We start from the raw sequence: 91,668 nt of genomic DNA, 5'->3' as shown, positions 1-91,668 counted from the left end.
GGTGACCGAGTAAGGCAGGTTGGCCTGGAAGACGTTGGAGTCGTAACCGGCGCCCGAGTTGTTCACCAGGCCGCGGATGTCGTTCTTGGACACGGTGACGGTGTTCGAGGTGTTGCAGCCGGCCAGGTTGGTGTCGATGGTGACGTTGGCCGGAGCGGTCATGTCAAAGGCATTGGCCGGGCCGGTGTCGTCCGAGGCGTAGATGCCGATGGTGCCGAAGTCGATCGTGGTCGAGGCGTTGCCGGTATAGTAGGCGCAGTCCGTCGACACAGCGCCCTTCAGGGTGAAGGTCGCGCCGTCGTTGTTCGACGCCGTGCCGTTGTTGGCAGCCGAGCTGCCGGTCGCGGTGAAGACCGAGATGCCGCTGTCTTGGCCGCCAAGACCATTGGTCTTCACGAAGCCGATGAAGTTCATGTCGGTCGTGCCGTTCGCCGACGTGTAGGCGCCGTAGTTGCCTTTCGAGAAACCGCCAACGGCGGAGCCTTGATTAATCGTGTCGGCCATGGCCGGAGCGGCAACGAGAGCCAGCGCAGCGGCGCCAGCCATCAGGGAAGCGAGTTTCATAGTGGTCTCTCCAAGCGAATAGATCGCCGTTGTTGATTAAGCGGTCGCTTGGTTTCCCAGCTCCCCCCAGCATTCCACGGGAAAGGTTGACCCTGTCCCGACACCCGGGCTCTCCAAGAGCCGTGCCGTCCCAAAAGGGCACGAATCAACGACTTGGCTAACGCGGGTTAACCATTCGGCTCTATGAGGCGCACGGCGTTCGCGCAACAGGGGTTTCGATGATTGAAGCTTTGCGAGTGCCGAATTGGCACAGCGATCTACCCGGGCTTACGACGGACCGATTTGCGCAATTCTCGGCGCGAGAAAGCCACAAAAGAAGAGAGCCGCCCCGGTCCCCCGGAGCGGCCTCGATAGCGGAGCCGAGGCTCGACGCTGAACATGGCGGAACGGTGGGTCAGACCCCACGTTGGTCTGTCATGACTATTCTGGCCAACATCCTTATCGGCGCTGACAGCCTTCTGAAAATCCTGACCCATCGCGAGCGTTTTCTCTAACCAGGTCGCGGCGGCGGCGGACAATCCAGCCCCCGCATTCCCATGGTGTCGAAGAACCGGCACAACCGCCCGACTTGAGCCGCTAGCCGATCGCCCCGGGCCTCGATGGCAATGTCGTAGGCGTCGAGCGCGGCCTCTGAATAGATCGCCCCAGGCGCGAGGACCGGCTTCGGCTCAACCGCCAGATCGGCAGGGCTCGGGTAGAAGGCGCTCTGCGGAGCCTTGGTGGCGCAACCGCTCGCAAGCGAGACGGACGCGGCGAGCGCTAGGGACAGCATCAGGGAGCGAGTTGACCGCATCGGAGAGATCCTTCTGGCGGGCGTTGATGATGGGAGTTTCGACTGATGCCTCGACAGCTGCGGTTTCCCGCGCGCCTGACGCCTTCGCATTGGTCTTCTGTGTCGCGACTGCCTGCCGGCCTCGCTCGCCCTGTGCGCCCCTGTAAGAGCAGTAGGCGCCGGTCAGGACGAAGGCGGCGATGATGGCGACGATCAGCCAGCCGGTCGGGCTGAGCAGGCGCGGAATGGAGCGGAGGACGGCGAGGGCGGCGATCATAGGATCAGGCCCTTGGCCTTCGCCGTCTGGGCCCGCCGATCAGCGAGACCGTTCGTGCCGCCGTTGATGGCGCGGGTCAGGCCTTCCAAGTCGTCGGCGTCGGCTTTGGCGTTCAGCTTGCGGCCGTCCCAATAGACGCAGCCGACCAGCAGGCCGATCGACGGATAGGCGACCATCTCGGGCCGGCTTTCCAGGTCGATGCCGATCTGGCGCCCGACGCGGCGATAGTTGGCTCTTCCGGTGAGCTGGATCGGGCCGCGACCCTTGTATCGCTTGCCGTCGCCGGGTTGGGTGTTTCCCAGGTCTGCCCGGCCCTCATAGCCGGCGCCGCTGGCGATCTCTTCCATGTACCGGAAGCCGCCGCTCTCATGCGAGCATTGACCCATGAAGTGAGCCAAGCGGAGGCCGGTGTCGAGAATGCCGTAGGTGCTGAAGTGGACGTTCGCGGCGAGGCCGAGTTCGGCGGCGATTGCCGGGGCGGCGCCCATCCGTGCGAAAAAAGCGGTCAGGGTGCCGGCGCCGATGATCCCGTCGACCGGCACGCGAAGGTTCGTCTGCAATCGACGGGCGTCGAGCATGGTAAGTCTCCAGATTGTGGGGGTTGCGCGCTTTAGGTGTGCGCGATAGCGTCACTGTTGAGCCAAGCGCTCGCTCTAGCGGGGAGCTATGGGCCGGAGGTTCCGCAGATGCCCCGGCCTATCTGCTCAATCATGCCCTACAGACGATGATCGGTCGCCCGAGTTAGAATGCCAGGATGCTGTTCACTGCACTCATACTTGCTGCGCAACTAAGCGGAGGGTCCGACACCTCCATGTTGCATTACGTTCCAGCGGAGGAAATTGGGCAGGTGCCGTGTCCGGTGGCAGCGACACCACCTGAACATCCTGAGCGGCTACCCAATAGCTGGCTGTTCGGCGATCTTCGGATTCAAACGGAGAAGGGTTTGACCAACTGCTGGTTCCAGCAGCTGGAAGCTGGGCGATGTGGTTTCGGCAGCCCAGGCCTACTGGTCGTCGCCTTCCATGGGGAGACGGTAATCTACGACATCCCGGATGGCTCCAGCGTTGATTTCGAGTATCGCGACAAGCGATTTGCGTGCCGCATAGGGCGGCGCCTCAGGACGCACGGCGACACCATCGTGCCGATCTTGCCAACCTCCCGCTAAAGACTTGGTTTGGTCGCTTCAAACGCTGAGCTAAGCCATAAGCGTCGCAGCTCGTGCCCGAACTGCGTCAGGCGGCCCGGCTGGGCGAGGACATCAACGGCCGGGCCGCAAAACCGCTTGGGAGATGTGAATGGATGACGGGACGCTGGAGCGGCGCGCCATGGGCGCGGAACAGCTGATGACGGCGAAGATCACCGAGTTCGCAGCCCATCTGACGGCGGGTGATCGATCTGCCGCAGAGCGTGCCAGAACCGAGGCCATTGCCGCGCTGGAAATCCACTTGGACCTGACCGATCAGCTGATCACACAGACAGCCGCGCCAGCCCGCCGTTGTCGTCGCGCCGGAACTCGCCGACCGCCACCGTCTCGACCTCGAACGCCTCGCCGCGCGCCTCGGCCCGCAGCAACGTGTCCTCGATCGCCGCCTCGACGGCCGCCCCATCGCGCGCCGCCTTCAACTGCCCCTCGACCAGACGGACCAGCATGGCCGCCTTGCGTCGCTCAGCCAGGCCGCCGCCGGCCAGACGCTCGGCTTCCATCAGCGCATCCCGCTGCGAAGGGCGCAGGGTCACGCCCGACACCACCACCTCGACGGGACCGGCCACGCGCCGCGCCCGGCTGGCCTCCATGCGCGCCAGCTGCTCTGCGCTCAGCCGCATCGACATCGCCGCCTTAGCCGAACTGTTTTTTGGCCTGGATGACCTCGATGTCTCCCAGCTTGACAACGCCCGCGTCCGGCTCCGCGAGCGCAAGGGCGACGACGATCACATCATCCCCTTGCTTCCTGAAGACGCTGCGCAGATGGCCGCCCGTCTCGGCAGAGCGAGAGCCGCCAAACTCACCACGGTGTGGTTCCGAGAGAAGCGGATCAAGGGGCCGGGCGCCAAGATAAAGCTGATTCCGCTCACCTACGGCGGCCTAGAAATAGCCGTCCGGCGCGCTATGGTTCGGTCAGGGTTGAAGGAGGCCAAAGGCATGCGCGGCATTCATGCTGCCCGGCACCACGCCGCCATGCAGACCCTCCGGAAGACGAAGAACCTGCGTGTGGCTCAACGTCTCCTCGGGCACGCCGACATCAAGTCCACTATGGTCTATGCACACGCGATCGAGGATGACGTTCGTCAAGCTCTAGCGGAAATCCACACCGAGGCAGATGCCGCGCTACCGAAATCCGAGGTCAAGGCAGGATGAAGCCGGGCGAAGCTCTACAGATCCTTGTGGCCGCGCTTGAACGAACGTCAGAGCAAGATTCACGCTTCACCGTCGAATCTCCGAAACGTCTCAAAGACGTCGTGACCGGCCAACTGCGTGAGCACGACGTAGTCCTGACGTTTCGGCACCTTCATCATGAGACGGTGACCGCTCTAGAATGTCGGGATCGGTCAAGGCCGATAGGAGTGCCCGATGTCGAGCAGTTCGCCGCGAAATGCCAAAGAACCGGAGTTCATCGGGCCTGCATGGTCAGCACGAAAGGCTTCGCGAAAACGGCCTTGAAGACCGCCGCAACGCTCAATGTCCTCTGCCTCAGTCTTCATGAGGCGAAAGCCTTCAGTTGGCTTACGGCTCCCGGGTTAGTGGTCGAAACAATGAGCTTCGTCAGCCTCGCCATCAATTTTGTATCGTCCGACACCTCGCGCCAAGGCGATTTCGCGCAGCTAATCGACATCAGTGGAGAGCCGATTCCGACCGAGGTGCTGGCGAATGTCGTGCTTCAAGGAGCTCAACAGAACGGCCATCATTTCGTGCCAGGGCGGAACGTCATCAGTGGTTCCTTCAATGGCATCCAAGCGAATGTTCGTTTTGCCGATGGTGAAATCCGCGCCATCCAGGGCGGTTCAATGACATTGACGCTGGACGTACTTCAGGATTTGGCACCCTGGAAACTTCACACCTATGGCCCAGCCGAAAGCGATGGCCGGTCCTTCGCAACAGCTGAGGTTCCCGGGGGGCGGATTGTGTTTGCGCGGCAGGACGACGGATCGACAACCGTGAACATGGTTGTTGATCCGCAGCCCCGGAATAGTCCCGAACCTCACACGATGAGCCTCGGGAAATCCCATAAAGGTTAACTACTTAGACGTCGGAGATCGGGCCGTTCATAACCCACAGGTCGGCGGTTCGATTCCGCCTCCAGTCACCATTTCCACGATGCTGAGCAAAGTCGCCAGTTCAAAGCGGTCCAGGCGGAATGCCGACGATCGAGCGGTCGTATTGCACGGCGTCTCGGCTCTGAATTTCGCGAAGTTCCTTGCGCTTGGCCTCGACCAGAGCAGCATATTGCTCAGGCGTATAGCAGATGGTCTGCTCAAGCCTGCGACCTGTCAGGGCTCGCCGCTCGCAGACGCGGCGCGCCCGGGGAGGGGGCGCTGCTTGGTCCTCAGCGGCAACCTGAGGTGACGGCGCTGTCGTCGCTGGAGGGGTTTGAGCTAATGCTTGCAATGCTAGCGTGGATGCAAAGGCCAATGATGTTGCGAACATGCGTGTCTCCTTGATGATCTACGGTCTCATGTCTCGTCCCAACTAGCAAATACAACGCGCGCAGCGATCGATCTTGAGTTGCGCGTAACGACTGCCGTTGCTTTGGCTGGCTGCAACCTGCGCCGTTGTGCTGCGTTTTTCGGTCGAGCTTTCAACGTTGACCGGAGTTTCGTCGTGACGATCCGAACCAAAGCCCTGATGGCGGCCGTCGCCGCAATGACGCTGGGCGCGGCCGCCTGCACCCAGGCCGAGCAGGAAAAGACCGAGGCGCATGCCGAGGCTGCCGCCGACAAGACGGCCGATGTGGCGTCTCAGGCCGGCGAAGTGATCGAGGGCGGCGCGATGAAGGCGGCGCAGGCGGTCGAGAGCGGCGCCGGCAAGGTCGCCGACAAGCTGGAAAACGAACAGGCGGAAGCGGCGGCCGAGGGCAAGCCCGGCGCGATCAATCCCGCGACCGATCAGCGCGTGCCGGCCAATAACAACTAAGGTCAATCAGGCGGGAGGCGGCGCGCCGCCTTCCGCCAGGATCGCATCGATCAGGGCGCGGGCCTCCGGGCTGGACCAGTCCGCCTCGCCTTTCATCACGGCGCGAATGCGGCCCTGGCGATCCAGGACGATGGTCTGCGGCATGGCGCCCTTGCCGGGAAACTCGAACGGCAGCTGGAATTTGGCGTCGCTGTAGAAGGGCAGGGGGGCGTGGTCGGCCAGGAAACGTTTAGCCTCGGCTGCGGCTTCGGGCGTGGCGTCCACGTTGATCGGCAAGACGACCAGATCCTCGTTCGTTTCATAGGCCTTCGCTAACGCCTGAAGCGTGGGCATCTCCGCCTTGCAGGGCGCGCACCACATCGCCCAAAGATTTACGACCACGACCTTGCCCTGGAAGGCCGAAAAGCGGACGGCCGTGCCGGTGCGGTCGCGGAAGGCGTATTCGGGCGCCGGTTCCGCCTCGGCCGGGGTCGACAGCGCGGCCAGGGATCCGACCGCGAAGCGCGCCAGGTCGCTTTTTGGCGCCGCAGCGGCGGTTGTCGTCTGTTCGACTTGCGCCTTCTGGCGATGATTGGCGTATAGCGACATCGCCATGCCGCCGGCGCCGGCGATGGTGCTGACGACGACGACCGCGCCGACGACCGCCCAGATCGCCTTTCTTGAGCCGCTCATGACCGAAACACCTTCTTCCGACGCCAATCCATCCGGCAGTTCGACTGCGCCGGTGAAGCCCGCGGGTCAAGACATGTGGGGCGGACGCTTTTCGTCGCGCCCCGCCGAGATCATGCAGGCGATCAATGTCTCCATCGGCGTGGACCAGCGCCTGTGGCGTCAGGATCTGGCCGGATCGCGGGCCCACTGCCGCATGCTGGCCAAGCAGGGCATCATCGCGCAGGCCGATGCGGACGCGATCCTGGGCGGGCTGGACGTCATCCAATCCGAGATCGAGGCCGGCACCTTCCCCTTCCGCGATCAGTTCGAGGACATCCACATGAATGTGGAGGCGCGCCTCAATGAACTGATCGGCGAGCCGTCCGGCCGGTTGCACACGGCGCGCAGCCGCAACGATCAGGTCGCGGTCGATTTCCGCCTGTGGGTCCGCGACGCCTGCGATCGCTCGGTCGCGCAGTTGAAGGCGCTGCAGGCCGCTCTGCTGACACGCGCTGAACAGCATGCCGGCGACCTGATGCCCGGCTTCACCCATTTGCAGACCGCCCAGCCCGTGACCCTGGGCCACCATCTAATGGCCTATGTCGAGATGTTTGGCCGCGATGCCGGGCGTTTCGCCGACGCCCGCGCCCGGATGAATGAAAGCCCGTTGGGGGCCGCAGCCCTGGCCGGTTCGCCATTCCCCATCGATCGCCAGGCGACGGCGGCGGAACTGGGCTTCAACCGGCCGATGGCTAATAGCCTGGACGCCGTGTCGGACCGCGACTTCGCGCTGGAAAGCTTGGCCGCCGCCTCAATCACGGCCGGGCATCTGTCGCGCTTGGCTGAGGAGATCGTGGTCTGGATGACGCCGATGTTCGGTTTCGCCAGCCTGCCCGACGACCTGACCACCGGCTCGTCGATCATGCCGCAGAAGCGCAATCCGGATGCCGCCGAACTGGTGCGGGCCAAGACCGGGCGGATCATGGGTTCGCTGGTCGCTCTGTCCACGGTGATGAAGGGCCTGCCGCTGGCCTATTCCAAGGATATGCAGGAAGACAAGCCGCCGGTGTTTGAGGCCTTCGACGCCCTGGATCTGGCCTTGGTCGCGATGACGGCGATGGTTTCGGCCCTGCAACCCAACACCCAACGGATGGCCCAGGCGGCGGGCGCGGGCTTTTCGACCGCGACGGACCTGGCCGACTGGCTGGTGCGCGAACTGAATCTGCCGTTCAGGAAGGCGCACCATGTGACGGGGGCGGCGGTCAAACAGGCAGAGACGCTGGGCGTGGATCTGTCGCAACTGCCGCTGGAAGAAATGCAGAAACTGGAGCCGGGGATCACCGAAGCGGTTTACAAGGTGCTGACCGCCGAGGCTTCGTGCCAAAGCCGCCAAAGCTATGGGGGAACCGCGCCGGAACAGGTCCGTGCGCGCATCGCCGACTGGAGAGCCCGCCTGTGAAAAAATCTCTGATCCTCGCGGGCGCGCTCGCCCTCCTGACCTCCGCCTGCGGCCGGATGGCCGATCTGGAATCGCCGGTGCGCGAGACCGAACGTGCGCCGCGCAGCAGCCGAGCGCCGGGGCTACCCGAGCCGGCGACCATGAACCGTCCGTCCAGCAGCGTGCCGATCGACGGCGGCCCATCCAACCCGATCGGCGCCGGCGCCGCCCAGAACGACCCGCGGTAAGTTGCACCATTTCGACCTGAAGGACGGCGCCCTCCATGCCGAGGGCGTGCCGCTGGAGCTGATCGCGGACGAGGTCGGCACACCGGCCTATGTCTATTCGACCGCGACCCTGAAGCGGCATTACGGCCTGCTGCGCGCCGCGGCAGACGCGCATCGGGACGCTCTGGGCGAGGCCCTGATCGCCTTTGCGGTCAAGGCCAACTCCAACCTGTCGGTGCTGGCGACCCTGGCGAAACTGGGGTCCGGCGCGGACACGGTGTCGGAGGGCGAAATCCGCCGGGCGCTTGCCGCCGGCGTGCCGTCCGACCGGATCATCTTCTCCGGCGTCGGCAAGACCGATGTGGAAATGGCCTTCGCCATCAGCGTTGGCGTGCGTCAGATCAACGTTGAATCCGGCGCAGAGCTGGATCGGCTGATCGCCGTCGCGGCCATGATGGACGCCTCGCCGGCCATCGCCGTTCGGGTCAATCCGAACGTGGGCGCGGGCGGCCACGCCAAGATCACCACGGGCGGCAAGGGCGACAAGTTCGGCGTGCCGGTCGAGGAGGCGATGGATCTCTATGCCCGCGCCTCGGCCTCGCCCCATGTCACGCCGGTGGGGCTGGCCTGTCATATCGGCAGCCAGATCACCGATCTTAATCCGCTGAAGGCCGCGTTCGAGGTCTTGGCGGACATGACGCGCAAACTGCGGGCGCAGGGTCATGCCGTGACCCGGCTGGATCTGGGCGGCGGGCTGGGCGTGCCCTATTCCGGCGGGACCGAGCCGCCGTCGCCGGCCGAGTATGTCGCCATGGCCGCACGGGTTCTGAACGGACTGGAGGTCGAGGCGGCGTTCGAGCCGGGCCGGCTGCTGGCCGCCAACGCCGGCGTGCTGCTCAGCCAGGTGATCCAGGTCAACGAACGCTCGGACGGACGGCGCTTTCTGGTGCTGGACGCGGCGATGAACGACCTGATGCGGCCGGCGCTGTACGACGCCTTTCACGACATCCAGCCGGTCAATCCGCGCGGGGGTGCGGCGACGTCCTATGACGTGGTCGGGCCGGTGTGCGAGACGGGCGACACCTTCGCGCGGGACCGCGCGCTGCCGCCGCTGGAGGCCGAGGACCTGATCGTCTTCACCGGCGCAGGGGCTTACGGCGCGGTGATGTCCAGCGAATACAACAGCCGGCCCCTGATCCCCGAGGTGCTGGTGGATGGCGATCAGTGGGCGGTGATCCGGCCACGTCCGACCTATGAAGAGATGCTGGACCGCGAGCCGTTCGCCGATTGGCTTTGATCGCCGATTCTTCTCGACCGTTATAAAGTAACACGCTATAGGGCCGGTCATGTCCCCCGGCCCCGAACAGTCTGTCATGCTTTCCCTGCTGGGCGGCGGCTTCGTTGCGGCCTTTCTGCATGCGGCCCTGCCGACCCACTGGCTGCCCTTCACCCTGGTGGGGCGGGCGCAAGGCTGGCGACCGTCGCGGATTCTGATGGCGGTGACGACGGCGGGCCTGGCCCATATCGCCACGACGGCGGTGGTCGGTGGTCTGATCGTGGCGGCGGGTCTGGCGCTGGATCAGTGGATCGAGGGCGTGCTGCCTCACCTGGCGGCGGTGCTGCTGTTCCTGTTCGGCGCCTTTTATCTGGCCCGCGCGACCCTCAAGCGTCCGGCCATGGCCGGCGGGCCTGCGGTCGAGACGCCCGAGCCCGCCGTGTCCGACAAGGCCGCCTTCCTGGGTCTGGTCGCCATGATGGCGGTCTCGCCGGGCGAAGTGCTGCTGCCCATCTATCTGTCTTCGGCCTCCGCGGGGCTTGGCGCGCTGGCGCTGCTGACGGTGGTGTTCGCGGCGGGGACCATCGCCGGCATGGCGGTCTTCACGGCCCTGGCCAGCGCCGGCGCCTCGATCCTGCGGCTGGAGCGATGGGCGCGATATGAGGGGGCGGTGCTGGGCGTGGCCCTGATCGCCTTGGGCCTCATGGTCGCCATGCATCAACACTGACGCGATATTACATGATAACATTCAATGCGTTATCATGTATCGGCTTGGCTGTTTCGCCAGAGGGCGTATAGGCGAGCCATGAACGCCGCGCACGACCACAGCCCCAGCCACCGGCATGACCACGATCATGCGGATTATGGCCATGGGCATTCTCACAGTCACCACGGACACAGCCACGGCCACGGCGGCCATAGCCACGGTCCGGTGGACACCGGCGACTGGCGCTATGCCGTCGGCCTGGTGGTCAATCTGCTGTTCGTGGCGTGCGAGTTCGGCGCGGGCCTGATCGCGGACTCGACCGCCCTGCTGGCCGACGCCGGGCATAATCTGTCGGACGTGCTGGGTCTGGCCATGGCGGGCGGCGCGGCTTGGCTGGCGCGACGCGGCGCACATGGGGCGGCGGGCGGTCGGCGGACCTATGGCTTCGGCAAGGCGACGGTGCTGGCGGCGCTGGGCAATGCGTTGCTGCTGATCTTCGCCTGCGGGGCCATCGCGTTCGAGGCCGTGCGGCGGTTCAACGAGCCCGCCCCGGTCGGATCGGCCGTCATCATGGCGGTCGCCGGCATCGGCTTCGTCATCAACCTGGGCACCGCGCTGCTGTTCATGAAGTCCCAGCACGATCTGAATGCGCGCGGCGCCTATCTGCACATGATGGCCGACGCAGGCGTGTCGCTGGGCGTGGTCCTGGCCGGTGGGCTGATCATGATGACCGGCTGGTCGGTGGTCGATCCGCTGGTCAGCCTCGTGATCGTCGTCGTGATCCTGTGGTCGACCTGGGGCCTGCTGAAGGACTCGGTCAATCTGGCCATGGACGGCGCCCCGACGGGCGTGGACGTGCCGGCTCTGGAACAGGCGCTGGTCGGCCTGCCGGGCGTGCGAGCCGTGCATGATCTGCACGTCTGGGGACTGTCGACGACCGAGACGGCCCTGACCGCCCACCTGGTCCACGACCGCGCCGACACGGCGGCCCTGATCTGCGAGGCCCAGGCCGTGGCGAAGCGCTACGCCATTGGCCATACGACATTGCAGTTGGAGACCGAGCCGCTGCCCGATTGTCCGGGCTGCTGAGCCCTTAGGCCTGTTCGAACGTCACCGGCGCGCCCCAGAACTGGGACACCAGTTCCGACTGCGGCCCGGCCTGGCCGGTGGTCAGGAAGTCGCGACGCCCGCTGTCGCCCAGATCGTATTCGGGGTGCGCCTTGAAATAGCGCTCCAGCGCATCCGCCACCGCCGTCGGCTGTTCGATCAGAACGGTCCCGGCCGGCAGGGCCTGGGCGAACAGTTCGGCGACGATCTCATAGTGGGTGCAGCCCAGGATGGCCTTGTCCGGGTGGCGGCCGATGCGGCGACGCAGCGCATCGACGTGGTCGTCGATCACCACCTTCAGCTCCTCCGGCGGCGCGCCCAGTTCGATCAGGCCCGCCAGGCCGGGGCAGGGTTCAGAGAAGACGGCAATGTCCTCGCGCCGCTTGTCGATCTCGATCTCATAGACGCGGCTGATGGCGGTGGCGGCGGTGCAGAAGACGCCGGTGATGTCGATGGAGGCGACCTTTTCGCCTTCCTGCGGGCGCTCGGCCTCGAAGCTCCAGGGCTTGCCGGTCGCCGCCTCGATGGTCGGGACGATGATGCCCAGGATGTTGACCGGACGGCCCAGACGCTCGCGCAGACCCGGCAGCCAGGTCTGTTGCAGGCGGCGAAGCGCAATGGCGCTGGCGGTGTTGCAGGCCAGGACGACGACGGAGGCGCCGGCGTCGAACAGCCTTTCGCAGCCGATTTTCGTCAGTTCGACGATGTCTTCGCCGCCTCGCCCGCCGTAGGGGGCGTGGGCCTGGTCGGCCAGATAGACGAAGTCCCGCTGGGGGAAGCGTCGGGTCAGTTCGCGGTGGACGGTCAGGCCGCCCACGCCGGAGTCGAAAACGCCAATAGCCATGGCCCGGCTTTAGAACAGTGCGACGACGTATCCAACCGGATTGGCGACAAGTTTATCCCCGCGTCAGGTGACGGGGCCGATCCGTGCGCCTAAGTGTATCGCAACCATGATCTTGTTTCGGAGCATTCCATGCATAGACGCCAGCTTCTCATCGCGGGCGGCAGCCTGATGGCCCTGTCGGCCTGCGCTTCCACAGGCGCGACCTCGGGCAGGTCCGCTGCGGCGCCGTCCGCCGCCAGCGTCGCCGAGGAAGCGCGCATCGCCCGCGCCGTCCTGCCCCGCCAGACGCCGCGCGCCGAGCTGCTGCAGGCCTGGACCGGAAAGTATGATGGCGTTCCGCCCTTCGACAAGGTGACGCCGGCCAAGCTGCGCGAAGCCATGCTGGAAGGCATCGAACTGCAGCGCGCCGACATCGCCGCCATCGCCAACAACCCCGAGGCCCCGACGTTCGCCAACACCATGGCGGCGCTGGAGCTGGCCGGCGAGCCGCTGGACCGGGCGTCCAACGTCTATGGCGTGATGACCTCCAACATCGGCGGCGAAGCCTATGACGCGGTCGACACCGAGCTGTCGCCGCTGCTGTCCGCTGCTTCTGACGAGATCACCTTCAACGAGAAGCTGTTCCAGCGGGTCAAGACCGTCGCCGACACCGCGGACGCGGCGGGCCTCAGCGCCCAGCAGAAGCGTCTGGCCGAGCGTCGCCGCGACGCCTTCATCCGTTCGGGCGCCAATCTGGACGCGGCCGGCAAGGCCGAACTGGGCCGGATCAACACCGCCCTGTCCAACGCTTTCACCCGCTTCGGCCAGAAGGTCGTCGCTGATGAGAATTCCTGGACGCTGATCCCCAACGAGGCCGGCGTGCGGGGCCTGCCAGATTCCAACAAGGCCGCCGCCGCCAGCGCGGCGCGCAGCCGCAATCTGCAAGGCTGGGCGATCCTGAACACGCGTTCGGCGGTCGATCCCTTCCTGACCTTCGCCGACGACCGGGCCTTGCGCGAGCAGGTCTGGAAGAAGTTCGTCAATCGCGGCGACAACGGCGACGCCAACGACACCAACGCCACCATCGCCGAGATCGTGAAACTGCGCGACCAACGCGCCAAGCTGCTGGGTTATCGCAACCACGCCGAACTGCGCATGCAGGACACGATGGCCAAGACCCCGGCCAATGCTCAGGCCCTGATGGATCGCGTCTGGGCGCCGGCCAAGGCCCGCGTCGCCGAGGAAGTCGCCGACATGAAGGCGATCGCCGGCTTCGACATCGAGCCATGGGACTACCTCTACTTCGCCGAGAAGGTGCGTAAGGCCAAATACGACCTGGATCAGAACCAGCTAAAGCCCTACTTCGAGCTGAACGCGGTCCGCGCCGGCTCCTTCGCCATGGCCGAACGCCTGTACGGCTTCCAGTTCAAGAAGCTGCCCAAGGGATCGGTCCCGACGTTCGAGCCCGACGTCGAGGCCTACGAGGTCTATGACAAGAGCCGCGATGGCCGCCTGATCGGTCTGTATTACACCGACGACTACGCCCGCCCAGGCAAGCGTTCGGGCGCCTGGATGACCACCTATCGGTCGTTCTCGCAGCTGGACGGCGCCAAGGTCATTCTGGCGTCGAACAACAACAACTTCACCAAGCCGGAGCCGGGCGAGCCCGTGCTGATCTCGCTGGACGACGCCGAGACCCTGTTCCACGAGTTCGGCCACGCCCTGCATTATCTGTCGTCGGTGGTGACCTATCCGTCGTACGGCAATACGCCGCGCGACTTCGTCGAATATCCGTCGCAGGTGCACGAGCACTGGGTGCTGAGCCGCCCGATCCTGGACGGCTATCTGAAGCACTATCAAACAGGCGCGGCCATGCCGGCCGAATTGGTCAGCAAGATCGAGGCCGCCGCCACCTTCAACCAGGGCTATGCGACCGTCAGCTATCTGTCCTCGGCCATCGTGGACATGGACCTGCACACCCAGGCCGTACCGCCGACCGATATCGACGCGTTCGAAAAGGCCAGCCTGGCGCGGATCGGCATGCCCAAGGAGATCGTGATGCGGCACCGCCTGCCGCAGTTCAATCACCTGTTCACGTCGGACGCCTATTCGGCGGGCTACTACAGCTATCTGTGGTCCGAGACGATGGACGCCGACACCTGGGCCTATTTCGAAGAGTCGGGCGACGTGTTCAATCCGGACATCGCCGGCCGCTTCAAGTCGATCATGCTGGCCCCCGGCAACACCACCGATCGCGCCGAAGCCTATCGCGCCTTCCGCGGTCGCGACCCGGACGTGGCGGCCCTGCTGAAGGTCCGAGGCTTCCCGGTTTCCTGATCAAGGGCATTCCGTTCTTTGGGACGGATGAGGCCTTGGTGAAAGCCGCCTATCTATAAGTCGGATGCCGCCGGACGATCTGTCCGGCGGCGTCTTGCGTTTCAAGCGTCGAAGGCGAAGCGCCCGCGCGCATATTCGGCTCGGCGATGGTCGGGCAACAGAGACAACGCTTCCTGCCGGAAACTATTGCGACAGACCGGGCGCTCAATCGATCGGACACTACGGCAAAAGCGATCTGCGGCGCCGTTGACGCGTGCGTCGAATGCAGCCGCTCCATGTCGGGTCGACAGATCGAGATCGCCATAGGGGATGTGGGCTTCGAACTGCGCGGCGTTTGCTGAACCGGCCGAGAGGACCGCGGCGGCCGTGATAGAGACGATTTTGAGCATGATCCTGAGTTCCGTTTTCCAACCCCTTGTTGTCCGGGGTGGCTAACGGTGAAGCTGGATTCGATCGAAGCGGCGAAGCTTCTGCGGCCGAATGGCGCCGCTTCAATAATTCGACGTCATGACATTTCGGTCAGGATCGACCCGTCTGCGCATCCGATGCTTCTACTGAGGCTCCTCAGCCTCTAAGTCAGGGCAGGCATCTGCTGGAGATTTCATGACCGTCGTCGCCTCCTACGTCTATCGTGACGGCCAGCGCGTGCGAGAGGCACCGCTGACGCCCGAGGGGTTGGCGCTGGAGCCGGGCGAGTTCGTCTGGGTGGGGCTGTACGATCCGACGGACGCCGAGATCGACGTCCTGGTGGAACGGTTCAAGCTGCATCCGCTGGCGGTCGAGGACGCCCTGGCGGCGCACCAGATGCCCAAGGTCGAAGTCTATGGCCGCGAACTGTTCGTAGTGGCGCGCACGGCCATGAAGATCGATGACCGGCTGGCCTATGGCGAAACGCACGTCTTCGTCGGCGACGACCATGTGGTCAGCATCCGGCACGGCTCGGCTCGCGCCCACAACCATTTGCGCACACAGCTGGAAGCCTCGCCCTTGCAGCTCAAGAAGGGTCCCGACTTCGTCCTGCACGGCATTCTGGATTTCATCGTCGACGCTTATGCCCCCATCGTCGACGATGTCGAGGACAGCGTTCTGGAGATGGAGCAGCGGACGCTGGACGCTTTTCTGTCACGCCTGGAAATCCGCCGGCTCTTCACCCTTCGCCGCGAGCTGCTGAAGTTTCGGCGCATCCTGGGGCCGATGGAAGAGGTGCTGGGACGGCTCCAGTCGCTGGACCTGCCCTGTATCGATCCGGACGTTCGGCCCTATTTCCGCGACGTCGGCGACCACGTGCGGCGGGTGAACAGCCGGCTGGGGGGATTGAACGACATCCTGTCGTCGGTGTTCGAAGTGGCCAATCTGCTGGAGCAGCAGCGTCAGGGCCTGATCACGCGCAAGCTGGCCGCCTGGGCCGCCATTCTGGCCGTGCCGACCGCCATCGCCGGCATCTACGGCATGAACTTCGAGCACATGCCCGAGCTGCGCTGGGAGTACGGATATTATGCGGTCCTGGGCGTGATCGCGGCCATCTGTGCGGCGCTGTATGTGACGTTCAAACGGACGAAGTGGCTGTAGTCAGCCGCTGTTTCGCAAGCCCGCCGCTACGCCGTTGATGGCCAGAAGGATGCCCTCGCGGACGCGGGGGTCGTCGTCGCCTGCGCGGCGGCGGCGGATCAGTTCGATCTGGACGTGGTTCAGCGGCTCGACATAGGGCATGCGCAGCCGGATCAGCCGGTCCAACTCGGGCTGGCCGCCCAGCAGGGCGTCATGGCCGGTGATGGCCAGAATGGCGTCGTGGGTGCGCTGCCACTCCTCGCGGATTTCGCCATAGATGCGCGACGCCAGCGACGCATCGGGGACCAGGGTGGCGTACCGGCGGGCGATGGTCATGTCGGACTTGGCCATGACCATCTCCATGTTCTGGACCAGCGTCTTGAAGAAGGGCCAGGCCTCGGCCATCGCCTTCAGCTCGCCCATGTCCTTGCCCTGCACCGCCGAACCGAAGCCGAACCAGCCGGGCAGCATGACCCGGCTTTGCGACCAGCTGAACACCCAGGGAATGGCCCGCAGATCCTCGATCCGCGTCGAGGCGGTGCGCGACGACGGGCGCGAGCCGATCTTCAGATCGGCGATCTCGGCGATGGGGGTGGCGGCGCGGTAGTAGTCCACGAAACCATCGGTCTCATAGACCAGCTTGCGATAGGCGCCCATCGAACGCGCCGACAGGTCCGACAGGGTCGCGCCGTGTTCGGCGGTGAAGGCGTGATCCGTCCCCTTGCCCAGCGAGGCCAGCATGGCGCCGCAGGTCAGGGCGTCCAGATTGCGAAGCGCGATTTCCGGCTCGCCGTATTTGTTGGCGATCACCTCGCCCTGTTCGGTGGTGCGGATGCGGCCCTGGACCGTGCCTTCAGGCTGGGCCAGGACGCCGGCGAAGGACGAACCGCCGCCACGCCCGACCGTGCCGCCACGCCCGTGGAACAGTTGCAGCTTCAGCCCGTGCTTCTGCGTGACCTCGACCAGGGCGCGCGAAGCCTCGTGCAGCTCCCAGCCCGAGGTCAGGTAGGAGCCGTCCTTGTTCGAATCCGAATAGCCGATCATTACCTCCTGCACGCCTCGCGCCTTGGCGATGGCGAGGGCCGACGGCTCCTGCAACAGCCGCTCCAAGGTAGGGCGCGCGGCGCGAAGGTCTTCGATGGTCTCGAACAGAGGCGCGGCCTGGATCGGGCAGGCGGCGGGGTCTTCGGGTCGGTAGAGACCGACCTCCTTGAGCAGCAGATAGACTTCCAGCAGGTCGGAAGCCGCGTCGGTCTTGGACACGATATGAGTGCGGATGGCCTGCGGGCCGAAGGCGGCGAGCGCTGTCGCGGCGGCCTGAAGGATGGCGCGTTCCTTCAGCGTTTCCGGCTCATAGTCGGCATAGGGGCTGAACAGCAGGCGCGACGAGGCCAGTTCGGCGGCCAGCACCTTCAGGCGGCCTTCTTCGTCCAGCGCCAGATAGTTGAGTTCGACGCCCGCGACCTTCAGCAGGTCGGCGACAACACGTTCATGGACGTCGGCGTTCTGGCGCATGTCCAGGGTCGCCATATGGAAGCCGAACACCTCGACCGCCGTGATCAGATCGCTGAGCCGGTCGTCGGCGAAGACGCCGCCGTGGTGCGACACCAGGCTGTCGTGAAGCGTCTTCAGATCGGCTTCGAAGGCGTCGGGGCCGGGATAAGCTTCAGCCTGGACCGCGGGGCGACGGGGCGGTGGAGCGTCGCCCAGCTTCTCGTGCGTGGCGGCGAGGCGGGCATAGACGCCGGTCAGGGCGCGGCGATAGGGCTCGTCCGCGCGGTGGGGCGACGGATCATGGGCGGCGTCGGCCAGAGCCTGAAGCTCGGGCGAAACCTGGGCCAGTTCGGCCGCGAGGCTGAGTTCGGCGCCCAGGGCGTGCACCTCGTCCAGATAGAAGGTCAGCACGGCCCGCGCCTGGGTGCGGAAGGCGGCGGCCATCACCGTGGCGTCCACGTTCGGATTGCCGTCGCGGTCGCCGCCAACCCAGGTGCCGACACGCATGAAGGGCTTCAGCTCGGGCGCCTCCAGCAACCGCCGCCAGGCCGACAACTGCTTGGGCGCGACGTGCAGGAAGATGCGGTCCAGGAAGGAGACCACGGTGTCAATCTCGTCCTGCACAACAAGGCCCTGGGTGCGGACCAGGCGCGTGGCCCACAGGATGACGATCTGGCGGCGCAGCGGTTCGGCGATGGCCTCCAGGGTGCAGGCGTCGCCGGCCTTGTCACAGGCGTCCAGCAGGTCGGTGATGGCGGCGATGCGGTCGATGACGCTCTTGCGCCGGACCTCGGACGGGTGGGCGGTCAGGACGGGCGAAATCAGCGACTGATCCAGCAGGGCGCGCACGGCCTCGCGGTCCACGCCTTGATCGGCCAGACACTTCAGCGCGCCTTCCGGAGTGTCGGGCCGGGCGCCGGCCTCGGCCTGGCTCTGGGCGCGGCGGCGGGTCGAGCGGTCTTCGGCGATATTGGCCAGCAGAGAGAATAGGGCAAAGCCGTGCGCCAAGCCGGCCGCCTGATCCACCGACATGGCGGTCAGCAACTTCTCCAGCCGCTTGGCGGGGTGCGAGGCCGGGTCGCGGTGATAGGCGATCGAAGCCTGTCGCACCGCCTCGACATGGTCGAACAGGGCTTGACCGCCCTCGTCGCGGATGATTTCGCCCAGAATGCCGCCGAGCAGTCGGACCTCGTCACGCAGGGCGTCGTCGGCGGCGGGACTCATCATCTCAAATATCCTGGGACGGCTTGGGGTCGGCGCGGGGAGATGGGCATCTGGAAGGGCGAAGTCGCCCGCGTCAACGCACGATCCGTGACAGCCGCCACCAGAAATCACCGCGTCGATCATGGTGAACCGCCCGTTAGGGTTTCTTAACCGACAGCGCGCGATGATGCGGACGTAGGATTCCAGATCGGTTCCACTCTTGCCCATGTTCGCCAAACGCCAATCCGCACTCGCCGCCACCGCCGGGACCGCCCCGCGCGCCAAGGATGGCCCGAGCCTGAAACCTGTCGTCGACGCCCTGAAGAAGCCGCCGGTCGCCGCGGGTCTGGCAGGCTTGCTGCTGCTCAGCACCAGCGCCCTGTTCCTGACGGTTCTTGGCGATCCAAAGGCGGGGACGCCCTCGGCCCATGTCGCGCTGGAACGTGACGCGCCCGCAGCGCAAGCGCCGGCCCCGACGGGCTTCGAAGCCTTCTCCATGGGCGCGATGGGGCTGTATCAGAATCTCGCGGGCGGCGCCGATCCGACCGCGGGCGGCGAAGCCGTCATCACCCTGCCGGACGGCGGCAGCGTCTCGGGTCAGGGCGCGCCCATCACGGCGCCGGTCCACGCCGCCTCTCCGTTGGCCAAGGCCCCCATCGCCGGCCTGTCGCAACCCGGATCCAACGGTCCCCTGCCGATGATCGCGCCCGACGGCCGCGTTCCGGCCCAGGCCTATGCTCGCCCGTTCCGACCGAACGGCAAGCCGCGCGTGTCGCTGATCGTCGGCGGACTGGGCCTGAACGCCGTCACGACCCGCGCGGCCATCGAACGCCTGCCGCCGGAGGTCACGCTCAGCTTCGTGCCCTATGCCGACAATCTGCAGGGCTGGATCGACCAAGCGCGCGCGCAGGGCCATGAGGTCATGCTGGAAATGCCGATGGAGCCGACCGGCTATCCCGACAACGACCCCGGCCCGTATACGCTGCTGGCCGACGGCGGCGCCGACGACGTGACCGCCAAGATGGACTGGCTGCTGAGCCGCGCCACCGGCTATTTCGGCGTGACCAACTATCTGGGCGACCGGTTCGCCGGGTCGGACACGGGCATGAACGCCTTCCTGAGCGTCCTGCGCCAGCGCGGCGTCGCCTTCCTGGACGACGGCTCGTTCCAACGTCGGCCGGGCGCTTGGGCGCGGGCCAGCGCGGACCGCGTCATCGACCGGACGCAGTCGCCCGCCGCCATCGTCGCCGCCCTGAACGGCCTCGAAGCCCAGGCCAAGCTGCGCGGTTCGGCCCTGGGGGCCGGCTTCAGCTATCCGGTGACGGTCGAGGCCGCCGCCCGCTGGACCGCCGGTCTGGAACAGCGCGGCCTGCAACTGGCGCCGGCCTCGTCCATGTCGATGCGGCCGGGGCGCTAGTGTCCGATCTCGACGCCTATCGGCCCAATGTCGGGGTCGTGCTGTTCAACCGCGACGGCCTGGTCTGGTACGGCCAGCGCCACGCCACGCCCGGTCCGCATAACTGGCAGTTCCCGCAGGGCGGCGTCGATGCGGGCGAGGATCTGGAAGCCGCCGCCCGCCGCGAACTGCATGAGGAGACCGGCGTCACCTCGATCGAACTGCTGGCGCGGACGGACGACTGGATCCTGTACGACTTCCCGCCCGAAGCCATGAACAACGCCAAGGCCTGGCGCGGTTTCAAGGGTCAGAAGCAGCAGTGGTTCGCCTTCCGCTTCACCGGCGACGAGGCCGAGATCGATCTGGCGGCCGACGATGAAGTCGAGTTCGACGCCTGGCGTTGGGGGCCGCTGTCGGACGCCTGCGACCTGATCGTGCCGTTCAAACGGCCGGCCTATGAACAGGTCGTCGCCGCCTTCTCGCACCTGGCGGCATAGAAAAAGGGCGGCGCGAACGCCGCCCTTTCATAGTTCGCCTTGAAACGGTTTAGGCTGCTTCAGCCTTCTGCTCGGCCTGGCCTTCGATCAGCGGCTGGCCGGCGCCGATCTCGATACGGCGGGGCTTCAGCGCCTCGGGCAGTTCGCGCTTCAGCGAGATCGAAAGCAGACCGTTGACCAGATTGGCGTCGTTGACGACGACATAGTCGGCCAGCTGGAACCGGCGCTCGAAATCGCGCTCGGCCAGGCCGCGATGCAGGTAGGTCTTCTGCGTCGCCGTATCGTCGTTGGCCGTCTTGCGGCCGGTCACGGTGAGCAGGTTTTCCTTCACCTCGATATTCAGCTCGTCGGGGCTGAAGCCGGCGACGGCGATCTCGATGCGATAGGCGTTCTCGCCCGTGGTTTCGATGTTGTAGGGGGGATAACCCGTGTCCTGGCTGGTCGCGCGCGAGGCGTTTTCCAGCAGATTGGCCAGACGGTCGAAGCCGACGGCCGAACGGTATAGCGGGGTGAAATCATAGGTACGCATCAGCATCCTCCTGAGGATCAGCAAGGTTGAGCCGCCCGGCGTTTTGGCCCGGACGGTGGGAGATCAGATCGACGACCCGAAATCGGCGCCGTCAGTCTGGAGAACCCGAAATCGGCGTCCTCGAGAGCAAAGATGGGAGCCGGCGAAACGGCGTCAAGGGCGCCGCCTGCACGATTTTGCTTGCGTCAAATCCGCCTGTGTCTCGTGAAGTTCATTTGCGCGGGCGGCCCGCCTGCCTATGGAGAACGACCTGAACCTGGAGCCCTCGATCATGCGCCTCGCCGTCTACGGCCTCGCCGCCGTCCTGCTGTCCGCCGCCCCCGCCCTGGCCCAACAGTCGCCCCAGACCCAGGGCGCGTGGACGCCGCCGCGTTCGGCCCTGTCCAGCGCCATGCCGACCTTCTCCGACGACACGGCCTTGCAGACCGCCATCGCCGCCGAGACCCGCCCCGCCGCCGACCGGGCGCGCGACGTCTATCGTCATCCGTATGAATCCCTGACCTTCTGGGGTCTGACGCCGGGCATGACGGTGGTGGAGATCGAGCCGGGCGGCGCCAGCTGGTGGCGGCACATCCTTGAACCCTATGCGGCGGCGACCGGCGGGCGTTATGTGCCGGTCAATCGCCCGCTGGAAAGCATGGGCGTGGCGGACGGAACCGCCGACTTCATTCTGGTGGCTCGCGCCTTCCACAACTGGTCGCGTAACGACCGGACCCAGCCGTATCTGCAGGCCTTCTTCAAGGCCTTGAAGCCCGGCGGCGTGCTGGCTGTCGAACAGCACCGCAGCGCGGAAGGGCTGAACGTGGCCGATGTCGCCTCCACCGGCTATGTGCCCGAAAGCTATGTGATCCATGAGGCGCGAAACGCTGGCTTCGTGCTGGAGGCGCGCAGCGAGCTCAACGCCAATCCCAAGGACGACCACGATCACCCGTTCGGCGTCTGGACCCTGCCGCCCATCCGCCAGTCGGCCGCGCGCAACGATCCGTCGGGCCGCACCCTGACGCCCGACGAACGCGCCGCCTTCGACGCCATCGGCGAGAGCGATCGGATGACCCTGCGTTTCCGCAAGCCCGAATAGGCCGTCTTGCGTTTTGACCGGACCTGCGAACCCGATTAAGCCCAAGGCGTCAGGGTGCGTCGGACGCGGGTCCCGGCGTCCTGCGGAGGTTTTGAATGGCTGATCGTCTGGCGAGCGCGAGCGGATTGTCGCGTCGGTTTCTGCTGAGCGGCGCTGCGGCGCTGGGGCTGACCGGCGTGGCGGCTTGCGGGCGCAAGGACGAGGCCGCAAAGGCGCCCGCCGCGCCGCCTACGCCGGCCGGGCCGCCGGAGGGCTCGCTGGAATGGGCGGTCGAGGGATCGTGGCGTTCGGCCCAGGACAAGGCGCGCGACGCCTTCCGCCATCCGATGGAGACGCTGCGGTTCTTCGGTCTTCAACCCAAGATGACGGTGGTGGAATTCTGGCCCGGCAGCGGCTGGTACACCGAAATCCTCGCGCCCTATCTGGCCAAGGGGGCGGGCACCTATGTCGCCGCCCTGTTCCCCGAAGGACCGACCGCCGATCCGGCGCAGGCCGTGCTGAACACCGCCTTTCGCACGCGGTTCTCCAGCGACAAGAAGCTTTATGGCGAGCCGCAGTTTTCGGTCTTCGGCGCGGGGTCCGGCCCGGTGACCGCAGCGGGTACGGCCGAGATGTGCCTGTTCATGCGAACCCTGCATGGCTGGATGGCGGCGGGCATTGCGGAAAAGGCCTTCGCCGACGCCTTCGCCGCTCTTCGCCCGGGCGGCATCCTGGGCATCGAACAGCACCGGCTGGCGCCTGCGCAGGATCAGGATCCGGTCGCGGCCAATGGCTATGTCCAGGAAGCTTTCGTGCGACAGTTGGCGGCTGAGGCGGGCTTCGTCTTCGTCGAGGCGTCCGAGATCAACGCCAATCCGGAAGACACCAAGGATCACCCGTTCGGCGTCGACACCCTGGCGCCTACGCGCCTGACGGCGCCGCGCGGCGAACCGGCGGACCCCGCCTTCGACCGATCCAAATATGACGCGATCGGCGAGAGCGATCGCATGACCTTGAAGTTCAGGAAGCCCGAGTGAACCGCGCCCAAGCCTTCGCCGCCAACGCCCCGTTGATGGGGGTTCCCGGCGCCGCCTCGCCGCCCGGCGGAAAGGGCGACTGGTTTCGCGGCGCGGGCGGAATGCGCCTGCGCGCCGGGCTGTGGAAGCCGTCTCATCTCGCAGCGGACAAGGTGCGCGGCACGGTGGTGCTTAGCCCCGGCCGCACCGAGCCGATCGAGAAATACTATGAGGTGATCGGCAACTTCCTGGCGCGCGGCTGGTGCGTGCTGACCCACGACTGGCGCGGCCAGGGGCTGTCGGCGCGGTTGTTGCCGGATCGGCTGAAGGGGCACGCCCGTGCGGTTGAGGAGTTTCTGGACGACTACAACCGCCTGCTGAACGCCTATGAGGACCAGTGCCCCAAGCCCTGGATCATGGTGGGCCATTCGATGGGCGCGTGCCTGAACCTGCTGTCGCTGGAAAGCGGCGAGGACCGGTTCGCCGGCGCGGTCCTGTCCAGCCCCATGCTGCGCATCAAGACCGGCAAACGGTCGATGTGGTCGGTCAAGCTGGTGGTGCGCTGGAACATCCGCCACGGCCAGGCCGGCGACTATATCCTAGGCGACCCCGACGATCCGTTCGACCACAACTTCGCCGAGGACGCCCTGACCTCGGACGAGACCCGCTATGAGATGTGGCGTCAGCAGCTGTACGCCTGTCCGCACCTTGCCATCGGCGGTCCCACCTATGGCTGGCTGGCCTTTGCGCTGGACGCCGGCGAGCGCGCGCTGAAGCCCAAGGCCCTGAAGGCGGTCAAGGCGCCGGTCGTGATCGTCCAGGCCAGCGCCGACGACGTGGTGTGGAAACAGACCAACCAATGGGCCGCCAAACGCATCCCGCGCGGCCGCTACGTCGAGGTCGCCGGCGCCAAGCACGAGGTCATCATGGAGGCCGACGACCTGCGCGCCGTCTTCCTGAACGAATTCGACGCCATGGCCGATCTGGTCGCGCCTGCGGCGGACGCGCTCACCGATCCGTCGGCGATGACGGCGGACGTGACGGCGGGCTGATCGTTCAGGCGGCGGTTTCGGCGCGCCAGCGTCGGTCGATCGTCTGGGTGACGCCGCATAGCTGCAGGAAGGCGACGGCGACGCCGGGGCCGGTCTCGGCCTTGACCAGCAGGGGCAGAACGATCCACTCGCGCGGGAAGCGCATGACCATTACATCGTCGCTGGCGCGCAGATGCGGGCAGTATTTCATCGAGCGGTCGACGCAGCGGCGGTGCAGGGGTGCGATCGAGCCGGCGTCGATCATCACCCGGTCGTCGGCGATGTCGGCGCGAACCTGACCGCCGCGCGCCCTGAGCTGACCGGCGCAACGTCGCGCGGCGATCTGGGTCCAGCGATCGCTATCCTCAGTCGGCTCGCCGCACATCGGGCACAGCATGCGCGCGACGGTGAGGCGCTGTCGGACCAGATGGTTCTTCGAATATTGCGGCTTGCCCGCGCCGGGCGCACTGGCCTGCATCAGGGCGAGACGGCCGCCGACGGTTCGGCATGGCGTGGCGCCCGTAATCTCTTCGCCGCTCCAACTCGTGACCCAGGGCACATCGACGCCGACAACCAGTTTGGACTGCCCAGTCATCGAAATCCGTCCCCTCAACCGTCCGCACCCTGACGCCGTCTCTCGACCTGCGTCAATATGCGCCAGGTGCGAGGTTCAGGCGGCCGCGCGTTTCAGCGTCACCAGCGCCTGATCGATCAGGCGCGCGTCACCGACGGCCAGGACTTGGCCCCTGTCGTCCGGCGCTGCGCCGCGCCAGTTGACGACCTTGCCGCCCGCCGCCTCGATGACGGGCACCAGGGCGGACCAGTCCCAGGGCTTCAGGCTGGTCTCGGCGACCAGATCCATCTTGCCCGCCGCCACCATGGCGTAGGCGTAGGCGTCGCAACCGAGGCGCGCCAGGCGAGCGGTCGCGCGCACCTGGGTCCAGGCGCCCAGTTCGGCGCCGTTGAAGATGTCGGGGTCCGTGGTCGAGATGACGGCGTCGGTAAGCGTCTCGCAGGACCGCACGGCCAGCGGCGTCTCGATATCGCCGCGCAACAGGCGCGCACCGGACGGGCCGCCGATGAAGATTTCGTCCAGATAGGGCTGGGCGATGACGCCGACGGTCGGCTTGCCGGCCGTGCGAAGGGCGATCAGCGTGGTCCACAGCGGCAGGCCCGAGATGAAGGCGCGGGTGCCGTCGATGGGATCCAGCACCCAGACGTGCTCGGCGTCCGGTCGATCCTCGCCATACTCCTCACCGATGACGCCGTGGTCGGGATAGCGGGCGGCGATCAGGCGGCGGATGGCGGCCTCGGCCTGTTTGTCGGCCTCTGTGACGGGATCGAAGCCGGCCGCCCCGCCCTTGTCTTCATGCCCGATGTCCGAGCGGAAGAAGGGCAGGGTCACGCGCGCGGCTTCGCGCGCCAGTTCGATGGCGAAAGCTTCATATTCGGTCATGAGCGTTCCCTTACCGCGCTTTCGCCGGCATGGGCGCCCCTTGAGACGTACAGATCGGGGAGACGCGCAGATCAGGCGGCGGCCGCGTCGCCCGCATGCAGGGACTTGGCCAGATCCAGCAAACGCCGGCGGGGCCGTTCGTCCAGCTGATAGTAAGCCTGGATCAGATCCAGCGTTTCCTTGCGCGAAAAGACTTCGCCGCCCTTGGGAGTCGGTGCGTCGGCCTCCATCGCTTCGGCCAGGCCATCGTAGAAATAGGCGACGGGCGTTTCCAGCGCCTCGGCCAACTGCCACAGGCGCGCGGCGGAGATGCGGTTGGCGCCGCATTCGTACTTCTGGATCTGCTGAAAGCGGATGCCGACCTGGACGGCCAGCTGCTGCTGCGTCAGGCCCAGCAGGCGGCGACGGCGGCGCAGGCGGCGGCCCAGATGAAGGTCGATGTCGTCGGCCATCACGGTGATCCTCGTCTCAACGTCTGTCCCGATGCGGGACGACACACGTCGATCACGGCAATCGCCGTGCCGGATCGCGCCTGACGCGAATTCGGCCTTATTGCGGCGAGGTTGGAACGAGGACGCAACCGTATGGCCCGAGCCGCATTTACTGCAACAGCTTGGCTTTTAAAGGAAGGAACCACAGCATGGGTCTCGGAATCATTGGTTGGCTCGTCATCGGCATCGTCGCCGGCTGGCTGGCTGAAAAGGTCATGGGTCGCAATCACGGCCTGCTGACAAACCTGATCGTCGGCGTCATCGGCGCTCTGCTCGGCGGCTTCATCTCGAACAACGTCTTCGGCACGCCGGTTGGCGGCTTCAACTTCGTCACCCTGATCGTGGCGTTCCTGGGCGCCTGCCTGCTGCTGTTCCTTCTGGGACTGGTCAAGCGTCGCGCTTGATCCGATAGTCGATCGATAAGGAAAGGGCGGTTCTTACGAGCCGCCCTTTTTGCTGCGCCACTGTCGCCGCTGGGTTGCGGACAGACGAAAGGGCGGCCGGAAAACCCGACCGCCCTTTATCATTCAGCCTTAGAAAACTGACTTACTGCGGCTCGGTCGGAGCCGGCGAGGCGCCGTCCGGAGCCGGGGTCGCCGGTTCTGTGGTCGCCGGATCGGTCGGTTCGGCCGCAGGTTCCGCGGTCGGCGCGGGAGCGGCGGCCGGATCAGCGGCGGGGGCCGCCGGGGCGCCGGCGATAGGAGCGGCGGCGTCAAACTCGGCCTTCGTGTAGGCCACCACGACGCCGGTTCCTTCCTGGCGGATCCCGCTCAGCGGCACGGCGCGAAGTTGGCCGTCGGCCCCGCGAACGGTAAGCTCCTGCTTGCCTTCGGCGTTGTTCTGAACGCCTTCCAGCTTGCCCAGCTCGCCATCAGGACCGGAAACGCTCGATCCGGGGTTCAGCGACAGCGATTGCTGCGAGGACGCAGCGGCGGCAGGCGCGGCGGCGGGAGCGGGCGTGGCTTCTTGCGCCAGAGCCGGCGCGGCGGTCATGAAGGCGGCGGCGGCGCCAGCCAGAAGAGCGGTCTTGATGGTCATGGGAGACTATCCCCTGTTACACGGGCCCGACGCCCGCACCCCTATATACTCGCTCTGTTACGGATTGTTTCGTATGCCCCGAAATGACCTTGGCAGCGCCCCGGTTGGACGATTCTTGGTCTATGTTCGGGCGATCCGCGATTCGAGAGGCCACGTTTGTCCAGCCGCCCCCGGCACACATCCGGTCTGATCCGCCGACTGGCGGGTCTGGCCTTCGAGCTGACGCCCCAGATCTTTGCGGTGGTGGCCTTTGGCGCAGGCGCGCTGATGCTGGTCTCTGCGGTGACGCCCGAGTTCGACAGTCGGCTGCGCCAGCTGACAGGCGTCGTCTCTCCCATCCTGATCGACCTGTCGCACTTTGTCGGCAGCATCGCCGGTTTCCTTCTTCTGCTCTTGTCGGCGGGTCTGTGGCGGCGTCGGCGCGGCGCCTATTGGGCCGCCCTGCTGGTCCTGGCGGCTGGGGCGGTGTTCTCGGTGCTGAAGGGCCTGGACTGGCAGCAGGCGACGGATCTGCTGGTCGTCGCCGCGCTCCTGGCGCCGTGCCGCACGGCCTTCAACCGGCGCTCGCGTCTAAGCGAGCCGCTGCGGCCGAGCTGGCTGTTGCTGCTGACGGCGGTGGTGGCGGCCATGCTGTGGCTGGGCTTCTTCGCCTATCGCGACGTCGCCTATAATGACGAGCTGTGGTGGCGCTTCCTGAGTGATCGCCAGGCGTCCGGCTTCCTGCGGGCCGGGCTGGTTCTGGCGATCCTGACGCTGGTGGTGGCCGGCCGCTCGCTGTTGAGCTCACCCGGCGCCCACAGTCACGGCCCGGCCAGCAAGGGCGACATCGATCGCGCGCTCCAGGCGCTGCAGACCGCCGATACGGCCACGCCCGAGGCCTGGCTGGCCATGCTGGGCGATAAGGCGCTGATGTTCAGCCCGTCGGGTTCCAGCTTCCTGGCCTATCGCGTGCGGGGGCGGCGCTGGATCGCCATGGGCGAACCGGCAGGGCTCAAGAGCGAACGGCTGGAGTTGCTGTGGTCCTTCGCCGAGATGGCCGACAGCTATGGCGGGGCGGCGGTCTTCTATTCGGTCAGCGAAGAGGTGCTGGGCGACCTGGCGACCATGGGGCTGGCGGTGCGCAAGGTCGGCGAGACGGCCGTGATCGACGCCCACCGCTTCTCCATCGAGGGCAAGGGCAAGCAGAACCTGCGCACAGCCATCAATCGCGCCGAGCGTGAAGGCTCCTCGTTCGAGGTTCTGCCGCCCGGGTCGGCCGCAGCGATCGCAGACGAGCTGCGCGAGATTTCGGACGCCTGGCTGGCCATGCACGAGGGCTCGGAGAAATCCTTCTCCTTGGGGCGCTTCGACGTCGACTATCTGGACCTGACGCCGCTGGCGGTGGTCAAGGAGGGCGGCCGCATCGTCGCCTTCGCCAATCTGCTGACCTCGCCGGACGAAGCGGCGGTGGATCTGATGCGCCATCGGCCGGACGCGCCGCATGGGGTGATGGACTATCTGTTCATTCGCTGCGCCCAGTGGGCCAAGGCGGAAGGCCTGGCCAGCTTCGACCTGGGCATGGCGCCGCTGGCTGGGCTGGAGGATCGTCGCATCGCGCCGGTCTTCGCTCGCGTCGGCGCCTTGGTGTTCGAAGAGGGCGGGGCGCTCTACGGCTTCCAGGGTTTGCGCAGCTACAAGGCCAAGTTCGGCCCGGACTGGCGCTCGCGCTTCATCGCCGCGCCGGTTTCGACGCCGCTGCCGCTGGCCCTGCTGGACGTCGCTTTGCTGACCAGCGGCGGCTGGCTGGGAATGCTGGGGCTGAAGAAGGCCTAGGTCAGCAGCGCCTTCAGCACGCCGTCCAGCACTGGGCGGCCGCGCTCGGTGGCGATCAGTCGCTCGGCCTTCAGCATCAGGAACCCGTCGGCGATCAGGTCCGCGACCGGCGCGCGTTCTGCCGACAGGCCGAGCGCCGACAGCAGGGCGCCAGGCGTGCCTTCGGTGGTGCGCAGGGCCAGCAGCAGCCGTTCTTCGGCGGCGTCGGCCGGCGTCTGGACGTCGCGCTCGCACCAGGGCGTGAGGCCCGAGACGCCCGCCACATAATCGGCGATGCGGCGGTGGGCGACGGTCGCGGTCCTGACGCCGTCCAGCGTCAGCCGGCCATGGGCGCCGGGGCCGACACCCAGATAGTCGCCGCCGCGCCAGACATGCAGATTGTGCGACGATCGGGCGGCGCGACCGCGTGCATGGTTGGACACCTCATAGGCTTTGAAGCCGGCGGCGGAGAGGACATCCTGGGTGGTTTCGTAGAGCGAGGCGGCCCGGTCCTCGTCCGGCGGGGTCAGGGTTCCGCGTGCGAAGGCCCGACCAAAGGCCGTCGTCGGCTCTATGGTCAGCTGATAGGGCGAGACGTGTTCGAACCCGAGCGCCAGCGCCGCCATCAGTTCGGCGGCCCAATCTTCAGGCGTCTGGTCCGGGCGGGCGTAGATCAGGTCGATGGACAGACGGTCGAAGGCGCGTCGGGCAAGATCGACCGCGCGCAGGGCCTCGGCCGCCGAATGGTCGCGACCTAGAAAACGCAGGGCGGCGTCGTCCAGCGCCTGAACCCCCATCGACAGGCGGTTGATCCCGGCGTCGGCTAGGGCGGCGAACCGGCCGGCCTCGGCGTCGGTGGGATTGGCCTCCAGCGTGATCTCGATGTCGCCGGCGGGCGGGAACAGGTCGCGGGCCGCCGCCGCGATCCGCGCGACGGCGTCGGGCGCCATCAGCGACGGCGTGCCGCCGCCGAAGAAGATCGAGGCCAGCCGTCGCGGGCCTGTCAGATCTCTCTGGGCACACAGATCCGCCAGGATCGCCTCGACCAGCCCGGCCTGTTCCTCGGTGCGTCCGCGATCGCGCACGACGTTGAAGTCGCAGTAGGGGCAGATGCGCGCGCAATAGGGCCAGTGGACGTAGAGGCCGACGTCCGATCCCGGATCAAGCGGATCAGTCAATCAGGGCGGCTCTCAGCTTGGCGAAGGCGACGGTGCGGTGGCTGATGGCGTCCTTGGCCGCCGGCTCCATCTCGCCGAAGGTCTGATCGCCCCCATTCGGAATGAAGAGCGGGTCGTAGCCGAAGCCGCGATCGCCGCGTGGGGGGAAGGTCAGCTGGCCGTGAACCTCGCCCTGGACCACGACGCAGGGGCCGTCCGGCCAGGCGACCGCCAGGGCCGAGGTGAACCAGGCGGTCCGGTCCATCGCGCCGATCTCTTCCAGCCGCTCCTCGACCTTCTTCATGGCGACGGCGAAATCCTTGCCCGGCCCGGCCCAGCGCGCAGAGAAGATGCCCGGCGCGCCATCCAGCGCCGCGACCGACAGGCCGCAATCGTCGGCCAGCGAAACCTCGCCCGACAGTTCCGCCGCGTGGCGCGCCTTCAGCATGGCGTTGCCGGTGAAGGTGCTCTCCGTTTCGTCGGGTTCGGGCAGGTTCAGCTGGCCGGCGGTGACGAGTTCGTAACTTCCGCCGAGCAGCGCCGAGATTTCGGGAACCTTACCGGCGTTGTGCGTCGCCACGACGATCCGCATCCCTTTGATAAGCTTGAGATTCATCGTCGATCACGCTCCTGAAACAGTCTATTGCCAAAGTTTAATATCGTTAAACGATATGTAACGTGCCTTTTTCGCCCGCACGGCCTATCTATTGATCGTCAGGAACGAGGTCGCAGCGTTCAGGGCTTCCGGAAAACCGGGAACGATCGTGCGGCTAACAAATCCAAACGGCGATAATCGCCTAAACTAGAAAGACGGAGAACCACAATGCATACGATGAACACCTCGATGTGGCTCGACAAGGTCGGCGCTGCTTTTGTCAGCACCGTTCTGATCGCCGCCCTGCCCACCGCCCTGGTCGTCACCCTGTTCCAAGCCCTTTGATCCCTCTCTTTTCGATCACTGGAGCTTTGACGACCTGCATGAAGACCGCGATGTATAGAGCCGCGCGCGGGTTCGCCGGACCCCGCGTGGCCATCGCCCCGCCTTCCCCGGCTTGAGATCAAAAAGACCATGCGCCTGCCCCTGCCGCCAAATCCGCTGAAGCGAGGCGAGGCAAGCGTTCCGAACTGGCTGGGCGCGCCGATCAAAGCGCTCGGCCCGGGTTCGGTGTCCAGCGTGTTGAAGGTGGTTCTGGACGTCGCCTACATCCTTCTCTGGCTGATCACCGGCATTCTGCTGCTGCTGGTCATCGCCGCGATCTTCATTCCCCTGGACAATGTGAACATCACCGTCAGCGGGGATTCCGGCGGCAAGCAACTGCCGCTGACGCGCACGCTGCTGCTGTTCGGCCTGGGCGCCGCGACCGCCTATTTCGGCGGTTTCATGCTGATCCTGCGCAGCCTGCGCCGCATCATCCGCACCCTGACCATGGGCGACCCGTTCCAGCCCGATAACGTGCGCCGTCTGCGCCAGATCGGCCTGACCCTGGCGGTCGTGACCGGCGGCGTCTGGGTGGCCCAAGGCTTCGTCGCCAAGCGGCTGGCGCCCGGCGTCATGGATCCGCAGGGCTTCGGCGAACTGCTGACCCCCATCTTTTCCGTGCTTATCGTCTTCGTGCTGGCGGAGGTGTTCCGCGAGGGCGCGCGCCTGCGTCGCGAATCCGAACTGACGATCTGAGCCGTTTCGAAGTAGGATTTGCGCATGGCCATCCGCGTCCAGCTCGACCGCGTCCTCGTGGAACGCCGCATGTCGTTGACCGAACTCGCCGACCGGGTCGGGGTGACGGTGGCGAACCTGTCGATCCTGAAGACGGGCAAGGCGCGCGCGGTTCGGTTCTCGACCCTGGACGCCCTGTGCCGCGAGTTGGACTGCCAGCCCGGTGACTTGCTGGCGCACGAGCCTGGTCCAGGCGACACCATCGAGGACGACGGCGAGGCATGAGGCGAAAGGGCCCGAGCCGTGACGAAAACGGACTGACGCCCGAAGACCGTCGCATCTGGACTCGCGTCGCCGGATCGGTCGTGACGCCGAGGACGCGCAAGGCAGTCCGCGTCACGCCCGGCGCCGAAACGCCGCCCGAGATCGTGGTGACGCCGATCGAGCGCCCGCGCCCCCTGGTCAAGGCGTCTCCCAAACGCACCGCTGGCGCGCCGCCGGCGGAAAAGCGACCCTCGCCGAACAAGCCCAAGCCCGCGCCCGAGGATCTGGAGCCGCGCCGCAAGCAGCGGCTGTCGCGCGAACGCGATCCCATCGAGGCGCGCATCGACCTGCATGGCTTCGGCCGGTTCGAGGCTGAGGATCAGCTTCGAGGCTTCCTCACATCGTGCCAGGCGCGCGGAATGCGGGCGGTGCTGGTCATCACCGGTCAGGGTCGGATGGGCGGCGGGGTGATCCGTTCGGCCTTTGCGGAATGGATGCATTCGTCGGCACTGCGCGGCGTGGTGTCGGGCTTCACCATCGCCCACCAGAAGCATGGCGGAAACGGCGCCTTCTACGTCACCCTGAAACGCCGAACCTGACGCTCACGAAAAAGGCCGGGCCCGCGCTGGCGGACCCGGCCTTTCGAAAAGCGGCTTTGCTCTGGCCTATTTGGCGGCGATGGCGCCGGCCAGGATCACGTCGATCTGCTTGCCCATATGATCCGACAAAGCCTGCGCGTCCCATTCGTCATAGGCGGCGCGGCGATAGTTCGACAGATAGGCGTCCCAGATCAGCTCGACCAGCAGACGGCTGTCGGCGTCCTTGGACAGTTCGCCCTTGGCCACCGCATCCTGAAGGATGTTGCTGATGGCGAGCAGCAGGTTTTTGGTCGCGGCGCGGGCGCGCATTTCGGCGGCCAGGGGCTGGAACCACGAGCGGGCCACGATGGCCTGGAACAGGGGCAGTTGGTCCAGCGACGAGTGATAGCCGGCGCTCAGCGCGCTGACGAGGCGCTGGCGGACGGGCTCGCCTTCAGGCGCCGCGGCCTCGACCACCTCGGCCAGACGCGTCATATCCTCGGTCAAGACCGCTTCGAACAGTTCGGCCTTGTCCTGGAAGTTGGCGAAGACGGCGCCGGTGGACATGCCCGCGCCCTTGGCGATGTCGCGGATCGTGGCGGGCTCATAGCCGCGCTCGGCGAAGAGCGAGCGGGCGGCGTCCAGAACCTTTTGTCGCGTGCGGATCTTGGCGGCCTGGCGGCGGTTCAAGCGGGGCTCGACAGCGAGGGAGGCGACGGTATCTGTCATATAATCAGGCTTTTACTCTACTTTCGGTTTCTGGTCGGGGCGGGCCCGGCAGCGACCTCGAATGAATATCTGAGCCCTTGGATCGAACCGAAAGGGCGCTTCTGCTCCGCAGATGCAGTCATGGAGAGGCGCGCTTGCATCACGGAACCATGACGAAAATGGGTCCGGCGACGGTCTGTAAGGGGCTTCCCTTACTCCGGCGCGGGGTCGACCCGCGCCGGGCGCAGCGTGCGGCGCAGTGCGCGGCTGGGCCGATTGCGACGCTCGATCGGGATGGCCGACTGGAAGGCCTTGCGAAACTGATCGCGACGTTCGTGGACCGAGGCGAGCACCAGGCCCATGGGCACGCCCAGATCGACAAGTGTGTTTTCGGCCAGCTGCAGACTGGCCTCGGTCGTCTCCGGCACGGCGTCGGTGACGCCCAGTCCATACAGCCGAATGGCGTGCTGATCGTCGCGAGCGCGGGCGATCAGGATCAGGTCGTCGCGCATCGACCGCGCCGTAGTGACCACCTCGTCCACTTTCGTCGGCGCGTCCATGGTGACGATCAGGGCGCGGGTGGACTGGACGCCGCAGTGCTGGAGCATCTCGCGCCGCCCCGCATCGCCATAGAAGACATCGAATCCGTCACGTCGGCCCGCAGCGACGGCGCCCGCATCGGTGTCCAAGGCGATGAAGGGCTGATCGTGCGCCTTCAGCATTTCCCCGATCAAACGGCCGACGCGCCCGAAGCCGACGATGATGACCGCGCCGTCGGCCGCCTCCAGCTTTGGAAGCTCGACAGGCTGGCCTGCGGCGGTCGACTTGCGCGCGAGCTTCTGGCCCAGCAGGGCGAGCAGGGGGATCGAAAAGATGCTGACGGTCGCCGACAGGGCCACGGTGTTGGTCAACTGCGGCGGTACGAGGCCCTCGACCAGGCCGGTGGCGAAGACCACGAAGGCGAATTCGCCCGCCGGCGCCAGAACGAGCGCCGTCTCCAGCGCCGGGCGGGCGCCCAGGCCCCAGAAACGCGCCAGGCTGAAGATGACGCCGGTCTTCACGACCGTCAGGGTCAGGGCCAGGCCGAAGACGCCGACCGGATCGGCGGCGATGGCGTCCAGGTCCAGACCCAGGCCGACACCGACGAAGAAGACGCCCAGCAAAAGCCCCTTGAACGGTTCGATGGAAACCTCGACTTCGCGCCGGAACTCGGTCTCGGCCAGCAGCACGCCGGCCAGAAGCGCGCCGATGCTCATCGACAGGCCGCTGGCCTGGGCGGCGAGACCTGCGCCGACCACCACCAGCAGGGAGGCAGCGACGAACAGTTCGCCGCCCTGGTCGGCCTTGCGCGCCTTGGCCACCGATCGGAACATCGGCCGCAGCACCACCCGCCCGAGCAGCACCATCAGACCCAGGCCGATGGCGGCCGGAACCAGGGTGAATAGGGCGCGCCCCAGAATGGCCGGATCCAGCGCGCCGCCCTGCTGGGCCAGCGCCGCCAGGACGGTGACGGTGATTAGGATCGGGGCGACCGACAGATCCTGAGCCAGCAGGATGGCGAAGGTGGAACGGCCGACCGTCCCCTTCAGCCGCCCCCGCTCGGCCAGTACGGGCATGACCACGGCCGTCGAGGATAGGGCGAGGCCCATGCCCAACACGACGGCGCTGGCCAAGGTCTGTCCCATCAGCATGAAGCCGCCCGCCAGCACGGCGGTGCAGACGACGACCTGCATCAGCCCCAGGCCGAACACGAGTCGACGCATGGCGCGCAACCGCTCCCACGACAGCTCCAGACCGATCATGAACAGCAGGAAGGCGACGCCCAGTTCTGACAGCTGCGCCAACTGGCCCGGATCGCCGATGGTCAGCCACGACAGCCAGGGAAGGCTTTGCGCGAACCGGCCCAGGCCGTCCGGCCCCAGCAAAACGCCCGCAGCGAGGAAGCCCAGGACGGGGCTGACCTTCAGCCGATTGACCAGGGGTACGATGACGCCGGCAGCCGCCAGAAAGACCACCAGATCCTTATAGTCGCCGCCCTGACCGTGCATCCGCCCTCCTCGCGTCGGCGTATCTGACCCTGATCCCGGCGCTGTGGCGAGAGGCCGCATCGGAATCATGAACTTTTTTTAAGGCGACACCCCCCCTCGCCGGACTAGGGTCTGCGCCGAACCATCCAAATGCCGGGTGGGAACAGGGACATAGTGATGAAACGTCTGCTTATCGGGGCCGCTGTCGGCGCCCTTCTTCTGCCCGCCAGCACGGTTCTGGCTCAGGATATCGGTCACGACCACGCCTGCATCGACGACGCCTGCACCATCGTTTCGCTGTTCTCGGGCGAAGAGACGGCAGCCGGCTGGCAGGGGACAGAGGCGCCCCGCTACGGAACCTGGGGCTTCGACATGGCCGGCCGTGACACCTCGGTGAAGCCGGGCGACGACTTCTTCCAATACGCCAACGGCAAGGCGCTGGAAAAGCTGGTCATTCCGTCGGACCGCACCAGCTATGGCTCGTTCGCCCTGCTGCGCGAACTGTCGGACAACCGCATGAAGGAACTGGTGCTGGGCCTGGCCAACCGCACCGACCTGGCGCCCGGATCGGATGAGGCCAAGGTCGCTGACGCCTATCGCTCCTACATCGACGAGGCGCGCATCGAGCAGCTGGACGCCCAGCCGCTGCAACCCTATCTGGCCGCGATCCGCGCCGCCGACAGCCACGACAAGATGGCCGTCTATATGGGCCAGACGGCCGGCCGCTTCGGCTCGTCCTTCTTCGGCACCGGCATCACGATCGATTCCAAGCAACCGACCCGCTACGTCGTCTCGACGGGCCAGTCGGGCATCGGCCTGCCGAACCGCGACTATTATCTGGACGCCCGTTTCGCCGACAAGAAAGAGAAGTATCAGGCCTATGTCGGCCGGATGCTGGAGATGATCGGCTGGACCAACCCAACCGAGACCGCCGCCCAGATCGTCGCGCTGGAAACCAAGATCGCCGAGGCCCACTGGACCCCGGTCGAGAACCGCAACCGCGACCGGACCTACAACGAGTTCACCATCGCCAAACTGGCCGAGGACGCGCCGGGCTTCGCATGGCAGGCCTATTACGATGCGGCCAAGCTGGGTGGCGTGCCGCGCCTGATCGTGCGTCAGGATACGGCCATGCCCAAGATCGCGGCCATCTACGCCGAGACGCCGGTCGAACTGCTGCAGGCTTGGCAGGCCTTCCACACCGCCGACGACATGGCGCCGCTTATGTCCAAACGCTTCGCCGACGCCCAATGGGAGTTCCGTTCGCGCGATCTGTCGGGTCAGCCTGAGCAGCGCACCCGCGAAAAGCGCGCGATCTCCTTTGCCGAAGGATCGCTGGGCGAGGCCACGGGCCGGCTCTACGTCGCCCAGTATTTCCCCGCCGAATCCAAGGCCAAGATGGAAGAGCTGGTCGCCAATCTGCGCACCGCCCTTTCGCACCGGATCGACAACCTGACCTGGATGGGGACCGAGACCAAGGCGGCGGCGCAGGAGAAGCTGCGCAAGTTCACCGTCAAGATCGGCTATCCCGACAAGTGGCGCGACTACTCCGGCCTGGACATTCGTGCGAACGACCTGGTCGGCAACGCCGAACGCCGCGGCCTGTTCGAGTGGAACTATGATCTGGCCCGTCTGAACGAGCCGGTCGACAAGTCGGAGTGGGGCATGACCCCGCAGACCGTCAACGCCTACTACAACTCGGCCAACAACGAGATCGTCTTCCCGGCCGCGATCCTGCAACCGCCCTTCTTCGATCCGAATGGCGATGCGGCGGTCAACTATGGCGGCATCGGCGGCGTGATCGGGCACGAGATCGGCCACGGCTTCGACGACCAAGGCTCCAAGTCCGATGGCGACGGCGTGCTGCGCAACTGGTGGACGCCGGAAGACAAGGCCAACTTCGAGGCCCTGACGGCGCGTCTGGGCGCGCAATATGCGACCTACGAACCGATCGCGGGCTATCACATCAACCCTGGCCTGACGATGGGCGAGAACATCGGCGACGCGTCTGGCGTGGCCGTCGGTCTTGAGGCCTATCACCTGTCGCTGAACGGTCAGCCGGCGCCCGTGATCGACGGAACGACCGGCGACCAGCGCTTCTTCTATGGCTGGGCTCAGGTCTGGCAGTCGAAGTACCGCGACGAGGCGCTGAAGCAGCAGGTCGCCACCGATCCGCACTCGGCCGCCCAATTCCGCGTCATCGGCCCGCTGCGCAACGTCGACGCCTGGTACGACGCCTTCGACGTTCAGCCGGGCACGAAATACTATCTGACGCCCGAGGAACGCGTCCGCCTCTGGTAAGGCGACGCTTGTTCGAGAATGGAAAGGCCGGGGTTCGCCCCGGCCTTTTTCATATCGAGAACCAGATGCTCGATCTCGACGTCGCATAGAGAATTTGTCGAGATTTTATCATGATTTGTCTGGGCTCCAGACGCGAAAAAGCCCGCTGCGGGGGATACATCGCAGCGGGCTTTCGCGCTCTTTAAAGAGCGGACGTTTCCTCCCCGAAACGCCTTCGAGTGCTGCGCGCTTGAGCAACGCTTGCCCTCGAGTGAGGTCATTTGACGCAAGGGCCGGTCGGTCGTCAACGACCGGTTTCACAAGAGTCGAACTTTCTTCGACTTATCACTGATAACCCATTTCAGGGACGGGTCATTATCGAAGCTTATTCGATAATGGACTTTATGGCGGCGACCAAGCCTTCGCGGGCGATCTTCATCTGGCCGGGGCGTTCGGCCTTCCAGGCGTCGTTGTCCGTGATGGCGGCGGCGGCGGCGCGGCCGGCGTCCAGATCCTTGATCGTGACCTCGCCGGCGGCGATCTCGTCTCCGCCCAGGATGACGACAGCCGGGGCGCCGCGCCGGTCGGCGTATTTCATCTGCGCCTTCATGCCGGCGCGACCCAGATAGAGCTCGGCGGCGATCCCGGCGGCGCGCAGTTCGGCGACGGCGGTCAGATAATGAGCCATGTCGTCCTCGGAGAAGACGATGATGACCACGGGGCCCCGCACGGCGTCCTCGGCGCCACGTCCCGCCGCGCGCAGGGCCGAGGCCAGACGCGAGACGCCGAAGGAGAAGCCGGTCGCCGGCGTGCTCTGACCGGTGAAGCGGGCGACCAGATCGTCATAGCGGCCGCCGCCGCCGATCGAGCCGAAGCGGACGGGACGACCCTTGTCGTCAACCGTGTCGAGCAGCAGTTCGGCCTCGAACACGGCGCCGGTGTAATATTCCAGGCCGCGCACGATGGTCGGATCGAACTTTACGGCGTCCTGACCGACCGACATGGCCGTCAGCGCCCGGTCTATGGCGGCCAGTTCATTCAGCGCCGCCTCGCCCGCTGCGCCGAGGTCGCCGGAGCGCGCGACGGCGTCCAGCGTCTCGGCCCGCGACAGGCCGGGGGTATTGGCCGAGGCCAAAAACGCCTCGATGGCGGCCGTGACCTGGGCGGGTAGCTGGGCGCCCTTGGTGTAGTCGCCCGAGTCGTCCAGACGCCCTTCGCCCAGCAGCTGGACCACGCCCTCCCAGCCCAGGCGGTCGAACTTGTCGATGGCGCGAAGCGCCGTCAGTCGCTGACCGGCCTCGGTCACGCCGCCGGCGTCGAACAGGCCGTCGAACAGCTTGCGGTTCGAAACGCGGATCTGGGCCTGGCCGGCGTCCAGACCGGCGGCGTGCAGGCCTTCGCAGCCCATGGCGATGATCTCGGCGTCGGCCTCGGGCCGGTCCGAGCCGACGGTGTCGGCGTCGCACTGCCAGAACTCGCGGAATCGGCCGGGGCCGGGCTTCTCGTTCCGCCAGACCGGACCATAGGCATAGCGGCGAAACGGCTTGGGCAGGGTCTCCCAGGTCTGTGCCGCGAACCGGGCCAGGGGCGCGGTGTGGTCGTAGCGCAAGGCCATCCATTCGCCCGGCTCGTCCGATCCGGCGTCGTCCTGTAGTGCGAAGACGCCCTCGTTAGGGCGGTCGGCGTCGGGCAGGAACTTGCCCAGCGCATCGGCATATTCGAAGACTGGCGTCTCCAGCGGCTCGAAGCCCCAGCGCTCGTAAACCTCGGACACGCGCGCGACGATGCGCCGCTCGGCGGTCAGGTCACGGCCGCGCTTGTCGGCGAAGCCGCGCGGATTGCGGGCGAGGGGGCGGGGAGGCGCGGCGTCGGTCATGGCGCGCGCTTAAGCCAAGGCGCCCTTGATCGCAAATTCTGCACGGCGGCTGACGTAAAGACAGCGTCCGTCGGCGCCATGCAATGGTCTGTTCCTAAAGACGAAATCCTGATATCGGCGGAACCGCTGTGCGGATTTTTCGTTGATGGCGCATGACGCCCCACGCCCTTCTCGTTCCGCGCACCTGCAACACCTCCGATCGCCGCACGATCCGGTGGTGGGAGTGCGAACTGATCGATGACGCCGGATCGCGCCGCTTGCAGAACCAGGCCTTCTTCTCGATCCGTGAAGCCCGGTCCTGGGCGTCGGCTCAAGGCTATCCGGTCAGTGATGACGCCGCCTCTGCGGCTGAGCTTTAATGTCCGAGGCGGCGCCGAGCGGCATTCTGACCGCCGAAGCTTTCGATACGCCACGTATCCTGCTCGCCGGCGCGGTCGATTACGCCATGTACGACCGCTTCCGCCAGCAGATGGCGGAGGCGCCCGACACCGGGCTGACCGTCATCGAACTGTCGACCCTGGGCGGTGATCCGGAGGTGGCGCGCATGATGGGCGAGGATGTGCGCTTTCAAAGCGACATCAATCCGTCCCGCCGGCTGGTCTTTCTGGGCAAGGCGGCGATCTATTCCGCCGGCGCCACCTTCATGAGCTTCTTTGCGGTGGAAAACCGCTATCTGACGCGCGGCGCCCGGGTGATGATCCACGAGCGCAAGATGGACACGCAACTGCACGTCACGGGGCCGCTGACGACCTGCATCGCCTCCGTTCGCGCCATGCTGAACGAGCTGGAACACTCCATCGCCATCCAGAACGAGGGTTTCGAGAACCTGGTGCGCGGATCGTCGGTGACGATGGAGGAAGTGCTGAAACGCGCCCCTGCCAACTGGTACGTTGAGGCCCAGGAGGCAAAGGCTCGCGGTCTGATCGCCGAAGTGATCTGACCCGCCCACCGGATCAGACCTGGAGCGTTTCCACGGTCAAATTTCCGTTGGTGTAGACGCAGATTTCGGCCGCGATTTTCATGGCCTTGCGGGCGACCTGTTCGGCGTCCAGATCGGTTTCCTCGATCAGGGCGCGGGCGGCCGACAGGGCGTAGTTGCCGCCCGAACCCACGGCGGCGACGCCATACTCCGGCTCCAGCACATCGCCGACGCCCGTTACGGTGAAGATGGACGACTTGTCCGCCACCAGCAGCATGGCCTCCAGCCGGCGCAGATAGCGGTCGGTGCGCCAGTCCTTGGCCAAGTCGACGCAGGCGCGCGCCAGTTGATCCGGATACTGCTCCAGCTTGGCCTCAAGCCGCTCGATCAGGGTGAAGGCGTCAGCCGTGGCGCCGGCAAAGCCGGCCAGCACCTTGCCGCCAGCCAAGGTGCGCACCTTGCGGGCGGCGCCCTTGACGATGGTCGGGCCCATCGAGACCTGGCCGTCGCCGGCGATCACGGTGCGTCCGTTCTTGCGCACCGCCAGAATGGTGGTGCCGTGCCAGTCGGGGAAGTTGGATGCGGTCTGGGTCATGACGATCAGATGGCGCGGCTGGGGGCCGGCATCAAGTCTGTCGCGCCTTGGTGTAACGCTGTCTTATTTTGACCCCAATATTAGCTAGAAGGCGCAATCCGCTTTCGCGGTTATTAGACATCGAGGGCCAGGTTTTGCTTTATCGCGTCGTTTTCGTGAGTGAAATGATCGGTGGCGCGAACCACACGACCCAATCGCTTGCCGAAATCCTCGGCGCGTCGGAGCGAAACAATCGCCGCGACGAGATCGGCAGCGCCATGCTGTTCCACGAGGGCGAGGCGGCCCAGGTGATTGAAGGCGCTCGTGCGGACCTGGACCGCTTGATGTCGCGCCTCTGGAAAGACCCGCGTCATCATAACATCCGCGTCCTGGATGATCGGCCCGTCATGCAGCGGCGGATGCGCGAACCGGCACGGCTGTGCGCCCTCAGCACTCAGCAGGCCGCTGACATTCTGCGCGGACGGCGCCTGAGCGATCTGTCCAGCGCGGGTCTGGAAAAGCTGCTGTCGTGCGAACACGTCCGGATGGCCGCCTGAGGCGCTAAGCGACAGGCCCCTCGCGCCGGAACCTCTGCGGCGCTAAATAGGGCGGTGATTTTTTCCGAAGACGAAGTCGAACGCTATGCGCGCCATCTGGTCCTGTCCGAAATGGGCGGGCCGGGGCAGCAGGCGATCAAGCGCGCGCGGGTGCTGATCATCGGGGCGGGCGGCGTGGGATCGCCGGCGGCGCTCTATCTGGCGGCGGCGGGTGTCGGGGCGCTGGGCCTGATTGACGACGACGTGGTGGGCCTGTCCAACCTTCAGCGGCAGATCGCCTTTTCGACGGCGCAGGTCGGCCGGTCAAAGGTCGAGGCGGCGGCGGAACGGCTGGTCGCCCTCAATCCGCATGTCGCGATCGAAACCTTCACCGAGCGGATCAACGCCGAGAATGCGGCGGCGCGGATCGAAGCCTTCGACATCGTGTTGGACGGGACCGACGATTTTCAGACCCGGCTGTGGGTCAATGCGGCCTGCGTTGCGGCGGGCAAGCCGCTGGTGTCGGGCGCGCTTGGCCGCTGGAACGGGCAGATCGGGGTGTTTTCGGGCCAGCCCTGCTATCAATGCCTGGTGCCCGAGATCCCGCCGGATGCGGAGACCTGTGCGCGCGTCGGCGTCGTGGGCGCTCTGACCGGCGTGATCGGGTCGATGGCGGCGCTTGAGGTCATCAAGCTGATCACCGGCGTGGGCGAGGCCCTGACGGGACGGCTGATGCTGTATGACGGTCTGGCGGGCTCGGCGCGGACCGTGCGGGTCGCCGCTGATCCGGAATGCCCGGTCTGCGGCTGACGCTCAGGCGGCCGTCGCGAAACGGATGTCGGCCAGATCCAAGTCGGCCAGATCCAAGTCAGGCAGCGGCGGGGCAAAGCCCAGCGCCGGGTTGCTTAGCACCGTCACCAGACGTTCGCCGCAATAGAGATACAGGGTCTCGAACCCGACCCAGTTGCGGGCGATCGCCTCCACCGCCTGATTGGCCGCCGTGTCGTTAATCGCGTCGAGGACGCAGATGTCCCGCACCGGAACGCCGGGCAGGTTGACGATGCAGTAGTAGGAGTCCAACGCACACTTCCTCGATCAGGACGCCGGAAACGAAGCGCGTTTACGACGGTTCCTCCCCTGCCAGCGGTTTTCGACAGCCGTGTGAGTTCGGTCCGACAGACTTGTGAAAAGGAGGCCTGATGGCCCGACGTCCCGCCTCGCCCAAACGCCTGAACGCCGCAAATCTCAGCGGCTTGGGGGCTGAGCGTCTGGGCGAACTGCTGATGCAGGCGGCGGATGCGGATGCGATCCTGAAGCGGCGGCTCAGGCTGGTGATGGCGGCCGAGGCGGGGCCGGATCTGCTGGCCCTGGAAATCGACAAGCGATTGACGACCATCGCGGCCAGCCGCGCGCGAGTGTCATGGCGAAAGCGGCCGGACCTGTTGCGCGATCTGGAGATTCTGCGGGCTGCAATCGTCGAGGATTTGGCCGAGGCCGCGCCGGCGACGGGGTTGGAGCGATTGATCGGCTGGTTCGATCTGTTTCGCGGCCTGGCGTCGCGGGTCAAGGATCAGAAGGGCGAACTGGCCGACGCGTTCGAAACGGCGGCCCCGGATTTGTGGCGGATCGCCGAGGCTGTGGTTCGGACGAACGAAAGCACAGTGGGTCTGATGGCGCAGGCGGGGGCGCGACAACCGCTCGAATACGCCCGCTGGATAGGGGCCGGCGGCGACGATCTGACGGCGGACCTAGCCAAGAGGCTGCTGGGTCGTCTCGATACTGCATCCACCGCGCGCGGTATGCGGACGGTCGTGCGACGGCTGGCCGACCGGGCGGGCGATCTGGACCTGTGGCTGTCGATGACGACGCCGGAGGAACAGGGCTCGCCGGATTTTGCGGCGGTGATGGCCAAGCGGCTGCTGGTGGCCGATCGCATTCCGGAAGCGCGTCAGGCGCTGGAGGCGGCGCTGAAACCGTCGGCGGGCAACCGGCGCTGGACCTTCGGGCGATCGCCGCAGGCGGGACCGCCGGTCCTGACGCCGGCCTGGGAGGCGACCTCGATCGACCTTTTGGAAGCCGAGGGCCGCAAGGACGAGGCGCAGGACCTGCGCTGGGCGATGTTCGAACGCGACCTGTCCGCGCCAGTGCTGCGGGCCTATCTGGCGCGCCTGCCCGACTTCGACGATGTGGAGGCGCTGGACCGCGCCCTGGCCCATGCCGCGACCTATGCCGACGTCGAGACGGCGCTGGGGTTTCTGATGGACTGGCCCGCACACCGCGAGGCCGCCGCCCTGGTCGAGCGCCGCATTCGAGAGGTGTCTGCGCCGCTGCCGCTCAAGGCTGACTGGGCGGCGCGGCTGGCGCAGAAATATCCCGATGCGGCCGAGCGGTTGCTGGCTGCGCCCTAAAGCATTGCCGGGATGACGCGGTCAGGCGGGCGGTGGCCGTTCTGATAGGTCATGACATTGGCGATGACGCGGTCGCCCATGTCCTGGCGCGCCTCCAGCGTGGCGGAACCCAGGTGGGGCAGCAGCACGACATTGGACTGGCCCAGCAGGCCATGATGGATTGCGGGCTCGTTCTCGAACACGTCCAGCCCGACGCCGGAAAGGGCGCGCATGGCCACCGCCTGGGCCAGGGCGGCTTCGTCGATCAGTTCGCCGCGCGCGGTGTTGATCAGGATGGCGTGGGGCTGGAGCCGGGTCAGGCGTTCGGCCGACAGCAGATGGTGGGTGTCCTTCGTCGCCGGACAGTTCAGCGAGACGATGTCCATCCGCGCCAGCATCTGGTCCAGATCGTCCCAGTAGGTCGCGCCAAGCTCTTCCTCGATCAGGGCCGGGACGGGCTTGCGATTGTGATAGTGGACCTGAAGCCCGAAGGCCTTGGCGCGCCGGGCCAGGGCCTGGCCGATCCGGCCCATGCCGACGATGCCCAGCCGCTTGCCCCAAAGCTTGCGTCCGCACATCCAGGTCGGGGTCCAGCCCTCGAACCGGCCTTCAGCCACGACCTGTGCGCCCTCGACGATGCGGCGGCTGACGGCCAGGATCAGGCTCATGGCCAGGTCGGCGGTGTCTTCGGTCAGGACGCCGGGCGTGTTGGTCACGATGATGCCGCGCGCCACGGCCGCATCGACGTCGATATGGTCTACGCCGGCGCCGAAGTTGGCGATCATCTTCAACTGCTCGCCCGCGCCATTGATCAGGTCGGCGTCGATGACGTCGGTGATGGTGGGCACCAGAACCTCGGCGCGCTGGACGGCGGCCTGCAACGCGGCGCGGTCCATCGGCTGATCCTTCAGGTTCAGCTCGGCGTCGAACAACTCGCGCATCCGCGTTTCGACCGCGTCGGGCAGGCGTCTGGTTAATACGACCTTAAGCTTGCGGGGGGACATTCTCGGCCTTGGTTAGCGGGCGGCGATTCAGACGGATCAAAGCCCGCGCGACGGATCGTTCCAATCAGTGTCTAGCAAAGCCGCCGCCATCTTCCAAAGCCTGCGACGCTGCATCGCCATCGTTGGAGCCATTCTCGGGCTCGGCGTGATGGCCAGCGCTGGCGCGACCATGCCCGACGGCCGCCCGACGCCCACCGGGCTTGAGGTGCCGCGCTGGATTTCGCTGAAGTCCTCGCACGTCCGCGCGCGCCAGGGGCCGGGCCTGGATTATCCGATCCTGTGGGAATACCGGGCCGCCGGCCTGCCGGTTCAGGTGATCGCCGAGACGACGGAATGGCGCAAGATCTGCGACCCGGACGGGGCCGTGGCCTGGATCCACCGCACGGTGTCGTCGGGCCGGCGCTATGTCTTCAACACGACCGCCGAGGAAGTGCCGATCCGCTCGGGCCGATCTGAGACGGCGTCGGTGCGCGCGCGCCTGTCGCCACGCGCCCTGGTGATGCTGGACGAATGTGAGGAGGGCTGGTGCAAGGTCCGGGCGCGACGACTGGAGGGTTTTGTGGCCCAGCGGGCCGTGTTCGGCACGCAGGAGCGGGCGCTGTGCAACGCCAATCGCCCTGCGGGCACGGGTCGCAACTGACCGCACGCTGTTGAGCGAAGCGGCGCGGTCGTGTAACCCGCGCGCAACGTATCAAGAAACGGAAGCGCCTTGACCCAGTCCCAATATCCTTCGTCCTTCGATCATGAGGCCCTGCTGGCCTCGGGCCGCGGCGAGCTGTTCGGTCCCGGCAACGCTCAGCTGCCCGCCCCGCCGATGCTGATGTTCGACCGCATCACCACGATCAATGCGGACGGCGGAGAGCACGGCAAGGGCTATGTCGAGGCCGAACTCGACATCCATCCCGACCTCTGGTTCTTCCAGTGCCACTTCATCGGCGACCCCGTCATGCCGGGCTGCCTGGGCCTTGACGCCATGTGGCAGCTGGTCGGCTTCTATCTGGGCTGGATCGGCGGTCCCGGCCGCGGCCGCGCCCTGGGCGTCGGCGAGGTCAAGTTCACCGGCCAGGTCACCCCGGACATCAAGAAGGTGGTCTATAAGATCAACCTGAAGCGCGTCATCAACCGCAAGCTGGTCATGGGCATCGCCGACGGCGTGCTGGAGGCCGACGGCCAGGTCATCTACACCTGCAACGACATGCGGGTCGGCCTGTTCGGCGCCAAGGATGAGGCGGCGGGCGGCTAACGCCCCTATATAACCGCGAACAAGGCGGACGGTCCTCGGACCAGGAAGCATCAAGAAGGAAACACCATGCGTCGTGTCGTCGTCACCGGCCTGGGCATCGTCTCTTCCATCGGCCATGGCGCCGAGGAGGTGACCCAGTCCCTGCGCGAAGCCCGTTCGGGCGTCGTTCATGCTCCCGACCACGCCAAATACGGCTTCCGCAGCCAGGTCTGGGCGCCGCCCAAGATCGGTCCGTGGGAAGAGCTGGTCGACCGTCGCGCCGCCCGCTTCCTGGCCAACGGCACCGCCTGGGGCCACATCGCCTTCGAAGAGGCGCTGAAGTCTTCGGGCATGACGGCGGACGAGATCAAGGATGACCGGATCGGCCTGATCGTCGGCGAGGGCGGCCCCTCGACGCAGGTGATCCTGCAGGCGGCCGCGACCACGGTCGAAAAGGGCGCGCCCAAGCGCATAGGCCCGTTCGCGGTGCCCAAGGCGATGGCGTCGGGCCCGTCGGCGGTGCTGTCGACCTGGTTCCAGATGCGCGGCATCAACTATTCGATCAGCTCGGCCTGCGCGACGTCGGCCCATTGCATCGGCGCCGGGGTCGAACAGATCCAGTGGGGCAAGCAGGACGTGGTCTTCGCCGGCGGTTGCGAGGACATCGACTGGTCCATGTCCAACATGTTCGACGCCATGGGCGCCATGTCGTCGGACTTCAACGACAATCCGTCGGTCGCCTCCAGAGCCTATGACGCCAACCGCGACGGTTTCGTCATCGCCGGCGGCGCCGGCATCGTGGTGCTGGAAGAATACGAGCGGGCCAAGGCGCGCGGCGCGACCATCTACGCCGAAGTCACCGGCTATGGCGCCAACGCGGACGGCTACGACATGGTCGCCCCCTCGGGCGAGGGCGCCCAGCGCTGCATGAAGATCGCGCTGGAACAGGCCGGCAATCCGAAGATCGACTATCTGAACCCGCACGGCACCTCGACGCCCGTGGGCGACGCCAAGGAGATGGAGGCCGTGCGCGCCGTCTTCGGAGACCAGATGCCGATGATCTCCTCGACCAAGTCGCTGACCGGCCACTCGCTCGGTGCGGCCGGCGCCCAGGAAGCCATCTACTGCCTGCTGATGATGCAGAACGGCTTCGCGGCCGAAAGCGCCCATATCGAAAATCTCGATCCGGCGTTCGAAGGCATGCCGATCCTGCGCCAGCGCCACGACGGCGAACTGACCCACGTCATGTCCAACAGCTTCGGCTTCGGCGGCACCAACGGCACGTTGATCCTGTCCAAGGTCTGAAACTTTCACCCGTCATCCTCGGGTCAAGCCCGAGGATGACGAGTGGGAGGGCTTAAGGCAGCGGCTTTATTGCGTGTGCAGGGCCGTTGTCCTTCTCTTTGCGTGAATTCTTTCGTCACTGCCCGTTTACACGACCGTTTCTCACCCTTAGAGAGCGTCGCCGTGACCAAGCGCCCGATTAAAGCGATGACCTCGAAAACCACCGGCTTCGGCGGGGCGGTTTCGGGTGCGCGCGCGGTCTAGCGATAACCCGATCTCAAGCCCCGCCGATGCGCGGGGCGGTCGATCCGGCTGAACCCCGCGCCTCCATCCTTCCAGGAGACGCCTGAATGTCCTTTTCCCCGTCCAATCCGCCCCATGTGGGCATCGTCGGCGCCACCGGTCTGGTCGGCGAGATGATGCGCGGCCTGTTGGCCGAGCGGAACTTCCCGCTGGCTTCGCTGCGCCTGTTCGCCTCGGCCCGGTCGGCGGGCAAGACCATCCGCTTCGGTGACAACGACATCGTGGTCGAGGATGCGGCGACGGCGGATTATGCCGGTCTGGACATCGTCTTCTTCTCGGCGGGGGGCGAGACGTCCAAGGCCCTGGCGCCCAAGGTGGCGGCCGCCGGGGCGGTGGTGATCGACAACTCTTCGGCTTGGCGCTCTGACCCCGAAGTGCCGCTGGTGGTCGCCGAGGTGAACCCCCACGCCCTGGCCAATCTACCCAAGGGCATCATCGCCAACCCCAACTGCACCACCATGGCCGCCATGCCGGTGCTCAAGCCCCTGCACGACGCGGCGGGGCTGAAGCGTCTGACGGTCTCCACCTATCAGGCCGTCTCGGGCGGCGGGATAGAGGGCATTCGCGTGCTGGAGGACCAGTCGCGCGCCACAGTGGGGCAGGGCGCGGCCCTGGCCCGCGACGGCGGGGCCGTGGACTTCGGCCCGCCCGAAAAATGGGTCGTGCCGATCGCGGCCAACGTGGTGGCATTGAACTATACGCTGGGAGAAGACGGCTATACCGACGAGGAGCTGAAGCTGCGCGACGAAAGCCGCAAGATCCTGGAAATCCCCGGTCTGCCGGTCTCGGGCACCTGCGTGCGGGTGCCGGTCTTCACCGGCCATTCGCTGTCGATCAACGTTGAGTTCGAGCGCCCGCTGTCGGCGGCTCAGGCGCTGGACCTGCTGGCCCAGGCGCCCGGCGTGGTGGTGACGGCGGTGCCGAATCCGCTGGAGGCGTCGGGTCAGGACCCGGTCTTCGTCGGCCGGGTGCGCCCCGATCCGACCGTCGAGCATGGTCTCGCCCTATTCGTCTCTAACGACAATCTGAGGAAGGGCGCGGCCCTGAACGCGGTCCAGATCGCCGAGGTGCTGGTCCAGCAGCGCGGCTGACCGGCTGGGTTCAGTCGTAGCGCACGCCGCTGAGATAGAGCCCTGCCGAGGGGGCGACGGGGCCGCACCGCGCGCGGTCCTTCGCCTCCAGCGCGGCCTTGACGTCGTGGGCGCTCCAGCGACCCAGCCCCACCTCGACTAGGGTGCCGGCCATGGACCGAACCTGGCGGTGCAGGAAGCTGCGCGCCTGAAACACCAGATGCACCTCCTCGCCGAACCGAGTGACGCGCGCCACGTCCAGCGATTTGACCGGCGACTTGGACTGGCAACCGACATCGCGGAAGGTGGTGAAGTCATGGTGACCGACCAGGACCTGGGCCGCGTGATGCATGGCCTCGGCGTCCAGGGTCTTCTTGACGTGCCAGACCCGGTCCCGCTCCAGCACCGGCTGGGGGCGGCGGTTCAGGATTCGGTACAGATAGCCCCGGCCGGTGGCGGAGAAGCGGGCGTGCCAGTCGGTATCGGGCGCATACTCGGCCGCCAGAACGCAGACGTCCTGGCGCACCAGATGCGCGTTCATGGCGTTCAGCACAGTATCGACGGGCCAGTCGCGGTTCAGATCGGCATGGATGACCTGGGCCGTCGCATGGACCCCGGTGTCGGTGCGGCCGGCGGCGGCGATGCGGATTCGTTCGCCGGAGAAGGCGTGAATGGCCGCCTCCAGCGCGCCCTGCACCGTCGGTTGGCCATCCTGCGCCTGGAAGCCGTTGTAGGCCGTGCCGTCGTATTCGATCGTCAGTTTGTAGCGCGGCATCAGCCGAGCACGGTCCCGGCCGGCAGGGGAAAGCCGCGCAGCATCTCCTCAGCCGATTGCGCCGCCTTGCCCTCGCGCTGAACGCGGATCAGACGCACGGCGCCGTCGCCGCAGGCCACCGTCAGGGCGTCGTCCAGCACGGTTCCGGGCGCGTCCGATCCGTCCGCCAAGGCCGACAGCAGCACCTTGATCCGCACGGGGCCAGCCTCTGATGGGGCCTCGAACCAGGCGCCGGGGAAGGGCGACAGGCCGCGGATGTGGGCGTCCACCTCGGCGGCCGGGTGGGTCCAGTCGATCCGGGCCTCGGCCGGGGTGATCTTCCTGGCGTAGGTCGGCTCTCCGACCTGTTCGGACGGCGTGACCCCGCCCCGGTCGATGGCGGCCAGCGCGCGGGGCCACAGGCCCGCGCCGACATGGGCCATCCGTTCGGACAGGCTGGCGGCCGTGTCGTCGGGCAGAATGTCCATCAGTTCGCTGAGCAGGATGGGGCCTTCGTCCAGACCCAGGCTCATCTGCATGATCTGGACGCCAGTCTGTTTGTCGCCGGCCATGATGGCCCGCTGGATCGGGGCGGCCCCGCGCCACCGCGGCAGCAGCGAGCCATGCAGGTTCAGACAGCCCAGGCGTGGCGCTTCCAGCACCTCGGTCTTCAGGATTTGACCGTAGGCCACGACGCAGGCCGCATCGAGATCCAGACTTCTGAAGGTGTCGATCGCCTCGGCGTCCTTCATGCTTTCGGGCGTGAAGACGGGCAGACCCATGGTCTCGGCGAAGGCGTGGATGGGCGACGGCGTCAGCTTCTGGCCCCGGCCCTTGGGGCGTGGCGGCTGCGAATAGACGGCGACGATCTCGTGACCCGAGGCGATGAGCTCGGCCAGGGACGGCACGGCGAAGTCGGGAGTTCCCATAAAGGCAAGGCGCATGGGCACGCCTTTAGAACTTTAGGCGGCTTACTGCCAGCGGGTGAAGACGCCGCCGCCCTCGTCCCATTCGCCGCCTGCGTCCAGAGCGTCGTCGAAATCAAGCAGGCGATCCAGCAGAAGGCCCGCCACGACGCCCAGCAAGGCCACGCCGGCCAGGGTGGCGACGCCGGCGACGCCGACCTTCTGGCTGCGCGTCAGGCGACGACGGCCCGAGGAGTCGATGATCAGCGAGCGGCCGCGCGGAATGGACGGCGCGATGCGACGTGCGGCGCGTGCTATACGTTCGGGGCGGACGATCTTGGTCATCAGGCGGCGATCCTGTCGCGGGCGGCCTTCTTGACCTTGGTCACGGCGCGGTCCCGCTTGAGACGCGACAGATGGTCGATGAAGAGCACGCCGTTAAGGTGGTCCATCTCGTGCTGGATGCAGACGGCGTAGAGACCCTCAGCCTCTTCCTCCACCGGCTGACCGTCACGGTTCAGATAGCGAATGCGGACGCGGGCCGGGCGTTCCACCTTGTCGAAATACTCGGGGATAGACAGGCAGCCCTCTTCGTAGGTGTAGAGCTCGTCCGAGGTCCACAGGATTTCCGGGTTGGCGAAGAAACGCGGGTTCTTGCGCGCCTCGGCGTTCTCGGCCGCTTCTTCCTCGGTCTCGCAGACCACGCCGTCCTTGTCGCCCAGGTCCATGACGATCACGCGGTCCAAGGCGCCGATCTGCACGGCGGCCAGGCCGATGCCCGGCGCGTCGTACATCGTCTCCAGCATATCATCCATCAGGGCGCGGACGGCGTCGTCCACGGCCGCGACGGGCTTGGATACCTGCTTCAGGATCGCCAGGTCGGCGGCGTTGTCGATGGTGAGGATACGTCGAATGGCCATGGCCGGGACGTAGGCCCGCCCCGGCGCAAGGTCAAGATTTGCGCCCCTTGCCGCGCTCTACGCCTTGCCGGGCAGAGCGCGGGGTTTGCGGTTCTCGTCGATGGCCACATAGGTGAAGACGCCTTGGGTCACGCGCACCGACGCGGCCTGGGGCTGGCCCCGCGCTCGCTTCCACGCCTCGACCTGGACGCGGACGGAGGTGCGGCCCGAGCCGATGACGTGGGCGTAGATGCTGACCTCGTCGCCGACCGAGACGGGCTGGTGAAAGACCATGCCGTCTAGCGCCACGGTGGCGCAACGCCCGCAGGCCAGTTCGAACGCCGGGGTCGCGCCCGCAAGGTCCATCTGCGCCAGCAGCCAGCCGCCGAAGATGTCGCCCTCGGGGTTGGTGTCGGCGGGCATGGCGATGATGCGACCGACGGGCTGATCTTCGGGCGGATATTCGGGGGCGTCGGACATGGAAGGGCCTGCGGTTTGGGGAGGCGGGCTCTCTAGCGCGGCTTTGGCGGCTTGTCGCCCTTGAGCGCCTTGGGAGGCGCGGGCTCTGGCACGGACAGGGTCAGGCGGGATGTGCGAAACGCCTGTGCATCGCGCAAGGCGCGCCAGGCGGCGCCCAGTTCCATGGCGGTCAGGAGATGATCGTGGGTCAACACGCCGCGCCGAGACGCCCGCAAGGTCGCGACATCGGCCATGAGACGCGCTGCGGCCTGAACATCTTCACGGCCCGACCGCGCGCCCAAATCCTCCAGCCGGGCGAAGCGCCAGCCCTGTTCGGGCGGATAGCGCAGGGCCAAGGCGAAGCGTTCGGACGGCTCGATCTGGCGGGCGATAAAAATCCAGTCCCCTGTGTCGGGATCGCGGCGATAATGGCCTGGCTGGATGGGAAGGCCGGCCTGCGCATAGATTTCCAGCGCCCCGGCTTCGACTGCAGCCAAGGCTAGGCTCAAGGCGTCGGATTCTTCCGGCGCCAGCTCGGTCGGCCGCTCGAACGGGTCGAACGTGTCCTCGGCGGGCGCAGCCGGTGACTTGCGTGAAAACAGTCCCGAAAGCAGCGCCCGCCGTCTGGCCATGACGTCAGTTGTTATTGAGCGTGCTGGTCACCGACACGTCATAGACGACGCGGGTCAGGCTCTGAACGACCTCGAAGAACTTGCGCATCTCCGCAGCGCCGGCCAGGGGCACATAGATCACGTCTTCGGGCATGACCTCCATGTTGGTGGCGGCGAAGACGTTGGCGGCGTCGCTAAAGTCCAGCTCATAGACGACCGGCACGCCGCGCGGGGTGGCCGGCTGGTTGATGCCCAGCGCCTGGGCCACCTCGGGACGTTCGAAACGGAAGATCAGAACGCGACGCGCATTGGCCGTATTGGTGTTTAGGCCGCCGACCTTGGACAGGGCGCCGGTCAGGGTCACGGGACCGGCCGGCATATCGACCTGGGCCACGGCGTTCAGGCCGCCGAAGGTCGAGAAACGACGGGGCTTGTACTGAACATTGACCACGTCGCCGCGCTGCAGACGCACGTTCTCGCCGAACTCTGTCGTCACGGCCGACAGGGGCGCGGTGTAGGTGCGGCCCTCGCGTTGGATCGAGATGGTCAGGTCGTCGGTCGTGCGGGCGGAGCCGCCGGCCGCGGCGATCACGTCCAGGATACGGTCGCTGTTGACGCCCAGCGGCGCGCGACCCGGCTGGCGCACGTCGCCCAGCACGTTGACCGTGTTGGAGGCGTTGCCGGCGATGGACACTAGCACCTGCGGATTGGCGACTTTGCCGACCAGGGCGCGCCGGATCGCGGCCGCCGCCTGAGTTGAGGTCAGGCCCTGAACGCGAACCTGCCCCCCGAAAGGAATGGTCACCGAGCCCGACCGATCGACCGTCGCGCCGGGAAGGGCCTGGTTGCCGCCGGACATGGTTGCGGCGTTACGGCCCGACGCAGAGCTGGAGCCCAGGCTTCCACCGAACAGCGCGCCTGACGGATCGAAGATCGAGATCGCCAGGGTGTCGCCTTCGCCGATCACGTCAGCGGGCTGATCGCTCGATCCAGCGGCGAGGCTGCCGAAGAACTGCGGCGGAATCTGCTTCATCCGCTCGGTCGCCTCGAAGGTCAGCGGCACCAGCGCATAGCTGCCCAAAGCCGAGGCGGTCGTGGCCCCTGCGTTGACAGAGGCGCCTGACGGCCCGTCGCGCGGCAGGGTGGAGCAGCCGCCGAGAATGGCGACAATGGCAAGCGGCAGAATGGTGCGCGTCATGAAGCTGGATAGCCCTTGTTCGCGGATTGATTACAAGCCTTTGGGCGCTCTCGCCAGTGGCGAAACGGGCTGAAGGCCGATGGCGTCGGCGACGATGCGGAAATGTTCGGCCCAAGAGGGCGCCTGGTAGGAGGGCGGCGGTATCGGCGCCGCCTTGGTCGCACGCTCGATGGCGCTCAGCCAACCTAGGCCATCGAGCGGATCGATCAGTTCGGCGTTCGGCGTCAACTCGTGGTGCGGCGGAATGTCGGAGGCGATCAGCGACAGGCCCATGGCGCACGCCTCTACGGCGGGCAGGTCGAAGCCTTCGACGGACGAAGGGGCGAGTATGGCGCGGGCCCCGCGCATCAGCCTGGCCAAGACAGCATCGGACAGATTCGCCGCCTGGTGAACGACCCCTTGCAGATTGGGCGAGCGCTGCAGATGATCCAGCACCGCCTCGTTCTCCCAGCCGTAGCGACCGACCAGCACCAGGGACGGCGTCTGATCGCCCATCCGTTCTTCGAGGCGCCGCCAGAGGGTCAAGAGCAAGGCCAAATTCTTGCGCGCCTCGATCGTGCCGACGTGGACGAAATAGGGGCGTGGCGCCGCAAAGGCGTCCCCTGCGACGAAGGCCGGCTCTAGCCCTAGGTGGGCGACGTGGACCGGTGGCAGCGGCAGGCCCTCGCGCTCGGCGAAGGCGCGAAGTTCGTCGCCCGTATAGGCGGAGTTGACGATGATCCGGCTGGCCAGACGCAGGGTGTTTGACACCCGCGCATGATGTTTGTCGCCGTCGCCGGGCCGACAGAATTCAGGGTGAGTGACCGGGATCAGATCGTGCAGCAGGACGACGCGTTTGATCCCGGCGGCCTTCAGATCTTCCAACGCCGTCGGCTCGTGCAGGGTGGTGTGGCCGACGGTCAGATACAGGTCGGCCTGCGGCAGCGGGGCGACGTGGCGCGAACGGAAGAACTGCTTGAAAACCCGAGTCTTGTCGGCGGGCTTCTCCTTCTCGGGCGCGGGCGCTGGGCACAGCACCGAGGCGGCCGGCCGTCGTTCCGCCGTCAGGGCGGCGAGCAGCCGCTGTTCGTGCGCCAGATCGGCCGCCGTGCTGGCGGCGCCGTTCCATTTGGCGCGCAGATCGGCCACGAACCGCCGGAACCAGCCGATCTCGACGGCGATCAGGCGGTTCTTGCGGCCACGCACCGGGATGGTCGTGACATCGGGCGAGGCCAGCAGCCATTCGGCATAGGCCAGACACACCCGGTCCACGCCCGTCGGCGCCGACCGTTCGGCCCGGCTCATCAGCCGGCTGGCGTCGTAGAGAATGCGCATACTAGGCGACGTAGCCGGCCTGCATCAGTTCGGCGATATGGACGATGGCCGTGGGTTTGCCGTCCTCGACCACGAACAGATTGGCGATCTTGTTGGCGGTCAACAGATCGACGACGTCGCTCATGCGCGCATCCGGATCCACGGTGATGGGGTTGGCGCCCATGATATCGGCCGCTGTCAGATGGGTGGTGTCGCGCTGGAAGGCCCGGCGCAGGTCGCCGTCGGTCACGATGCCAGCCAGCGCGCCATCGGCGTCCAGGACGGCCACCGCGCCCTTTCGACCTTCGGTGATGGCCGAGACTACATCGCCGAAGCTGGCGTTCAACGGCACGCTAGCGGGGACGGCGGCATTGTCGCCCATCCATTCGCGCACGCTTTGCAGGCTCATGCCCAAGGCGCCGCCGGGGTGGTGCAGGCCGAAGTCCATGGCCGTGAACTCGCGACGATCCATCAGCACCATGGCCAAGGCATCGCCAAGGGCCAGGGTCATCAGGGTCGAGGTGGTGGGCGCCAAGCCGTTGGGGCAGGCCTCTGCGACCTTCGGCATGGTCAGGCAGACCGCTGCGTTGCGGCCCAGGAAGCTGGCCGGTCGCTGGGTGATGGCGATGACGGGAATGCCGTTGCGTTGGCAATAGATCAGGGGGTCGCGCAGTTCGCGGCTCTCGCCCGAGTTGGAGATGGCTAGCACCGTCACGTCGGGACGCAGCATCCCCAGGTCGCCGTGGCTCATCTCGGCGGGGTGAACGAAGAAGGCGTTGGTGCCGGTCGAGGCCAGGGTGGCGGCGATCTTGCCACCGATATGGCCCGACTTGCCCATGCCGGTGACGACGACATAGCCCGGCCGGCTCATGATGACATCGACCGCGCGCGCCATCGACACGTCGATCGAGCGTTCCAGCGCCTCCAGCGCTTCAATGTTCAGCCGCACGACTTCACGGGCGCGGTCGGTCATTACGGCGATGTCGTCGGGGGTCGAGTGAGCGATCTCGGTCATAGTGTTCTGGCCCGCAGCCGGGCTCTCCTTCGTTGACGAGCGCGATCCGCCATGAGTGCGTTTCGCGCGCCGCCTCCCTTTCAGACGACTTTGTCGGTTTCTGGTCAACCTTTGCCGCTCTGGCGCGTTACGCCGACCGGGGAACTAAAACAAAGAGTTTGATCGTCAATGCCGTCTCATGCCGGAGCCGCTTCGCTATTGCTCCCGACACCGCCCGTGGTCGCCGACGGGATCGCCCTGTTCCTGGACATGGACGGCGTGCTGGCGCCAATGGCCCCGACGCCCGACGCCGTCGTGCCGACTGCGCGTCGTACGGCGGCGCTGAAGGCGGTAGAGGCGCGACTTGCGGGCCGCGTCGCCATCGTCAGCGGCCGCACGATCGCCGAGATCGACCGCATTTCCGATCACGCCCTGGTCTCGGGCTCGGGCGTGCATGGCCTGGAGCGGCGTCTGAAGGACGGCTCCATTGAACGCAAGACGCCCGACGCCGGCGTCGCCCAGGCGCTGGATGCGTTCGAGGAATTCGCCGCCGATCGCCCCGGCGTGATCGTCGAGGACAAAGGCGTCTCCGTCGGTCTGCACTATCGTCAGGCGCCGGATGAAGCCGGCGCCGCCAAGGGGCTGGCGGCCGAGCTTCAGGCCGAAACGGGACTGACGCTCCAACCCGGTCATATGGTGCTGGAGCTGAAGACGCCTGGCGCCGACAAGGGCACGGCCGTCACGGCCTTTATGCAGGAGGCGCCGTTCAAGGGTGCGGTCCCGGTCATGCTGGGCGACGATCTGACCGACGAATACGGGTTCGAGGCTGCGGCGGCGCTGGGCGGATACGGCGTGCTGGTCGGCCCCGAGCGCGAAACAGCGGCCCGATACCGGCTGGACGATGTGGATGCTGTGCTCACCTGGCTTGAAGCCGTAGCGAAGGCCTGAACCGATGAAGCCCAATCTGGATCTGTTTCCCATCGGCAACTGCGGCGTCAGCGCCCTGATCGACCGTCAGGGGCGTTTCGTCTGGGCCTGCGCGCCGCGGGTGGACGGCGACCCAGTCTTTTCCGCCCTGATGGACGGCATGGCGCCCGAGCATGGCTTCTGGGCCATCGAGATGGAGGACGTGAAGTCGATCGATCAGGCCTATGTCCGCAATACGCCGGTTCTGCGTACGGTGATGACGGCCGAGGACGGATCGTCAGCCGAGATCATCGACTTCGCCCCGCGTCATCCAAAGCACTCGCGCACCTATCGGCCGCTGGCCTTCGCTCGCATCGTGCGGCCCCTGTCGGGCACGCCGCGTATCCGTGTGCGGTTGCGGCCCTCGACGGACTGGGGCGCGCGCCTTGCGCCGCACACCTCCGGATCCAACCACATCCGCTATATGTGCGCCGACGTCACCTTCCGCCTGACGACCGATTGCCCCGTGTCGCATGTGCTGGAGGAGCGCGTGTTCCGGCTGGAGCGGTCGCACGCCTTCTTCCTGGGCCCGGACGAGGGCTATGACCAGGATGTCGGCCACGGCGTTCAGGGCGCACTCGATCGCACGGTCGCCTATTGGCAGGACTGGGTGCGCAAACTCTATCTGCCGCTCGACTATCAGGAAGCTGTGATCCGCGCGGCGATCACGCTGAAGCTGTGCGCCTATGAAGAGACCGGCGCCATCGTCGCCGCCATGACGACCTCGGTGCCCGAGTTCAAGGAGAGCGGGCGCAACTGGGACTATCGCTACTGCTGGATCCGCGACGCCTATTACACGGTGCGGGCGCTGAACCGGTTGGGTGCGGTCGACATCCTCGAGAACTACCTCGTCTATCTGAGGAATCTGGTCGACGATTCCGCCGGCGGTCATGTCCAGCCGGTCTATGGCGTGGGCCTGGAGCCTGGAATCGGCGAGAGCATCATCGACAGCGTCGAGGGCTACCGCGGCATGAAGCCGGTGCGGATCGGCAATCAGGCGCACGAACATCTGCAACACGACGTCTACGGACAGATCGTGCTGCCTCTGGTTCAGGCCTTCTATGACGCACGGCTGCTGCGTCCGGGTACGCTGGAGGATTTCCACGCTCTGGAAGCGATCGGCGAGCGGGCCTTCGCCATGCACGATCAGACCGACGCGGGCCTGTGGGAGTTCCGCACCATTGCGCGGGTCCACACCTATTCGTCCGTCATGTGCTGGGCCGCCTGCGATCGTCTGGCCAAGGCGGCCGACCATCTGCATCTGCCGGATCGGGCCGCCTTCTGGCGTGAGCGGGCGCAAATCATCCGTCAGCGGATCGAGGCGGAGGCCTATCTGCCCGACGAGGGCCGGTTCGCCGCCAGCTTCGGCGGCCGCGAGCTGGATGCGTCGTTATTGCAGATGACCGATCTCGGCTTCCTCGACGCCCACGATCCGCGTCAGGTCGCCACTTTCGACGCAATCGAGCGCGACCTGAAGAAGGGCAGCCACCTGTTCCGCTATGTCGAACCGGACGACTTCGGCGAGCCGGAGACGGCCTTCAACTTCTGCACCTTCTGGTTCATCGAGGCCCTGCACCAGAACGGCCGCATCGAGGAAGCCCGCACCATCTTCCAGGAGATGCTGAGCCGGCGGACGGCCGCCGGTCTTCTAAGCGAGGACATCTCGATCGACGATGGCGAGCTGTGGGGCAACTATCCGCAGACCTATTCCCTGGTCGGCATCATCAATTGCGCCGTGCTGTTGAGCCGTTCCTGGACCGATGTGCGTTAATGTCTGGACCCCGGGGCTGGGGTCGCCGAGTGAAGTGAAGTCATGAGCCGCCTGATCGTTGTTTCGAACCGGGTTTCGGCCCCGACCGACCCCGCCGCCGGGTCCGCCGGCGGCCTGGCCATGGCCCTGTCCGCCGCCCTCAGAAAATACGACGGTCTGTGGTTCGGCTGGTCGGGCGAGCGGGTGGATCACTACACCGGCGAGGTGAAGATCGAGGACCGGGCCGGCGTCACCGTAGGGCTCGTCGATCTGGAGGGGCAGGACGTCGACGAATACTACAACGGCTACGCCAACAAGACGTTGTGGCCGCTGTTCCATCACCGCATCGACCTAGCCCAGTACGAGCGGTCCTACGGCGAGGGCTATGAGCGGGTGAACCGGCGTTTCGCCGAAGCCCTGGCGCCGCTGATCCAGCCGGACGACATGATCTGGATCCACGACTACCACATGATCCCGATGGCGCGGGATCTGCGCCGCCTGGGCATTCGCAACCGGATCGGCTTCTTCCTGCACACGCCCTGGCCGGCGCGGCAGTTGCTGGTGACCCTGCCGCATCACCGGCGGCTGGTGGAGTCGATGTTCGACTTCGACCTGATTGGTTTCCACACCCAGGAATGGAGCGATCTGTTCACCGACTATGTGGTGTCAGAGGCCCAGGGCGAGCTGGATGGCGTCGGCGGGCTGGAGTGTTTCGGGCGCAAGGTCCAGACGGGCGTCTTCCCCATCGGCATCGACGTGGATGGTTTCCTGGCGGCGCGGAACTCGCAGCTTGGGGCGCGGACCTATGACCGGATGGCGGCGTCGTCGGCCTTCCGTTCGATGATCGTCGGCGTGGATCGGCTGGACTATTCCAAGGGGCTGGAAGAGCGACTGCTGGGCTACGAACAATTCCTGCACGACAACGCCTCGATGCGGGGCGAGGTCTTTCTGTTGCAGGTCACGCCCATCTCGCGCGACGACGTGGACAGCTATCAGGACATTCGTTCGCGGCTGGACGCCCTGGCCGGACGGATCAACGGCGCCTTCGCCGACATGGACTGGCAGCCGATCCGTTATCTGAACCGCACCTATCGGCGGGATCAGTTGGCGGGCATCTACCGCGCGGCGCGGGTCGGTCTGGTGACGCCGCTGCGTGACGGTATGAATCTGGTGGCCAAGGAATATGTCTGCGCCCAGAACCCGGACGATCCCGGCGTTCTGATCCTGTCGCGCTTCGCCGGAGCGGCGGAACAGATGGGTGAGGCGCTGCTGGTCAATCCCTACAGTCGCGAAGAGCTGTCCGACGCCATCCAGAAGGCGCTGACCATGCCGCTGGCCGAGCGGATCCGGAAATGGGAAGCCTTGATGGATGTGGTTCGCGCCACTGATGTCGGCATCTGGCGCGATGATTTCGTGCGCGCCCTGCAAGCCGATGAATCGACCTCGCAACCGACGCAGTGGGCCGGCGCGGCCTGACGCCTAGCGCAGGTCGAAGGCCAGCATCAGGGTGCGCTGGGCCGGATTGAAGTTGTCGTCGGAGAGGATGTAGAGGCGGGTTCTTCCGTTGCGCGTCTCTGCGGCGACCCCCTCGAAATTGTCGGTCGTGCCGGGCAGTTTCAGCTCGATCAGCACCGGCCCCAGCGTTCCGTCGGGGGCCATGCGGCGCACGCGCGCGCGCATGTCGATGGGCGCGCGGTACAGGCGCTGGACCACGAACCATCCGGCGCCGGACGGATCGCGATCCAGACCGGTGATGCGGTATTCGCTGTCGGGGATGGGGGTCGCAGGCGGCGCGCTCACGACCGTGCATCTCGCCGCTGCGCAATCCCAGACGCCGCCCGCCTCGCCAGAGACGCGCCAGCCGCCGGGCGCAGTCGCCAGACCCTCCATCCCGTCATTCTCGGTGAAGGCGAAGTCGGGCGACCGCACCGGCGTCGGCTGGGTCTTCAGCGCCGACAGGGGACCGTAGTTCCAGATCCGGTGACGCCGCTCGAAACTGACCAGCAGATCGCCGGAGGGGGTGATGGTCAGGCCCTCGGCGTCTCCGTCCGACTTGTCGGAAATCGCGGCGCCGTCCTGAAGCGTCAGCCGGCGCGAGCGGAAATGATCCAGGCCGACCAGCCGTCCCCGGGCGTCCAGGCGAATGTCACCGCGCACCAGATCGCCGGCGTCCGATACCGTGACGAAGCCGCCGTCGCCGGTCAGTTTCAGGTCCGACAGGCTGTGCAGCGGGGAGGTCGAGGCGGCGCTGATCTGCAGGCCGCCGGCGAACGTCACGCCGTCAGCCAACTGCGTGCCGCCGGGCAAGCCCAGACTGACGCTTCGCAGTTCCGCGACTTGGGGCGTCCAGCCGTCCGACGCCAACGGATAAGGACGCGGCGCACCCAGCGAGGCGGCGCAGGCCGACAGCGACAGGGCGATCCAGACACTGGCCAGCCGGCCGAAACGGCTCATGCCGCCAGCCTTCGCTTGGCGCGACGGGTGGGACCCGCCGCCCCCTCGTTCTCGAACAATTCGGCCAGCTTCTCGGTCATGGCGCCCGCCAACTGCTCCACGTCCACGATGGTCAGGGCCTTGCGATACCAGCGGGTCACGTCGTGGCCGATGCCGATCGCCAGCAGTTCGACCGGCGAGCGATCCTCGATCTCTGCGATCACCTGGCGCAGGTGCTTGTCCAGATAGAGGGCCGCATTCGCCGACTGGGTCGAATCGTCGACCGGCGAACCGTCGGAAATGACCATCAGGATGCGGCGCTGTTCGGTGCGGGCCAGCAGGCGATTGTGCGCCCATTGCAGGGCCTCGCCGTCGATGTTTTCCTTCAGAAGACCTTCGCGCATCATCAGACCCAGGTTCTTCTTGGCCCGGCGCCAGGGCGCGTCGGCGGCCTTGTAGATGATGTGGCGCAGGTCGTTCAGGCGGCCCGGATTGGCCGGCTTGCCGGCGGTGATCCAGGCCTCGCGGCTCTGTCCGCCTTTCCACGCGCGGGTGGTGAAGCCCAGGATCTCGACCTTCACGCCGCAGCGTTCGAGCGTCCGCGCCAGGATGTCGGCGCAGACCGCCGCCACCATGATCGGCCGCCCGCGCATCGAGCCGGAGTTGTCGAGCAGCAGGGTCACGACCGTATCGCGGAACGGGCTTTCGCTCTCGGCCTTGAATGACAGGGGAGCGGTGGGGTCGGTGACGATCCGGGTCAGCCGCGCCGTGTCCAGCATCCCCTCTTCCAGATCAAAGACCCAGGAGCGGTTCTGCTGCGCCAGCAGCCGGCGTTGCAGCTTGTTGGCCAGGCGCGACACGACGCTGGACAGGATGGCCAGCTGGCCATCCAGCAGGGCGCGCAGCCGGTCCAGCTCGACCGGGTCGCACAGGTCGGCGGCGTTCACCACCTCGTCGAAGGCGGTGGTGAAGACGCGGTAGAAATCGACCGCGCGGCCGTCGTCGGCCGTCTGCTGACGGTTCGGCTGCTGGCGTTCCTGAAGTTCCGGGCCATCGTCGGCGCCTTCGCCGTCGGGATCGGCGGGCGCGCCTTCGGGGCGACTTTCGCGCTCTTGCTCGGAAGACTGATCGTCGGCGTCGCCCTCCATCGACTGGGAGCCTTCGCCGCCGTCCTGCTCTTCCTCCTCGTCCTGATCGTCGTCGGCCGCAGGGTCCTGAGGATCGGGCTCCTCGTCGCCGGGATCTTCGGACGTATCCTCGCCGCGTCCGTCGCCGGGGTCGAGGTCCAGCGCGCGCAGCACTTCGCGCATCTTCAGCGCGAAGCCTTCCTGATCGCCCGCCGTGCCGGCCAGGGCGTCCAGCTTGGCACCCGCCTTGGCTTCGATGTTAGCGCGCACCAGATCCAGCATGGCCCGGGCGCCGTCGGGGGCGGGGCGCCCGGTCAGCCGCTCTCGCACCAGCAGAGCCACGGCTTCGGACACGGGCACGCGGTCGGCGTCGCTGATGCGCAGGGCACCCGTCTTTTCCAGCCGCGTGATCAGGGCGGCGCCCAGGTTGTCGCGCACCCCGGCCAGATGTTCCGAACCGAAGGCCTCGACCCGCGCCTGTTCGACCGCATCGAACACCTCGGCCGCCTTGGCGTCTGCCGGCCGCATCCGGCTGTTCACCGCCGCATCGTGATTGGCCAGACGCAGCGCCAGCCGGTCGGCCTGGCCGCGCAAGGACGCGCTCTCGGGCCCGGACGGATCGCGCGGCGGATGGGGCAGGGTCAGGACGCCGTTCGACAGCTTGGGCCCGTCGGACCCGAACACCACCTCCAGCTCGGGCTGTTCGGCCAGCGCCCGCGCGGCATGACCCAGCGCGCGCTTGAAGGTTTCGGCGGGAGTATCCGGGGCGGCCATAGCCCTCAGTTAATCGCTTCGCGCCTGCGATAAAAGCGCCGTCAGCTGCCTTTTGAAATCGGCACCCGACGGCCGTAGGTCAGACAGCGCCAAACCCACTCCAGCGGCCCCATGCTGAACCGCGACAACCACAGTGGCGACCAGATCAGTTGCAGCGCCCAGACCGCCACGACCAGGCCCCACATCTGCACATAGTCGGCCCGTCCGAACAGGCGCGGCCCCCATGGCATATAGAAGAGGGTGCTCATGATCAGGGTCTGGGTCAGATAGTTGGTGAAGGCCATCTGCCCTACCGGCCGCAGCGCCGCCGTGATCCAGGCCGCCCCTCGCGTCGTCGCCAGCACGATCAGGCTGACATAGGCCAGGGTGACGAAGACGGGGAAGGAGGCGACGACCTCCGCAAGGCCGCGCGTCGGGTGGGTTCCGGCCGGGGCCAAGGCCTCGCGCCATTCCAGCACGCCCAGCAGGGCCAGTACGGCTCCGCCGACGCCGATCAAGGCGACATAGACCCCGTTGGGCGCCCGGCCGCTGAACACGCCGGCCTTGAACAGGCCCAGACCCAGCATCATCAGGGCCACGGTCGAGAAGACGAACATGGTCAGGCTGGCGCCCTGCAGCAGCAGCCAGTTCTGCAGGTTCTGGCCCATCGCCCCGGTCCAGCCGCTGCGATAGGCGGCGATCGACTCCGTCACCATGCCGGCGGTGTAATGCGGCCCGCCCTGGTTCATCGCCTCGGTGATCGCCGGCGGCCCGGCGACCATCAGCCAGGTCGCGCCCGCCTGCATCGCGCCCAGCAACAGGGTCACGCCCAGGCCGATCCCGATCAGCGTTCCGGCCCGCATCGACCGCATCAGCATCACGAACAGGCCGGACCAGGCGTAGAGCAGCAGCACGTCGCCATACCAGAAGGCCAGGCCGTGGATCAGGGCGATGACGGCCAGCCAGAACAGGCGGCGCCGCAGCAGTTTGCCACGCGCCGCATCGTCCCGCTCGCCCCCGACCAGATAGATCGAGGCCCCGAACAGCATCGAAAACAGGGTGATGAACTTCTGATGGAAGAAGACGTCCATCGTCCAGCGCGCCACGGCGTTGGCGCCGGTGACCGGAAACGGGCTCAGGCTGGCGTCCTGATAGACCATGACCGGCAGGCCGAACGAGACGACATTGACGGCCAGGATGCCCAGCACCGCCAGGCCCCGCATGACGTCCAGGCTGGCGATGCGCGAGGTCGCCGCGACGGGCGACAGCACCTCCGCCGCATCCTTGTCCGTGTCGTCCATGGTCATTCTCGGATCCCCCAATCCTCGAACTCAGGCGTCGTGTGCGCCTGTCAGCCCTTGGGCATCAGGCCCAGTCTGTCTTTGACCGCCGGCCGCGCATCGAAGGCGATGAAGGCGGCGCACAACCCGGCCCACAGGGCGTAGCTGACGCCCACGATCATGGCGATGGGCAGGCCGCCGACGCCGAAGATCAAAAGGGTGGTCTCGGTCGCGCCCAGGGCCTGCATGACGTCGCCGGCCTCGAACCAGCCCATCACGCTCATGCCCAGGGCGACGACGATCTGGACCAGGGCCGCCGCCAGGCCGCCGTACATCATGAAGCGCCAGACCACGCCCAGCCGTGTGCCGGGTCGCCCGTCGCGCTTGCGCTCGTTCAGCACACGATACAGCGCCAGCGGCACGGTGATCAGCCCGATCAGCATCACCACCAGCCGCCAGTCCATGTCGCGACCCGGCAGATAGGCGTGCGGCCGCCAGAAGGGCAGGGTCAACCAAAGGGGGGGCCAGGCCGCGCCGGCCAGGCAGGCCAGAATCCGAGGCGTCCGCCCAGGCCGCGCAGCGATGGTCGCCTGACCGGGCAGGTCGGAATAGCTCTCGAACCGGCTCATCGCGTCGGCGCCGGCGCAGCGCCGGAATAGTCATAGAAGCCGCGGCCGCTCTTCCTGCCCAGCCAGCCGGCCTCGACGTATTTCACCAGCAGGGGGCAGGGGCGGTATTTGCTGTCGGCCAGGCCGTCATACAGCACGTTCATGATGGCCAGGACGACGTCCAGACCCATGAAGTCCGCCAGTTCTAGCGGGCCCATCGGGTGGTTGGCGCCCAGGCGCAGCGCCTTGTCGATCGAGGCGACATTGCCGACCCCTTCGTACAGGGCGAAGATGGCCTCGTTCATCATCGGCACCAGGATGCGGTTGACGATGAAGGCGGGGAAGTCCTCGGCGTCCGTGGTGGTCTTGCCCAGGCTCTCGGCGAAGGCGACGGCGGCGGAATGGGTTTCGGCCGAGGTGGCGATGCCGCGAATGATCTCCACCAGCTTCATCACCGGCGCCGGCTTCATGAAGTGCAGGCCGACGAACCGGTCCGGCCGGTCCGTCGAAGACGCCAGGCGGGTGATCGAGATCGAAGAGGTGTTGGACGCCAGCAGGGTCTGCGGCCCCAGGTGCGGCACGACCTGCGCATAGATGGCCTTCTTGACCGCCTCGTCTTCCAGCGCTGCCTCGATGACCAGATCGGCGCCGGCGACGGCCTCGGCCATCACGTCGCTTGTCGTGATGCGGGTCAGGGCTGCGTCGGCCGCGGCCTGGTCGACCAGTCCGCGTCCGACGTGACGCGCCAGGCTGGCCGCGATCTCGCCCTGCGCCAGCGGCAGCCGGTCGGCGACGACGTCATAAAGGCGAACCGAATAGCCCCCGAGCGCGACCGCCTGCGCGATGCCTGCGCCCATCTGTCCGGCGCCCAGAATGGCGACTGTGGTGATCGAGGTCATGAACCGTGGTCGAAAGTGGTCGGGCGGGCACCTTTAGAAAGGAAGGCGCGCGGCGCAAGAGCGGATCAACCCTCTCGCATCAGATTTCCGCCCGCCGTGTCGCCTCAGCCGAGCAACTGGATCAGGGCCGGCGCCGCCGTGCGGTTGAACAGCACGCTGATGAACTGCAGCAGTAGGATCACCACGATGGGCGAGATGTCGATGCCGCCCAAGTTCGGAATGATGCGGCGGAACGGCTCCAGCAGGGGCGCGGTGACCCGGTCCAGGAAGGTCCCGACCGAATAGACGAAGCGGTTGCGATAGTTGACGACGTCGAACGCCACCAACCAGCTCAGAATGGCCTGGGCGATGATGAACCAGATCATCAGACTGATGATGGTGTTGATCAACCAGACGAGCGCATAGCCCATGAACGGTAACTCCTGCTTGGATCGGCGCTTCTAGCCTGTTCGCCCCGGCTCCGACAACGGCCGTATCCGACCTGCGCGCTTTGCGCGCACAAGCCCGTTGACACCACGCCCGCCCGCCTTCTATGTCCGCCACGCCTGTGAAACCCGATCCCACGCTGGAAACGGGGCCGTAGCTCAGTTGGTAGAGCGCGTCGTTCGCAATGACGAGGTCAGGGGTTCGACTCCCCTCGGCTCCACCAGGCGTTTTCAATCAGAGCCGAGCTACCAGCCGCCCGTGCGGCCCTTGGCTCAGTTGCCGCGGTAGGTGCTGTAGCCGTAGGGGCTGACGACGACGGGGACGTGGTAATGGATGCTGGGGTCGCGGACCTGGAACACCACGTCGATCTCGGGGAAGAAGGGCTGGGCGTCCTTGTCGCCGTATTGCGACATGTCGAACGTCAGCTTGTAGGTGGCGACCTGGGTCGTGACCTGATCGCCGAACGAGCGGACGCGGCCGTTCTCGTCGGTGCGCGCGGTCGCCAGCTGTCGCCAGCCGCCGTCGCCGTCCTTGATCGCCAGGGTGACGGGCACGTCGCGGCCGCCGACGCCGCGCGCCAAATCCAGGACGTGGGTCGAAATGGTCTCGGCCGAGGCCGATCCTGCAAAGATCAGAAAGGCCGATAGGGCGGCAAGCGCTGCAATACGCATGGAAGATCCTTGAAGACGGGTTGGCTTCGGGGCGGCGTGAGCCGGGCGATCAGTGCTGGGTCGGCCGGACCAAGGTCAGGTCATAGCCCAGGGCGCGGGTGCGGTTCAGGATGGTCTCGCGGGTCTGGGGCGAAGGTTGCGCGGTGCGGCTGAGCAGCCAGAGGTAGCGACCCGACGGCTCGCCGACGATGGACCAGGAATAGTCGTCGGCGTGGTCCAGCACCCAATAGTCGCCGACGTAGAAGGGGCCGAAGAAGGATACCTTCAGCTTGGCGTTGTCGCTGCCCTCGACGATCTTCGCCTTGCCCTCTGAGGTTTTTTCCGGACCATCGACCGTACCCTGTCGGCAGGTGTTCAGCACGCCGACCAGACCGTCATTGCGCACCGTATATTGGGCCGTCACGGCTTCGCAGCCGCGCTCGAACCCGTTCTCGTAGCGCCCGATTTCATACCACAGGCCGGCGTAGCGGTTCAGGTCGACCGGCTTTGTGGGTTGGGGCACGGCGGCGTTGCCGACGGGACCGCGTTGCAGGGTGGCGCAGGCGCCCAGCGCCAGCGCGGCGCCGGCGATCAGGGCGATGGAAGCGATGCGAGCGATTTTCATGGCCGCAGAACGACGATGAGGGCGCCCGGTTCCGGACACTCGGTCTCGGCAGATCACCGCAGCGCGACGTAGCCCCGTTCGATGACCCGGCGCAGAGCCTCGTAGGCTTCGGCCAGTTCGTCGTAGGCGGTGCGGGCGGCGGTCAGGCGGGCGACTTGGTCCGGCGTGACAGCCGAGCCGGAGTGGGCCAGGCGCAGCGATTCCGCGACCCATTTGGCGCGGGCCGTGGCGGTCATCACCGCCAGCTTTTGCAGCGAGCCGGCGTCCACGCCGGTCAGGGCGTGCCCGATCACCTCCTTGTTGGCGACGTAGGCGGCGTAGTCGATCTGCTCCAGCTGCCCGCGCAGGCGACGCTGTTCGTGCGGATCGGTGTCCTGCGGCTCGAAATGGTCGCTGTGGCGGCGGGTGCTGGACGTCATCTTGGTCGACATGGGCGAGCCCTCCCCGGCCTGTCCTGGCGGTCCCGACGGCCGCTCGACAAAGAAGGTGCGCCGTCTCGGTTAACGCCGCGTTGCGCTTAAGACCCACGCATCCGATATCGGGGTCACACGGGATCGGAGAAGACCATGGACCTGAAACTCGACGGCAAGCGCGCCCTGATCTGCGGCGGCTCATCCGGCCTTGGCCGCGCCGTGGCGACGGCCCTGGTCGCGGAGGGCGCGCACGTCGCCCTGCTGTCGCGCGATGAAGGCAAGCTTCAGGCCGTGGCGGATGCGTTGAATGCGGCAGGGCCTGGCCGGGCGGTCGTGGTCACGGCGGACCTGGCGGACCATGAGGCGCTGTTGAAGGCGACGGACCGGGCCGAGGATCTGCTGGGCGGGCACATCGAAATCCTGTTGAACAACACCGGGGGGCCGCCGCCGTCGGGCGTGTCGGGGCTTGAGCCGGCGGTGTGGCGCGATCATTTCGAGTCGATGGTGCTGTCGATCTTCCGCCTGACGGACCGGGTGCTGCCGGCCATGCGGGCGGCCGGCTGGGGGCGCATCCTGAACGTCGCCTCGATCACAGTGGTCGAGCCGTCGGCGGCGTTGGGCGTGTCCAACACCCTGCGGGCTTCGGTCGCGGCCTGGGCCAAGACCCTGGCCAATGAGGTCGGACCGGACGGGGTGACGGTCAACACCTTGCTGCCGGGGCGGATCGATACGCCGCGGATCGAAAGGCTGGACCAGGCGACCGCTGAGCGCACCGGCACGACGCCGCAAGAGGCGCGAGCTGAATCCGTCAAATCGATCCCGGTCGGCCGTATCGGCACGACCGAGGAGTTCGGCGCCACCGCCGCCTTCCTGGCCAGTCCGCTGGCGGCCTATGTCACCGGCTCGCTGATCCGACTGGACGGCGGGGCGATCAAGGCGATCTGATCAGTCGGGCGCACGACGGCGCAGCACGCCGCCGAAGGCCACGCGGCTGCGCCCGTAATCCAGAGTGATGCGGCTGAACCGGCTCAGGATATCGGCGCCCAGCAGCAGGGCCGGCTTGTCGATCAGGTCCATGACCTGAAACACATGCAGATCGGCGAACAGCAGCGGGGTCGGCCCCAGCGATCGTCCCGCGATGTGCAGGGCGGGCGTCGTGCCGGTGCGGGCCGTCACCGCGCCGCCGACGATGCCGACCATGCGCACGGGCTCGGACGGGGCGGCGGCCTGACCGATGTCGATCGCCTGCATCAGGGCCAGATTGCCGATCGAATATTGCGCGCCGCTGTCGATGAAGGCGGCGACCTCCACGCCGGCGACATTGATCCGGGTCAGGAGTAACTGACCAAATCGGCCGCGACGACCGGCGACCAGCACGTCCTGCTGACGAAGCCGCGTGGCGTCAGCGCTGGTCGTCAAAGCGATGCTGGTCGACCCCGATGGCGACAGGGCGACCTGGCGGGCGTTGACGTCCAGCGTCAGGCGAAAGCGGGACAGCAGGTCCAGACCGAGCAGGCCGTCGGCGCCCAGGGCGTCGCGCGGGAAGACCGGCAGGGTCAGGTCGCTGAAGCGCCGCCGCCCGATCTCGATCTGCGCCAGTTCGACGGTCGGCGTGACCTCAGCCGCCGTGATCCCGTGCACCACGACCGGGCGGCCGGGCGGCAGGGCCAAGGCCTGGGCCAACTCGGCCGAAACCGCGCTGCGCTCGGCGCCGGTGTCAATGATGAAGACCTGCTGGACGCTTCCGTTCAGACGCACGCCGACGCCCATCCGCGTCAACAGATTTTGCAAGAGCCGCACCTGATCGGGCGGGTCTGCTGGGACAGCGGTCTGAGCGGACACAAACGGAACAGCCGCCAGCAGGCCCAGCGTCTTGCGCCGCGACGTTTTCACGCTCGATCCTTCGCCAAACCCTGGCCGCACTTGCCTGTCCTCCTCGGGCCTTCGCCAGGGCAGGGCAGGCTACGCGCTTTTGGCGAAGAGCCTGAGACATATTCTTGTCCGTCGTGTCTCAGCGCAGCTGCGCTTGCTCGCCCAGCGTTCGGCTCCGTCTAGCCAATCGAGGGTTGTCGGCGTATTGTCCCGGCCGACCAGGAGGATGCGATGCTGACCTTGCTTATGCTGGCCTTGTCCGACCCTGCGGCAGCGTCTTCCAGCGCGATCACCGGCCGTGATCCTGTCGTTGTTTCCGCACCAAGGGAGGACACGCAGCGTTGCGGCGATCCGCTGATGCAGGCTCGGCAAGGCGGCGCCGGCGCCATGACGATGGATCGATCGCTCGATGACGGACAGGTCCGGCGCTATCTGCTGCTGGATCGGCGCGACCAGAACAACTGTCCCCTGCCGATCAGCTACGCCGTGCCGGATCAACGGGCGCTGGGTCGAAACCTGATGCCGGCTCAGCCCGACGTCGGCGCGCCACCGGCTCCGCCCGCGCCGCGTCGCTAGGCGCGGGGATGGGCGGCCGCATAAGCGTTCAAAAGGCGATCCGCATCGACGCCGATGTATTTCTGGGTCGTCGATAGGCTGGCGTGGCCCAGCAGTTCCTGAATCGACCGCAGGTCGGCGCCGGCGCCCAGCAGGTGGGTCGCGAAACTGTGGCGTAGGGCGTGAGGCGTCGTGCGCTCCGGCAGACCCAGCCGGCCGCGCAGCCGCTGGACCGAGGCCTGGACATGACGGGGGCTTAAGGGGCCGCCGCGGCGGGCGCGGAACAGGGCGTCGGCGGGCTGGAGCGGGAAGGGCAGAAGAGCCAGATAGGCGTCCACTGCGGTGCGCACGGCGGGCAGGATCGGCGCGATCCGCGTCTTTGACCCCTTGCCGACGATACGCAGGGTCTCGCCTAGCGGCGCATCGGCGCGGGTCAGGGACATGGCCTCGGAGATCCGCAGGCCGCAGCCGTAGAGCAGGGTCAGGACAGCTCTGTCACGCGCGCCCTCCCACGGTTCGGCGTCGGGATCGGCGTCCGGTTCGGCCAGCAGGCCGCGCGCCTGATCCTCGGTCACCGGACGGGGCAGGGACGGCTTGACCTTGGGACCGCGCACCAGGGCCAGTTGCGGCGCGGGCGTGTCCAGCCGCCGGTCGAGGAAGGTGTGAAACCCGCGAATGGCCGACAGGCTCTGGCTAAGCGACCGGGCTGCCAGCGGGTGATCGCCTGAGCGCCGCTCGGCCATGTGGGCGCGGACCTCGGCGGCGGTGATCGTCCCCATGTCCTTTAGCGACAGCGCCTCGCCGCGATGGTGTTCGAGGAAGGCGACATAGAGCCGGCCGATATGGCCATAGGCCTCCAGCGTGCGCGGCGACAGCCGACGTTCGTGCGCCAGGTGATCGAGCCAGGCGCGCAGGGCGTCGGAGGCGGTCAGTTCAATACCGGCCATCGCTCGGCCATCCGCTCCGTCACCCGCGCCAGGAAGGCGGCCAGTTCGCAGCCCATGTTGGGGGTGAAGCCTTCGGGCTCCGGCGAGCCGAAGGCGCAGATGCAGGGGCGGGGCGGGCCACCCGGCGTCAGGTGCGGGGCCATGCGGACTAGGGCGATGGACCTCACCTGATCCTCGGCCGCGCCGAAGAAATTCAGTCCCGAGATCATCGGGCCGAGCCAGGTCAGGCCATGCTCGCCCAGCAGATTGTCGACATCGCCTTCTTCCAGCGCGCGCCAGCCGAAGGGCACGCCGCCCGGTTTTTCCAGAGCGATGGCGGCGCCGGCCAAGCCGAACCGCCCCTGCGCCGCCGCATCCAGTCGACGGGCCAGGTCGGAATGGTTCTTGGCCTCCATCAGGTCCAGGGTCGCGACGTGCGTCTGGGTCTGGGCGGCGAAGTTGGCGCGGGCGACCAGTTCGATCTCGCGCCGGGCGCCGGTCTCGCGCTCGACCACGGCCTCTAGCCGCGTCAGGGCGGCGGCGCCGAACTCGACCACATTGCGGCCGTGCGGCCGCAGACCGATCTCTTCCAGCAGGGAGCGGTCGTCCAGCAGGGTCTGAGGATGGGTCTGCAGCCAGCCGCGCACGTCGGGCCAATGCAAGCCGTCGCCGATATGGGGCGTTGCGTCCGATTCCGACGTTTCGAAAAGGTCCAATGAGCCGCTCAAACAGACCTCTCCGGGAACCGCGATGCTACAGAATAGACTGACCCGTCTTGGCCCAGTCCGCCACGAAGGCATCAAGACCCTTGTCGGTTAACGGGTGGTTCACCAAGGCCTTGAATGTGTCGGCGCCGAAGGTGGCGGCGTCCGATCCGGCGACGGCGGCGGCGGCGACATGGCCCACATTGCGCAGGGACGCGGCCAGAATCTGGGTCTCGAAACCATGCACGTCATACAGGACGCGGATTTCTTCCAGCAGGCCGATGCCGTCGGCGCCGTTGTCTTCCAGACGTCCGACGAACGGCGAGACGAAGGTGGCGCCGGCCTTGGCGGCCAGCAGCGCCTGGGCGGCCGAGAAGCACAGGGTGACGTTGGTCTTGATGCCCTTGTCGGTGAAGACGCGGCAGGCGCGCAGGCCATCCCAGGTCAGGGGCAGTTTCACCACCACGTTCGGCGCGATGGCGGCCAGCTTGTCGCCTTCCTTGACCATGGTCTCGAAATCGAGCGAGACGGCCTCGGCGGAAATCGGCCCCTCGACCAGGGCGCAGATTTCGGCGATGACCTCGGCGATGTTCCGACCCGACTTGGCGATCAGCGACGGATTGGTGGTGACGCCATCCACCATTCCGGTGGGGACCATGTCCTTGATGACGGCGACGTCGGCGGTATCGAGAAAGAGTTTCATGGGCACGGCTTTTAGCGTTGCAGAAGCGCCGCGTCGATCCTCCCCCGCGACGCGGGGGAGGGGGACCGCGAAGCGGTGGAGGGGGCGGAACCGTGTGCCGGCCTTTGCCGCGTCTGCGCGGTTCGCGCTGGCTGCCGTTGATGGGGCGTTCGCCCCCTCCACCACCCTTCGGGCGGTCCCCCTCCCCCGCTGGGCGGGGGAGGATTTATGAAAGTCGCCTCGGTCCTCATTCCCCTGCCGGTGCCGGAGGCCTTCGACTATGAGGCGCCCGAAGGCATGACGCTGGCGCGGGGCGATCAGGTCGCCGTGCCGCTGGGGCCGCGCCTGATCCGGGGCGTGGTGTCCGAGGTGTTCGAAACCACAGGCTCAAACCGGCGACTGAAGGCGATCGACAGCGTGCTGGACGACCCGCCGCTGCCTGCGGGCGTCATGGATTTCGTCGAATGGGCCGGACGCTGGACCCTGTCGGCGCCGGGTGAGATGGCGGCGACGGCGCTGAAGGGCTTGCGCGCGCCCCGGCCCCGGCCGGAACGCCGGGTGCGACGCGTGGGCGAGCGGTCGCCGTCGCGCGCCACCCCGGCGCGGACGGGCGTGCTGGAGACCCTTTGCGATCGCGCCATGCCGCCGGCCGACCTGGCGCGGGCGGCGGGCGTGTCGTCGGGCGTGGTCAAGGGCCTGATCGACGAAGGCGTGTTGGAGATCATCGAGATCGCGGCCGAGGCGGCGTTCGACCGGCCCGACCCCGACCACGCCCCCGCCGCGCTGAACGGCGACCAGGCGGCGTCGGCGACGGCGTTGGCGGAGGGCGTGGCGGGTGGCGGCTTCCGCCCCTTCCTCCTGGATGGGGTGACGGGATCGGGCAAGACCGAGGCCTATCTGGAGGCGATCGCGCGGGTACTGCGGGCCGATCCGGCCGCGCAAATCCTCATCCTGCTGCCCGAGATCGCTCTGACCCAGGCCCTGATCGAGCGGATCACGGCGCGGTTCGGCGCCGCCCCGGCCGAATGGCATTCCGGTGTCGCCCCGCCGCGCCGCCGCCAGGTGTGGGAGGCGGTCGTCGCCGGGCGCTGCAACATCGTGGTCGGGGCGCGCTCGGCCCTGTTTCTGCCCTTCGTCAATCTGCGCCTGATCGTCGTGGACGAGGAGCATGACAGCTCGTTCAAACAGGAGGAAGGCCTGGTCTATCACGGCCGCGACCTGGCCGTGGCGCGGGCGCGGATCGAGGGGGCGGCGGTGGTCCTGGCCTCGGCGACGCCGTCTCTGGAGACGCTGTGGAACGCGCAGAGCGGGCGCTACGACTGGCTGAAGCTGGGCGCACGGCACGGGACGGCGGTTCTGCCGGATATCGCCCTGCTGGACCTCCGTCAGAACACGCCCGATCCGCAGACCTGGCTGTCGCAGCCGCTGAGGCTGGCCATCGGCGAAACCCTGCTGCGGGGTGAGCAGACCCTGCTCTTCCTGAACCGGCGCGGCTATGCGCCCGTGGTCCTGTGCCGCGCCTGCGGCCATCGGCTGACGGCGCCGGACACCGACAGCTGGCTGGTCGAGCATCGCTATACCGGGCGGCTGGTCTGTCACCTGACCGGCTTCTCGATGGCGCGGCCCAAACTGTGTCCCTCGTGCGGGGCCGAGGATTCGCTGGTCTCTGTCGGGCCCGGGGTTGAGCGGGTCGAGGAAGAGGTGCGCCAGCTGTTTCCTGAGGCGCGCACTGCGGTCTTCAGTTCTGACACCGCGCCGGACGCGCGGTCGGCCCGCGCCTTGATCCAGAAGATGACGGACGGGGAGATCGACATTCTGGTCGCGACGCAGGCCGCGGCCAAGGGCCACAACTTCCCGCGCCTGACGCTGGTGGGCGTGGTGGATGCGGATCTCGGGCTACGCGGCGGCGACCTGCGCGCGGCCGAGCGGACCTATCAGCTTTTGGCCCAAGCGACCGGGCGAGCAGGGCGTGCGGATCGGCCGGGGCGGGCGCTGCTTCAGACCTGGACGCCCGAGCACCCGGTGCTTATGGCCCTGGCGGCGGGCGACCGCGACGCCTTCGTCGAGGCGGAAATGTCCGAGCGCGAGGCGGCGTCCCTGCCGCCCTATGGCCGGCTGGCGGCGATCATCCTGTCCAGCGAGAATGCGGCCGCCGTCGAGAAGACGGCGAACGACCTGGCCCAGGCCATTCCCAACGCCGAGCGGCTGGAGGTCTATGGCCCAGCCGATGCGCCGCTCGCCCTGGTGCGGGGACGCCGGCGCAAACGGCTGCTGGTGCGAGCCGATCGGGACGTGAACCTCCAGGCCTTCCTGCGGGCCTGGCTGCAGCGGGTGAAGGTGCCTGGTTCCGTCCGCCTGACGGTGGACGTGGACCCCTACTCGTTCCTCTAGAGGCGAAAGTCAGACCGCCATGACGGTGCCGAGCAGCAGGCGAGCGCCGGCGCGGCCCAGGGTGGCGTTGGTCGCCGCCTGAAGCGCGACCGACAGCTGGTCGATGTCGGGCACGACGCCGGGACGCAGGCCGTTGGCGAAGCGCTGGGCGGCGGTGTTGTAGGCGGCGCGCAGGCGCGGCGCAGACTGCTGGGCGCGGGTGCGAAGGGCCGCATCGGGCACGTCGACCCCGGTTTCGATGGTCAGCACGCCCCGACGACCGTTCGCCTGAAGGATCGAGGCGGTGATGACCGGCAGGCGGACATAGGTGTCGGCCGACGGCGCCGCGCCGCCGCTCGAAGCGCGGGCGGAGGTTGAGGCGGCCGTCGCGACGACGGCGAGACCGAGAAGAGCGCGGCGTTCCATGACGAGGTCTCTACCGGCCAGGATTTAAGAAACTGCTGAGCCTGGATCGCATAAGGATATCTTTATGTGTTTGTTGATACTCGGCGCGCGCCGGGCTATGAGGGCCCAAACTCATTGCGGCCGGGAGCCCAAGCCATGACCGACTACATCGTTCGCGACATCACCCTGGCCGATTGGGGCAACAAGGAAATCGAGATCGCGGAAACCGAAATGCCGGGTCTGATGTCCCTGCGTGACGAGTTCGGCGCCAGCCAGCCGCTGAAGGGCGCCCGCATCGCCGGCAGCCTGCACATGACCATCCAGACGGCGGTCCTGATCCAGACGCTGGAAGCCCTGGGCGCCGAAGTGCGCTGGGCCTCGTGCAACATCTTCTCGACCCAGGACCACGCCGCCGCCGCCATCGCCGCCAACGGCACCCCGGTCTTCGCCACCAAGGGCGAGACGCTGGAAGAATACTGGGACTACGCCCACAAGATCTTCGAATGGGCCGACGGCGGCTATCCGAACCTCATCCTGGACGACGGCGGCGACGCGACCCTGCTGTGCGTGCTGGGTCCGAAGGCCGAGAAGGACATCTCCGTTCTGGCCAATCCCCAGAACGAAGAAGAAGAGGCTCTCTTCAAGGTCATGAAGCGCTATCTGGCTGAGAAGCCGGGCTTCTATTCGGCCATCCGCGACGCCATCGGCGGCGTGTCGGAAGAGACGACCACGGGCGTGCACCGCCTGTATCAGATGGCCGAAAAGGGCGAGCTGCCCTTCCCTGCCATCAACGTCAACGACAGCGTCACCAAGTCCAAGTTCGACAACCTGTACGGCTGCCGGGAATCGCTGGTCGACGCGATCCGTCGCGGCACCGACGTCATGCTGTCGGGCAAGGTCGCAGTGGTCTGCGGTTACGGCGACGTGGGCAAGGGCTCGGCCGCTTCGCTGCGCCAAGGCGGCGCCCGCGTGATCGTGACCGAGATCGACCCGATCTGCGCCCTGCAGGCCGCGATGGAAGGCTATGAGGTCCAGACGCTGGACGACACCGCCGGCCGCGCCGACATCTATGTGACGACGACCGGCAACAAGGACGTCATCACCGTCGATCACATGCGGCAGATGAAGAACAACGCCATCGTCTGCAACATCGGTCACTTCGACTCGGAGATTCAGGTCGCCGGTCTGAAGAACTTCAAGTGGGACGAGATCAAGCCGCAGGTCCACCACGTCGAGTTCCCGGACGGCAAGAAGATCATCCTGCTGTCGGAAGGCCGCCTGGTGAACCTGGGCAACGCCACGGGCCACCCCAGCTTCGTGATGTCGGCGTCCTTCACCAACCAGACGCTGGCCCAGATCGAACTGTGGACCAACGCCGACAAGTACGAGAACAAGGTCTACACCCTGCCCAAGCACCTGGACGAGAAGGTCGCCATGCTGCACCTGGCCAAGCTGGGCGCCAAGCTGACCGTCCTGACCAAGGACCAGGCCGACTACATCAACGTGCCGGTCGAAGGCCCGTTCAAGGCGGATCACTACCGTTACTAAGCTCTCCCCGAGGCTGGAACCGCGAGGTTCCAAGTGACGAGGGCGTCTTCGGACGCCCTCGTCGACGTCCTTGTGGTCGGGGCCGGCGCGGCCGGGATGATGGCCGCCATCGAGGCCGGGCGACGCGGGCGCCGGGTCAGGGTGGTGGACCATGCCGACCGGCCGGGCGAGAAGATCCGCATCTCGGGCGGCGGGCGCTGCAACTTCACCAATCTGGGCTGCGGACCGGCGAACTTCCTGGGCGAGAACCCCCGGTTCGCGACCTCGGCCCTGCGCCGCTACACCCAGCACGACTTCGTCAAGCGGATCGATAGGGCCGGGATCGCCTGGCATGAGAAGACGCTGGGCCAGCTGTTCTGCGACGACAGCGCCAAGCAGATCGTCCGTATGCTGACCGACGACATGGCGGCGGCGGGCGTGACACTGAGCCTGAAGACCGGGGTGGCGCGGATCGCGCGATCCGGCGAGGGTTTTACAGCGATCCTGTCGGACGGATCGCAGGTCACGGCGGCGTCGCTGGTCGTGGCGACGGGCGGCAAGTCGATCCCCAAGATGGGGGCGACCGGCTGGGCCTATGAGGTGGCGCGGCAGTTCGACATTCGCGTCACCGAGACCCGGCCGGCGCTGGTGCCGCTGACGTTCGAGGCCGGGCTGCTGGAGACGCTGACGCCGCTGGCGGGGGTGGCGGTCGACGCCTCGGTCGCCTTGGCGCCCGAAGGGGCCAAGGCGCGCAAGGCCAGCTTCAACGAGGCCATGCTATTCACCCACCGCGGCCTGTCGGGTCCGGCCATTCTTCAGATCAGCTCCTATTGGCGCGAGGGCGAGGCGGTGGTGGCCTCCATGGCGCCGGGCCGCGACGTGTTCGAGGAGTTGAAGGCGGCCAAGGCGTCGAACGGCAAACAGGCGGTGCACACCGCGCTGGGCCATATCGTGCCGCGCCGTCTGGCCGAGAGCCTGTGCCAGCGCGAAAGGGCGTCGGGCAATCTGGCGGACCTTTCGGACAAGGTGCTGCGGCGGCTGGATCAGGCGGTCAACGCCTGGGCGGTCAAGCCCGTGGGGTCCGAGGGTTACAGGACCGCCGAGGTGACGCTGGGCGGGGTCGATACGGCGGCGCTGGACCAGCAGACGATGCAGGCCAAGGCGGTTCCGGGCCTATATTTCATCGGCGAGGCGGTGGACGTGACCGGCTGGCTGGGCGGCTATAATTTCCAGTGGGCCTGGTCGTCGGGCTGGGCCGCCGGGCAGGTCTGCTAGAATTTTTGAGGTGCAATCTGTGCACTTTAGCCGGCGGGTCCGCTGACAAAAACACCGTCTAATTCGTCTAATCTGTCTATTTCGGCGCGCGTTCTGGCGGGACGCGAAGATGTCAAAGACCGGGTCGCCATTCTAACCCGGTGCAGGGCCATGAAAGGCGAGTGGTCGCTGGTCAGTCGTAAGCCGTGGTAAAATCTCGCAATCGTCGTCGCTAATAGGATGGCGGGGACGGCCGAAGCCCCCTGCGGCCCCGCGACGCATGGCGGCGGGCTGCGACGGCGCCTAGCTTGAAGAGGCGGAACGGGCCCCTCTGGCGTTCTCGCGGTCTGGCGTCCCCCTTCCTTGCGCCAGATCGTGCGACGCGATGTCGGACCGCAAGGGCGTGTCGATGCGGCGAAGCTTTCCCCTCCTGGCCTGTCGCATCGACCGCCCATTCTTTTTCGATCGGAGCCCGACATGCCCCTTCTGATGTGCCCCAACGACAACGCCGCCATGCAGACGCTGGAGCGCAACGGCGTCCAGTTTGACATGTGCCCCGACTGCCGGGGCGTCTGGCTGGATCGCGGCGAGCTGGAAAAGCTGATGGCCGCCGCCGTCGAGGAGGGTCGCGCCACAGCCCCGGTCGTGCCCGCGCCGCAGGCCTATGCGCCGTCGCCGCAGCCTCAGCCCTATGCCCAGCCCCCAGCCCAACCATGGGGCGGCGGGGCGTCACAGCCGTATCGCGGCGACGATCGAGGCTACCAGAGCGACAAATATCGCGACGACCGGCATCGCGACGACGACTATCGCTACAAGAAAAAGAAGCGCGACAGCATCTTCGACATCTTCGACTGAGGTCGGCTAGGCCGCCAGACCCGCCTGCTGCATGAGGCCTCTCAACGCCGCGACGTTTTGCGGCGCGGCGGTCAGGGCGGTGCGGACGTCGGGCGAACGCAGCAGCTTGATGGCCTCGGCGCGGGCGCGGTCTGCCACGGGGCCCAGCGGGCCGGCTTCACCGGTGGCCAGTTTCAGCAGGGCCGTCAGCTTTTGAGGCGCAGCCGCCTGGGCGCGGACGATCTGGGCGATCAGATGGGCGTCGGCCTCCAGATTGGCGCCGACCGCGCCGATGGCGTCCATGATCTGGGTCTGGTCGTGATCGGCCAGATGCGCGGCCTGAACCGAGCGTTGAAGCCGGGCCAGCGTGGCCAGCTTGTGCGAGGCGCTGGGGCCGCCCGGGACGGATTGACGGATCTCGGTTTCGAAACGAAGCGAGCCGATACAGGCGCTGAGCCAGCGCGCGGCGGCGCGCTTATTGGCCCCGCCGGTGACGTTCTCGCACAGGCGGGTCAGCTGCTCGGCCTCGGCCAGAACCGTGGGGCAGGGGTTGACGTAGGCGCCGACGAAATCGGCCGTGACCAGGCTCTTGGAGCGTTCGACGAAGGCGATCTGGACCTCTTCCAGCGTCAGCAGACGACCGGCCGAGGCGGTCAGGGCCATGGCCAGCAGACGCAGGATGTCGATCTCTCCGACCGGATCATGGGGGCGAAGGCGGCGCTGGCTGGTCAGTTCGCGGGTGACGAGACGGGCCAGGGACGCGGCCAAAAGTGGAAACTCGCCCGAGGCCAGGTGCAGGCCCAGGCGCGCGGCCGGTCCCTCGACCTGGGGCATCATCAGGGCGAGGCGCGGGTCCATCCGCAACAGGGCGTCCATCTCCTCCGGCGCGACCATGCGGACGATGGCCGCCAAGTTAGCGCCCTGGTCCAAAGACGGGCCCAGGATTTCGGTCAGGTTGGTGCGCACGGCCAGCATTTCGGCGACGATCTGCTCGACCACCACCACGACCAGGGCGCGCGGCGGGCCGTCGGCGGGCGCAGCGTCCATCAAATCCATCAGCACGGTCAGGCGATCGCGGGCGCCGCGCCGATCCTTCAGCGCGCCGGCGACGACGCCGCCCATGCGCAGCGCCCGATCCGGCGCGCCGGTCAACCGATGCGCCAGATCGGCGATGGAGCGGTCGTCCAGCGCGGGGAACAGGCCGTCGCGTCCGGCCTTGCGCAGCCGGGCCATCGCCTGTTCGGTGAGCTTTTGATAGTGGCGCACGACGCTGTGCACCTCCTGGCCCGTGGCCTGGCTTTCGGGGACCGCGACCTTCTGAATGGCGTGCTGGAGCTCGACCCCAGCCGCCTCCAGCCGTTCGGCCACGTCCGGCCGATGCAGCAGTTCGAAGGCGGTCACGCCCTCGCGTTTCAGCCAGTCCTCCAGCACCCGGCCGATCAGGGCGCGGGCATGGGGCGAATAGAGTTCGGCCGGACTGCTGCAGGCCGGCGGGACCGCCTTGTCGACGACCTTCTTCTTTCGCTCCTCCGGCGCGCCCAGCGTCAGGATGGTCAGGGAGCTGAATTCCATCGTCTCGGGGTCCAGCGTCTCCTTGGTCACGCGCGAGGCGATGGCGAGACGATCCCGAAGCTGCTCCTCGGCGGTCTCGATGGCGTGTTTGCGGTCTTCGGTCGCGATCAGCAGCGTCCACGACGACGGGGCGCTCTTGCGGACATAGACTTCGTAATGGATCGGACCCGCCATGGGCCGATCCTGCATCCCAAGCCTTTAAGGCGAGGTTTTCGAAGCCGGAATGTTTTTTGGCGCGCCGGAAGGACGGCGCGTGCGCGTTGAAAAGAGGCGCCGCCGTGACCATCTGGCTGTCACCGAACCGCTTTCGGGTTGCAGGCGATTTTCATTCGAGCCGAAACGCCTTAGCCCTAATGTGACCGAGATCGAACGGTTACGCTTGCTGTGCGTTCTTGCTCGCGGGAACGTAAAGTTCAGGAGAAGACACCCTTGGCCAACATCACTCTGGTCGATGACGACGAGAACATCGTGGCGTCCGTTTCGCTGGCGCTGGAAAGCCATGGCCACAAGATTACCGCCTATCACGACGGGGCCTCGGGCCTGGCCGCGCTGGAATCCTCGCCGCCCGATCTGGCGATCCTGGACGTGAAGATGCCGCGCATGGACGGGATGGAGGTGCTGCGTCGCCTGCGCCAGACCTCGCAAATCCCGGTCATCATGCTGACGTCCAAGGACGAGGAGATCGACGAGATCCTGGGCTTCAACCTGGGCGCCGACGACTATATCCACAAACCCTTCAGCCAGCGTCTGCTGATCGAGCGGGTCAAGGCGCTGCTGCGCCGCACGGGCGCCGACGGCGGCGAACCGGAATCGGCGGCCGAAGTCTCGGGCCGGGCGATCAAGCGCGGCAAGCTGTCGATGGACCCGGCGCGCCACGAGTCGACCTGGGACGGCAAGCCCGTCAAGCTGACGGTGACCGAGTTCCTGCTACTGCAGGCCCTGGCCCAGCGTCCCGGCTTCGTGAAGAGCCGCGATAACCTGATGGACGCCGCTTACGACGACCAGGTCTATGTCGACGACCGCACCATCGACAGCCACGTGAAGCGGATGCGCAAGAAGTTCCGCGCCGTGGACAATGAGTTCGACGCGATCGAGACCCTGTATGGCGTCGGCTACCGCTACCGCGAGAGCTGAACCGGGCGGGCGCGAGCCCGACGAGGAGCCCCAGCGCCGGCCGTTGTTCCGCTTCGGCGGCTCGCGGCTGGGCGGCTTCATCCTGGTGCTCAATCTGCTCAGCCTGCTGATCCTGTTCGGCGGGGCGCTGGCGATCAATGAATGGCGTCCGGGCCTGATCGAGGCGCGTCAGGAATCGCTGACGGTCCAGGCCGAGCTGCTGGCCAATGTGTTGCGCGAAGAAGGCGTCACGCGGGGCGAACCGACGCCCGAACTAGACTATGTTCGTGCGTCAATCTGGCTGACCGACCGGTTCATCCCGGCGGGCCAGCGGGTGCGGCTGTTTGACGGGAACGGCCTGTTGCTGGTCGATAGCTATCAGGTGACCGAGGCCATCGGCGGGCGGCCCCTGCCCGACGCGCAGCCGGCGGGGGCGGCGACCGAGGACACCGCCAAGGCCAACCTGTTGTCCGAGCGCCGGGTCGCCCGCGCCGACAGCGAACTGGCGGCTGAGGTGGCGGCGGCGCTGGACGGCTCGCCCCAATCGACCCTGCGCCGCAACGAATCCGGCGACCGCGTCGTCTCCGTCTCCATTCCGGTGCGCCATGTGCGTCAGGTGCTGGGCGTGCTGACCGTCGAATCCGGGGACGTGGACGAAATCCTGGGCGCTCAGCGGCAGGCGCTGTTCCCGTTCGCCCTGGTGGCGCTGGGGGTCAATCTCTTGGGATCGCTGCTGCTGCATCTGTTCGTGGCGCGGCCGATCATGCGGCTGTCGGCGGCGGCGGATCAGGTGAAGCTGCAACGCGCGCGGGCCATCTCCTTGCCGGACCTCGAGGATCGCAAGGATGAGATCGGCGATCTGGCGCGATCCTTGGAGTCCATGACCGACACCCTGTCGACGCGGATGGACGCCATCGAACGGTTCGCGGCCGATGTGTCGCACGAGATCAAGAACCCCCTGACCTCGATCCGGTCGGCGCTGGAGACCCTGCCGCTGGTCAAGACCGATGCGCACCGTGAGAAGCTGACGGCGCTGTTGCAGCAGGACGTGCGTCGGCTGGACCGGCTGATCACCGACATCTCCAACGCCTCGCGGCTGGATGCGGAGCTGTCGCGCGATCGGCCGCGGCCGGTCGACCTAAACCGGCTGTTGGTCGATATCGTCGGCGTCTATGAGACGACGGCCAAGCCGGGCGACATTCCGGTCGTGCTCACGGCGCCCGAACAGGCCCTGCGGGTCATGGGGCGCGACGGGCCGCTGGGGCAGGTGTTCCGCAACCTGATCGACAACGCCCGCTCGTTCAGCCCCCCAGGCGGCGTGGTGCGGGTGACGCTGGAGGACATCGGGGACGATCTGCCGATCCGGGTCCGGGTCGAGGACCAGGGGCCGGGCATTCCGGCCGAGAATCTGGAGACGGTGTTCGAGCGGTTCTACACCTCGCGGCCCAAGGGGGCGGTGTTCGGCTCCAACTCGGGCCTGGGCCTGTCCATCGTGCGTCAGATCGTCGAGGCGCATGGCGGTCGCGTCCACGCCGAAAACAAGGCCGAAGGCGGGGCGCGGTTCGAGATCGTCTTCCCGGCGGTCGGCCGCTGGTCGTGAGCGCTGGCCAGCCGATCCACGCCACCACCGTCGCGGTGCGCCGTCGCGGGGCCTGGCGGGGGGTGATGGTCCTGGGGGCGTCGGGCGCGGGCAAGAGCGATCTGGCGCTGCGGCTGATCGGGCGCGGCTGGCGCCTGGTCAGCGACGACTACACGCAGGTCTGGGCCTCGGATGGGGCGCTTCATGCGTCGGCGCCGGCCTCCATCGCCGGTCGGATCGAGGTGCGCGGCCTGGGAATCGTGGCCGCCAGAACACGCCCGGTCTGTCGTGTGGCGCTGGTCGTGGCGTGTGTGGCGGAAGGGGTCGAACGGCTTCCGGAGCCGCAGACACGGGCTTTCGCGGGCATCAATCTGCCCCTCCTTGAGCTGGATCCGCGACCCGCCTCGGCCGTCGATGTGGTCGCAGCGGCGTTGGAGACGCTTTGAAACCCCGAAAGACGGGTCTATGACACGCCCCTTGCGGTCCATAGAGGGCGGCGTCCGGCCTCCCTTGCCGGGCGGGGGAATGCCTGGGACGGTTCGGGGCGGGATGCGAGTGAAGTCCTCATGATCGGTCTGGTGATCGTCACCCACGGTGGGTTGGCGTCCGAGTTTCTCTCCGCCATGGAGCATGTGGTCGGCCCGCAGCGCGGCGTCGCGGCCATCTGCATCGGGCCCGACGACGACATGGAGCGTCGACGTCGCGACATCGTCGATGCGGCCGCGGCCGTGGACGACGGCGAAGGGGTCATCCTGCTGACCGACATGTTCGGCGGCACGCCGTCGAATCTGGCCATCTCTGTCATGGAACAGACGCGCGCCGAGGTCATCGCCGGGCTGAACCTGCCCATGCTGATCAAATTGGCAAGCGTGCGCGGGCGCGAGACGCTGGAATCCTGCGTGGCCCATGCGCAGGACGCCGGGCGCAAATACATCTCCGTCGCGTCCTGGGTGCTCGCAGGCGAAAAATGACCGTCACCGCGACCCTGAGCATCTGCAACACGCGCGGCCTGCACGCCCGCGCCTCGGCCAAGTTCGTCAAACTGGCCTCCAGCTTCGAAAGCGAGATCCACGTCACCCGCGACGGCGTGACGGTGGACGCCCGCTCGATCATGGGCCTGCTGATGCTGGGCGCCGGCATCGGCTGCAGCATCGACGTCTCCGCCGAAGGCCCGGACGCCGAAGAGGCGATGGAGGCTCTGACCGACCTGGTCGCGCGCAAGTTCGACGAGGATCAGTAGGGCGTCGTCAGCCCCGGATCTGGAACCGCTTCGATTTTTGAGAGGTCCATCGCTGCGCGGGTGATTTGAGAACGCACCTACGAGACGGCGGGGATACGGATCTCGATCCGGGATCCCAGCCGAGCGCCGGTCAAGTAACGGGCCGATCCGCCGTGGGCCTCGGCGATTGCGCGGACCGCGGCCAAGCCCAGGCCGGTCCCGCCATTTTCGCCCGAACCGTGTTTGAAGGCGGTGAAAACGGATCGGGTCATGGCGTCGGGCAGGCCCGGACCGCTGTCCTCCACGGCGATGACGGCGAAGCGTTCATCGGCCGTCAAGCTGACCGAGACAGGGCCGGGATCGGCGTGGCGGCGCACGTTGTCGAGCAGAGCCAAGACAGCCTGCTGAATGCGGTCGCCGTCGCAAACGACCATAGTGGCCGGCGTCGTCCAGGTGATCGGATAGCCCTCCGCCTCGGCTTCCGCGCCGATGAGGGCGCGGACATCGTTCAATCGCTGAGCCAGGTCCTGGGGTGTCAGGCGCAGTTGCAAACGACCGCTATCGGCCAGACTGACGACGCGCAAATCCTCGATCAGGCGGCCCAGGGCGTCGACTGGCTTGAGCAGGGTCAGGATCATCTCGCGGTCCAGCGGTAGAACGCCATCGGCGGCCGCTTGCAGACGGCCTTTCACGATCGTGACGGGCGTTCGCAGTTCGTGCGCGATCGAGGCGTTCCACGTCGTCATGTCGGCGGCGAGCGTCTCAAGCCGCGCAGCCATCAGGTTGAAGTCGTCCACCAGGTCGGCGGTCTCCGAAAAAGACCGATCGCCAGCCATGGCGCGCGCGGACAGGTCGCCGTCGGCGATCGCACGCGCGGCGCCGGACAAGGAGGTGAGAGGCATGACAATGCGTCGGGCCAACTGCAGCCCGGCCACGGTCGCGCCGATCAGGGCCACGACGGCGGCTGACGCCAGAGCGACATAATCCACCGACTGCGGTCGCCAGGCTTGGGGCGAGGCCACCGCATCGGGGTAATTCTCGAAGACCCAGCCGTACAGGGCGAATGCGCCGGCGGCGCTAAGTCCAAGGACGGCCAGGATGACCAGAGCCGTCCGCACGGCGATGTGACGGCCGAGCGCGCGGGCGGCCCTCACGTCAGGACCTCGAGGCGATAACCCACGCCACGAACGCCGACGAGGACACCGTCGGCGCCTGCGTTCCGTAACTTGAGCCGCAGCTTGCTGAGGTGGCTATCCACCGTGCGATCGAGCACTTCATCGCCTTTCAAGCAGGCGTCGGCCAGCTCGGCGCGAGAAAAGACCCGCATCGGATAGCGCGCCATGTGGGCCAGCATGCGGAACTCGGTCAGGGTCAGGGGCAGGCGCTGCGGCTTGTCCAGCCCGCACCACTGGACGATGTGCGCCTCCAGATCGATCTCGAGCGGACCCAGCCGGATCACGCCGCCTTGGCCCGAGCCGCCGCTGCGTCGCAATATGACGTGGGCGCGCGCCACGACCTCGACCGGATTGAACGGTTTGACGACATAGTCGTCCGCGCCGATGCGCAACGCCTGAAGCTTGTCGATATCCTGATCCAGCGCGGTGAGCATGATGACGGGCGTCTCGCCCCTACGCCTCAGTTCGCCCAGCACGCCCCAGCCATCGACGCGCGGCATGCGTACGTCCAGCAGGACCAGATCGGGCCGAAGGGCGGCGTGCAGGTCCAGCGCGATCTGGCCATCCATGGCGCGGACGGTGCGAAACCCCTCGCGCACGAGATAGGCGTCAAGCACGGCGGCGATCTCGGGTTCGTCTTCGGCGATGATGACCAGGGCGCTCATGGTGTCTCCACGACATCGCCCAGCGATGGACGGCGATCCAGACCAGATGGGGTGTCTCCACGATTTCTCCATCAAGTCCACACCCAGGCCCCATGGTCCCATGCGAAGCGGCCCCAAACCGAAACCGCCTTTGAGATCCAATGAAGTTCAGCGCCCACCAGATCTTCGTCGCCGCCATGACCGCCGTAAACGTCGCCGTGCTGGCCGCCTGTGGCGTGTTCATCCTGGCGATGCTGTGAAGCACAGGGATAGGCATCGGGCGCGGGTTGCGGCGGCCGCGAGCCTGATCGCGCTGATCGCGGGGTGCGCCAAACCGGTCGAACCGCCTGCGCCGCCCCCGCCGCCGCCACCTGCGATTCAGCTGGACGACAGTGTGGCGCAGACGGCGTCGGTCTATCTGGTCTTCATGCGGGACGTCGCCGCATTCGAGGGCGGCTTCGTCGATGCGGAGGCGGTGCAGGCGGCGTTGCAACGCGGCGCGACCTCCAACGCCGAGCAGTTGGCGCGGGGTCTGGTGGCCTATGGCGCGGTGCTGGCGATGCAGTCGCCGGACTTCGTTGTGGGGGTGCGGGCCTATGCGGCCGATCCCGCTCAGCGGCGCGAAATCCTGGACCGTCTGACGGCCGACCCCGCCTATGCCGTGACCCTGCCTGGCGCAGACGCCGCGGCCGGGCTGATCGCCGAGGTCATGGAGGAGGGCGCCGCAGCCATCGAGGCCGCAGCGGATCGGGTGGAGGCGGATGCCTATACGATCCAGGCGCGTACCGATCCGCGCCGTCGATGGGCGGGCCAGCCCGTCGCGGACCGACAGGGGCGGCTGGAGCGTGCGAAGACCGCCTCGGCCGCAATGCAGCTGGCGTCGGACGTGGAGAGCGAGACGCTTCTAAAGGCTGCCCACGCCGAACCCTCTCGGGTCCCGAGGTCGCCTCTGGCGGCTCCCTATAAACCGGCGGTGGCCCGGTCCCTGTCCGTCGCCGCGCGGGCGCTGCTGGGCGAAAGCGTGAAGGACGATGGAAGCGATGGTGTCCTGCAGGATCCGAACGCCACCTTCTGCCTGCAGATGTCCAAGCTGAACCTGTTTCAGTGTCTGGCCGCCGCCAAGCCCAGCTACGAAGACATGTTCTGCATCGGCCGACACGTCGTCAGGGACATGGCCGACTGCACCCGCACGGCGTTGAACGCCGCAGGGTCTTGATGAAAGAGACGTGATCGAGGGCGACCGCCGCCGAGCGGCCGCTACAGCCCCAGCGCCCGTCGGATGTCGCGCCAATCGACGTATTTGAAGTTCTGGGTGCCGATATCGTTGACGTCGTCCTGGATGATGACAAGGCCCTCGGGGAAGGGGCCGACTTGACCGCTGGCGGCCGCCAGGCCGTCGGTGCCGGTGACGCCGTCGACGGCGCCGTCGACGACCTTGAACCGGCCCTTGTATTCGGGAGCCGGGCCGTCGATGCGCCAGACGGGGAAGGTGGAATCGCCTTGGCTGGAGGCGATCAGGTAGCGGCCCGAGGCGTCGGTGATGGTGGTCAGGCCTTCGGCGTCGGCGTCCAGGATGTCCTTGGCGATGGGCTGGATCAGGGTACGGGTCGCGCCTGAGGTCGGGGTCAGGCCATAGCGCCACAGGCCGACGTTCTCCTCGTTGATATAGAGGGCGTCGGTGGCTTCGTCGGCGGCGCAGCCTTCGGAGATGGTCCCGATCTCGGCTGTGCGGACCAGGCGCGCCGTGGGCCGGCCGGCGGCGTCCACGCCCAGGATGAACTGGCGAAGCTCGCCCTCGTGCCCGACCAGGATGGCGTGAACCTCGGCGCCGCGTCGGGCGAAGCAGAAGCCGTAGGGTTCGATCACGTCGGTCGCGACCGCGCCCCAATAGAGCACGCCGTTCTGGCCCGTCCCGGCCGGATCGAAGGTGTAGAGAGAGATGCCCGTCTTGCCCGGCGTGCGGTCGCTGGCGCCCAGCACCACCTGCGGACGGCCGCCGACCGACAGGCCCTCGACCACATCGACATTGTTCAGCAGGCCCTCGGGCAGGAACTGCAGGATCTGGCCATCGAAGCCGTAGATGTAGAGGCCGGACTTCTTGTCCGTGCCAGCGACGAAGCCGGGCGTCTGGCGCCCCATGATCGTGACCGGATTTGCCGAGGCCCAGACGGCGGGATCGTCGGCGGCGTCCTGACCCGCCGTGCCGACCGACGGGGTTTCCAGCACGGCCATAACCGGGACGCCGGGGCCGACGAGGCCGGCGCCCTCGCCCTGATAATCGACCTCGTGCGAGGCGCAGGCGGCGAGCAGGGCCAGGGCGGCGCAGGCGGTCAGCGAGCGGGCGAGGGATGGGCGCATGTCGGTCTCCGGACGATCTGGACGCGTCCCTGTCGGCAAGCCGCCCGTGGGTCAACGGCGCGAGCGTGACGGTTCGGCGCCGGTTCGATGACTGATGTTCCGCCAAGGGATCAAGCGTCGCCGTTTTGTCGGAAAACCGCGAACGAGGCGTCGTGGAATCGTCGCTGTCGCGTCGCCGCAAAAGGTTAAGCGGCCCCTCCATCGGCTGAAGCGAAACGTCGCTCGCCGAAGGGGACCTGACATGAAACTGAACCTGCTGATGAGCGCTGCCTTGGCGCCGATGATCCTGGCGCCGCTGGCCATGCCCGCCCATGCCGATGTCGACGCCGCAGCCTCGGCCTCAACTGCGGTCGCCGGCGACGTGATCTACGGCCGGGTGACCAACGCCGCCGGCGCGCCCCTGCCGGGCGCCGAGGTTCTGGTGCGCGGGACCAGCCAGCGGGCCGTGACCAACACCCAGGGCGAGTTCACCCTGCCGACCGCCAGCGGCGCCATGGTGCTGGAGGTCAACTATCTGGGCCTGCCCTCGACCAGCCAGACGGTCGTCACGACGCCGGGCGAAGACGCCAATGTCGCCATCGTCCTGGGCGCCCAGTCTTCAGGAGGAATGGCCGCCACCGACGTGGCCGATGTCATCGTGACCGGCGTCATCACCGACGGCGTCGCCCGTTCGCTGAACCAGCAAAAGAACGCCGACGGCACGGTCAACGTCCTGTCGGCCGACGCCATCGGCCGTTACCCCGACCCCAATGTGGCGGAATCGCTGCAGCGCGTTCAGGGCATCGCCATCCAGCGCGACCAGGGCGAAGGGCGCTACATCAATGTGCGCGGCGCGCCGGCCGCCTTCACCGCCGTGTCGGTGGACGGGGTCGCCATTCCGGCCGTGTCGCCCACGACCCGCGCGGTCGATCTGGACACCCTGCCGTCGGACATCGTTTCCAGCGTCGAGGTGTCCAAGACCCTGACGCCGGCCCAGGACGCCGATTCCATCGCCGGCGCCGTGGACATCAAGACCCGCTCGCCCTTCGACAAGCGCCGCCTGGCCGTTAGCGGCTATGCCGGCGGCAGCTACAACGACTACGGCGGTTCTGACACGCGCGCGGGCGCCACGGCGTCCAACGTCTTCGGCCCGGATCAGACCTTCGGCGCCCTGGTGTCGGTCAGCTATTCCGAGACCAACCGCCGGCCGGACAACGTCGAGAACGGCTGGGTTCTGATCAACCGCAACGCTGCGCAGGGCGGCGGCCAGATTTGGGGTCTGGAGAACACCCTGTTCAAGGACTACGAGACTGAAAGGACCCGCAAGGCCGTGACCGGCGCACTTGAATGGCGGCCGAGCGACGCGATCCGTTTGTGGATCAAGGGCTCCTACGCCCAGTTCCGCGACGACGAGTTCCGCAACACGCTGAACTTCACCTACAGCGACGGCACGCTGCAGCCGGGCTCGACCGACACAAGCGCGACCTTCACCAACGCCCGCATCTACAAGCAGCTGCGTCACCGCACCCAGGAGAACGACATCTCCACCTTGGTGCTGGGCGGCGAGCAGACGTTCGGCAATGGGGCGGTCTGGGACGGCGCCCTGTCGTTCGCCAACAGCAAACAGACCTATCCGCACCGCGACGAGCTGGTCTATCGCTCCAGCGCGACGACCCTGTCGTACAACACGGCCGACCACTATCATCCGACCTATTCGGCCTTCAGCGAGCCGACCGGCTTCTATCTGAACGCCAACAACTACAGCTTCCGCGAAAACACCTTCCGCTCGAACACGACCGAGCAGGACGATGTGGCGTTCAAGACCAATCTGTCGCTGCCCACCGTCATCGGCGGCCGCGAGGTCGAGCTGAAGTTCGGCACCAAATACAGCACCCGCGATGTGGCGGCGGATGAAGAGCGGTTCCGCGATCGGAGCGCGGCCGCCAGCTCCGGCGCCCTGGCCCCGCTGCTGAGCGATCGTCCGTCGCAGAACTACGACTACAATCTGGGCTTCAAGTTCGATGCGGGTCTGGTGACCGACTATTTCGATCGCGTCCGCGCGGGCTCGACCAATCCCGACCCGGTCGCCGGCGTGCGCCGCGTTCCGCAATCGATCACCGCCGACTATACCGCGCAGGAAGACATTCTGGCGGGTTACGGCCAGGCCCGGTTCGATATCGGCGCGACCAATGTGCTGGTCGGCCTGCGTGTCGAGAAGACCGACTTCGAAGGCTCGGCGACCAGCGTAGCCCTGTCGGGCGCCCAGACCCTGGTCAAGGTCGATCGCGACCAGACCGACTTCTTCCCGAACCTGACGCTGCGCCACAGCTTCAGCGATCAGCTGGTCGGTCGTTTCGCCCTGACCCGCGCCATTTCGCGCCCGGACTATACCGACATCGTTCCTCGCGTTCTGGAAACCACCGACAGCGGCCGCACGACGGTGACGCGCGGCAATCCCGATCTGAAGCCGACCCTGTCGAACAACGTCGATGCGGGGCTGGAATACTATCTACGTCCGCTGGGAGTGATTTCGGCCAACGCCTTCTACAAGGACCTGTCGAACTACCGCTTTACCCTGGTCACCGATGGCGTCCCTTACGTGACGCCGACGACCACGGTCGCCCAGGTCACCGAGGCGCGCAACGCGCGTGACGGACACCTGGCCGGGATCGAGTTCAACTGGCAGCAGACGTTCGACTTCCTGCCGGGTTGGGCCTCGGGCTTTGGCGTCTTCGCCAACTACACCCTGACGGATGCGGAGATCAAAACCAGCCGCGCCTTCGCCGGTCGCGACACTTTCGTGCTGCCGGGTCAGTCGGACGAGACCTATAACGCCGCCCTGTTCTACGAACGGTACGGCTTCAGCGCGCGCGTCTCCTACACGCATCGTAGCGACTTCCTGGAGGCGATCGACGCGACCAATCCCGGCAAGGACCTCTATGTCGAGGGGCGCGGCCAGCTGGACTTCACCGCCAGCTACGACTTCGGCAATGGGGTGGAAGTGTTCGGCGAGGCCAAGAACCTGACCGACAGCGCGGGCGTCCGCTACTACGGCGTCAAGGAGCGGACCTACGAGTACGAGAAGTTCGGCTACAACGTCTTCCTGGGCGTGCGCTTCAAGCTCTGAGCGCGCCGGTCAGACATGATCGAAGGGGCCGGG

Annotated in this window: 95 protein-coding genes and 1 tRNA gene; 48 read left to right on the top strand and 48 right to left on the bottom strand. The window is 67.0% G+C overall.

Features of this window, described 5'->3' with window-relative positions:
• From BLR19_RS11275 to BLR19_RS11265, 3 genes are all read right to left on the bottom strand, one after another.
• Nucleotides 1–564, bottom strand: a 564-nt coding sequence (locus BLR19_RS11275) for a hypothetical protein (RefSeq protein ID WP_218119399.1), incomplete at its 3' end; no start/stop codon positions are given.
• A gap of 668 nt (nucleotides 565–1,232) precedes the next feature.
• The gene (locus BLR19_RS11270) at nucleotides 1,233–1,613 is read right to left on the bottom strand and encodes a hypothetical protein (protein ID WP_091750946.1); all 381 of its coding nucleotides are present in this window, start codon (nucleotides 1,611–1,613) and stop codon (nucleotides 1,233–1,235) included.
• Nucleotides 1,610–2,191 carry a glycoside hydrolase family 19 protein gene (locus BLR19_RS11265; protein ID WP_091750943.1) on the bottom strand — a complete coding sequence of 194 codons (582 nt, stop codon included), beginning with the start codon at nucleotides 2,189–2,191 and terminating at the stop codon, nucleotides 1,610–1,612. The genes BLR19_RS11270 and BLR19_RS11265 overlap by 4 nt, the downstream gene beginning before the upstream one ends.
• Nucleotides 2,192–2,367: 176 nt before the next feature.
• On the opposite strand from BLR19_RS11265, the gene BLR19_RS11260 reads away from it, so the two are divergent.
• A complete protein-coding gene (locus BLR19_RS11260; RefSeq protein WP_091750940.1) occupies nucleotides 2,368–2,778 on the top strand; it encodes a hypothetical protein in 411 nt (136 codons plus the stop codon).
• Between the two features lie 302 nt (nucleotides 2,779–3,080).
• Here the strand turns inward: BLR19_RS11260 and BLR19_RS14880 are convergent, their stop codons facing one another.
• A complete protein-coding gene (locus tag BLR19_RS14880) occupies nucleotides 3,081–3,437 on the bottom strand; it encodes a hypothetical protein (protein ID WP_176758333.1) in 357 nt (118 codons plus the stop codon).
• On the opposite strand from BLR19_RS14880, the gene BLR19_RS11250 reads away from it, so the two are divergent.
• From BLR19_RS11250 to BLR19_RS11235, 3 genes are all read left to right on the top strand, one after another.
• Entirely contained in the window at nucleotides 3,406–3,969 is a 564-nt protein-coding gene (locus BLR19_RS11250) for a tyrosine-type recombinase/integrase (protein ID WP_176758332.1), read from the top strand. The genes BLR19_RS14880 and BLR19_RS11250 overlap by 32 nt on opposite strands.
• Complete coding sequence (locus tag BLR19_RS11245) at nucleotides 3,966–4,847, top strand: restriction endonuclease (RefSeq protein WP_091750930.1); 882 nt, start codon at nucleotides 3,966–3,968, stop codon at nucleotides 4,845–4,847. Before BLR19_RS11250 ends, BLR19_RS11245 begins: the two co-directional genes overlap by 4 nt.
• 583 nt (nucleotides 4,848–5,430) lie before the next feature.
• Complete coding sequence (locus BLR19_RS11235) at nucleotides 5,431–5,742, top strand: hypothetical protein (protein ID WP_091750925.1); 312 nt, start codon at nucleotides 5,431–5,433, stop codon at nucleotides 5,740–5,742.
• A 6-nt stretch (nucleotides 5,743–5,748) separates the two neighbouring features.
• Here the strand turns inward: BLR19_RS11235 and BLR19_RS11230 are convergent, their stop codons facing one another.
• Entirely contained in the window at nucleotides 5,749–6,414 is a 666-nt protein-coding gene (locus BLR19_RS11230) for a TlpA family protein disulfide reductase (RefSeq protein ID WP_091750922.1), read from the bottom strand.
• Here BLR19_RS11230 and argH point away from each other — a divergent pair.
• The 5 genes from argH (at nucleotide 6,413) to BLR19_RS11205 (ending at nucleotide 11,129) form a co-directional block, all read left to right on the top strand.
• Nucleotides 6,413–7,852: an argininosuccinate lyase gene (gene argH / locus BLR19_RS11225; protein WP_369818853.1), complete on the top strand. Its 1,440-nt coding sequence runs from the start codon at nucleotides 6,413–6,415 to the stop codon at nucleotides 7,850–7,852. The genes BLR19_RS11230 and argH overlap by 2 nt on opposite strands.
• Nucleotides 7,849–8,079 (top strand): hypothetical protein, encoded by a 231-nt coding sequence (locus BLR19_RS11220; RefSeq protein WP_055807399.1) that lies wholly within the window; start codon nucleotides 7,849–7,851, stop codon nucleotides 8,077–8,079. Before argH ends, BLR19_RS11220 begins: the two co-directional genes overlap by 4 nt.
• A gap of 1 nt (nucleotide 8,080) precedes the next feature.
• The gene (lysA, locus tag BLR19_RS11215) at nucleotides 8,081–9,355 is read left to right on the top strand and encodes a diaminopimelate decarboxylase (protein WP_091750916.1); all 1,275 of its coding nucleotides are present in this window, start codon (nucleotides 8,081–8,083) and stop codon (nucleotides 9,353–9,355) included.
• Nucleotides 9,356–9,431: 76 nt separating this feature from the next.
• The gene (locus tag BLR19_RS11210; protein WP_255366611.1) at nucleotides 9,432–10,061 is read left to right on the top strand and encodes a hypothetical protein; all 630 of its coding nucleotides are present in this window, start codon (nucleotides 9,432–9,434) and stop codon (nucleotides 10,059–10,061) included.
• Between the two features lie 78 nt (nucleotides 10,062–10,139).
• Nucleotides 10,140–11,129, top strand: coding sequence for a cation diffusion facilitator family transporter (locus BLR19_RS11205; protein WP_091750910.1), 990 nt, complete (start codon nucleotides 10,140–10,142; stop codon nucleotides 11,127–11,129).
• 4 nt (nucleotides 11,130–11,133) lie between these two features.
• On the opposite strand, the gene BLR19_RS11200 is transcribed toward BLR19_RS11205, so the two are convergent.
• Complete coding sequence (locus BLR19_RS11200) at nucleotides 11,134–11,991, bottom strand: glutamate racemase (protein WP_055754324.1); 858 nt, start codon at nucleotides 11,989–11,991, stop codon at nucleotides 11,134–11,136.
• Between the two features lie 129 nt (nucleotides 11,992–12,120).
• Here BLR19_RS11200 and BLR19_RS11195 point away from each other — a divergent pair, with 129 nt between their 5' ends.
• Nucleotides 12,121–14,307, top strand: a complete 2,187-nt coding sequence (locus tag BLR19_RS11195) for a M3 family metallopeptidase (RefSeq protein WP_091750907.1) — start codon at nucleotides 12,121–12,123, stop codon at nucleotides 14,305–14,307.
• 101 nt (nucleotides 14,308–14,408) lie between these two features.
• Here the strand turns inward: BLR19_RS11195 and BLR19_RS11190 are convergent, their stop codons facing one another.
• A complete protein-coding gene (locus BLR19_RS11190; RefSeq protein WP_055754326.1) occupies nucleotides 14,409–14,696 on the bottom strand; it encodes a UrcA family protein in 288 nt (95 codons plus the stop codon).
• 214 nt (nucleotides 14,697–14,910) lie between these two features.
• Between BLR19_RS11190 and BLR19_RS11185 the strand changes: the two genes are divergently transcribed.
• The gene (locus BLR19_RS11185) at nucleotides 14,911–15,876 is read left to right on the top strand and encodes a magnesium and cobalt transport protein CorA (RefSeq protein WP_055807418.1); all 966 of its coding nucleotides are present in this window, start codon (nucleotides 14,911–14,913) and stop codon (nucleotides 15,874–15,876) included.
• Here the strand turns inward: BLR19_RS11185 and ppc are convergent, their stop codons facing one another.
• Nucleotides 15,877–18,576, bottom strand: coding sequence for a phosphoenolpyruvate carboxylase (gene ppc, locus BLR19_RS11180; protein WP_091750904.1), 2,700 nt, complete (start codon nucleotides 18,574–18,576; stop codon nucleotides 15,877–15,879).
• A 202-nt stretch (nucleotides 18,577–18,778) separates the two neighbouring features.
• Between ppc and BLR19_RS11175 the strand changes: the two genes are divergently transcribed.
• On the top strand, nucleotides 18,779–19,969 hold the full coding sequence (locus BLR19_RS11175) for a divergent polysaccharide deacetylase family protein (RefSeq protein ID WP_091750901.1): 1,191 nt from the start codon (nucleotides 18,779–18,781) through the stop codon (nucleotides 19,967–19,969).
• Complete coding sequence (locus BLR19_RS11170) at nucleotides 19,969–20,445, top strand: RNA pyrophosphohydrolase (protein WP_091750899.1); 477 nt, start codon at nucleotides 19,969–19,971, stop codon at nucleotides 20,443–20,445. Before BLR19_RS11175 ends, BLR19_RS11170 begins: the two co-directional genes overlap by 1 nt.
• A 49-nt stretch (nucleotides 20,446–20,494) precedes the next feature.
• Here BLR19_RS11170 and BLR19_RS11165 read toward each other — a convergent pair whose 3' ends face one another.
• Nucleotides 20,495–20,974: an Hsp20 family protein gene (locus tag BLR19_RS11165; RefSeq protein ID WP_091750981.1), complete on the bottom strand. Its 480-nt coding sequence runs from the start codon at nucleotides 20,972–20,974 to the stop codon at nucleotides 20,495–20,497.
• Between the two features lie 271 nt (nucleotides 20,975–21,245).
• Here BLR19_RS11165 and BLR19_RS11160 point away from each other — a divergent pair, with 271 nt between their 5' ends.
• The 3 genes from BLR19_RS11160 (at nucleotide 21,246) to BLR19_RS11150 (ending at nucleotide 24,099) form a co-directional block, all read left to right on the top strand.
• Complete coding sequence (locus tag BLR19_RS11160) at nucleotides 21,246–22,052, top strand: class I SAM-dependent methyltransferase (protein ID WP_218119398.1); 807 nt, start codon at nucleotides 21,246–21,248, stop codon at nucleotides 22,050–22,052.
• 95 nt (nucleotides 22,053–22,147) lie between these two features.
• Complete coding sequence (locus BLR19_RS11155) at nucleotides 22,148–23,068, top strand: class I SAM-dependent methyltransferase (protein ID WP_091750894.1); 921 nt, start codon at nucleotides 22,148–22,150, stop codon at nucleotides 23,066–23,068.
• The gene (locus BLR19_RS11150) at nucleotides 23,065–24,099 is read left to right on the top strand and encodes an alpha/beta fold hydrolase (protein ID WP_091750892.1); all 1,035 of its coding nucleotides are present in this window, start codon (nucleotides 23,065–23,067) and stop codon (nucleotides 24,097–24,099) included. Before BLR19_RS11155 ends, BLR19_RS11150 begins: the two co-directional genes overlap by 4 nt.
• Before the next feature lie 4 nt (nucleotides 24,100–24,103).
• On the opposite strand, the gene BLR19_RS11145 is transcribed toward BLR19_RS11150, so the two are convergent.
• The 3 genes from BLR19_RS11145 to BLR19_RS11135 all read right to left on the bottom strand — a co-directional run bounded on the left by BLR19_RS11145 (nucleotide 24,104) and on the right by BLR19_RS11135 (nucleotide 25,986).
• Nucleotides 24,104–24,673, bottom strand: coding sequence for a hypothetical protein (locus BLR19_RS11145; RefSeq protein ID WP_091750889.1), 570 nt, complete (start codon nucleotides 24,671–24,673; stop codon nucleotides 24,104–24,106).
• A 75-nt stretch (nucleotides 24,674–24,748) separates the two neighbouring features.
• Nucleotides 24,749–25,534: a histidinol-phosphatase gene (hisN, locus tag BLR19_RS11140; protein WP_091750886.1), complete on the bottom strand. Its 786-nt coding sequence runs from the start codon at nucleotides 25,532–25,534 to the stop codon at nucleotides 24,749–24,751.
• A 71-nt stretch (nucleotides 25,535–25,605) separates the two neighbouring features.
• Entirely contained in the window at nucleotides 25,606–25,986 is a 381-nt protein-coding gene (locus BLR19_RS11135; protein WP_055754334.1) for a helix-turn-helix domain-containing protein, read from the bottom strand.
• Between the two features lie 188 nt (nucleotides 25,987–26,174).
• On the opposite strand from BLR19_RS11135, the gene BLR19_RS11130 reads away from it, so the two are divergent.
• On the top strand, nucleotides 26,175–26,429 hold the full coding sequence (locus BLR19_RS11130; RefSeq protein WP_039243891.1) for a GlsB/YeaQ/YmgE family stress response membrane protein: 255 nt from the start codon (nucleotides 26,175–26,177) through the stop codon (nucleotides 26,427–26,429).
• 142 nt (nucleotides 26,430–26,571) lie between these two features.
• Here BLR19_RS11130 and BLR19_RS11125 read toward each other — a convergent pair whose 3' ends face one another.
• Nucleotides 26,572–27,063 carry a hypothetical protein gene (locus tag BLR19_RS11125; protein ID WP_091750883.1) on the bottom strand — a complete coding sequence of 164 codons (492 nt, stop codon included), beginning with the start codon at nucleotides 27,061–27,063 and terminating at the stop codon, nucleotides 26,572–26,574.
• 156 nt (nucleotides 27,064–27,219) lie between these two features.
• Here BLR19_RS11125 and BLR19_RS11120 point away from each other — a divergent pair, with 156 nt between their 5' ends.
• Nucleotides 27,220–28,875, top strand: coding sequence for a GNAT family N-acetyltransferase (locus BLR19_RS11120; protein WP_091750881.1), 1,656 nt, complete (start codon nucleotides 27,220–27,222; stop codon nucleotides 28,873–28,875).
• Here the strand turns inward: BLR19_RS11120 and hemW are convergent.
• Both hemW and rdgB read right to left on the bottom strand, forming a co-directional pair.
• Nucleotides 28,872–30,032 (bottom strand): radical SAM family heme chaperone HemW, encoded by a 1,161-nt coding sequence (gene hemW, locus BLR19_RS11115; RefSeq protein ID WP_091750878.1) that lies wholly within the window; start codon nucleotides 30,030–30,032, stop codon nucleotides 28,872–28,874. The genes BLR19_RS11120 and hemW overlap by 4 nt on opposite strands.
• Nucleotides 30,025–30,627: an RdgB/HAM1 family non-canonical purine NTP pyrophosphatase gene (gene rdgB, locus BLR19_RS11110; protein WP_091750875.1), complete on the bottom strand. Its 603-nt coding sequence runs from the start codon at nucleotides 30,625–30,627 to the stop codon at nucleotides 30,025–30,027. Before rdgB ends, hemW begins: the two co-directional genes overlap by 8 nt.
• Before the next feature lie 453 nt (nucleotides 30,628–31,080).
• Here rdgB and BLR19_RS11105 point away from each other — a divergent pair, with 453 nt between their 5' ends.
• Genes BLR19_RS11105 through BLR19_RS11095 form a run of 3 tightly spaced genes read left to right on the top strand, consistent with a single transcriptional unit; the run spans nucleotide 31,081 to nucleotide 32,528 of the window.
• The gene (locus BLR19_RS11105; RefSeq protein ID WP_055754340.1) at nucleotides 31,081–31,686 is read left to right on the top strand and encodes a DUF2975 domain-containing protein; all 606 of its coding nucleotides are present in this window, start codon (nucleotides 31,081–31,083) and stop codon (nucleotides 31,684–31,686) included.
• Between the two features lie 24 nt (nucleotides 31,687–31,710).
• Nucleotides 31,711–31,950, top strand: a complete 240-nt coding sequence (locus BLR19_RS11100) for a helix-turn-helix domain-containing protein (protein WP_017504942.1) — start codon at nucleotides 31,711–31,713, stop codon at nucleotides 31,948–31,950.
• A complete protein-coding gene (locus BLR19_RS11095; RefSeq protein ID WP_091750872.1) occupies nucleotides 31,947–32,528 on the top strand; it encodes a Smr/MutS family protein in 582 nt (193 codons plus the stop codon). The genes BLR19_RS11100 and BLR19_RS11095 overlap by 4 nt, the downstream gene beginning before the upstream one ends.
• Nucleotides 32,529–32,594: 66 nt before the next feature.
• Here BLR19_RS11095 and BLR19_RS11090 read toward each other — a convergent pair whose 3' ends face one another.
• Entirely contained in the window at nucleotides 32,595–33,236 is a 642-nt protein-coding gene (locus BLR19_RS11090; RefSeq protein WP_039243898.1) for a TetR/AcrR family transcriptional regulator, read from the bottom strand.
• Nucleotides 33,237–33,427: 191 nt separating this feature from the next.
• A complete protein-coding gene (locus tag BLR19_RS11085; protein ID WP_091750869.1) occupies nucleotides 33,428–35,263 on the bottom strand; it encodes a cation:proton antiporter domain-containing protein in 1,836 nt (611 codons plus the stop codon).
• A gap of 156 nt (nucleotides 35,264–35,419) precedes the next feature.
• On the opposite strand from BLR19_RS11085, the gene BLR19_RS11080 reads away from it, so the two are divergent.
• Nucleotides 35,420–37,543, top strand: coding sequence for a M13 family metallopeptidase (locus BLR19_RS11080; RefSeq protein WP_055807474.1), 2,124 nt, complete (start codon nucleotides 35,420–35,422; stop codon nucleotides 37,541–37,543).
• 364 nt (nucleotides 37,544–37,907) lie between these two features.
• On the opposite strand, the gene hisS is transcribed toward BLR19_RS11080, so the two are convergent.
• Nucleotides 37,908–39,398 carry a histidine--tRNA ligase gene (hisS, locus tag BLR19_RS11075; protein WP_091750867.1) on the bottom strand — a complete coding sequence of 497 codons (1,491 nt, stop codon included), beginning with the start codon at nucleotides 39,396–39,398 and terminating at the stop codon, nucleotides 37,908–37,910.
• Nucleotides 39,399–39,550: 152 nt separating this feature from the next.
• On the opposite strand from hisS, the gene BLR19_RS11070 reads away from it, so the two are divergent.
• Complete coding sequence (locus BLR19_RS11070) at nucleotides 39,551–39,757, top strand: hypothetical protein (protein ID WP_055807478.1); 207 nt, start codon at nucleotides 39,551–39,553, stop codon at nucleotides 39,755–39,757.
• The gene (locus BLR19_RS11065) at nucleotides 39,757–40,338 is read left to right on the top strand and encodes a ClpP family protease (RefSeq protein ID WP_091750864.1); all 582 of its coding nucleotides are present in this window, start codon (nucleotides 39,757–39,759) and stop codon (nucleotides 40,336–40,338) included. The genes BLR19_RS11070 and BLR19_RS11065 overlap by 1 nt, the downstream gene beginning before the upstream one ends.
• Before the next feature lie 13 nt (nucleotides 40,339–40,351).
• Here BLR19_RS11065 and hslV read toward each other — a convergent pair whose 3' ends face one another.
• A complete protein-coding gene (hslV, locus tag BLR19_RS11060) occupies nucleotides 40,352–40,912 on the bottom strand; it encodes an ATP-dependent protease subunit HslV (protein ID WP_055807483.1) in 561 nt (186 codons plus the stop codon).
• 68 nt (nucleotides 40,913–40,980) lie between these two features.
• On the opposite strand from hslV, the gene BLR19_RS11055 reads away from it, so the two are divergent.
• Both BLR19_RS11055 and BLR19_RS11050 read left to right on the top strand, forming a co-directional pair.
• Complete coding sequence (locus BLR19_RS11055) at nucleotides 40,981–41,448, top strand: BLUF domain-containing protein (protein ID WP_255366609.1); 468 nt, start codon at nucleotides 40,981–40,983, stop codon at nucleotides 41,446–41,448.
• A 54-nt stretch (nucleotides 41,449–41,502) separates the two neighbouring features.
• Complete coding sequence (locus BLR19_RS11050) at nucleotides 41,503–42,237, top strand: HesA/MoeB/ThiF family protein (protein ID WP_091750862.1); 735 nt, start codon at nucleotides 41,503–41,505, stop codon at nucleotides 42,235–42,237.
• 3 nt (nucleotides 42,238–42,240) lie between these two features.
• On the opposite strand, the gene BLR19_RS11045 is transcribed toward BLR19_RS11050, so the two are convergent.
• Nucleotides 42,241–42,507 (bottom strand): hypothetical protein, encoded by a 267-nt coding sequence (locus BLR19_RS11045; protein ID WP_091750858.1) that lies wholly within the window; start codon nucleotides 42,505–42,507, stop codon nucleotides 42,241–42,243.
• A 119-nt stretch (nucleotides 42,508–42,626) separates the two neighbouring features.
• Between BLR19_RS11045 and BLR19_RS11040 the strand changes: the two genes are divergently transcribed.
• Nucleotides 42,627–43,835 (top strand): DUF6880 family protein, encoded by a 1,209-nt coding sequence (locus BLR19_RS11040; RefSeq protein WP_091750855.1) that lies wholly within the window; start codon nucleotides 42,627–42,629, stop codon nucleotides 43,833–43,835.
• On the opposite strand, the gene BLR19_RS11035 is transcribed toward BLR19_RS11040, so the two are convergent.
• Nucleotides 43,832–44,818, bottom strand: a complete 987-nt coding sequence (locus tag BLR19_RS11035; RefSeq protein WP_091750852.1) for a 2-hydroxyacid dehydrogenase — start codon at nucleotides 44,816–44,818, stop codon at nucleotides 43,832–43,834. The genes BLR19_RS11040 and BLR19_RS11035 overlap by 4 nt on opposite strands.
• 67 nt (nucleotides 44,819–44,885) lie before the next feature.
• Between BLR19_RS11035 and BLR19_RS11030 the strand changes: the two genes are divergently transcribed.
• The 4 genes from BLR19_RS11030 to BLR19_RS11015 all read left to right on the top strand — a co-directional run bounded on the left by BLR19_RS11030 (nucleotide 44,886) and on the right by BLR19_RS11015 (nucleotide 48,718).
• Nucleotides 44,886–45,458, top strand: a complete 573-nt coding sequence (locus BLR19_RS11030; RefSeq protein WP_255366605.1) for an SH3 domain-containing protein — start codon at nucleotides 44,886–44,888, stop codon at nucleotides 45,456–45,458.
• 69 nt (nucleotides 45,459–45,527) lie between these two features.
• Complete coding sequence (fabA, locus tag BLR19_RS11025; RefSeq protein ID WP_055754351.1) at nucleotides 45,528–46,061, top strand: 3-hydroxyacyl-[acyl-carrier-protein] dehydratase FabA; 534 nt, start codon at nucleotides 45,528–45,530, stop codon at nucleotides 46,059–46,061.
• Nucleotides 46,062–46,127: 66 nt separating this feature from the next.
• Nucleotides 46,128–47,345 (top strand): beta-ketoacyl-ACP synthase I, encoded by a 1,218-nt coding sequence (gene fabB, locus BLR19_RS11020; RefSeq protein WP_017504958.1) that lies wholly within the window; start codon nucleotides 46,128–46,130, stop codon nucleotides 47,343–47,345.
• Between the two features lie 329 nt (nucleotides 47,346–47,674).
• Nucleotides 47,675–48,718, top strand: a complete 1,044-nt coding sequence (locus tag BLR19_RS11015) for an aspartate-semialdehyde dehydrogenase (protein ID WP_091750849.1) — start codon at nucleotides 47,675–47,677, stop codon at nucleotides 48,716–48,718.
• A 10-nt stretch (nucleotides 48,719–48,728) separates the two neighbouring features.
• Here the strand turns inward: BLR19_RS11015 and truA are convergent, their stop codons facing one another.
• From truA to BLR19_RS10970, 9 genes are read right to left on the bottom strand one after another with little or no spacing between them, the layout of a single operon-like run.
• Entirely contained in the window at nucleotides 48,729–49,472 is a 744-nt protein-coding gene (gene truA, locus BLR19_RS11010; protein WP_091750846.1) for a tRNA pseudouridine(38-40) synthase TruA, read from the bottom strand.
• On the bottom strand, nucleotides 49,472–50,395 hold the full coding sequence (fmt, locus tag BLR19_RS11005) for a methionyl-tRNA formyltransferase (RefSeq protein WP_091750842.1): 924 nt from the start codon (nucleotides 50,393–50,395) through the stop codon (nucleotides 49,472–49,474). The genes truA and fmt overlap by 1 nt, the downstream gene beginning before the upstream one ends.
• Before the next feature lie 27 nt (nucleotides 50,396–50,422).
• On the bottom strand, nucleotides 50,423–50,701 hold the full coding sequence (locus tag BLR19_RS11000) for a hypothetical protein (protein ID WP_255366604.1): 279 nt from the start codon (nucleotides 50,699–50,701) through the stop codon (nucleotides 50,423–50,425).
• On the bottom strand, nucleotides 50,701–51,276 hold the full coding sequence (gene def, locus BLR19_RS10995; RefSeq protein ID WP_091750839.1) for a peptide deformylase: 576 nt from the start codon (nucleotides 51,274–51,276) through the stop codon (nucleotides 50,701–50,703). The genes BLR19_RS11000 and def overlap by 1 nt, the downstream gene beginning before the upstream one ends.
• 57 nt (nucleotides 51,277–51,333) lie before the next feature.
• Nucleotides 51,334–51,735, bottom strand: coding sequence for an acyl-CoA thioesterase (locus BLR19_RS10990; RefSeq protein ID WP_055807512.1), 402 nt, complete (start codon nucleotides 51,733–51,735; stop codon nucleotides 51,334–51,336).
• Between the two features lie 32 nt (nucleotides 51,736–51,767).
• Nucleotides 51,768–52,346 carry a hypothetical protein gene (locus BLR19_RS10985; protein WP_091750836.1) on the bottom strand — a complete coding sequence of 193 codons (579 nt, stop codon included), beginning with the start codon at nucleotides 52,344–52,346 and terminating at the stop codon, nucleotides 51,768–51,770.
• A 4-nt stretch (nucleotides 52,347–52,350) separates the two neighbouring features.
• Nucleotides 52,351–53,523, bottom strand: coding sequence for a polysaccharide biosynthesis/export family protein (locus tag BLR19_RS10980; RefSeq protein WP_091750832.1), 1,173 nt, complete (start codon nucleotides 53,521–53,523; stop codon nucleotides 52,351–52,353).
• A 30-nt stretch (nucleotides 53,524–53,553) separates the two neighbouring features.
• On the bottom strand, nucleotides 53,554–54,837 hold the full coding sequence (locus tag BLR19_RS10975) for a glycosyltransferase family 4 protein (RefSeq protein WP_091750829.1): 1,284 nt from the start codon (nucleotides 54,835–54,837) through the stop codon (nucleotides 53,554–53,556).
• 1 nt (nucleotide 54,838) lies between these two features.
• Entirely contained in the window at nucleotides 54,839–55,831 is a 993-nt protein-coding gene (locus BLR19_RS10970) for a KpsF/GutQ family sugar-phosphate isomerase (protein WP_039243922.1), read from the bottom strand.
• 198 nt (nucleotides 55,832–56,029) lie between these two features.
• Between BLR19_RS10970 and otsB the strand changes: the two genes are divergently transcribed.
• The 3 genes from otsB to BLR19_RS10955 are packed head-to-tail and all read left to right on the top strand — an operon-like array spanning nucleotide 56,030 to nucleotide 60,002.
• Nucleotides 56,030–56,758 (top strand): trehalose-phosphatase, encoded by a 729-nt coding sequence (gene otsB / locus BLR19_RS10965; RefSeq protein WP_017504969.1) that lies wholly within the window; start codon nucleotides 56,030–56,032, stop codon nucleotides 56,756–56,758.
• Nucleotides 56,759–56,762: 4 nt separating this feature from the next.
• Nucleotides 56,763–58,547: a glycoside hydrolase family 15 protein gene (locus BLR19_RS10960; RefSeq protein WP_091750826.1), complete on the top strand. Its 1,785-nt coding sequence runs from the start codon at nucleotides 56,763–56,765 to the stop codon at nucleotides 58,545–58,547.
• Between the two features lie 42 nt (nucleotides 58,548–58,589).
• Nucleotides 58,590–60,002 (top strand): alpha,alpha-trehalose-phosphate synthase (UDP-forming), encoded by a 1,413-nt coding sequence (locus BLR19_RS10955; RefSeq protein ID WP_091750823.1) that lies wholly within the window; start codon nucleotides 58,590–58,592, stop codon nucleotides 60,000–60,002.
• A 3-nt stretch (nucleotides 60,003–60,005) separates the two neighbouring features.
• Here BLR19_RS10955 and BLR19_RS10950 read toward each other — a convergent pair whose 3' ends face one another.
• The 6 genes from BLR19_RS10950 to BLR19_RS10925 all read right to left on the bottom strand — a co-directional run bounded on the left by BLR19_RS10950 (nucleotide 60,006) and on the right by BLR19_RS10925 (nucleotide 66,036).
• Nucleotides 60,006–60,980 (bottom strand): esterase-like activity of phytase family protein, encoded by a 975-nt coding sequence (locus BLR19_RS10950; protein ID WP_091750820.1) that lies wholly within the window; start codon nucleotides 60,978–60,980, stop codon nucleotides 60,006–60,008.
• Nucleotides 60,977–62,860 carry a cobaltochelatase subunit CobT gene (gene cobT, locus BLR19_RS10945; protein ID WP_091750817.1) on the bottom strand — a complete coding sequence of 628 codons (1,884 nt, stop codon included), beginning with the start codon at nucleotides 62,858–62,860 and terminating at the stop codon, nucleotides 60,977–60,979. Before cobT ends, BLR19_RS10950 begins: the two co-directional genes overlap by 4 nt.
• 41 nt (nucleotides 62,861–62,901) lie before the next feature.
• Nucleotides 62,902–64,146, bottom strand: a complete 1,245-nt coding sequence (locus BLR19_RS10940) for a DUF418 domain-containing protein (RefSeq protein ID WP_091750814.1) — start codon at nucleotides 64,144–64,146, stop codon at nucleotides 62,902–62,904.
• Between the two features lie 44 nt (nucleotides 64,147–64,190).
• Nucleotides 64,191–64,748 carry a phthalate transporter gene (locus BLR19_RS10935; protein WP_091750811.1) on the bottom strand — a complete coding sequence of 186 codons (558 nt, stop codon included), beginning with the start codon at nucleotides 64,746–64,748 and terminating at the stop codon, nucleotides 64,191–64,193.
• Nucleotides 64,745–65,626: a 3-hydroxybutyryl-CoA dehydrogenase gene (locus BLR19_RS10930; protein WP_091750808.1), complete on the bottom strand. Its 882-nt coding sequence runs from the start codon at nucleotides 65,624–65,626 to the stop codon at nucleotides 64,745–64,747. The genes BLR19_RS10935 and BLR19_RS10930 overlap by 4 nt, the downstream gene beginning before the upstream one ends.
• 104 nt (nucleotides 65,627–65,730) lie before the next feature.
• Nucleotides 65,731–66,036 carry a YggT family protein gene (locus BLR19_RS10925; RefSeq protein WP_017504977.1) on the bottom strand — a complete coding sequence of 102 codons (306 nt, stop codon included), beginning with the start codon at nucleotides 66,034–66,036 and terminating at the stop codon, nucleotides 65,731–65,733.
• A 163-nt stretch (nucleotides 66,037–66,199) separates the two neighbouring features.
• Between BLR19_RS10925 and BLR19_RS10920 the strand changes: the two genes are divergently transcribed.
• Nucleotides 66,200–66,275, top strand: a tRNA-Ala gene (locus BLR19_RS10920).
• A 49-nt stretch (nucleotides 66,276–66,324) separates the two neighbouring features.
• Here the strand turns inward: BLR19_RS10920 and uraH are convergent.
• From uraH to BLR19_RS10905, 3 genes are read right to left on the bottom strand one after another with little or no spacing between them, the layout of a single operon-like run.
• Nucleotides 66,325–66,723: a hydroxyisourate hydrolase gene (uraH, locus tag BLR19_RS10915; RefSeq protein ID WP_091750804.1), complete on the bottom strand. Its 399-nt coding sequence runs from the start codon at nucleotides 66,721–66,723 to the stop codon at nucleotides 66,325–66,327.
• Between the two features lie 49 nt (nucleotides 66,724–66,772).
• The gene (locus BLR19_RS10910; protein WP_091750801.1) at nucleotides 66,773–67,327 is read right to left on the bottom strand and encodes a lipocalin family protein; all 555 of its coding nucleotides are present in this window, start codon (nucleotides 67,325–67,327) and stop codon (nucleotides 66,773–66,775) included.
• A 53-nt stretch (nucleotides 67,328–67,380) separates the two neighbouring features.
• Nucleotides 67,381–67,758: a hypothetical protein gene (locus BLR19_RS10905; RefSeq protein WP_055754368.1), complete on the bottom strand. Its 378-nt coding sequence runs from the start codon at nucleotides 67,756–67,758 to the stop codon at nucleotides 67,381–67,383.
• 135 nt (nucleotides 67,759–67,893) lie between these two features.
• Between BLR19_RS10905 and BLR19_RS10900 the strand changes: the two genes are divergently transcribed.
• Entirely contained in the window at nucleotides 67,894–68,685 is a 792-nt protein-coding gene (locus BLR19_RS10900; protein ID WP_091750798.1) for an SDR family oxidoreductase, read from the top strand.
• Here BLR19_RS10900 and BLR19_RS10895 read toward each other — a convergent pair whose 3' ends face one another.
• Complete coding sequence (locus BLR19_RS10895; protein ID WP_091750796.1) at nucleotides 68,686–69,633, bottom strand: retroviral-like aspartic protease family protein; 948 nt, start codon at nucleotides 69,631–69,633, stop codon at nucleotides 68,686–68,688.
• A 210-nt stretch (nucleotides 69,634–69,843) separates the two neighbouring features.
• On the opposite strand from BLR19_RS10895, the gene BLR19_RS14695 reads away from it, so the two are divergent.
• Nucleotides 69,844–70,188 (top strand): hypothetical protein, encoded by a 345-nt coding sequence (locus tag BLR19_RS14695; RefSeq protein ID WP_143007369.1) that lies wholly within the window; start codon nucleotides 69,844–69,846, stop codon nucleotides 70,186–70,188.
• On the opposite strand, the gene BLR19_RS10885 is transcribed toward BLR19_RS14695, so the two are convergent.
• The 3 genes from BLR19_RS10885 to fsa are packed head-to-tail and all read right to left on the bottom strand — an operon-like array spanning nucleotide 70,185 to nucleotide 72,500.
• Complete coding sequence (locus BLR19_RS10885) at nucleotides 70,185–71,114, bottom strand: tyrosine recombinase XerC (protein WP_091750789.1); 930 nt, start codon at nucleotides 71,112–71,114, stop codon at nucleotides 70,185–70,187. The genes BLR19_RS14695 and BLR19_RS10885 overlap by 4 nt on opposite strands.
• Nucleotides 71,096–71,809: a DUF484 family protein gene (locus tag BLR19_RS10880; RefSeq protein WP_039243945.1), complete on the bottom strand. Its 714-nt coding sequence runs from the start codon at nucleotides 71,807–71,809 to the stop codon at nucleotides 71,096–71,098. Before BLR19_RS10880 ends, BLR19_RS10885 begins: the two co-directional genes overlap by 19 nt.
• A gap of 37 nt (nucleotides 71,810–71,846) precedes the next feature.
• Nucleotides 71,847–72,500, bottom strand: coding sequence for a fructose-6-phosphate aldolase (gene fsa, locus BLR19_RS10875; RefSeq protein WP_026108568.1), 654 nt, complete (start codon nucleotides 72,498–72,500; stop codon nucleotides 71,847–71,849).
• A gap of 207 nt (nucleotides 72,501–72,707) precedes the next feature.
• On the opposite strand from fsa, the gene BLR19_RS10870 reads away from it, so the two are divergent.
• On the top strand, nucleotides 72,708–74,870 hold the full coding sequence (locus BLR19_RS10870) for a primosomal protein N' (RefSeq protein WP_091750786.1): 2,163 nt from the start codon (nucleotides 72,708–72,710) through the stop codon (nucleotides 74,868–74,870).
• 9 nt (nucleotides 74,871–74,879) lie between these two features.
• Here BLR19_RS10870 and BLR19_RS10865 read toward each other — a convergent pair whose 3' ends face one another.
• On the bottom strand, nucleotides 74,880–75,275 hold the full coding sequence (locus BLR19_RS10865) for a Tat pathway signal protein (RefSeq protein ID WP_091750782.1): 396 nt from the start codon (nucleotides 75,273–75,275) through the stop codon (nucleotides 74,880–74,882).
• A gap of 135 nt (nucleotides 75,276–75,410) precedes the next feature.
• Here BLR19_RS10865 and ahcY point away from each other — a divergent pair, with 135 nt between their 5' ends.
• From ahcY to BLR19_RS10850, 3 genes are all read left to right on the top strand, one after another.
• The gene (gene ahcY / locus BLR19_RS10860) at nucleotides 75,411–76,802 is read left to right on the top strand and encodes an adenosylhomocysteinase (protein WP_017506126.1); all 1,392 of its coding nucleotides are present in this window, start codon (nucleotides 75,411–75,413) and stop codon (nucleotides 76,800–76,802) included.
• Between the two features lie 33 nt (nucleotides 76,803–76,835).
• Nucleotides 76,836–78,056 carry a BaiN/RdsA family NAD(P)/FAD-dependent oxidoreductase gene (locus BLR19_RS10855; RefSeq protein ID WP_091750779.1) on the top strand — a complete coding sequence of 407 codons (1,221 nt, stop codon included), beginning with the start codon at nucleotides 76,836–76,838 and terminating at the stop codon, nucleotides 78,054–78,056.
• 456 nt (nucleotides 78,057–78,512) lie between these two features.
• Nucleotides 78,513–78,890: a TFIIB-type zinc ribbon-containing protein gene (locus BLR19_RS10850; RefSeq protein WP_091750776.1), complete on the top strand. Its 378-nt coding sequence runs from the start codon at nucleotides 78,513–78,515 to the stop codon at nucleotides 78,888–78,890.
• Between the two features lie 6 nt (nucleotides 78,891–78,896).
• Here the strand turns inward: BLR19_RS10850 and BLR19_RS10845 are convergent, their stop codons facing one another.
• Complete coding sequence (locus tag BLR19_RS10845; protein WP_176758331.1) at nucleotides 78,897–80,615, bottom strand: hypothetical protein; 1,719 nt, start codon at nucleotides 80,613–80,615, stop codon at nucleotides 78,897–78,899.
• 255 nt (nucleotides 80,616–80,870) lie between these two features.
• Here BLR19_RS10845 and BLR19_RS10840 point away from each other — a divergent pair, with 255 nt between their 5' ends.
• The 5 genes from BLR19_RS10840 (at nucleotide 80,871) to BLR19_RS10820 (ending at nucleotide 84,373) form a co-directional block, all read left to right on the top strand.
• Nucleotides 80,871–81,575, top strand: coding sequence for a response regulator transcription factor (locus tag BLR19_RS10840; RefSeq protein ID WP_039243953.1), 705 nt, complete (start codon nucleotides 80,871–80,873; stop codon nucleotides 81,573–81,575).
• Nucleotides 81,544–83,154 carry an ATP-binding protein gene (locus BLR19_RS10835; RefSeq protein WP_091750771.1) on the top strand — a complete coding sequence of 537 codons (1,611 nt, stop codon included), beginning with the start codon at nucleotides 81,544–81,546 and terminating at the stop codon, nucleotides 83,152–83,154. The genes BLR19_RS10840 and BLR19_RS10835 overlap by 32 nt, the downstream gene beginning before the upstream one ends.
• Complete coding sequence (locus BLR19_RS10830) at nucleotides 83,151–83,579, top strand: HPr kinase/phosphorylase (RefSeq protein ID WP_091750768.1); 429 nt, start codon at nucleotides 83,151–83,153, stop codon at nucleotides 83,577–83,579. Before BLR19_RS10835 ends, BLR19_RS10830 begins: the two co-directional genes overlap by 4 nt.
• A 120-nt stretch (nucleotides 83,580–83,699) precedes the next feature.
• Entirely contained in the window at nucleotides 83,700–84,104 is a 405-nt protein-coding gene (locus BLR19_RS10825) for a PTS sugar transporter subunit IIA (RefSeq protein WP_017506133.1), read from the top strand.
• Nucleotides 84,101–84,373, top strand: coding sequence for an HPr family phosphocarrier protein (locus BLR19_RS10820; protein WP_091750765.1), 273 nt, complete (start codon nucleotides 84,101–84,103; stop codon nucleotides 84,371–84,373). The genes BLR19_RS10825 and BLR19_RS10820 overlap by 4 nt, the downstream gene beginning before the upstream one ends.
• A gap of 77 nt (nucleotides 84,374–84,450) precedes the next feature.
• Here the strand turns inward: BLR19_RS10820 and BLR19_RS10815 are convergent, their stop codons facing one another.
• Both BLR19_RS10815 and BLR19_RS10810 read right to left on the bottom strand, forming a co-directional pair.
• Nucleotides 84,451–85,506: an ATP-binding protein gene (locus BLR19_RS10815; RefSeq protein WP_091750762.1), complete on the bottom strand. Its 1,056-nt coding sequence runs from the start codon at nucleotides 85,504–85,506 to the stop codon at nucleotides 84,451–84,453.
• Complete coding sequence (locus BLR19_RS10810; RefSeq protein ID WP_091750759.1) at nucleotides 85,503–86,192, bottom strand: response regulator; 690 nt, start codon at nucleotides 86,190–86,192, stop codon at nucleotides 85,503–85,505. The genes BLR19_RS10815 and BLR19_RS10810 overlap by 4 nt, the downstream gene beginning before the upstream one ends.
• 373 nt (nucleotides 86,193–86,565) lie before the next feature.
• Between BLR19_RS10810 and BLR19_RS10805 the strand changes: the two genes are divergently transcribed.
• Nucleotides 86,566–87,387 (top strand): hypothetical protein, encoded by an 822-nt coding sequence (locus tag BLR19_RS10805; RefSeq protein WP_091750756.1) that lies wholly within the window; start codon nucleotides 86,566–86,568, stop codon nucleotides 87,385–87,387.
• A gap of 41 nt (nucleotides 87,388–87,428) precedes the next feature.
• On the opposite strand, the gene BLR19_RS10800 is transcribed toward BLR19_RS10805, so the two are convergent.
• Nucleotides 87,429–88,529, bottom strand: a complete 1,101-nt coding sequence (locus BLR19_RS10800; protein WP_091750753.1) for a phytase — start codon at nucleotides 88,527–88,529, stop codon at nucleotides 87,429–87,431.
• A gap of 241 nt (nucleotides 88,530–88,770) precedes the next feature.
• On the opposite strand from BLR19_RS10800, the gene BLR19_RS10795 reads away from it, so the two are divergent.
• A complete protein-coding gene (locus BLR19_RS10795) occupies nucleotides 88,771–91,635 on the top strand; it encodes a TonB-dependent receptor (RefSeq protein ID WP_091750750.1) in 2,865 nt (954 codons plus the stop codon).
• Nucleotides 91,636–91,668 lie beyond the last annotated feature (33 nt).

The sequence above is a fragment of the Brevundimonas sp. 374 genome (assembly GCF_900102995.1).
GTDB lineage: Bacteria > Pseudomonadota > Alphaproteobacteria > Caulobacterales > Caulobacteraceae > Brevundimonas > Brevundimonas vesicularis_C.
This window is presented reverse-complemented; position numbering and strand designations above follow the sequence as displayed.

Coding starts and splice junctions, on each gene's coding strand:
- fabB (WP_017504958.1), top strand. CDS start 46,128: ATGCGTCGTGTCGTCGTCACCGGCCTGGGCATCGTCTCTTCCATCGGC.
- BLR19_RS10905 (WP_055754368.1), bottom strand. CDS start 67,758: ATGTCGACCAAGATGACGTCCAGCACCCGCCGCCACAGCGACCATTTC.
- BLR19_RS11125 (WP_091750883.1), bottom strand. CDS start 27,063: ATGACCATCAAGACCGCTCTTCTGGCTGGCGCCGCCGCCGCCTTCATG.
- BLR19_RS11135 (WP_055754334.1), bottom strand. CDS start 25,986: ATGGCCGACGACATCGACCTTCATCTGGGCCGCCGCCTGCGCCGCCGT.
- BLR19_RS10975 (WP_091750829.1), bottom strand. CDS start 54,837: ATGCGCATTCTCTACGACGCCAGCCGGCTGATGAGCCGGGCCGAACGG.
- BLR19_RS11035 (WP_091750852.1), bottom strand. CDS start 44,818: ATGTCCCCCCGCAAGCTTAAGGTCGTATTAACCAGACGCCTGCCCGAC.
- hisS (WP_091750867.1), bottom strand. CDS start 39,398: ATGACCGACGCCGCGCCTCCCCGCCCCCTCGCCCGCAATCCGCGCGGC.
- BLR19_RS10990 (WP_055807512.1), bottom strand. CDS start 51,735: ATGTCCGACGCCCCCGAATATCCGCCCGAAGATCAGCCCGTCGGTCGC.
- BLR19_RS10935 (WP_091750811.1), bottom strand. CDS start 64,748: ATGAGCCGGTTCGAGAGCTATTCCGACCTGCCCGGTCAGGCGACCATC.
- BLR19_RS10885 (WP_091750789.1), bottom strand. CDS start 71,114: ATGGCCGGTATTGAACTGACCGCCTCCGACGCCCTGCGCGCCTGGCTC.
- BLR19_RS11145 (WP_091750889.1), bottom strand. CDS start 24,673: ATGACTGGGCAGTCCAAACTGGTTGTCGGCGTCGATGTGCCCTGGGTC.
- rdgB (WP_091750875.1), bottom strand. CDS start 30,627: ATGAATCTCAAGCTTATCAAAGGGATGCGGATCGTCGTGGCGACGCAC.
- BLR19_RS10825 (WP_017506133.1), top strand. CDS start 83,700: ATGATCGGTCTGGTGATCGTCACCCACGGTGGGTTGGCGTCCGAGTTT.
- BLR19_RS11265 (WP_091750943.1), bottom strand. CDS start 2,191: ATGCTCGACGCCCGTCGATTGCAGACGAACCTTCGCGTGCCGGTCGAC.
- BLR19_RS11065 (WP_091750864.1), top strand. CDS start 39,757: ATGTCCGAGGCGGCGCCGAGCGGCATTCTGACCGCCGAAGCTTTCGAT.
- hslV (WP_055807483.1), bottom strand. CDS start 40,912: ATGACCCAGACCGCATCCAACTTCCCCGACTGGCACGGCACCACCATT.
- uraH (WP_091750804.1), bottom strand. CDS start 66,723: ATGCGTATTGCAGCGCTTGCCGCCCTATCGGCCTTTCTGATCTTTGCA.
- BLR19_RS14880 (WP_176758333.1), bottom strand. CDS start 3,437: ATGCGGCTGAGCGCAGAGCAGCTGGCGCGCATGGAGGCCAGCCGGGCG.
- BLR19_RS11040 (WP_091750855.1), top strand. CDS start 42,627: ATGGCCCGACGTCCCGCCTCGCCCAAACGCCTGAACGCCGCAAATCTC.
- BLR19_RS11160 (WP_218119398.1), top strand. CDS start 21,246: ATGCGCCTCGCCGTCTACGGCCTCGCCGCCGTCCTGCTGTCCGCCGCC.
- fmt (WP_091750842.1), bottom strand. CDS start 50,395: ATGCGCCTTGCCTTTATGGGAACTCCCGACTTCGCCGTGCCGTCCCTG.
- BLR19_RS10960 (WP_091750826.1), top strand. CDS start 56,763: ATGAAGCCCAATCTGGATCTGTTTCCCATCGGCAACTGCGGCGTCAGC.
- BLR19_RS11250 (WP_176758332.1), top strand. CDS start 3,406: ATGCGCGCCAGCTGCTCTGCGCTCAGCCGCATCGACATCGCCGCCTTA.
- BLR19_RS11190 (WP_055754326.1), bottom strand. CDS start 14,696: ATGCTCAAAATCGTCTCTATCACGGCCGCCGCGGTCCTCTCGGCCGGT.
- BLR19_RS10950 (WP_091750820.1), bottom strand. CDS start 60,980: ATGAGCCGTTTCGGCCGGCTGGCCAGTGTCTGGATCGCCCTGTCGCTG.
- BLR19_RS11260 (WP_091750940.1), top strand. CDS start 2,368: ATGCTGTTCACTGCACTCATACTTGCTGCGCAACTAAGCGGAGGGTCC.
- BLR19_RS14695 (WP_143007369.1), top strand. CDS start 69,844: ATGCTGACCTTGCTTATGCTGGCCTTGTCCGACCCTGCGGCAGCGTCT.
- BLR19_RS11085 (WP_091750869.1), bottom strand. CDS start 35,263: ATGCACGGTCAGGGCGGCGACTATAAGGATCTGGTGGTCTTTCTGGCG.
- BLR19_RS10865 (WP_091750782.1), bottom strand. CDS start 75,275: ATGGAACGCCGCGCTCTTCTCGGTCTCGCCGTCGTCGCGACGGCCGCC.
- BLR19_RS10870 (WP_091750786.1), top strand. CDS start 72,708: ATGAAAGTCGCCTCGGTCCTCATTCCCCTGCCGGTGCCGGAGGCCTTC.
- BLR19_RS11175 (WP_091750901.1), top strand. CDS start 18,779: ATGTTCGCCAAACGCCAATCCGCACTCGCCGCCACCGCCGGGACCGCC.
- BLR19_RS11165 (WP_091750981.1), bottom strand. CDS start 20,974: ATGCGTACCTATGATTTCACCCCGCTATACCGTTCGGCCGTCGGCTTC.
- BLR19_RS11090 (WP_039243898.1), bottom strand. CDS start 33,236: ATGACAGATACCGTCGCCTCCCTCGCTGTCGAGCCCCGCTTGAACCGC.
- hisN (WP_091750886.1), bottom strand. CDS start 25,534: ATGACCGAATATGAAGCTTTCGCCATCGAACTGGCGCGCGAAGCCGCG.
- BLR19_RS10850 (WP_091750776.1), top strand. CDS start 78,513: ATGCCCCTTCTGATGTGCCCCAACGACAACGCCGCCATGCAGACGCTG.
- BLR19_RS11015 (WP_091750849.1), top strand. CDS start 47,675: ATGTCCTTTTCCCCGTCCAATCCGCCCCATGTGGGCATCGTCGGCGCC.
- BLR19_RS11070 (WP_055807478.1), top strand. CDS start 39,551: ATGACGCCCCACGCCCTTCTCGTTCCGCGCACCTGCAACACCTCCGAT.
- BLR19_RS11000 (WP_255366604.1), bottom strand. CDS start 50,701: ATGACCAAGATCGTCCGCCCCGAACGTATAGCACGCGCCGCACGTCGC.
- ahcY (WP_017506126.1), top strand. CDS start 75,411: ATGACCGACTACATCGTTCGCGACATCACCCTGGCCGATTGGGGCAAC.
- BLR19_RS10910 (WP_091750801.1), bottom strand. CDS start 67,327: ATGAAAATCGCTCGCATCGCTTCCATCGCCCTGATCGCCGGCGCCGCG.
- BLR19_RS11130 (WP_039243891.1), top strand. CDS start 26,175: ATGGGTCTCGGAATCATTGGTTGGCTCGTCATCGGCATCGTCGCCGGC.
- BLR19_RS10970 (WP_039243922.1), bottom strand. CDS start 55,831: ATGACCGAGATCGCTCACTCGACCCCCGACGACATCGCCGTAATGACC.
- BLR19_RS10980 (WP_091750832.1), bottom strand. CDS start 53,523: ATGACGCGCACCATTCTGCCGCTTGCCATTGTCGCCATTCTCGGCGGC.
- ppc (WP_091750904.1), bottom strand. CDS start 18,576: ATGATGAGTCCCGCCGCCGACGACGCCCTGCGTGACGAGGTCCGACTG.
- BLR19_RS11210 (WP_255366611.1), top strand. CDS start 9,432: ATGCTTTCCCTGCTGGGCGGCGGCTTCGTTGCGGCCTTTCTGCATGCG.
- BLR19_RS11230 (WP_091750922.1), bottom strand. CDS start 6,414: ATGAGCGGCTCAAGAAAGGCGATCTGGGCGGTCGTCGGCGCGGTCGTC.
- BLR19_RS11195 (WP_091750907.1), top strand. CDS start 12,121: ATGCATAGACGCCAGCTTCTCATCGCGGGCGGCAGCCTGATGGCCCTG.
- BLR19_RS10925 (WP_017504977.1), bottom strand. CDS start 66,036: ATGGGCTATGCGCTCGTCTGGTTGATCAACACCATCATCAGTCTGATG.
- argH (WP_369818853.1), top strand. CDS start 6,413: ATGACCGAAACACCTTCTTCCGACGCCAATCCATCCGGCAGTTCGACT.
- BLR19_RS10810 (WP_091750759.1), bottom strand. CDS start 86,192: ATGAGCGCCCTGGTCATCATCGCCGAAGACGAACCCGAGATCGCCGCC.
- BLR19_RS11200 (WP_055754324.1), bottom strand. CDS start 11,991: ATGGCTATTGGCGTTTTCGACTCCGGCGTGGGCGGCCTGACCGTCCAC.
- BLR19_RS10845 (WP_176758331.1), bottom strand. CDS start 80,615: ATGGCGGGTCCGATCCATTACGAAGTCTATGTCCGCAAGAGCGCCCCG.
- BLR19_RS10930 (WP_091750808.1), bottom strand. CDS start 65,626: ATGACCTCGATCACCACAGTCGCCATTCTGGGCGCCGGACAGATGGGC.
- BLR19_RS10955 (WP_091750823.1), top strand. CDS start 58,590: ATGAGCCGCCTGATCGTTGTTTCGAACCGGGTTTCGGCCCCGACCGAC.
- fsa (WP_026108568.1), bottom strand. CDS start 72,500: ATGAAACTCTTTCTCGATACCGCCGACGTCGCCGTCATCAAGGACATG.
- truA (WP_091750846.1), bottom strand. CDS start 49,472: ATGCCGCGCTACAAACTGACGATCGAATACGACGGCACGGCCTACAAC.
- BLR19_RS11205 (WP_091750910.1), top strand. CDS start 10,140: ATGAACGCCGCGCACGACCACAGCCCCAGCCACCGGCATGACCACGAT.
- BLR19_RS10940 (WP_091750814.1), bottom strand. CDS start 64,146: ATGACCATGGACGACACGGACAAGGATGCGGCGGAGGTGCTGTCGCCC.
- BLR19_RS11105 (WP_055754340.1), top strand. CDS start 31,081: ATGCGCCTGCCCCTGCCGCCAAATCCGCTGAAGCGAGGCGAGGCAAGC.
- BLR19_RS11155 (WP_091750894.1), top strand. CDS start 22,148: ATGGCTGATCGTCTGGCGAGCGCGAGCGGATTGTCGCGTCGGTTTCTG.
- def (WP_091750839.1), bottom strand. CDS start 51,276: ATGGCCATTCGACGTATCCTCACCATCGACAACGCCGCCGACCTGGCG.
- BLR19_RS11270 (WP_091750946.1), bottom strand. CDS start 1,613: ATGATCGCCGCCCTCGCCGTCCTCCGCTCCATTCCGCGCCTGCTCAGC.
- BLR19_RS11100 (WP_017504942.1), top strand. CDS start 31,711: ATGGCCATCCGCGTCCAGCTCGACCGCGTCCTCGTGGAACGCCGCATG.
- BLR19_RS10795 (WP_091750750.1), top strand. CDS start 88,771: ATGAAACTGAACCTGCTGATGAGCGCTGCCTTGGCGCCGATGATCCTG.
- BLR19_RS11185 (WP_055807418.1), top strand. CDS start 14,911: ATGACCGTCGTCGCCTCCTACGTCTATCGTGACGGCCAGCGCGTGCGA.
- BLR19_RS10900 (WP_091750798.1), top strand. CDS start 67,894: ATGGACCTGAAACTCGACGGCAAGCGCGCCCTGATCTGCGGCGGCTCA.
- BLR19_RS11095 (WP_091750872.1), top strand. CDS start 31,947: ATGAGGCGAAAGGGCCCGAGCCGTGACGAAAACGGACTGACGCCCGAA.
- BLR19_RS10985 (WP_091750836.1), bottom strand. CDS start 52,346: ATGGCCAGACGGCGGGCGCTGCTTTCGGGACTGTTTTCACGCAAGTCA.
- BLR19_RS10835 (WP_091750771.1), top strand. CDS start 81,544: ATGGCGTCGGCTACCGCTACCGCGAGAGCTGAACCGGGCGGGCGCGAG.
- BLR19_RS10800 (WP_091750753.1), bottom strand. CDS start 88,529: ATGCGCCCATCCCTCGCCCGCTCGCTGACCGCCTGCGCCGCCCTGGCC.
- BLR19_RS10820 (WP_091750765.1), top strand. CDS start 84,101: ATGACCGTCACCGCGACCCTGAGCATCTGCAACACGCGCGGCCTGCAC.
- cobT (WP_091750817.1), bottom strand. CDS start 62,860: ATGGCCGCCCCGGATACTCCCGCCGAAACCTTCAAGCGCGCGCTGGGT.
- BLR19_RS11080 (WP_055807474.1), top strand. CDS start 35,420: ATGAAACGTCTGCTTATCGGGGCCGCTGTCGGCGCCCTTCTTCTGCCC.
- BLR19_RS11245 (WP_091750930.1), top strand. CDS start 3,966: ATGAAGCCGGGCGAAGCTCTACAGATCCTTGTGGCCGCGCTTGAACGA.